Consider the following 115,343-nt stretch of genomic DNA (forward strand, 5'->3'; position numbering starts at 1 on the left):
TTGATTCTTTTTGTCAGAGCATAAAAAGGGATATCGCCCCGATAAAAAACGCGATATCCCATAGTATAAGCTCTGGATTCGTCGAAGGTAATAACAACAAATTTAAGCTTATAAAACGAATTGTATATGGTCGTTCTGGATTAGTCAATCTATCCAAAAAATGTCTGTTGGCTTTTTCGGCAATCCAAGAAGATTTCTCCTTGAGCAATCTTCTTTGAAGGGCCTGTATAACCAAACTTGAGAAAGAACCGGATTTTTGTCACAGCTCCGTTAATTTTATGTGCTATTTCATCGGCAGTTTGATCTGAAAGACGGCACCTCGCGGCTCCCAATCGCGTACGGTCAGCTTGCCTTTATGTTGATTAATGATTTGCTTAGCGATGGCAAGGCCTAAGCCGTAGCCGCCGGTTTCTTTGGAGCGGGAGCGGTCTTCGCGATAGAAGCGTTCGAAGATGTGCTTCTTGTCTTCATCACTGATGGATGGGCCGTTGTTTTTGACTTCAATTAGCCAATTGTCATTGGAGATTTCTGATTGCAGAATGATTTTTTCGCCAGCTTCCGTATATTTCAGCGCATTGTCCAGCAGGATCACCAGTACTTGATGGATGCGTTTTTCATCGATCAGCATAGGCTGATCAGCGTAGTTTTCCAAAACGAATTGTTTATCGTTCATTTCGGCGATCTCTTGAAAAGGCTGGGCTAATTGCTGAATGAAGTCTTTAGGATCGACGGCCTCTTTTTGCAGCAGCAACTGATTGGAATCGCTGCGGGCTAGAGTCAGCAGGTCTTCTGTCAAGCTGTTCATGCGGCGTGTTTCATTCAAAGCTTGAGCAATTGGCTCGGATTCTTCTAGGATCGTATGATCTGGTTTAGTAAAGAGCTGCTGTAGGCTGTTTTGAATGATTGCCAGCGGGGTACGCAATTCGTGAGAAGCATTTTCGACGAATTCCTGCTGTTTGCGCCACGAGTGCATGATTGGCTGCATGTTCATTTTTGAAATATAAAAACTGATACCAATCGAGATCAGCCAGAAGATGATCATACAAATAATCAAGGTAGTCTCAAAGGTCTTCATGGAGTCCGCGATTTGATTGGTATTTGATAAAAATTGGATATAGGCGATATTTTCCGCATTCTCTGCTTTGATCGTATAGGAATGGAAGGAGAGCTTTTGACTGGCTTCTCCAGTATTTTTTAAGCTTAATGCCTGAACCGAATCCAAATTCTTCTTATCTAAGGTCAAATTCTCTAGCTCGGTGAAGCGTCCGCCTAATACATCCTTATTCAGAATTTCGCCGTCCTTAGACCAAAGGATGATCTGGGTATTGAAGCGATTGTTGCCATCAGGACCTTTATCCATGCGCTGATCGTCAGGCATTTGCGCTAAAAAGGGATTGCCCTGCTGATAGCGGTTGATCTCCATCTGGATCAGGTGGCTATTTTCCGCCATTTGAGTCAGGGAAAGATCGGTTTGACGATAGGCTGAGCTTTGCAGAAGCTGCAGAGTGATAAAGCCCAATAATAGAAAGATTCCCGCAAATGCCGCGACATTAATGAAGAAAAATTTTAACCGTTGTTTTCTCGAAATTTCTGTATTCATTGAATCATTCCTTTTGTAAGATGTAGCCGACATTTCGCAGAGTTTTGAACAGATGATCGGTACCTGACGGCTTCAAATGTTTGCGCAGGTGGCTCATGTAGACTTCTACGACAGTTAGCGTGGTATCGGAATCAAAGCCCCAAATACGATCAAAAATCTGCTCTTTGGTCAAAATCACACCCTTATTTTGGATAAAGTAGACTAAAAGATCAAATTCTTTCCCTTGAATCGGCAAGACCTCATCATCGACGGTCACTTCTTTAGTTGAAAGGTTGCAGGTGATATTTTTATAAGCCAACTGATTTTCAGCAAATAATCCCAGCGAGCGTTTTAGTAATGCTTTGACTCGCATGATCAGCTCCTCTCGGTAAAAAGGCTTGGTTAAATAATCATCTGCGCCTTTTTGAAAGCCCGTTACTTTATCCTCTAAGCTATCCTTGGCAGTTAAGATCAATACGGGTGTCTGGATGTTTTTTTCCCGTATTTCTGCTAACACCTCATAGCCGTTCTTCTCTGGCAGCATTAAATCCAGCAGAATTAAATCATACATCCCGCTTTCCGCTTCGAATAAGCCTTCTTCTCCATCGTAAACTTGGGTAATATCACCTAGATCGGCTAAAATTTCTTTTATATTCTCTGAAAGTGTCGCATCATCTTCTACTATTAATAGATTAATCATCGATTTTTCTCCCTCTTCATTTATTACTTCTTCAGTGTACCATGCTTTCCTAAATCAACCTTAAAACTTTTTACCTACGGCTTAAGCTTCGGTTAAGCCAGCTTGCTTATTCTACAGACAGACAAATGAAGGGGGAAACAACATGAACTATATGAAACGGGCGATTCAAAGCCTTTGGGCCAAGAAGGGGCGCAGTATTATTATGATCGCCGTCTTTTCGGCTATATTGATTTTCGTCTTGGCGGGATTGACGATCCGCAGCGGCGCAGACTTGGCAACAAGCAATGCGAAAAAAAGCGTCGGAGCCACTGTCACCTTATCGACGAACCGAGAGGCGATGTTTAAGCAATCTGATTCAGAAGATGAAAATAGCCGACCTGATCCCGGCAGCTTCGAACGAACACCGGTAAATCTAAGCGACGCGAAAAAAATTGCGAAATTATCGAATGTAAAATCTTATTCCTTTGAAGCCAGCACCTCAGCAGATAAAAGTTCAGGAATCGAACCGATTTCCAGCGACAGTGATGATAGTGAAGAAGAGTCTACTGACGAACAAATGGCCGGCTTTGGCGGAGGCGGTGCTCCTGGCGGCATGAGCCAAGGGGATTTCCAAATCAAAGGTGTTTCTGAAAGCAGCTCTTATAGCGAATTTTCAGCAGGAACCGCAAGTCTGGTTGAAGGAGAGGCAATCACTTCGGCGGATGAAGACACCAACAATGTCCTGATTGAACAAAGTTTGGCCGAGGCCAACGATTTAAGTGTCGGTGACAAATTTAAAATTAAAGACAGCGATGACAAGGACGTTGAAGTAACCATCAAAGGCATCTACAAAACCAGCGATTCTGGGGATAGCATGAGCGCGCAGTTTAACTTTATGAACCCATCGAACACGATCTTTTCTTCTTATACCATGGTCAACACACTGACCGGTTCAGAAGGAAAAACGATCGATTCAGCCGTCTATAACCTAGAAGATCCTAAAGATATGGACAGCTTCGTCAAACAGGCGAACAAATTAATCGATACCGATACCTTTAGTTTAGAAACCAACGATCAAATGTATCAGCAAATGCTGCAACCATTAAACAATGTCTCAAGTTTCGCGAAAAATATCGTGATTCTAGTCGCAGCAGCGGGAGTGATTATTTTAACGCTGATCATTATGCTGTCGATTCGCGAACGAAAATATGAGATCGGTGTTTTGCTTTCATTAGGCGAATCACGGATGAAGGTCATCTCACAATTTTTCGTTGAGATTTTTATCTGCATGATCTTTGCTTTGGGTATTGCGGCAGCCAGCGGAAATGTCGTAGGAAATGCCGTCGGAAATCAGTTATTAAGTCAACAAACAACATCGCAAAATGCGGAAGGACAAGAAGCCAATGCGGCAGGAAATAATGGCGGCCCTGGCGGACAAGGACAAATGCCTGGCGGTGGAAATGGCGGTCCACGAGGTGGCGGTCAAATGGGCGGTAATCCATTTACCCAAACCGAGGAAATTCAGGAATTGAATATCTCTGTGAAGCCAATGGAAATTCTTAGTCTTGCAGGCATCGGACTGGGAATCAGTCTATTTTCAATCGTCTTATCATCCGCAGGGATTCTGCGATTGAATCCGAAGAAAATCTTGATCTCTTAGACGTAGATGATCAGTTATGAAAAACGAAGGTAACAAATTGAAGGAGGAAATTTTATGACATTAGCTACCAAGGATTTAGGCTATTGGTATGAGAACAACGGCCCATTATTCGAAAAGGTGAATTTAACCTTTGAAAAGGGCAAGATGTACGCCATTTTAGGCACTAGCGGATCAGGGAAAACAACTTTTTTATCCCTGATCGCAGGCTTGGATACCCCAAAAAGCGGAGAAATTCTTTATGAAGATACTTCTTTGAAAAAAATCGGGCTGCGGGAATATCGGCGCAAGGATGTATCGATCGTCTTTCAAGCCTACAATCTTCTGCCATACATGTCGGCAGTGGATAATGTAGTGACGGCGATGGAAATTGCTCAAAGCCAGCAAGCGGATAAAAAAGCCTACGCTTTGGCAAATCTTGAAAAAGTCGGCATTACCAAAGAACTGGCAGAGAAAAAAGTAACGATGCTATCTGGCGGTCAGCAGCAGCGGGTCGCAATTACGCGGGCATTGTGCTGCGAACATGATTTGATTGTCGCAGATGAACCAACGGGAAACTTAGATGAAGCGACCTCAGGTGAAATCGTCAAGCTATTCCAAGAAATCGCTCATGAGCAGCAAAAATGCATTATTTTAGTCACCCATGAACAGGATGTCGCTAAAGGCTGCGATGTCGTGTACGAATTGAAAAATCAAATGTTTCGTCAGGTTTCTTAATCAATGCTTGAAAAGGAGGAAGTGAATGAGGGCAACACTAAAGAAAATCAGTTATTTTATTGGTATGACGGTCTGCTTAACCGGCTGTGGTGTCAGCGGCTCAGTTTCAAATGAGGTGGACACGGAAGAACAGCTGTCCGTCTCCTTGAATGATGAGTGGCAGGAGGAACAAACGGAAAAAGAGAAAAAATATCAGACTCTACTAAAAAGCGGCGAGTACACAGAAGACAATATCTATGTCCAGCTTGATCCTTACGATGCCAGTCCACTTTCGGCGCTGCTGCTTTTCCAAACAGAAGACGCAATGACCGTTGATATCTCAGTGGCCGGCAAGGATGAGACGACGACCATCAAGAACAGCTTTGACGACTATACAACGGATCACAGTGTTCCGATTTTAGGATTGTACGCAGATACAGAAAACGAAGTGACGATCACCTTGACGGATGAATCAGGCAATAGCATGGAGAAAACGGTAACGATAAAAACAGGAACGTTAGCGAAATCCATTGCCAACATCGATGTCAAAGAAGCGGATACAACAAAAATGGAACTAGGCGACAGCGAACTCACCTTTGTCGTGCCAAGTACGAAACGCGCCTATGCCTTTGATGCCAACGGCGATGTCCGCTGGTATTCGACCCGCTATAACAGTCATATTTTTAAAGAATTGGATAACGGGAATCTGCTTTATTTGACCAAAGAATCGAATGACGCGGATACCTACAATGTGCTGCTAGAGACGGACTACTTAGGGAAAATCTATCACCGTTACGATTTCTCAAGCTCTAGCGCCGCAAACGATACAGGTAAAAGCGAAGGTGAAATGACCGTGATCCATCATGATGGCATCGAACTACCAAGCGGAAACTTCTTACTAACGGTCAATGATGGCAGTAATTACATTGAGGACACAATGATTGAGCTGAATCGCGAAACAGGGGAGATCGAGAAAACGATTGATCTGAAGGATGTTTTACCGGAAGCCTTTTACGAAGACTACGATTCGACGAGCCGCGAGGACGGAAAGGTCGATTGGTTCCACCAAAACTCAGTGGAATACGATGAGGCAGACGACAGTATTATTATTTCGGGGAGGCATCAAGATACGATTATGAAGATTGATTATTCCACGAACGAGATCAAATGGATCATGGGCGACAGTAGCGGTTGGCCGGAGAGCTATCAAAAATATTTCTTAAAAGGCGATGTCAAAGCCAGCGGCGGACAGCACGCGGCGATCGTCCTGCCGGATCAAGACGACAACGATGAGACGACCGATATTTTATATTATGACAATAACATCTCGGTTACCCGCGGGGATGAAGAAACCTCTGAACAATACTCAGAAGCCCGCCAGGTTCGGATTAACGAAGCAGAAATGACGATCGAAGAAGTTTGGACCTTTGGTGAAGAGCTAGGTAAAGACTATTACACTAAAATCATCGGTAGTGCTCGTTACTTGAACAATACCGGTAATCGTTTAGTCAATTTCGGATTCCGTGATGAAGGTAAGACTAGCTCGATTATGGAAGTCACCGAAGACGGTGAAACAGTTATTAACATTGATCTTAGTGATTTTCCAACAAGTGCTTGGGCATATCGTGCCGAGCGATTCTCGCTATACAATAATAATTGGACGTATCAATTAAATTAGAAATAAGTAAAAGCTGCGGAAATTTTCCGCAGTTTTTTAAGTTTAATTAATGATTAGTTTTTCATAAATGAAAGAGAATGGCATGTTATTCGTGGACACGACCTCACTATTTCGAAGAGGGTGAAGATATCACTTTTAATTTGTAAAAGATATGGGTTTCTAAGTTGATCTATAGAATATACTTCTAGTAAACAAGTAATCTTTAATTTTTACTAATCGCTATTATCTGCTTGAATACCTTGATTATATCTTCTCGTCTATCTAAAGAATTCAAATCATGAATTATTCTGCTGATATCATTATCATCCTTTTCGAAAGAGAAGAACGAAGGATAATCAATATTGAAGGCTCTAATTATTTTATCAAGTGTTTCAATTTTTATATTTTCAATTTGTCCTCTTTCAATTTTTCCTAAATAGGATAGATCTAGTCCAGCTAACTCAGCCAAAAATTCCTGAGTCATTCCATTTTGTAAGCGTAACTCTTTTATTCTTGCTGCTACTTTTGAGCTAAGCATCGGTCCCACAACCTTTCGTTAATTAAAGATTAAAGGTTTGTCTGTTGTTTTATTAGGCCTTTAATAACCTAAAAAATCTCTTTTTTCATAAATAAAAGGTTTCTAAAAACCTATTTCTGTGCTATATTGTTTTTGTAGTAATTGAAATGTGTCTCTTTTAGATTTTTTTGCATATAAGAGAATATAGGTAGAGCATTAAATTCAAAAATTTGACATCGATTGATTATTAAAAAATTTGATCTTTTGTGAGGAGGACAACTGATGGAAGAACATTCAATTAATTACAAAAGCATGAATTGTCTGGCTCTAATTAAATTTGGACATCGGATAGGACACGGTTGGTATCGAATATTGGTAAAAGCTGAAAAGGAACTCAGTGAACTTGGCATAGCGATTGAACGAGTAGAAAGAAAGCAAGGGATTCTTTCGCTTGTTACCGATTTAGAGCCAAGTGAACAGTCTTCTCAGATCCAAAATATCCTATATGAGGCAGAACTAGCTAGTGAAATGACTTGTGAATGGTGTGGTAACTATTCTGTTTCGCAAATATTTATTGATAAGGAACTTTTTACAATCTGTGAAGGATGTGAAGAAAAATGTGAAAGTCTAGATGGTGTTGAAAAACGATTGCGTATGAATAATAGTCAGGATCTTGAAAAGGTAATTGTACGCATGAGCCTTGAAATCCAACGATTACAACATCAACTCGAACACTTTAAAATGGGGTGTAATCATTATAAGAAGAGAAGTGAAAAATTATCCGAGAGATTGAAAAATAATCGTAATGATTATCATAAGAAAAAAATACAAGTTGTGACTTCAAAAGATAAAAGGACTTATTAAGGAGAGTATTATGAAAAAGAGAAGAGATATAAAGCAGCAAACAGTTATTGAAAAAAGAAAAAATTTGGGTAAAAACCTTGGAAAGGGTTTAGCTTTAAGTGCTTTTACAATGGCAGGTGTACTCATATTAAAGGGACAAGACATACAAGCTTCAGAAATGGATGGTAAATGGGAAGCGCGATCGATTGAGCAAATCAAAAAGGATGTTGAAGGAAAAAAAGAATATACTATTGTTTGGGGAGACACGTTAAGCGGTATTTCTTTAGCAACGAATGTCACAATGGAAAAATTAGCTTCATTGAATGGCATTGGAGATTACAACTTGATTTATGCAGGGAATAAGTTGGTGTTTGAAGGCAATGTCGTAACTGTTCAAGATCAAAATGGTGTAGTGACTGATCAACAACAAATTACGGAGTCGGATAAAATAGTTCCGAATCAACCGATTGGTGAGTCTGTAGGTCAGGCCTCGCCAGCTCCAAATATGTCAAATACACAGAACCAAACGAATGTCGCATCCTCTGATCCGGCTTCGACACCTTCTGGTAATGGTGAAAATAAAAATGACGGAACAACAGGCAATGGAAGTTCATCTGGTGGAACAAATAATGGTGGAGTGGTGACTAATCCTACGCCAACTCCAACACCAGACCCTGATCCTACACCGACACCGACTCCAGACCCACAAGTTCAATTCACAGTCTGGTTCTACGCTTATGAAGGTGATGATCAATCAAAGAATATCGAAAAAGGAAGTCGATTATTCTCAACAGAGGGTGAGGCAACAAGCTTTATTGATGGGTATGCGGATAGTTTGTTAATGGAAGGAATTGCTGGAAGTTATGGCGTAATGTCTTGGGAATAGTTGATCACATTAATGTTTCGTATGGAGTAGCTGATTAAAATAAGTCTGTGACTAACATCCAGTTTTTGGGTGATAGCCACAGTTTTTTTATATGATTTATTGGTGAATAAACTCATAGTAATCTCTTGATTGGTTATCACTAAATAGAAATTAGGACTTCACAAGGAAGCGAATTCGAACTCTTAAAAAACCAGCAAAAACTTAGAATTCGAACAATATATTTGAATTTTAATTAGCCGAATAATACCTAAGACTCACTCAATACTGATTCTGGAAAAGTGAATAAAAGAACAAAACATGTAAATATATTAATTGGAATCGTACAACAAATGATGAATGAATTTCAATTAAAAAAAATTGAGATTAAGCGGAAAGGAAAATAATCATTAGATTTCAATAATTAAGAAAAAGGGAAATTATGTATTAAAAGGATTTTGAAACTATTTATGTAAACAAGGATTAGCGGTTAGTAAAAATAGATGAATTAGTAATAGGTACTCAACTATTTGTATCTTTTATGTTAATATAAAAGATACAATAGGAGGTGGAGAAGATGAGAAACAATGAGGATGAAAAAAAGAAAGAAAGTACATATGAGTTGCTACTCAGATTAACTCAAATAAAAGAAGATGGGATATTAGTAAATGTTAGATATGATGAAGAAGTTCATGATATTCTATTCTCTTGGATAAAAGAAGCAGAAAAATTGAAGAGAGAAAATGATAAATTAAGAAAACTCCTTCATATAAAAATAACAGACCAAGTGGATAAAAGAATAAAACATGATTATGAACAAGAACGATCAAAAGTAAATAAATTGGAAATTGAGAATAAAGAAGCACAAGAAAGAATCGAAAAATTGGAAGAGCAATTAAAGAAATACCGTAGAAATATAGACTTGGATAGCCAATTTATAAACACAAGGAAGCAGCTTGAATTAAAAGAGAATGACACCTATTCAAGCGAGAATACCAATAGTACTGATAAAGAAATAAAAGAATTTTTTGAAGAGATGGACAAAATATTATCTGATTTGGGTGAAGCCTCTGAAAGTTTAGATGATACCAGTGAAGATTCAAATAAAGTATGGCCATTTATTTATCAGAAACAGCGTAATAAAGAAGAATTAACTCCAGAATTGAAAGAAAGAAGACGGGAAGAGCTACGTGGAAAACGTGGTGGATGTCAATTGTCAGATAAGCAGATCGAACGTTTGTTGCTTATTTATAAAAATAAAGATCGAGTTCCAGTAACTCAAGCAATAAGCAAGTTGGCAATTACACGTAGGACCTATTATAGAGTGATTAATTTAGCTTACACCTATGAAGAAACTAGAAAGAGAATTAGAAAAATTGCTGATAAGCTTGGGGTAGTCTTACCATAAATGAAAAATGCCATAATACAAAATACAGAATTTTTTTAATGCATATGAACAATATAGGAAATGGTCAAGTTAATGTCGTTATTACTGATTATTAACTAGCGCAGAAGCCGATAAACCAGTGTGTTTTCGCTATATACCGATAAAAGGACGCATCATCAGCTAGACTAGAAATAAGTAGAAGCTGCGGAAATTTTCCGCAGCTTTTTTTACGGTATTAATTAATAATAAATTTCTTCCGATAAGTCGAAGGAGCGATGCCTAGTTTAGAATGGAAGAACTTTGAAAAATACGAAGAGGAAGAAAATCCGGTTTCATAGGCAATTTCAGTAATCGATAGTGAACTCTTTCGTAGCAGTGAACAGGCTTTTTGCAACTTTAGTTCCTGAATATATTCACTAGGCCCGATACCTTTATGGGTCTGAAATAGCTTGTATAGATAGGTTCGATCAATGCTGTTCGCTTTCGAAATTTGATTGACGCTGAGATTTTCTGAGATATTGTCATCAATGTAATTCAGAATTTTTTTAAACAGGTGCTCACTTTGTGGTGTATCATCTGTTTTTTTATTTATTCTATCGAGGGTGTCGAATAGAATAAAGGAAGAGGCCATCGTGCGAAAATGATCATTTTTTTTGAACGCTTCGTAGATATCTTGGAACAGATCATCCATTCGATGATCAAAGGAGTGACTGATGACACAATTGGATTTGTTTAATTTTAAATCTGAAAAATAGTGATCCATTAACATACCTGAAAATCCTACCCAGCGATACTGCCAAGGGTTCTCGCGATTAGGATAATATACATTTTTACAATTCGATGGGATGATGAAAAAGTCTCCGGCTGTAATTTTTCTTTCAGGAAAAAAAGGTGTTGAAAAATAGCCTTCTCCGGCGACACAATAATGAATCACCCAATAATCAATCGGAGCGTACTCCATAGGCTTGGTTGAGCGACATTGTTCATAACCAACTTCGCAAACATGAAACTCTGAACTTAGCATTTCATTGTTTATTAAAATACTGACATCGCTTGGTAATGAGCTGTACATCTGAATACTCCTTTTATAAAAAAATGTGAAGAGTCAACATTATTACAAGTTTTTGGAAACATTTCTTATTTTTTATATCATGAAAGCGCTATAAAATCAATGTGTAATTAATTATTGAAAGGATGTTTGAGATGGAAAATTCTAATTCAAGACAGCGCTTGGGGTCAGTTGCGTTAATGCTCATGACCTTTTCGGCAGTATTCGCATTTCCTAGCATTGTCAACAACAGCATTCAAATTGGGTTAGCAACGATTCCCGGCTATTTGTTTGGCAGTATCTTCTATTTTTTACCGTTTATTCTGATGATTGCGGAGTTTGCTTCTGCTAATTCAGGAAAAGAATCGGGGGTTCATAGTTGGCTGCAATCGGTTTTGGGAGAGAAGTGGGCCTTTTTAGGAGCATGGTCGTATTTTTTTGTTAATCTATTTTACTTCTGTTCGTTATTGCCGAATACACTGATTTATGGTTCCTACGCTTTTGGTGGGAAAAATGTTTTTCAAGGCGGTAACAGTACGATAATCATTGCAATTATTTCGATTATACTTTTTTGGCTGATGACTTGGGTCTGTATTAAAGGTGTTTCGTGGATTTCAAAGGTGACTAGTTTTGCTGGAAGCGCGCGGTTGTTTATGGGAGTCGCTTTTGTTGTGTTAGCTTTTATCGTCGTTTTTGGCTTTGGCAAGGAACCAGCACAAGACTTTTCGATGCAATCGATCACCCCCAGCTTTAATTGGACCTTTTTCATGACAATGGCGTGGATTTTACAGGCAGTCGGTGGCGGTGAAAGTATCGGTGTTTACATCAAGGATGTAAAAGGCGGAAATAGTACGTTTGTTCGAACCATGATTGGGGCGACGATTATCGTTGGAATTATGTATGTTTTGGGTGCGGTAGCTGTGGGTTTTGTTGTGCCGACAGATGTTTTGAAGGGAAACTTTTCTAACGGAATTTTTGATATTTTCAAAATTTTAGGTACCCATTTCCATATTCCAAACGGCGTGATGGTCCGATTGGTTGGTTTGATTTTGTTTATCGGTAGTCTTGGTTCATTGGCGTTATGGACTGCGGCCCCTGTAAAGGTCTTTTTCTCGGAAATTCCAGAGGGAGTGTTTGGAAAATGGCTGGTGAAAACAAATGAAGAAGGAAATCCAACCAATGCGTTGATTGTTCAAGGCGTGATCGTTACGATGTTGCTGATCATTCCAGCGTTAGGAATTGGGAATATGGACAGCTTTCTTTCGACGCTGATAAATATGACAGCATCTACCTCCTTGCTACCCGTACTCTTTTTATTGATTGCATATATCGGATTGCGGTTGAAGAAAGATTCGATGCCCCGCAGTTTCAAATTCGGTAGTCGTCAATTTGGGATTTTTGCCGGAGTTGCATTATTGGTACTGTTCGTTTTTGTATTCTTTATGTCAACTGTTCCTGATCCACAGCTGATTATGGCTGAAATTAATGGAACATTACCTGCAGGAGAGGCGAGTCCGATTGGAATGCTAATCTATAATATCGCAGGACTTGTGATATTTATGGGCTTTGCGTGGATTTGTTGGGTTCGCTATGAAAGAAAAGCAAAAATAATGAATGATGAAGAGACAAAGGTAGAGGTGACAGGTAAATGAAAATTTGGGAAAACTATCAATTAGATCATATCAATCGTTTAGAACCAAGAGCGCGTTTTTCGACATTTCCAACAAGAGAAAAAGCGTTATTAAATCAAAATAGGTATACGCATGCCTTCAAAAATTTGAATGGGATTTGGAAGTTTTTGTTAGTAGATGCACCAGAATATAGTCCAATCGGATTTTTTGAGTCTGATTTTGACACGGAAATTATGGCAGACATTAAAGTACCAGGAAATTGGCAGGTTCAAGGCTATGGTAAGATGCATTATTCTGATCTGTGGTATAACTTTCCGATAAATCCGCCGTATGTACCAACGGAAAATCCAACCGGCATTTATAAGCGGCAGTTCATGATTGATGAAAGCTTTAAAGATAAAAAAATACTTTTGCGCTTTTGTGGTGTCGATTCTGCTTTTCATGTTTGGGTGAATGGAGAAGAGGTTGGCTATAGTAAGGGAGCTAGAAATGAGGCAGAATTCGATATTTCCAAGTTTGTTCATGAAGACGCTGCAAATGATCTGACGGTGAGAGTCTATCAGTGGTCTGACGGCACTTATTTAGAAGACCAGGATATGTGGTGGCTTAGTGGAATCTTTAGAGATGTGGAATTGCTGGGGGTCCCTTATGCTGGAATTAATGATTTCAAAGTCATTGCTGATTTGGACGATAAGTATGAAAAAGGACTGTTGGATCTATCCTACACGCTGCGGGAACCTAAAGGAAAAGTTGTTGAAGTCGAACTAATTGATTCGAATGGTCAACAGGTGCTGAGTCAAAAAATCACTGGAGATAACGGAAGTTTTCATGCTGAAATCCCTAATGTCGCACATTGGACGGCAGAAACACCTGTACTTTATCAGCTATTGATCTCTGTTTACGAAGGGGATGATTTAATCGAGGTTATTCCTCAAAAGGTAGGCTTTAGAAATATTCGTTTAGCCGGTGAGGTTTTCCTTGTCAACGGTGTAGCTATCAAATTTAAGGGGGTTAATCGTCATGATTACAACCCTCGAAATGGCCGTGTCGTATCAAAAGAAGAAATCGAAAAAGACATCCTTTTAATGAAGCAGTTCAATATCAACGCGATTCGAACCAGCCATTATCCAACTTCTGCTTATCTATATGATCTGTGTGACGAGTACGGAATGTATGTGATCGATGAGACAGATTTGGAATGTCATGGGTTTGAATTGACTGGAAAATATGACTGGATCAGTGACGATCCAAAATGGGAAATGGCCTACGTTTCTAGAATGGTCCGAATGATCGAGCGGGATAAAAATCATCCGTCAATTATTTTCTGGTCACTTGGTAATGAGTCAGCTTTTGGTACGAATTTTGTGAAGATGACTGAAGTGGCAAAAAAAATGGACCCTACTCGTTTGGTTCACTACGAAGGAGACTTTGAGGTTGAAGCGGCGGACATTTATTCAACGATGTATACCTGGTTGGAACATCCGACGAAGCAACCATTGATGGAAACGATCATTAAAGAATCGAAGAAGCCTCACATTCTGTGTGAGTATGGTCATGCGATGGGGAATGGCCCAGGAAACCTAAAGGACTATCAAGATTTGTTTTATGCTCATGATAAGCTGCAGGGAGGATTTATTTGGGAGTGGTTTGACCACGGTATTGAATCCTACACTGAGGATGGCGAAAAATATTATCGTTATGGCGGCGATTTTGGAGATGATCCTTCTAATAAAGATTTTTGTATCGATGGTATGTTGATGCCGGACCGCACACCTTCGCCAAGTCTTTATGAATACAAAAAAGTGATTGAGCCGATTCAAACCACTGCCATTGATCTAAATCGTGGAGAAATCGAACTGCTAAGCCGCTTTGATTTTCAAGATCTGCAAATTTTTGATTTATATTATGCGATTCTTGAGGATCAAACGCTAATTGAAGATGGCACAATTTCACTGCCTTCAATTCCAGCAAGAAAAAGCCTTCAATTAACTTTGCCGTATGACTTGAATTTTTCAGTGAAGCCTGGAGCAAGCTATTTCTTGAATATTTCCTACCGGTTAAAAGCAACGACAAATTATGCTCCGAAAGGCTACGAATTGGCAGCGGCTAATTTTGAACTTCCAATCAAAGCGGAAGGAATAGCGGTCGTACCAAGTGGCAGCTTACAGGCTGAACAATTAGCAACGACATTGACAATCACAGGTGCAAACTTCTCAGTAGTATTTGATACAGTTAGAGGAACGCTCTTGAAACTGGTACGAGATGGTCAAACGATCCTTGAACGAGGACCGAAATTTACTTTGTGGCGTGCACCTATTAGTAACGATATGGAAATCATTGACGAGATGAAGAAGCGAGACTTTCTTCATTTAGAACATGAAATCGTAAGTTCCTTTGATTGGAAAGAAAGCGAACAAGCCGTTCAAGTCACTGTGAAGACGATTAATTCCACAACAAATAGTGCGTGGCATTACAAGTGTACTTATAACTACACGATTTACGGAAGTGGAGATATTCGATTTAACCTAGAAGGCGCACCTAGTGGGAAAATCGATAGTGCACCGGCTATGCTGCCGCGATTAGGCATCTCCATGCATGTGAACAAAGACCTCAATCAGGTGAAATATTTAGGCAGAGGACCTCGAGAAAACTATGTGGATTCAAAAGAGGCTGGCTATCTTGGTGTCTATGATTCCACAGTTGCGGATATGTTTACCAACTATGTTGTGCCACAGGCGAACGGAAATAGAATGGATACAAGATGGGTGGCTTTAACCGATGACCGTGACCAAGGGATATTCATCGCCGAGGAAGAAGGCTTCAATTTTAGTACTTCTTATTACGAAGAGGTCGATCTGGATAACGCAAAACATACCTGCGATTTGAAGGAACGTGATTATGTAGTGGTGAATATCGATTATAAGCAAAATGCTCTAGGCAGCTATTCCTGCGGACAATGGCAGCTAGAAAAATACCGAACAACCTTTGAGAAATTTAATCTTTCTTTCCGATTAAGTGGATTTAATGGAAAAGAAATAGATGCCGTTGCGCTCTCTCATGAGGTTATTCAATCACCCTTCTAGAAAATAAATCAAAACTCTCTTCAGTTCAAGAAATGGTTAATTGCCATTGATGAATGATGGGAGTTTTTTTGCGGGAAGGCTGACTCTTGATCAGCGGGTTGAAAATTTACCAATTTTGACCCAGAAATTGAGTAGAAATTTATCTCGTACTACGATAGAGTATTTAGTAACAACACGTTATCGCTGATGGAGGTTGAAGGAATGGCAAATAGAGACTGGTACCAAAAAAGAGAAGGACAAGCAGAGCATTTGGTTTATTTAGACAACGAAGGCAAGGAATTGGAAAAATTGATCAATGGTGAGAAAACAATGATTATTCGCGGTTCGGCTGGCAAGAAGAGTCCGCTTGGTGGGCGAGCGAAAGAGAACGATATTCTATACTTTGTTGAAAAGGGCGGGAAAATGGAAATCACTCATCGTGGTGTGTTAACCAAAGTGATTGAGAAATACAAAATGACTCCGGAAGAATCGACCGATTTTATCGAAGGGTTTGGGCAGGAGCTGAATCTATCTAAAAAGCAAAAAGTGCGATGGCATGGGAAAAAGTGCATCGGGCTCTATGAGGTTAGCCATCTAGAGAAGATTGAACCTTTCTATTATAATCGCGAAAAAAATATGGATGACTGGATTATTACAGATAACATCGACGATATTAAATTGTAAAAAGGCGGATTTTTTAAGTAGCCACCTAATGACTAGGCTCAACGGTCATTGGGTGGTTATTTTTGTGAGAAGTAAATTAGCAGATTTGTTATTGACGGGGGAATGCTCATATGAAATAATAAACATATGAATATGCAATCATATATAAAAGGAGGGATCGGCATGTTGATACGTGTCAGCGCATTGCTTGGTTTAACAGCCTTCTATTTGATTTATCTTGGGAAGGCATGGCTACTAAGAAAACAGGGAATCAAGGTTAACTTACTGGGTGACAAACAGAGTTCGCATGAAAAATATTTTGAAATTGTTTTGCGGATCATAACTGGAGTTGGTGCGCTTATTCAGTTTCTTGCGCCATTTTTCTTTGCTGTGAATCAAACGGGCTGGGGATATGCTGGATTAGTTTTGACTTTTTTAGGAGTAGTTTTATTCTTTGTTGCGGTCAAAGCGATGGGATTGAATTGGCGAGCGGGCTTTAATGAGCAACAACGAACAGATTTAGTGACTACTGGAATTTATCGGGTTAGTCGAAATCCGGCTTTTGTGGCCTTTGATTTGTTGTATCTGGGCTTTGCGTTAATTTTTCCGAATGTCTTGATGATTGTAATGGCGGTGCTAGCACTTTTCCTGTTTCATTGGCAGATTCGCGGAGAGGAAAACTATTTGATCGCTGTTTTTGGAGATCGCTATCGGGAATATCAAAAAGCGGTAAGAAGATATCTGTGATCCGAACATTCACAAAGCATCTGTATTGAATCCAATTATTTTCCAATCGATTTCATTTTCGCTAGACTAGAGAGGTCGAGACAATTTCACGATTAAAGTCAAAATAGTTCGTTATTGTGAAATATGAGGGGATGAAGGAAATGGCATTTATCGGTGTTTTGTGTTTGATTTTAATCAGTACTACAATTGCAAGTCATTTTTTTAGGAGATTTGGGATACCTGCGGTGATTGGCCAGCTGCTGGTGGGGATTTTGTTAGGAACGGCTGGCTTCAATTTGGTTCATCCGGATATTTTAGTGGAGGATTTTTCTGAGATCGGCGTAATCCTATTGATGTTTTTGGCGGGGATCGAAAGTGATTTGTCCTTGCTTAAGAAATATTTCCGACCAGGGATGTATGTGGCCGTTTTGGGCATTTTTTTTCCGGTTTTGCTGGGGACGCTTGGCGGGATTGTTTTTCAGATTCAATTAAATGAAGCCTTTTTCTTAGGACTGATCTTAGCGGCAACATCTGTCAGTATTTCGGTTGAGGTATTGAAGGAATTGAATGTAGTCAATACTAAAGAAGGCTCGACGATTCTCGGGGCTTCAGTGGTGGATGATATATTAGTCGTCTTGATCGTCAGCTTGAGCATGTCCTTCTTAGGGGCGAATGGCGGAAATGATCGGCCGCTGGGAATCATGTTGGTAGAACAGGTGCTGTTTTTTGCCGGCGTATTTCTTTTGATTCGCTGGGGAGCACCGTATTTGATGCGGTTGAGTAAAAAGCTTTTAGCGGAATCATCGGTGATTATTGTTTCGCTGATTCTTTGTTTAAGTATGTCCTATTTAGCAGATTTTATCGGTTTAAGCTCTGTGATTGGGGCATTTTTCACTGGCGTTGCAATCGGTCAGACGAAGGATTGGAAGGATGTTCAAACGAATGTAGAGGCCATTGGCTATGCGGTATTTATCCCAGTTTTCTTTGTAAGTATCGGATTAGAGGTCTCCTTTGCGGGAATCAGTAAACAGCTGGTGTTCATCTTGCTTTTGACAATAATCGCGATTGCTTCAAAGCTTGCTGGAGGCTTCATTGGCGGGAAATTGGCTGGCTTTGGCAATACTAGCAGCTTAATGGTGGGCTCTGGAATGGTCTCGCGCGGAGAGATGGCCTTGATCATTGTTCAGCTAGGCTATCAAAGCGGATTAGTCACAGATCATTATTATTCAGCATTTATTCTAATCATTTTGTTTACTACCTTAGCTTCACCATTCTTATTAAAAAGCTTTACAAGAAAAATCTACTGATTAAAACCGACTACCTAATCGGCATATGCTGATTAGGTAGTTTTGCGTTTATTCGCAATAAAAAACCTGCCAGTAATTTTACTGACAGGTGAAGCAGATTAAGCCTATGAGAATGGAAGGATTGATTTGACGGAGCTTAATCTGCGGTGTACCCCTGAAGTGCTTCGGTTCCTTCATCGCTGTTACTGATGCGAACCACATTATCCATTGCTGAAACGAAGATTTTGCCATCGCCAGGTTTTCCGGTATGCAAAATTTGCTTCATGGTATTGATCACTTGATGAATCGGAATGCTGCTGATCACCACATCGACTTTTACTTTTGGCAGAAGCTTCGTTGGGACCACTGAACCACGGTAATACTCGGTATTGCCTTTTTGAATCCCATGACCTAAGACCTGCGTAACGGTTAGGCCTTCGATTCCGATTTTTTCTAATCCTTGTTTTAACTCATCTAGTTTGTTCTCGTTGATCACAACAGAGACCATCGAGATCGGCAGATTTTCCACCGTGCTTTGAGGAACTTTGCGCCATGCGGCTTTTGGATCAGCAGAGGCAGCAGTCGTCGTTTCTGTCGCTGATAGTTGAATATCTGCGGTATCCGTAGCTAAAACAGGTTCTTTAGCAAACATGTTCGTAGCTGAAAGTGCCGGGTTTGATTGCGGTAGGTCGGTAGCATTTGTCATATCCGGAGTCACTACAAAACCGCTGTAAGCACTTTGCAGACCGTGTTCTGTTACATCTAATCCGGCTAATTCCACGTCTTCCGAAACGCGTAAGCCTACGGTGTATTTCAATGCCAAAAACAGCACGGTCGTCGTTGCACCCACCCAAGCCGCAGTGACTAAAACACCAAAGATTTGAGTAATGATAAAGCTCGTTCCACCGCCATAGAAAAGTCCGCCGTCTAAGGCTAGTAGCCCGGTCAAAATCGTCCCAAAAGCTCCGCAGACGCCATGCACGGCTACTGCACCGACAGGATCATCGACACGTACTTTTTTATCAATAAATTCAACGGCGAAAATCATGGCAGTTCCGGCTAATAAACCGATCACGCTAGCCCCAGCAGAGCTGACCATGTCGCAGCCGGCGGTAATCCCAACTAATCCAGCTAAAGTACCATTTAGCGTCAAAGAGACATCTGGCTTTTTGTATTTGATCCAAGATACGATTAAGGCTGCTAGTGTTCCGGTTGCTGCGGCGATATTGGTGTTGACCAGCACATTTGAAGCTACCAGCATCGTATCGTCGCCAGTCATTGAGGTGGTCGAGCCACCGTTGAACCCAAACCAAGAGAACCAAAGAATAAAGACACCTAAAGCGGCAAGAGTCAGATTGTGACCGGGGATCGCGTTTGATTTTTTGTCCTTCGTGTATTTACCGATGCGGGGACCAACGATCGCAGCACCAGTGAAGGCAGCAATTCCCCCAACCATATGAACGGCTGTTGAACCGGCGAAATCATGGAAGCCCATTTCAGCTAAAAAGCCGCCGCCCCAAATCCAATGACCTGAGATCGGGTAGATTAAGCCGCTTATCACTGCGCTGAAGATGCAGTAAGCGATAAAGTTGGTACGTTCAGCCATCGCTCCTGAAACAATCGTTGCCGCGGTGGCACAAAAGACTGTTTGGAAAAGCAGAAATGTTGGTGTCGGCAAATCAAATGTAAGAGAATTTCCGGCAAATAAATGAATGCCCCCAAAAATGGCACTGCTTCCGCCGAACATAATACCAAAACCAATGATCCAATAAAGGACCGTTCCAAAACAAAAATCGATCAAATTCTTCATGATAATGTTCCCAGCGTTTTTTGCTCTAGTAAAGCCAGACTCCACTAAGGTAAATCCTGCCTGCATGAAAAACACTAGAAAAGCACCTAACAACGTCCAAATAACATCCACTGACGAATACATACTATCAATCCTTTCGTTTGTGTTAACTTTTCTAACATGTTACACAGAAAATGATGAGATTTCAATGGATTTTCCAATTAAATTTTAATTTTGGCAATAAAAATCAAAAAAGAAGACATTTTATGTGAGGTTTTGTTACATGAGCGGTTTGAGACGAGGGGTCCCCAAAGCGCTTATTTTGTATAGGGGGGAGATTTTTTCTCGGTACATCTACGATTCAGCCGAACTTTTCTAATTCAAAAAGCAAAACTACGCCTGATTGATGTGCATCAGGCGTAGGATCTTTTATTGAAGAATTTCATATAGGACATGAGCGTTGTTTTCCGTCTCATTTTTTGCACCGTAGACTAGGGTGACGGTTTGGTGTTGCTTGATAATGGCTTTTAATTGCTCCAGTGCTTCTTTTTGCGGGCCGCTTTGTAGTTCCTGGCGATACTTTACTTGGAATTCTGGATATTTTTCAGAATCATGATTGAACCATTTGCGTAATTCAGGACTTGGTGCGATTTCCTTTAGCCACAAATCGACTTTTTCCGTTTCTTTAGATTTTCCTCGTGGCCATAGGCGATCTACTAATACGCGATAACCATCGGTTTCTTCTGCTGGTAAATAGGCTCTTTTCAGTTTTAACATGCTGAACACTTCCTTTGCTCTTTTATTTTAGCAAAGACAGTGATAAAGAGTGAGTAAAGTAACTTTTGTGGATGAGAGATTTTATGCTGCTGCGAATATCTGATAAAATAATAAGAAACTAAACACGTAACGGATCTGAAAGGCGGTTCTCATGGTTGCATTTTTATTACTATTTAGAAGCTTGTGGCACATCTTAAAAATTTTGTTTCGACAGGAAGAGCAAAAAGCGATCATGTTGGCGCTATTGTTTATTTTGCTGATCGGGACGGTTTTTTATCATAATGTCGAGGGAATGACGTATCTCGACGCATTGTATTTTTCTGTCATGACTTTAGCGACGGTCGGGTATGGGGATTTAGCGCCCCAGACAGCTTTAGGGAAACTGTTTACGATTATCTATGTTTTGATCGGTGTGGGGATCATTACGGGTGTAATCGCGAATTTCAGTCGGGCTTTGGCTGAGTATCATAAACAGAAAAAGCATCACGAGAAAAGCACACCGGTAAATAAGTAGTAACGGTTTTTAACAGCCGAATAAAATAAAAGCAGGAAACGAATGACTCATTCGCTACCTGCTTTTACTAGGTTTCGCTGTTTCGTCATCGAGAGGGGAAGAAAGAAGTGTTTACTTTCTGCTTTTTTTCCGCCAAAATAACCATGAGGTGAATGCGATGGCAATTTATTTAGAAATGCCTGAATTAGATAAAGAGTTTCCTTTTCGGATATTGGTGAATGACGGCGATATTTTGACCACGCCTCACTGGCATCGCGAAGTTGAGCTGATTTATGTGATAAAAGGGACGATCTCATTGGGGATTGACGATGTTCCATATAAACTGAGTGAAGGTGAGATCGCCTTTATTGGAGGCGGGCTGATTCATTATGTTTTGGCTTCGCCTGGAAGTGAACGGCTGGTTTATCAATTTGATTTGAATTACTTTACGGCAGGAAATAAAGAAAATTTGGATTTACAGAAGCTGTTTTCAGAGCTGCTGCCGGTTAGTCCGCAGTGGGGAGAATCAGATGAGACAGCGATCAGAACTTTGCTGGAAGCCATGAATTATGAAATGGGGACGCAGCAAATTGGTTATCAATTTACGCTAAAGGCTAGATTGTTTGAGCTGATTCAACGACTGCTACGAGACATTCCCAAGCAAGTAAAACAGCCAAAGAAAATCAATAAGCTAGCGACTCAGGATGTGCTGGAAAAGCTGGACGAGATTTTTAATTTTGTCGAGGAACACTATCAAGAAGCGTTGACTTTACAGGATATCGCTGAAGTTGCCGGCTATAGTTCATTTTATTTTACGAAGTTTTTTAAGAAAAATACGGGTAAAACATTTTTAACCTTTTTAAACGATTATCGGATTGATAAAGCTAAGTGGCTGCTGATCAATAGTGATTTACCAGTGTCGGAAATCATTGCACAAACAGGCTTTGAAAGTAATAAAACCTTTTATCGTCTTTTTAAAAGTTCGATGGCGATGGCCCCCTTAGAATATCGGAATACGATGAAAATTGAATAACTACTTGAAAGGCAATTACTGATATGGTAATTGCCTTTCGACAATATTTGAGAATAATACAACAAAAATGGGGGAATAAAAAATTTTTTTCCTCGCTATAATAAAAGTATCGACACAGATGAAAACGGATACTGACCGAGAGGAAGAAAAGATAAATGAAAAAAGAAACGCAATTTTTCTGGGGTGGAGCGATCTCCGCTGCCCAAAGTGAGGGGAATTATTTAGCAGATGGTCGACAGCCTTCAAACTTTGATTATTTACCGCTAGATGATCGTCGACTGAAAGCAGTATATAAGAATCAAGCAGGTTCGATCTTAGTGTCTACCGGAGATGAAATTTATCCTGGGAGAAACGGCAATGATTTTTATCACCATTATCGAGAGGATATTGCTTTATTAAAAGAGCTTGGTGTGAACAGTTTTCGTTTTTCCATTTCTTGGTCGCGAATCTTTCCGACAGGGGAAGAGGAGCAGCCCAACGAAGCAGGGCTAAAATTTTATGAGGATCTTTTAACCGAACTTGAGAAGCAGCAAATGGAACCGATTGTCACGTTGTCTCACTTTGAGATACCTATCCATTTAGTCAAAAAATACAACGGTTGGGAAGATCGCAAGGTTATTGATTTCTTTCTTCATTACGGCAAAACAGTAATGTCACGTTTCAAAGGGCGAATCAAGTATTGGATTCCCTTTAATGAAATGAATATGGTTCTGCATATTCCATTTATCGGCGGAGGCATCCTGTTTGAAGAAGGCAAAGACAATTTGTCGATGCAATACCAAGCGGGCCATCATCAATTATTAGCAAATGCGTTGATCATTCAAGCTGGAAAAGAAATTGATCCAGCAAACCAGTTCGGTGCAATGTTAGCCGCTGGGAAAACTTATGCGTATACTTGCGATCCTAAAGATGTGTTCGCGGCACTTCAGCAGGAGAGAGAGAATTTGCTTTTCTCCGATGTGCAAGTCTTTGGAGAATATCCGAAATTCTTTGCTCATTATATTGTTGAAAAGAATTTGAAGCTGAGGATCGACCAAGAGGACGACGAAATCCTTAAAAAGAATACCGTTGATTTTGTTTCCTTCAGCTATTATTCCAGTGCCTGCACCGCAGCTGAGGAGAGTGGGATTGATCGTGTCGCTACAAATGGCTACACAACGCTGCGAAATCCTTATTTACCAAAAGGCAAGAGTGTGTGGCAAGATGATCCATTAGGTTTACGAATCACCTTGAATCAGCTGCAGGATCGTTATCACAAACCGCTGTTCATTGTGGAGAACGGGATCGGAACTCAGGATGAGTTCGCGGATGGAAAGGTGCAGGATGATTATCGTATCCATTATTTGCGAGGGCACATCAAAAATATGCTGTTAGCAGCAGAAGAGGATGGCATTGAGCTGATGGGCTATCTGATGTGGGGCATCATTGATCTGCCTAGTGTCAGTGAAGGAAAGATCAGCAAGCGCTATGGGGTCATTTATGTGGACCAGGATGATGAAAATAAGGGAACACATCAGCGTTACAAGAAAGACAGCTTTGCTTTTTATCAAAAAATCATTTCATCAAATGGAGCCGTTGTATTTGAATAGAAAGGGGTATAAAAAATGAAAAAGTATCAACCATTAGTAAAGGAAATCATTCAAGGACTTGGGGGAGCTGACAACATCAATTCAGCAGTCCATTGCGCGACCCGCTTACGTTTTGATTTAAAAAATCAAGCTGCGGCAAATCTGGATGAGCTAAAGCAGATTGATGGCGTCGTGGGTGTAAATCCCACACCAACGCAGTTACAGGTAATTATTGGCAGTCATGTAGGCGATGTTTTTGAAGAAGTGATTCGTCAGGGAGTAGCCAATGGCGATTCCGAAGTAAAAGAGGCATCTTCCGCAGCTTCAACCAAAGAAACGAGTATTTTCAATAGAGTTGTCGATACGATTACGGGCTGTATGACTCCGATGATCCCGGCCTTGACCGCTGCCGGGATGATCAAAATAATTCTCTCGTTATCGACGACTTTCCATTGGATGTCAAATGAATCAAGCACTTATCGTGTATTAGATTTTATTGGAGATGGTGCTTTCTATTTTATGCCAATTCTGTTAGCCGTCTTTGCAGCGAATAAATTTAAAGTCAATACATCAATCGCTATTATTGTTGTGGGTGTTTTCCTGCATCCTAATTTCAGTCAGTGGGTAGCTTCGGGTGATCCAATCTCTTTTCTGGGAATGCCGATTCAAGGGGTGATCTATGCTGCTTCGGTGATTCCGGCGCTTTTGACGATCTGGGCGATGTCTTATATCGAACGTGGCGTGGATAAAATCACTCCACAATCCTTGAAGATTCTGTTGAATCCAACGCTGACTTTATTAATCACGGCACCACTAGCTTTGATCGTGATTGGCCCATTAGGTAATTATGCTGGACAAGGTTTGGCTTGGGTGATCAACTTAATGCAAGGTCAATTAGGCTTTATCATGGTAGCGCTATTAGCAGCAGCGATGCTGTTTATCGTTATGACCGGAATGCACCATGCCTTGACACCAATCTTTGTGGCCTCTTTTGCCGCAACAGGCACTGAATCCTTGATTCTAGTCGCGCAAATCTGTGCCAACTTGGCACAAGGTGGAGCAACTTTGGCAGTGGCCTTTAAATCAAAACAAAAGAATGTTAAATCAATCGCTGCAGCGGCGGGAATCTCGGCTATTATGGGAATCACCGAACCGGCCCTGTATGGGATCACGATGAAATATAAAAAGCCATTAGTGGCGGCTTGTATTAGTGCGGGTATTTCAGGCTGTTTTGCCGGATTGATGCATGTGACGTTGTATGTACCGCAAAATAGTTTGATGGCGATTCTAGGTTTCTCAGGTGATAAGGGCACAGCCAATGTCATCGCAGGATTATCTATGATGTTGATGTCGGTGGTTTTATCCTTTGTATTGACCTTCGTTCTGCAAAAGGACGAAAAAATTGAAGCCACACCGACCGAAAAATCTGCGGAAGGTTTGGCAGTAAATTCATAAAAAAGCTGAGTAGGGTAGAAGAATCTTCTATCCTGCTTTTTGGAGGATCATTTATGAAAATTTATTTAAATGATTACGAAACCGAAACCTTGGAAAAGGCGGAGAGTTTGCTGTTTAACGGCAATGGATATATTGGTCTGCGAGGCAATCTGGAGGAGGATTACTACAATCATTTTTCTACCAACCGTGAGACCTATATCAATGGCTTTTACGAAACCAAAGAGCTGCACTATCCAGAGAAGATGTATGGCTTCACCCCGACAGGAGAAACCATGATCAGCGTGATCGACGGGCAAACAACCTTGATTACCATCGGAGGTGAACAGTTTTCCATTATGGAAGGAACAATCAGTGACAGTGAACGTTATTTGGATATGGAAAAAGGTATTACAGTTAGGAACTTAGTTTGGACTTCGCCGCAAGGCCGCCAAACAAAAATCACGATCTCGCGTTTAGCCTCTTTCCATTATAAAAATCTTTTTTCACTGAAGATTGATTTCGAGCGTTTGAATCATCAGGAGGAAATTGAACTTACCACCCATTTAAATTTCTATCCAGTGCGCACGATTGATAAAAACGATCCGCGCATGAGCCATGATCTACAAAAGATTGTGATTAAGGAGATTGATTTAGCCAAAAAGAGCTGTGTATTCGGCACCGAGTATTCCCAATTGGAAGCGGAGTTAGTTTGGTCGATTGATAATCAGACGGTTGAACAAACGATTGAAGAGGATCGAATCGTGATCAGCACAAAGCTGGAGGGTGACAGCTATCAAAAAAATCTAAGCTATGCGTTTCAGCAGCAGAAACACGAGGAAATTGAGTGCAGCTTTGCCAAACTAGTTCAGAAACAAATAGAATTTCTGAATGATTTTTGGCAAAGTGCGAAAGTAAACATCAAAAGTACAGAAAACCTTGAAGAGAGTGTCAATTACAGTACCTTTGCTCTGCTGCAATCACTTGGGACGAATCGTACCACTAGCATTGCGGCTAAAGGTTTGAGCGGTAGCGGGTATGAGGGGCACTACTTTTGGGACGCGGAGATGTTTGTTTTTCCGGTCTTCTTGCATTTAAATCCACTGCTGGCGAAGCAATTGCTGACTTATCGTTATACTACTTTGGATAAAGCACGGGAGAATCGTCAGCTTTTCGGCTATCAAACAGGGGCGCTCTATCCATGGCGGACGATCTCAGGCACTGAGTCTTCCGCATTTTTCGAAGGCGGGTCCGCGCAGCACCATATCAACGCAGATATTGCTTACGCGTTTATTCAATATTATCGTTACACGGACGATTTAGCTTTTATTGCGGACTGTGGATTTGAAGTTCTATTGGAAACGGCTCGTGTGTTCAGCGAAATCGGCTACATGAAAAACGGCAAATTTCACATCGATAAAATTACCGGTCCAGATGAATACACGGTACTGGTTAATGACAACTATTACACCAATCAATTGGTTGCTTATCAATTCCAATGGCTCAATCGCTTCGCGAAATTATTGAAAGAGCATCGTCCTGAAAGCTGGTCCGATTTAACCAAGAAGCTCCAGCTTGAAGAGTCTGAGTTACAGGATTTCGCGCAATTTTCAGCGGCGATGGCCTTGCCTTTTGATGAAGAAAAAGGAATAATTGCTCAGGATCGAGATTTCTTGAATAAAAGCTTTTGGCCTTATTCTAAAGAAGAAACAAACTATCCGTTATTGCTGAATTATCATCCATTGACGATTTATCGTTATCAGATTTCTAAACAAGCGGATGCCGTACTGGCGTTGATGCTGTTTCCAGATTCCTTTAACAAGGAGACAATCGCTAAGAGTGTTGCATACTACGATGAGGTAACGACTCATGATTCTTCTCTGTCTTACTCGACGTTCTCAACGGTATATAGTCGTTTGGGACAAGTAGAAAAAGGCTATGAATATTTTATCAAAAATGCCCGAACCGATCTAGATAACAGTCATAAAAATACGAAGGACGGTATCCATACCGCATCGATGGGCGGAACCTTCATGTCGATTGTTTATGGTTTTTGTAATCTTCAGATAGTGGAAGATAGGCTGACAATTGATCCCCATTTGCCGGCAGAGATCGACGAAATTGATTTTTATACCTATTTTAAAAATCAAAAGTATCGTGTTTACGTCAGTCATCAAGAGCATTGGATCGAAAAAGTCGCAGAGGAGCATCAATAAATGAAAGGTTTTGTATTTGATTTAGATGGTGTGATCACAGATACGGCAAAATACCATTATATTGCTTGGAAACAGCTAGCCGCTGAGATCGGGATTACGATCGATGAGGCCTTCAACGAACAGCTGAAGGGCATCAGTCGTCAGGATTCGCTGGCGCGGATTTTAGCCCAGGACGATAAACTGGATGTTTACTCCGACTCAGAATTAAATAAAATGGCAGAAAAAAAGAATCAGCACTACGTGGCATTGTTGGAGACGTTAGCGCCTGAAGACGTATTGCCAGGAGTTAGAGAATTCTTAGAGAATGCCCACGAGGTCGGAATCCTTTGCGCGATTGCCTCAGCATCCAAAAATGCCCCATATATTTTGGACAAATTGCAGATCAGAGACTATTTTTCCGGTATCGTTGATCCAACAACGTTGACAAAAGGCAAACCCGATCCAGAAATTTTTATCAAAGCCGCGGAATTAATAAATCTAAAACCTGAAGAAGTGGTCGGCTTTGAAGACGCACAGGCGGGAATCGATGGAATCAAAGGTTGCGGGATGTATGCCGTCGGTATCGGGGCGGCGGAGCAGTTAAAAGGCGCTGATCGAGTAGTGAATGATTTTTCGGAATTGACTATCGAGGAATTGCTTTGTTTGTAGATAGTTAGAGACTACCAGAAATTTTGGTAGTCTTTTTTTCTGGGAAGAAGGAGTTATTAAGATGAATTAAAGACTTGGAGAAAGGCTAAGGCTTTATACATTGGAAAAGAAGAAATCGCTGCTCTTGGATTTTCGGATAAGAATGAAAAAACATTTTAATATCGAAAAAAGCGATCCAGATAAGATCGAAACGCTTTTTTCTGATTATGACGAATTGGCGGTGGACGAAAATAATCGTTATAAGGGAAAGAATCTCTTGAACACCATCGCATGTTGGATTTAGAAACACGGATCAAATAGGTAGAGAATGCATTAGAAGAATTCACTGAATAGTGTATCGCAAAAATTAAAATTATTTTACTAGAAAATCCGTTGATTATTCTTCCCTAAAATTATTATTGATGACGAGAGTTGGAATACTCAAACCGATGGAAAAGGTACGAGCTACAAGGATACAGAAGAAGTTCGCAATTTATTAGCTGAGAGCTCGGTTGCCTTGTATACGCTTTATTTGCGCAAAATCTCCTATTTTAAGAAATCAAAATTTTAATTTTTGCGAAGATTTTAAAATTGGTAGTAGGTTATTTAATGCGCTATCATTAATACATATGAAAAATCGCTAACGATGAAAAGGAGAGGTCTGTCATGGAAATTAAGAAGCTTCAGCAACGTCAATTGTTTTGTTCTAAGCGTGATACCGTTGAGAAGAAAGTGGTTCAATATTTCAAGGAAACACAGGATGCAGATTCTGTCATTGAATATGCGATCGCTATCATGGTGCGTCATGCCCTTGTTTTGGGAGATTTTTCATTGTTGTTTCAAGACGTGATCCGTGAAATTTATAATGATGCGAAACCAAGCGAGACGTTGAGAAAGTTCTTACCTTATTTCCAATCCTATTTTATCGATTCAGAGTGGCAACAGATCATAAAACGTTTATTTAACAATGAGAAAAAATATGAATAGGCAACGAAAAGCATGCGTATTCAAGCAAGCTATTTGAAGAATCACGGCAGTGCAGCTGTTACACATGAGTATGAAAGTTACACTCTTGTGAGTATTTTTAAAGACGCCAGTGGAAAGAAACATACATGGAGATTACGGGATGCGGACCCAAGAAACAGCATGGAAGAAACGAAACGGATACTTGAGATTTTGACAAATCTGACAATCTTTCAAAAGGATGGCTTGCGCCGTTTTGCTGAATTCTTGGATTATGATTGTATCGGTACCACGATTGTGTCTAGTTCAAAAGCGCCGAAGGAACAGCCGCAGGAGGAGTTGGGACGTAATCATGTGAAGGTATCTGTCAAGGTTGGTGATTCAGCTGGTGATGAAGCGAACCTGATTGATGGCTGTGATCTGAATACGCTTAGCAAAGAGACCTTGATTGAACTGCTGATGAGCATCTATAAAGAAGCAAATGCTGCTATGGCGGAGGAGGAAATGCTTGAAGACTGTTCTGAAATTGACCCGCCACTCGGTGTTCAAACGAGTTTAGACGATCGAATTGTTTTATCGAATGAGAAGACGACTCCAGAGAAGTCCGCGAAGGTATCCGATACAGATGAAACTGAGGAGAAGATTCCAGCCATGGCTTTAGCAGGTGCTGGGATTGAGTCGAGCGCCGAAAATCATATGTCGGAAAAAACCGCTGATAATAGAAAGATTAAACAGCCGAAGAAAAAGGACAGAAAGCTCTTAAAGAATTTCCAGAATAGTCAGAAGCAGAATAAACCTAAAAGACACTATTGAGAGTGATAGGGGAGTCTCGAAGTGCTTCAATGTACGGGAGATAAACGAGTATCTTGTATCGCTATTTTTTAAGGAGACTTTTTTCATGAGGTAAACACCGTGCTGATCAAAGCGTATTATTTGGTGAGGACTCTGTCATGAAGGGGTTATTTAGTATGGGTAAATTAGCTCATGGTTTTAAGAATTTTGAGGTTAAATGCGAACGATTTTTGACGTAATAATTGGAGACTTGACTAGACACGACTAGAGTAATTTTCCGTTCGCTCAACGGTCTTTTTATGCTGCTAATAATTAAAAATCAGCGTTTAAATAACTAGGGAAACAGCACTATTCAATCTTGATGAAACAGCTTTATCAAAATGGGTAACAATACCAGTAGTGAAGTGACCATGAAAATCACATTAAAAAAACGTTGACAGGGTTAATTATTCGTGATAACCTTTTCATAAGTTCTTGATGTTATTACTTCGGGTAAGCATGCGTGAATGAAATAAAAATTGTTGGATGTTATCACTTTATGTGAGCAGGACCTATTTACCGCACAATGGACGTGTATGTAAATGGGCTTTTTTTATGGCTAGCGAGGGAATTAAATCATGATTATTAAACGGGTGTTAAATAATAATACCGTCATTTCTTCAAACAGCAAGGGTGTTGACGTGCTGCTGATGGGTCGGGGCATCGCCTTTGGGAAGAAAAAAGGGCAGACGATTGAACTTGAGCAGATTGAAAAGACATTTTTGCTGAAGGATAAGGAAACACAAAGTAAATTTACAGAGTTATTGATCAATGTGCCGATGGAGCATATTTTGGTTTCAGAGAAGATTATCAATTTTGGAAAAATCAAATTAGGAAAAAATCTAAATGAAATCATTTATGTGAATTTGACCGATCATATCCATTCAGCGATTGATCGCTATCACGAGGGAATTATCTTGAAAAATCCTCTGCGCTGGGACATCGCGCGATTCTATCCGGATGAATACGCGGTTGGTGAAAAGGCGATCGAGGTTGTTCGAAATGATTTAGGGATATCTTTTGAAATTGACGAGGCAGCGTTTATTGCGATCCATTTTGTCAATGCGGAGATGGACAAAACTTGGGAGTTTGCCTATGAAATCGCTGAGATCACGAAAAAAATCGAAACGATTATTAAAACCCATTATCGAACAGAGTTTGATGAAAGCTCATTAGACTATTATCGCTTCATCACTCATGTGAAGTTCTTTGCGCAGCGTCTGTTAGCAGGAGATCACTATGATGATGAAGATGAGGAATTATTGAATACATTACGACATAAATATGAGGGCGAATACGCCAGCGCATTAGAGATCAAGGACTATGTACAGAAGGATTTCGAGTATGAGCTAAGCTCAACCGAACTCCTCTATCTGACAGCCCACATTCGACGCATCACCAGAAATTTGTAACTAGGATTGTTATCCAAACGGAGCATGACCTAGAGCTTGTCTATAAGGCAGCTTTAGGTCTTTTTTTGCCAGTTCCACTTTTCACAGTTTATTTAGCGAAAGCGATAATTAATGATTTGAAGTCAGTCGCATCTCAAGCCACAAAATGGAATGGTATGCGCACCGAGAATCAGACTCATTTTTCCCGCTTTTGGAAAAATGAATTCCTTAAAAAGAGGTAGTTGCCAGTTCCAGTTTCCGTAACTTATCAAAAAACCAATGTTCTGAAAAAAACACAAAAATGAATAGAAAGATTTCTATTCAGAAAAGAGGAGAAAAATGAAATACCAACAAACAGCTAAAGAGATCTATAATGCCGTTGGCGGCAGTGAAAATATTCAAACAGCGACTCATTGTATTACTCGTTTACGATTGATTTTAAAGGATCAAAAGCAGGTAGACGATGAACAGGTCAAGGCGATCCCAGGCGTGATGGGGGTCATGAAAAAGGCTGGGCAATACCATATTATTTTAGGAAATGATGTAGCAAATTATTACCGAGCCTTCACGAAGTTAGGAAATTTCAACTCAGAACCAGTCGAATCAACGGAAAAGAAAAATTTATTTGAAAATCTAGTGGACGTGATTTCAGGTTGTATGTCGCCATTGATTCCGGCTTTGCTTGGCGGTGGAATGATCAAGGTTCTGCTGATTGTGTTGCCGTTGATCGGTGCCTTGAGTGAATCGTCTTCCACGTATGCCGTATTGTCCTTTTTTGGGGATGCACCGTTTTATTTCATGCCGGTGATGTTGGCATTTACTGCTTCGCAAAAATTTGGTGTGACACCGATGCTGGCAGTTGCTGTAGGGGGAATCATGCTGCATCCAAACTTCGCGGCGATGGTTACAGCGGGCGATCCAGTAAGTATTTTCGGCTTGCCGATCACGTTAGCGAGTTATGGCTCGTCGGTTATTCCGATATTAATCATGGTTTGGCTGATGAAATACATTGAGTCCTTCTTTAATCAGATCATTCCAGCGGTGATGAAAAATCTGTTGCAGCCGCTAGTGGTTCTTTTGTTATCTGGAGTGATTGCGTTAGTCGTGGTTGGTCCATTAGGGACATTTGCTGGGCAAGGCTTATCAGCGGCGGTTATTTGGATTCAAGCAAAAGCGGGCTGGTTGGCGTTAGGCTTGATGTCAGCGTTGATGCCGTTGATCGTTATGACAGGGATGCATTGGGCGTTTGCACCAATTTTCTTGATTGCTTCTCCGGCGACACCGGATATGTTGATTTTACCTGCGATGTTGGCAGCGAATATCGCACAAGGAGCAGCGGCGATTGCTGTTTCTATAAAGGCGAAGGATAAAAATCTTAAACAGGTTGCTTTAGGTGCTGGGATTTCTGCATTGCTGGCAGGGGTAACAGAACCAGCGCTATATGGTGTGACGTTGAAATATAAAAAACCGTTATATGCTGCGATGATTTCTGGTGCTTTGTGTGGAATCTTCATGGGAATTACTGGGGTGGAATCTTATGCCTTTGCGGTACCATCACTTGTGGCGCTACCGCAATTTATTAATGGTGGTATTGACGGGAATTTCATCAATGCCTGTATTGTTGCCGCAGCTTCGATCGTGCTGACTTTTGTTTTGACTTGGTTCTTTGGGATTGAAGAGGAAGTGACAACCGAAGATGCTGTTTTAGAAGTGGTTGAAAGTGGCAGCAGCGACCCGAAAAAAGTGTTGGCACCTGTTAAAGGAAAAGTAATTCCATTGGAAAAGGTCAATGATTCCGCGTTTTCCAGCAAAGTAATGGGCGAGGGCATCGCCATCATTCCTGAAGAAAATACGATCGTTGCCCCATTTAACGGGACAATCTCTGCGCTTTTCCCGACAAAACACGCGATTGGCTTGACTAGTGAAGCGGGAATGGAGTTGCTGATCCATGTGGGAATTGATACTGTAGAATTAAATGGTCAGCATTTTGAAAGTTTGGTTGCCGCCGGTGATACCGTTAAAGCTGGACAGCCTTTATTGACGGTTGATTTTGCGGCGGTTAAAGCGGCAGGCTATGATACGGTGATCCCAATTGTCGTGACAAACAGCGATACCTTCATCGATGTGGTGCCAAAGGATGAAATGAAAGCGGCGGATTATGAAGATGCCGTATTGTATGTGATTTAAGTGATAGTAAAGATGGGAGCAGAGAGCTATGAGTAAATTTCCAAATGATTTTTTATGGGGCGGAGCAGTTGCGGCTAATCAATGCGAGGGTGCTTATTTAGAGGATGGCAAGGGCTTGACTGTGCAGGATGTGACCCGCAAAGGCTGGCATGAAGCACCTACTGAAGAGCCGATGGAAGATAATTTGAAGCTGGTGGGCATTGATTTTTATCATCGCTACAAGGAAGATATTCGTTTATTCGCTGAGATGGGCTTCAAAGTTTTCCGACTGTCGATCGCCTGGGCACGAATTTTTCCGCAAGGGGATGAGCAGGAACCTAACGAAGCAGGACTAGCATTTTATGATGAGGTGTTTGATGAATGTCTGAAGTATGGTATCGAACCGCTAGTGACACTTTCTCATTATGAAACGCCACTGCATTTAACAAGGACCTATGATGGCTGGCGCAATCGCAAAATGATCGACTTTTTTGAGCATTACGTTCGGACGGTCTTTGAACGCTATAAGAACAAGGTCAAATACTGGCTGACCTTCAATGAAATCAATTCGATCACCCATGTACCGTTTCTTAGCGGCGGCATCAGTACGCCAAAGGAACAATTAACACAACAGGACATTTACCAAGCCATTCATCATGAGCTGGTTGCTAGCAGTCGGGCGGTTCAAGCTTGTCATGAGCTGATTCCTGACGCGCAGATTGGCTGCATGATCTTGGGTGTTCCGGTCTATCCATTGACACCAAAACCAGAGGATGTCTTGAAATCTCTGGCGACAGAAAGAGAAAATTTCTTCTTTTCAGATGTCCAGGTTCGCGGGTATTATCCAAGCTATTCGAAACGGCTGTTTAAAGAAAAGCAGATTGAGCTGGACATTCAGCCGCGGGATTTGGAAGACCTGAAGCATACAGTTGATTTTATTTCTTTCAGCTATTATATGAGTGTTTGTGATTCGGCTGATCCAACGAAAGAAGCCGGCGAAGGCAATATCATTGGCGGTATCCCGAATCCCTATTTGAAGGCGAGTGAGTGGGGCTGGCAGATTGATCCAAAAGGACTGCGTTATTACTTGAATATCCTCTATGATCGCTATCAAAAACCGGTTTTCATCGTGGAAAACGGCTTAGGAGCCGTGGACGAGCTGGTGGAGCTGGAAAATGGCGAAAAAACCGTGATTGATGATTACCGAATTGATTATATGAATGATCACTTGGTTCAAGTCGAAGAGGCGATCGAAGACGGCGTTCCTGTGATGGGCTATACGTCTTGGGGCTGTATTGATTTGGTCAGCTTTACAACAGCGGAAATCAAAAAACGCTATGGCATGATCTATGTGGATCGCAACAGCGATGGCACTGGCACTCTGGAGCGCTATAAAAAGAAAAGCTTTGACTGGTATAAAGAAGTGATCGGTTCAAATGGCGAGTCCCTCGTAAAATAATAAACTAGCTAGAAGCCAAGTATTCAGCAAAATGAGTACTTGGTTTCTTTTTGCCATCAGATCATTTTTCCCATGGACTTCCTAGTTGGAAACGAATACAATTGCATTGATACTAGCTTTTCAGTATGCAATTGTGGAGGCGAAGAGATGGAGTTTGTGGGTGTATTATGTCTGATTTTAGTGAGCGTTACTGTGGCGAGCCATTTTTCTCGAAGGATTGGCATACCGGCGGTTGTCGGGCAGCTTCTGGTGGGAATCATCCTAGGAAATGGAGGACTGAGGATCGTCCATCCGGATATTCTGGTAACAGATTTTTCTGAGATCGGGGTCATTTTACTGATGTTTTTAGCAGGTATCGAGAGCAATCTCCCATTGCTGCGAAAATATTTTCGACCGGGAGTGTTCGTGGCCTTGCTGGGAATTCTATTTCCGCTCTTGTTGGGAACCGGAGGCGGCAGTCTTTTCGGTGTTTCGCTGGATCAATCCTTTTTCTTCGGCTTGATTTTAGCGGCTACTTCTGTCAGCATCTCGGTGGAGGTCTTGAAGGAACTAAAAGCGGCCAACACAAAAGAAGGTTCGACTATTCTTGGTGCGGCAGTCGTCGATGACATTCTGGTGGTCATCATCGTAAGTCTGTGTATGCCGTTATTGGGCGTGGAAGGCAGCAGTGAGAAGCCGCTGATCTTCATGCTGGTTGCACAGGTGCTGTTTTTCATCGCGGTCTTTTTCCTGATTCGCTGGGGCGCTCCTTATTTAATGAACTTGAGTAAGAAAATTTTTGCCCAATCTTCTGTAATCATTGTATCTCTGACCTTGTGTCTCAGTATGTCCTACTTAGCGGATTTCATCGGCTTAAGCTCAGTAATCGGAGCCTTTTCAACAGGGATTGCTATTGGACAGACCAATGTCTGGAAAGATGTGCGCTACAATATCGAAGCGATTGGCTATGCAGTGTTCATTCCAGTCTTTTTTATCAGTATCGGATTGGAAGTGACCTTTGACGGGTTCGCCAAGCAGCTGCTGTTCATTATTTTCTTTACGATCATCGCCGTTGCCTCAAAATTGATCGGCGGCTTTATGGGGGGAAGACTATCCGGCTTTGATACGAATAGTAGTTTGATGGTGGGTTCGGGAATGGTTTCTCGCGGGGAAATGGCGCTGATTATCGTCCAATTAGGATTTCAGGCGCGGCTGGTTACTGGAAAATACTATTCTTCAATCATTTTAGTCATTCTGCTGACGACACTGTCCTCGCCTTTTTTACTTAAATACTTTACCAAGAAAATTTACTCTGCCTCATAAATGAAAACCCTCTAGCCTATTTGCCGGTCAGCAAAAAGCTAGAGGGTTTATTGTGATTAAGAAGGGACTTTTTCGTTTGCTTGTTTGACTAACGGAGAAATTCTGAGGGCGGCCAGCAATAAAAGCATGCCGATTCCCGTCGTTACCGCGAAGACGTTCCAAGCTAAACCCATCCCACCGCTGGTTGCTAAGAAGACGGCCATTAATGGAGAAGCAATGGCTTGGCCTAAATAGACCGCAATCATTAGAGTGGCAGAGATTTGGGCAAATACCTGAGAGCCGAATGCTTCAGTCCCGACAAAGGAAGGAATACTGGCGCAGACTGGATAAGCCGCTGCCGCCAAAAGCACTGTTAGGATCATTAAGTAGGTCGCTCCGCTGGCAGCCCACAGATTCATGCAAACAAAGGTTAAGATAAAGGCCGTACACACGTAAATAACAAAACCAGACATACGCAATTTTGCTGAAATGGTGCCTGCTGCCATTAGGAGGATGTCGGCAATCAGCAGATAAGCGGCATTCCAATTGGCTGCATTGGTGGCGCTCATGCCGTTCATTTGCCACCAGGTTGGGGCGAAGGAAAGAAAAGCGGTTCCGCCAATTGTCGCAAAGAGCAAGGCTACGATCAGAACTTTAAAAGACGTTGATCGGATCGCTTGCTGGTAGGTAAGTGGTGCTGCGGCTGTATCCTGTACATCTTCTTTGACGGATTCCCATCCCAAGGGTTGTTGGCCTTTTTCTTCCGTTGTTTTGATCAAGAAGCTGACGGCAAACAATCCTAAAGCCAGAACTAGAATCGACATCACGCGATAGCAATTTTTATAGTCGGTTATTTTGAAAAGCTGTCCCGCTAGAAAGACCCAAGCCGCTGCGCCAATGCCGGCACCAGACAAAACGAGACCGGTGATTTGTGCCCGTTTATCGATGAACCAATCGGCGATAACCGCTGAACAAACTGCATGGGTGCCAAAGGTGATGGAAAAAGCCACCGGCCACATACATCAAAAGCAGGCTTTGAGTATTGGCTTCTGGTGTGACAAACGTATATAGATGCATATGCAAGGCGCAGGCAAAAATCGAGATCAGCATCGTTTTCTTTGCACCGATTTTTTCCAAAACCTTAATTGCCACCATGCTCAACACGACATTGCAAATCGTATTGACGGTTCCGATTTGCCCGACGGCTCCAACAGAGTGTTCACTGTAATTTGCCAAAGTAGCGATGAAAGTGCCTAAGGTGGTACAGGCGCCAAGGTTCATGAAAATTACTAGGAAGGCGCCAAGTGCTGCTTTGTAGCCAAAAAATTTCTTTTGTTCCATCGATTTCGCTTCCTCTCTATTGGAATGCCAATGCTGCGTAGAAGCCTTCACGAATGGCATTGCCGGCTTTATCGACTTTTTGACAATCGCCAATCAGCGTGGTTTTGATGGAATACTTCTCCCAAATCGCTTCGGCCACCTTGCTGTTGGATTTTTGTCCAAAGGCAGTGATGATCGTGTCGGCAGCAAGGACCTGAGTCTGACCATCCGCCGTTTCCACGACCACCCCTTGATGGGAAATTTCAGTCACCTTGGTTTCGGTCATGATTTCTACGTTATATTCCGCTAGCATGCGTTCAAGACTAATTTTATTAATAGACATAACATCGCGAGCACAGGTGTCCAGCATCTCCACGATAGTGACCTTTTTGCCTTCCATCGCCAGCTCCAATGCGGTGTCGCAGCCGGATAAGCCGCCGCCGCAGACAAGAATATTGTCGCCAGAAACTCCTTGAATATGAGCCTGCGTAACGTCAATCACTCGAGGATCATCCAAGCCGCTAATCGGCGGTGTTAAAGGAAGCGCACCGGTCGCGACAATGATCTCGTCGGCCACTACTAAGACTGGATCGTCTGCAGTGATTCGAGTATTCAGCTTGATTGCGACATTGAGCTTAGCCAACTGCACGCCGTACCAAGTGATCAAATCAGTGATCCGCTTTTTGAAGGACTTATTGGCAATCGCCCCAAATGTTCCGCCGATCTTGTCCGCGGCTTCGTAGATTGTAACGTCACAGCCACGCAAGGCAGCCGTCCGCGCGGCCTCCAGTCCTCCTGGACCAGCACCGATGATAACCACGTTTTTCTTCTCTGGCAGTTCATTTATCTCCAATGCTCCTTCCATACAAGCCTGCGGATTAACGGTACAGGACAGCTGGGTCAAGCGATTGAAAATTCGGCCAATACATTCTTCGTTGCAAAGCAGGCAAGGGCGGATATCTTCACGCTGTCCCGCTTTTATCTTATTAGGGAAGTAGGGGTCTGCGATCAATTGGCGCCGAAGCTGATGATGTCGGCATTGCCTGATTCTAATAAGTCCACGGCTGTTTCCATTGAATGATTACCGGCATTTAACAATGGGATATTGACATGCTTTCTGGCTTCCTCGCAGACATAGGCCATACAAGCCTCACCGGTATAGCGAGTCGGGAAGATGTAATCCATTGATTCGTAGCTGCCAGAGTCGATATCCAGCGCATCGACACCGGCTTTTTCCAGCAGTTGGATGATCGGCATCGAATCTTCTAATGTCCGTCCGCCTTGATACATGTGATCCAATGAAATCCGGAAGATAATTGGAAAATCCGGTCCAACTACGCCGCGGATCGCTTCCACAATCTCAGTCGCAAAGCGGGTCCGATTTTCCCAGCTTCCGCCATATTCGTCGGTACGCTGGTTCCATTGCGGGGAGATGAATTGATCGATCAAATAGCCCGCATGTCCGTGAATTTCCAGCGCGTCAAAGCCAGCGTTAAGGGCATATTGTGCGCCTGCTTCAAAGTCCTTCATAATCTCTTTGATTTCCTCCGTTTCTAACGGTCGGCAAAGAGTTTCGGGATCGTAAAAGGAAGGATTGGCAGACGAAGAGATCGGAACACGTTCGCCAATATTCGGCATCCCATTGCGACCGGTTCCGCAGCTGATTTGCAGGCAGATTTTACTGCCCCAGCGATGGACTCGTTCGACTAAAACGGTCGCTTTAGGGATCGCGCGGGTATTATGCAAAGCTAACGTTGGGCCGCCTTGAGCAGTTTTCTCATCTAAAAACATGGCGCCTGTTTTGATTAAGCCGACGCCACCTTTTGCTCGTTCTTCATAATAGCGGATGCCTTCTTCACTTTCTGTTCCATCCTGCATCGGGGTAAAAGTTCCCATGGCAGAGAAGGCGATGCGGTTTTTCAGCCGCATTTTATTGATGGTAAGGGGTTGCCATAACAGTTGGTAATTGTAATTTTTTATCTGGAGCACCTCACTTTCTACTGATTAGATCGCGGTCCAGCCGCCATCACAGGTCAAGATCGCGCCAGTAACATAAGAAGATTCCTTCGCCGCTAAGAAGACGATGGAAGAATCCAACTCACCATCGCGTCCAGGTCGATTCATGGTGGTTCGTAGCGTGATAAACTCGTTCATGGCTTCCATCGCTTCTGCGCTGTTTGATTCGGAGGCGAAAAAGCCTGGGCAAAGGGCGTTGACGGTAATGCCTTTTGGTGACCATTCTGCGGATGCCTGACGGGTCATATTGATCACGCCGCCTTTCGCTGTGGCGTATGGCAGGATCGGCAGTTCCTTCAATCCGCCTTTACCGAGAATAGAGGAGACGTTAATGATTCGGCCGTAGCCTTTTTCAAGCATGACACGACCAAAATACTTCATACAATAAAACACGCCATCTAAATCAAGGGCGATGACTTTGCGCCATGTATCCTCAGACAGCTCTTCAATTGGGCCGCCTTCGCCGCCGCCGGCATTGTTGACAAGAATATCGATTGTTCCGAAGGCTTCAACAACTTCTGCCACCGCCGCTTCGATCTTTTTGGTATCGGTTACATCACAAGTCACAGGAAGACATTTGACACCTAACGCTTCTATTTCTTTTGCGACATCCTTCAGTTTCTCGGTTCTTCTAGCAAGGATCGCGATATCGGCGCCTTGTTTAGCTAATGCTAGGGCAAATTGCCGTCCAAGCCCTGCTGATGCTCCGGTTACGACTGCTACATTTCCTGTTAAATCAAACATTTGATCTCCTCTTTCCTCAAAAATTATTTGTTAAGTTAAGCCTATCACAAGCCTTGGGCAACTACTTTAGGAGATAGACCAAAATAAAAAAGGCTTTTTGTGAAAACGCACAAAGTACTCTATAATCTAAAATAAAAGGATACTTTTGCCGACAGTTTAACGGGATAATAGAAGTGGAGGTGTGACTAAATGAAGCAGGAGCTGGATTTTATTGAGCTGTACGAGGAGATTTATAAATGCCTGCCAAGTAGAGATATTCAAAAATTGTTGGAGGTCTGCTATGAAATCATAGGTGTACCAGTTTTAGTGGTGGATATTTTGTACAATGTTTTGGGAAATGCACCAAACGAGCCGACGGGAGACCCTTTGTGGGATCATCTGATCACCGAACGAGGATTTGACACCGACCATATTGCTTCTCTTTACGAGGATGGGATCATTCAAACGGTGGATACAAAAAAAGCCCCGTATGTCGTTGATTGGGGATCAAGCAAGGAGCACCCTAAAATTCAAGGCATCATTAAGGTGAATGATATTGTCGAAGGCTACGTTACCATGTGCTGCACCAAAGAGGAAATCACCCCTGAACGGATGAAGGAGCTGGATATTATTATGAATATCTGTTCTTACTTTTTCACCCGTAACGATTCTGAAAGCAGTATGAACCTTACCTATCAGAAGGTATTTGTCAGTGAACTATTCAATAACCGGATTCGCAATGAAAAGCAGATTCAGACCTGGTTTTACAACATGCAATATGACCTGCATCCGCCATTTCAAATCGCCGCTATTCGTACAGAAACAGGGCAGGAGAAAAATGTACTCTCCTATATGCGCAAGGCGTTGCAGAAATTATCGAGGCACCAGATTATGTTGATCCAAAACAATATGCTCTATATTCTCCGTTATCTGCATGAAGAGGAGCCAAAGGGGAAAAATAACGATAGTATCGCGACAATTCTGGAAATATTCGGTTCTCAATGCGGCGTCAGTAAGAATTTCACTGATTTGCTGGATGTCGCTATTTATCAAAAGCAGGCAGAAGAGGCTCTTAATATCGGCAGAGAAATCGACGCAGGCAAAACCATCTACGACTATGAGGATTACTGTATCCCAGCGATTCTTTTGCCGCGAGTCAAGGAACTGGCTAAGGTCAGCTATATTCCTGAGGTGCTCAGTGAAATCACCGCCTACGATCAGGAAAATGGTACCGAGCTGCTGATTACCCTAAGATGCTATGTCAACAATATGCTGAATACGTCCATAACAGCCAAAAAGCTGCATGTTCACCGCAATTCGCTGCTTTATCGAATCGGGCGAATCGAAGAGCTTTTTCACTTATCCCTAAAGGACCCTGAGACCTTTCGAACCTTGCTGATCGCCTTTTACATGACGGAATTAGAAGAGCAGATTTATCATGAGTAGCTATACATAAAAAAATCCCCTAGTCTACTTGGCTAGGGGGTCGATTTTACTCCTTCGCCCAAGCGATGACCGGCGATAGCAATAAAAAGCTAAGCAACGTTCCTTCCCGTACCATCCAGGTCAAATGGAAGGAAAGAGCTAAAACGACAGCCAACACAATGCAAATCAGATCAATACTGTAGCGATAAAATTTAAAACTATGAGACGTTCGTTCAGCTAGAAAAAGACAGAATGTTTCAATCGGGAACTTAAGCAGCTGATATTTCAAGACTTTTCCCGTTCCGATGCCGGCGATGACCGTCCCTAGGATAAATAGCAAGCAGTTTAGCAAATAGGAATGCAGAGTAAACAGCGGAAAGACAACATAGGTAAAGAGATTGATGGTCGAGCCGAAAAGCAGTAAAGCAATACTCATGGTCAAATAGTTTCTTATTTTTCGTTGCGGATCCAGTAATATGCAGCAAATTAAAAATAGAAAATTCAAGCCTGCGGTAATGGTACCGATCTTCACTTGACTAAGTTCGGCCAAGGTCGCATTGAGAGAATTAAAACTGCTGACGCCAATATTGGCTTTCAAAGTCAAACTGATGCCAAAAGCACTGAGTAAATAGAATAAAAAAGAAAGAGTTAATGATTTACGATACATGATAGTTGTTCCTCCAATAACTAATTGATAGGATGAGTATGCCGGATCGAAAGAATTAGAACTAGGAGATATAGCCTACTGATGATTAAAAAGAGATATAGCAATACTGATAAAGACTTGATAAATCAAGCAAAGTTCCCTTTTTTGACAGAAAAAATCTTACAACAAAGTTTTCTCATCGATTATCAACGCAATGAAACCATTATTCGCCAATCCTCGAAATTAGATTATTTATTTATCCTATTGTCAGGAAAGGCGCGCATTATCCAGCAGGAGCCAAACGGGAAAAATCTGATCCTGCAATTTCTTGAGCCGGGAGATTTTATTGGTGAGTTGACGGTAGTGAAGGCAGAAGATGCCACGAAAGATGTCATCGCTATTGGTTTTGTTTGCTGCTTAGCGATTCCCTTGAGAGTGGTGGAGAATAATTTGATGAAAGAAGCAGAGTTCCCTAAATTTATCGCGAAATATATCGGAGAAAAACTTTTACTGCGGATGACGCATTTTTCACAGGCTCAAACCTTTGAGTTGAAATATCGTCTAGCCGCACTGTTATTGGAAGTGACAGTTAATGATCAGTATCACGAAAACAATACACAAATCGCTGATTATCTGGGCGTTAGCTATCGGCACTTGTCCCATACGTTCAAATATTTGTGGGAAAATGGGTATATTGAAAAGAAGAAAGCGGGCTATTTGATCCATCCAGAAAAGCTGCGTGAATTGATTCGCCTTGGAAATGAGGCTTAAAAAAGCAAAATTTCCAGAGAAATAAAACTAAATAATTCAATAAAATAGAAAAAACTCCTGATTTTAAAAAAAAATTAGGAGTTTTTTGTTTTGTAGATTTTTTTTTGGTATAGGTGAATAGTTTGAATAGCCAAGTTGGAATTGTTCAAAAATAAAGTGTTATTTAATTTAGCTATTTCTTCTTGCTCTATTTTGCGGACTACATATCGTTTAGATGAAATAAAAAACAGAATATCTTTAAATAGAATACGTTCAGCAATCAAAAAATCAATTGGTGAACGGATGATGTAGATGCCTCATTTTTATACTGTCGGATAAAGGGAATTTTAATTGTGCTGAGTCGAAAAAATTGTGATATGAAGATGAGAAACAATTTAAAGACTGCTTTTTATATCAATGAGAATCTTACAGTATAACTACTCGAATGGATTTAGAAGAATACTCACACCTGTCACAGTAATCACTATCGTAGTTATGAAAAGTTACAAAACAATTTTGGAAAAATTTGTATTGGAGGTAACAAGTCAACTCTCCAAAGTACGGAGTCAATCTGAGAAACTGTTTGTAATGTAACACAGATTATTTATTTAATACATAATAAACTTAATTTTTTTTGGTTTTGTTTAAAATTAATTGGTATTGCATTGGTTATAAGTTAATTATCAATTTATTTAAAAATAATTATAAAATTTGGGTATTAAATATGATAGGATTTTGGATGTGAAGGAGGTGAGAAAGAAATGAACCAGCGGAGAGTAATTTTTTTCTTATTACTAATTATTTTACTTCCGAATATGAATATCTTTTCTGTCAAGGCGGAGGAAATGACGACTTCTTTGTCAAGTTCATCCGATAAAACAGAACAAAGTACCGAAGATGGCTTGAAAACGAGCGAAGCTGCAAATACTACCGATAATACAAACCAAGTAAATGGAACGTCAGAGTCAACAGCTACTTCAGAAGAAGTGAAAAAAGCAAAAAATGATTCTGAAACAGAAGAAAAAACGATAGACAGTTCTGAAGCGAAAGCGGAAAGCGATGAGATTGAAAAAACGGATTTACGGCTTTTAGCAGCTAATGAGGCGGAAGTAAGTACGTGGGCTGATTTTGTAAATGCTGTTCGAGACGAAACCATCACCAAAATTATTCTAGCAACAAGTTTTGATAATCCTAGTGCATCAGATACGAGGCTGTCTACTTATGCTAGAAAAAATGATTTAGAGATTGACGGGCAGGGGCACCGAGTGAATTTTAAAGATTCGTCGATCTATTTAGCTTCACCACAAAATGCTATTGGGTCCTTCCACATGCATGATATTGTGCTAAATCAAACCTATGCTGGAGCCTATTCAGAAGACATCGTCGGAACTCGATTGATTACTGCGAACGGTGTCAAGTGGAAATATCGATTTGGGAATATCACCGCTGAGTCGGGGGTGCAGCGATTAGCCAGAGCATCTCATTCAGAGGTGAGAGTATATGGCAATATGGATATTAATACACGAGCGGAAAATTTCTATTTAGGCAGTCTCATTATGGAGGATGGAACCCAATATAAAGGGAACGTAAACTACTATAATTTCTCTGTCTTTTGGTACAACAATGCAGCGAATGCTGGATCAACCGGAGCTTCCAGAGAGTTTACAATCGGGAAGAATTGTCGTGTCGACGTTGGACAAACGCAAACTGCGGGGCGTACATATCCTGCTGTTTACCATCATTATCTTGCTCTAACGGTTGGCGAAAACAGTGTGTACAACGTGGATATGCCAGGAAATGCGGTACGTTTTGATGATGCTGGTGCCGGAATGACAATCAAAAAAGGTGCTGTCGTGAATTTGACGAGTAAACAAGCATCTGGTTCAGTAGTGGCCTTTAGTAACAATAATACCTATCTGAATGCAGAACCTGGGAGCTATCTTTATGTCATTGGGACAAGTAGTCAGCCTTTGATCAATTTAGCGGCGGATGCTACAGGAATCGCGAGTGTCAATCGAACAGGGAACTCCTTAACATTGAACAGCCCTGCGCAATATGATTTGCGAAATTTACATGATAGTCGAACGGCGGTAAATGTTGCTTATGGGAATACGGCAAATAACAAATTCTCTATTCTCGATTCAGATATCGATTTATGGAAGGTCGGTGTTCCTGTTCTTGGCCCATCGAATGAAACCTATGCTAAAGTTCCAAGTCTTGAGGTAGTCGGAAGCGGAAGTGGAGAAGTTGTAACGACATCGGTGGCTTCACTGAATCAATTCAAACAGGCAAATTACCGTCGAATTTCAGGAATGAATCAGAATCCAAAGATTGAATGGACGCCGGTTACAGATGCGGATAAAACGATCAAGGGACGCGTGATCATTGGAGAAGTACCTGATAATAATGGGTTAGTCGCTGGAGAAATCAAATATGTTCCGGTTTATGCTTCTGAGAATCAAGCGAAGGTCACTTTGACTGATACTTATGGGAATGTTCGAAATAATTTATTCACAGATGTAAATGGATATGTTTCTTATTCAGATACAAATGACCCGATCCAATTTCAAAAAGCTGGTGAAAAAATTTCAGGTATTGCCGAACGAGGACCTTGGCTCACACCTGATCCAATCGAGACAACTGTTATTGATGTAACACCACCAGAACCCGCTACAGTAGATCATTCGGACGCCATCCAAAGTACGACTACTAAGCTAACGGGAACTGGGGAGCCTAATAGTATTATAACATTAACCGTTAACGATCAGCCATCAGGGATTCCAGGACAGCTGGTCGGCGCGGATGGAAAATGGGAAGTGGATATCTCTAGTTTGCATCTTGTGAAGGATGATGTTCTTCAATTCTTTTTACAAGACCAAAGTGGACTCATCACTGAGCTTAGTGAAGCAGAACGTCCCAGCACAAATAACGCAACCGGTAATATCAATCCAAAAACTGATTTGAAGTATCGTGATGCGACATTCAAGGCAGCGACAAAAGCCACCGTGGTAGGGTATCTATCTTTGGCTTCAGTGCCAGAGGGACTAGAGTTTGGAAACAATCAAGTATCGAATAAAACAGAAGAATATCGTCCTACGGTCAACGGGGATTTGGTCGTTTCAGATACTCGCGGCGGGGCTAAAAAGCCTTGGCGGTTAACGTTAAGCCAATCAGAAGGGCTGACAAATGGCACGGTATCGCTTGGAGATACGCTTTATTACACTTCTCAATTAGGGGAAAAACAAATTACGGCAGCGACGCAAATCGTTGAGTCGGGAACCTTTGCCTCTGATGGCTCAAAGAATATATCAGCTGATTGGCAAGACAATAACGGGTTCAAGCTGACGATTCCAGTCGAAAAACAACGTGTGGGAGACTATTTAGGAAAATTGTCATGGAAACTAGAAGATGTCCCAGGAAATTAGGTGAGTAGATGAGACGATTCGTTATAAATAGTTTATTGATCATGCTGGCGCTCTTTACTACTACGCCTGTCCTCGCGGCAGATGCTAACTATGATAGTAATGGGGTTACAGCGTTTTACGGAAAATATGAATACCCAAAAGAAGATCCCGAAAAAGAACAGCCGTCAGAAAATGAAAGAAACAACCAAAGCTCCATGAATGGAGGAGCCTCAGAAACAACAGGTGGAACGGCAAATCAGTTAACAAGCAGATTACCATCTTATAAAGGGGAAGGCACCATCATTCCGGCAACGGGAGATACCTCAAACCTCTTCGCTTCGTTGATTGGCATTTTCTTATTGTCACTCGTCTTTTTTAAGCTAAAGGAGGTTGAGAATGCTGAAAAAAATTCAATTGTTTAGTTTTCTCCTCCTGCTCTTTACAGCCTTTGCTAGTCAAAAAGCCGTACAGGCCGATATTACTGATACTCATATGAAATATCAAAGTGGAGGAGGGACGACGGTGAAGCCGCTTGATCCTTTGCTGCCGGACCCATTAAAACCTGTAGTGCCGATTGACCCAACCAATCCAGCTGGTCCGCCAGATGGCACTGGCGGCAGTCTTTCCTTTGATTTTGCCTCTAGCTTTCAATTCGGAAATCAGGCAATTTCGACAAAAGATGAAACTTATTATGCGTTGCCACAGGAATACACTGATTTTGATGGGACGAAGAAAAAGGGTCCCAACTATGTTCAAGTAACGGATGTTCGTGGAACTGGCTCAGGTTGGCAATTGAGCGTGAAACAGAATGGTCAATTCCAAACCGCTGAAGCGCAAAAGCTTGCAGGTGCTGAACTATGGCTTAAAAATGGTGAAATGATCTCGACTCTTCCAGATTCTTATGCACCAAGCGCTAAGGAAACGATCGAAATGCCATTGGATTCGGAAGTCAATGTTATAACTGCGAACAATGAACAAGGAATTGGCACTTGGCTGTATCGGTTTGGCTCAGATGAAACCAGCGGCGGACGTTCGGTTCAGTTAAACGTTCCCGGCAGCTCGGTAAAATATGCAAAAAAATATCAAACTTCCCTAACATGGAGTTTAAAAGATGTACCTTAAGGAAACCTAAAAACGTTATTACGAGGAGAACACAACGATGAAAAAAGTGAAATTAATGACAGTCGCAACTTTAGCGGCACTATCTTTATCAACTGTTGGCGGACTGATTACACAGGCGGACTCAGTTGATTATGATTCAAATGGTGTAGTTGAATTTATTCCGAATACTGATCCGACAAAACCAGTTGATCCAACTGACCCAGATCCAACCAATCCAGTGGACCCAGTTGATCCGACTGACCCAACTGGTCCAAAGCCAGGGACAGATGGCCCGTTGTCGATTGATTATGCTTCATCATTAGATTTTGGGGTAAATAAAATTACCAATAAAGATGAAGTCTACTATGCTAGAGCGCAACAGTACAAAGATGGTCACGCGGCAACACCGAATTATGTTCAAGTTTCTGATAATCGCGGAAACAATGCCGGATGGACCTTGAAAGTAAAACAAAATGGCCAATTCAAAGCAACTGGGACATTGAACGATACATTAACAGGCTCTCAAGTAAAGCTGGTCAGTCCGACTGTAAACAGCAATTCAACTGCTGTCTTTCCAGCTGCAGCGGCAACGATTGAGCTTGATCCAGCCGGAACAGAAAGCTTAGTAATGTCAGCGAAAGTGAATGAAGGCGCTGGAACTTATTCTGATCACTGGGGAACAGTCGAAACAGTCAAAGAAAAAGATAAAGACGGAAATGAAGTAGATGCTGAAGTAACAAAGGCAATTACGTTATCTGTACCCGGCAGTACACCTAAAGATGCAGTGAAATACAGCACTTCATTGACATGGAGCTTATCAGACGTACCAGGAAACTAACACTAATCTAGGAGGATGTACCAATGAAAAAATTTGGTTCTTTATTTTTAGCAACGGCTATTTTAGCAGGAATTACCTTAACACCAGCAGTAAGTTTTGCGGCTGACGGCGGAGAATACGATTCGAACGGCGTGATTACTTTTACCCCCAACACTGATATAACTGATCCAGTTGATCCAGTAGACCCGACCAATCCGGTTAAGCCGGTTGATCCAACGGATCCAAGCGGTCCAAACCCAGGGACAGCAGGGCCATTGTCAATCGATTACGCGTCAAGTCTAGATTTTGGTTCACAAAAAATTACTTCTAAAGATGAAATCTACAAAGCAAAAGCACAAAAATATCTTGATAAGGATAGCGTGGAACAAACGGGTCCTAACTTTGTACAAGTAACTGATAATCGCGGAACTGAAAAAGGCTGGACATTACAGATGAAACAAAACAGTCAATTTACGACAGCAGATGCCGACGAGTTGACAGGCGCAGAAATCACTTTCAAAAACGGGAATGTCGTGACTGCTTCTGATTCAGAAAAACCTACAGGCCAAGCAACAATCGTCGCTGATCCATCTGGAGACTTGAAAAATGTTATGTCGGCAAAAGATGGTCAAGGTGCTGGAACCTACTTACTTGATTGGGGTACAGATGCCGCAACTGCAGCTGAAAGTATCGAATTGAGCGTACCTGGTTCAACAACGAAATACGCAAAAAAATACACAACAACATTTACTTGGGTTCTTAGTGACACACCAGGAAACTAATTAAAAAGAAGAATGAAAAAGGGATGTTTTCCAGCATCCCTTTCTTTCACTGAGAGGATAACGGTACGATGAAATTTAGAAAATATGTGATGCTGGCAGTTGCCATTTTAAGTAGTTTGATGCTGACGACACCGGGGATCGCATCGGAGTTCAACTTCGCGGTAACCCCTAAAACATCAGAAAACCAAATCGATAAGCAGAAGACGTATTTTGATTTATTATTGGCTCCTAATCAAGAGGATACTCTAACTGTGGATTTGCGAAATGATACAGATAAAGAAGTTGTGATCGAAGCACAGATAAATAGCGCAACAACAAATGGCAATGGTGTTGTTGAGTACAGTAAGAACGAGATCAAGCCTGATGAAACATTGAAATACAATATAAAAGATTATGTAGAAGCGCCCGAAGAGATCACACTAAAACCGCAATCAGCGGCTGAATATAAAGTAAAAATACATATGCCGAACGAAAAATTTGCTGGTGTCATTGCAGGCGGAATCACGTTTAAGGAAAAAACGACGGATCAAACCAACGTTTCTTCAGATAAAAACGATAAAGGCCTGGCAATCAAAAACGAATATTCTTATGTTGTGGCTTTATTGATGCGTCAAACAACTGAGAATGGTTCTCCTGATTTGAAGCTTCGAAGCGTGGTTCCCAATCAACGAAATGCTCGTAATGTCATTCAAGGGAATCTACAAAATCCTAAGGCGGCCTATTTAAATCAATTAACGACTAAAACGACAATCACACAAAAAGGCAGCTCCGAAGCACTTTATACGGATGAACAATCCGATATGCAGATGGCGCCGAATTCCAATTTCAATTTATCAGTACCGCTAAAAGGAGATCGCTTAAAGGCTGGTAAATATACCATGAAAATCGAAGCGTATGGTCAACAGGATCAAAATGGCAGCTATTCGTTTCAAAAAGAAGGCAGCCAGAAAGAAGAAAACTATCGCTACCATTGGACGTTGGAAAAGGATTTCGAGATCAAAGCAGATGTAGCTAAAAAATTAAATGATTCAGATGTCACGATCAGGAAAGATTATACATGGTTGTATATTCTGGTTGGAGTGATTCTGTTATTGTTGATCGTCATATTCTTAGTATGGCGTAAGAAGAAAAATGACAAAAAAGATCCGGTTTAGCCTCATTCTGATCTATTGTACGGCAGTAACACTATTATTCCTGCCATTTATTAAGCAAACGCTGATCATTTATCGAACACAAAACGTTGTGATCAGCCAGGCGAAAAAGGTTAGGACTACTGAAGAAATCCCATTAGAGGCTGTTCAGCCGCCTGATTTATCAGCTGTTTTGGCCTTTAAAGAAAAACAAACGTTTCAATCAGCTGGACAGCTCGTTATCCCAAAGGTCGAGATCGGTCTGCCGCTCTTTTCGGGAGTGACGAACGAACAGCTTTTGGTCGGTGCGGGGACATTATTTCCAGAAAGAAAAGCGGAAAGGCAAAATGTTGTCGTGATCGGCCATCATTTAGGACGAAATGATTTGTTATTTGGAAAGTTGCTGGAAATGACTGTTGGCGATACGATTTATTTGGAATACCAGAAACAGTTTTATCAATACAAAGTCAGTCAGACGAAAATGATTCATCAAACCGAACTTCAGGTTTTAGAAGACAATGGTAAAGCCGAGCTAACATTGATTACCTGTGATAAGCCGACTCATACTGAGCAGCGTTTTGTGGTAAAAGCTGAGCTGGTTCAGCAACCAACAAAAGTGATTAAACAAAAGCTGATTGAACATAAAAACCGGATACAGCATAAAAACAATCGACAAAATCAAAGCTACTGTATAATTGTATGGATTCTTTTTCTAGTTAGTTTGGCGATTGGAACAAGAATGATCATTAAAATCAGCAGGTAGTCTCATGGAAGGAGTGATAAGATGAAAAAAATGATGGCAAAATCATTGGTGGTAGTCTTTGGAGCATCGATTTTTCTATATTCAGAGCATGCATTAGCCAATACTGTTATTTATGATCCGCTGAATCCGCACAATACGATCACTCCAATACCCAATGCTGACCCTGAGCCGAGTGAATACCTGATAGATGGCGAAATAACGATGGAATCTGCTGAGTCGACGCCATCGCAGGATCAAAAAGATAATACAAATGTGGAAAACACGCAAAATAATGAAGTTCAAAGCAGCACCGTTCAAGTCGAGAGTCAGTCAGTAGCCTTATTGCCGACAGACGAGCTGAAGCAGGAGGATAAAACAGAAGATTTCTCAATACCAGATTCTTATCTGCCAAAAATGAAAAATCATCATAAAAATCAAGTCCTGATGTTAGACGATGATTTCTTTTCTTCTACGAAAAGTACAGCTTTGCCTCCTGATAGCGGCGGAGGCAAGGCTGGATCACTTAATAACTTTGCGGATATCGCGCAAAGTGCCTACTTACTATCAGGTGTCGTCTTATACGGCGAAGCCAACGGAAAATTTACGGCAAGGATGAGTGATTATTTTGCTGGATAGTCTATTAGCAAAAGAAGAGTGGCGAAAGCATCAGCTTTTAAGGCGTTTAGAGCGAAGTTCTTATTTTGCGTTGTCAAAAAAAGAGATTATGGATCATTTAGAGATCTCTAACTATGTACTTAAAAGCACGATAGAGCAATTAATTCAGGATCTTGAAAAATTTGGTTTAGCTCAGGAAATTCATCTCTTTTTAGAGGAACCCTTTGTTCAATTAGAAATTACCGGAACGGCTAGTTCGGAGACGCTTTTAGAAAAATATGTGGAAGAATCGATAGGCTTTAATATTTTATTGGGAGCAGTTTTAGGAGATTACAAGTCATTGAATGAATTTTCCGAGAAATCACTAATCAGTTATCCGATTGCATACAATAATTATAAGCTATTGAATAAATATCTCGCCCAATACGAGATGACAATCGATAAAAAGTTCCGTTTAAGCGGTGAAAGTGAAAAAAACATCCGTTTATTTTTGACCGAATTATTTTCACGCGTATATAAAGGCAGCTACCAAATTTTCAATCCAATAAAGGATAGCTATGTTCAAGCAAAGCAAGCGACGCTGCAAGATGATAAAATGACTGTTCATCAAAAAATCGGATTGCAACATTATCTCCATGTAACGAATTTGCGAATCAAACAGCAAAAATTTGTTGAGAAGGCACCCTGTGATGTTTTGTCTCAAGAAGATATCAGACAGACCATGAAAGAATCATTTTTTAACCGAGTGCCAGCTGAGTCGCGCGAAACAGAAGCAATTGCCTTTTTGACATATTATTATTCCCGTTCAGAGGAACTGAGTAAAAATTTAAGGTTGAATGAAGATAAACAAATTATGATCTGGAGTAAAAACTTACTGACAGGCCTTATCCAATATTTTCCCAAGTTGATTGAGCGTCCAGAAAAGTATGAGTATTTTTTGACAAGCAGTCACATTCTGCATTTTCAATTAAAAGAAGCAAGTCAAGCCAGTGAAACGCTGCAGCCAGAAATCAGTATCACTTACTTTCAGCAAAATTACCCGACAATATTAGAATTTTGCAGGATCTATGTGAAGCAGTTGGAAGTAACCGAGCCCGAATTGTATAAAAAGAAGAAACAAGTACTTTTTCAGTACCTTTTCCTGATTTTAGATTCATTTCCCAAAAATATTTTGGTTGAACCAATCAATGTGTATGTCGATTTTTCCTTTGGCAGTCTGTACAATCAGTTCATTACCGAGAATCTTAATTTCTTTCATCTAGTCGGTGCAAGAATCATTACAGAGATTGAAGCTGCGGATATCCTATTGACTGACTCAAGAGATTTAGGAAATGCCTATCATATAGATTGTGTAGTGTGGCTATCTCCGCCTCGTCCATTAGACTGGGCGAACTTAGGGCAAAAAATCATACAAAAAAGAACAGAAAAGTCGATTAAAACGTAGAGAGGATTTCTTTCTACGTTTTTTACTAATTTATTTTTGTTGCATTTGCAACAAAAATAAATTATGATATTCCTAAGAGATAGGGGGTTAATGATGATAGAAGTTCTCAGAGATATTGGAAAGATCGCCAGAGCTTTAGACTCGATCGCAAATATTGAGTTCAAGGACTATCAACTTTCTAAAGGCCAGTATTTATATTTGATTCGAGTTTTTGAAAATCCCGGCATTATTCCAGATAAATTAGCCGAAATGATCAAGGTCGATCGAACGACGGCTGCTCGAGCGATTAAAAAGCTAGAGGAAAAAGGTCTTATCAGAAAAGAAGCAGATGACGTAAATAAAAAAATTCGACGGTTATTTGTAACAAAAGAGGGTACAAAGCTAGTTCCGATTATTCAGTTAGAAAATCAATATTCCAATCAAATCGCTTTAAAAAACCTGTCAAAGAAAGAAATTGAGGCATTTTCCAAAACATTAAAAATCGTGGCAGCAACAATTGACGATGAGTGGACATCTGTAAAAAAAGGCAATAAAAGACCCTATCTGGAGCAAATAAACGAATGAGGAGCAAACAAATGACAAACTTTATCGCAGATCCATCTTTTTGGGAAGTTTTCCCTGAAGCGCAAATCAATGTATTACTCGTAAAAGGAATCGGAGACAATCACTCGAAAGAAAACGATTCCTACTTGACCAAATTATTAGCAGAAGGCAAAGAAGCCGCCAAACAATTTCTAACAGAGGAAACTTTTAGTCAAAACCCTGTCGTTGCCCAATGGCGCGGCGCCTTCAGCCAATTCAAAACAAAAAAGGGCGCCCGTTCGTCGATTGAGGCATTACTGAAAAGAGTCAGTCAGGATCGTGACTTTCATCCCATCAATCCGTTAGTCGATATCTATAATAGTATTTCATTAGAATTTGCCGTTCCCTGTGGTGGGGAGGACCTGCAAAAAATTGCAGGCGATATTCATTTAGGTCAAGCAGCCGGCGGAGAAGCGTTTTTACCTTTAGGTGCTGAAGCTGATGCGCCCGCTTTACCAGGAGAGATCATTTATTATGACGAAGAAGGCGCGATTTGCCGCTGTTTGAATTGGCGAGAAGCTCAACGGACGATGCTGACAGAAGAAAGTCAAGACGTCATTTTCTTTATGGAATCGATCAATGCCGAGCAAGCAGCACGTGCCAATGAAGCAATGCTGGAATTGCAAAAGCGGATCGCTGATTATTTTGGCATTGAAGGCACGGATTTTATTGTGGATTCGGAGCATCCGGAAGTGCAGGCTTAACGATTAAAAGCAAGGTTCTGGGAGAATGAATCCCAAACCTTGCTTTTGTTTATAAATACTTCGCAAGCCCTGCCGCGATCCCATCCTCATCACAAGACAGCGTCACATCATCGGCGATTTCCTTTAATTCTTCTACAGCATTGCCCATCGCAACACCGATTCCCGCGTATTCGATAATAGAGCGGTCGTTGTGTCCGTCACCGAATGCGATGATGTTCTCTGAATGGATGCCCATTTCAGGAAATACCGTATTCAACGCCTTCGCCTTATCAATTCCTTTGTCCGTAAACTCAAAATAGAACGGTGCAGAAAAGGCGGCGGTAACAGTTTCGTCAAAAGGCGCATGAAGTGCCGGTGCAACCTCCTGCAAATATGCTGGCTGCGCTGCGATCAAAATCTTATTGATCGGGAAGGTCGCGAAGGCTGCCAGATCATCAATCTCACAGAGCTTAAAATTCCCGCCGCGAGATTCATATTCAATAATATTGAATGCGCCATCAGGCAAATTCAGCATGCCATTGTAAACGTCATTTACATAAAGATAATCTTCTTTGTCAATCATCGGTATCACATCAAATTTTTTCAAGTGCTTCAGGATTGCTTGACCCGTTTCAACACTCATGGCCTGATTGAAGAGCACCTCTTTTGTCAGACAATCCGTGACGCGTGCGCCGTTGTATGAAACGAGAAAACCTTCATATTTAGTCATTTCCAATTGCTCCGCCAGCTCCAGCATGCCTGTCGTTGGGCGGCCTGAAGCCAAAATGACTTTGATCCCTTTTTTCTGTGCAGCGATCAAGGCTTGCTTGGTTTTTTCCGAGATTATTTTTCCTGTGTTCAATAACGTACCATCAATATCCAGTACGATTGCTTTGATAGTCATTCCATCACATCCTAATCAAGTTGATACCTTAAGTCTACTATCGGTCAGATGCGGTGTAAATGGTTTCATTTGTAAACGACGGTGGAAAATCAACGAAAAAATCCTGCTCTTGCTTGATAGAAGAGCAGGATATAGTATCAATCCGTCATTTAGTTTTTTTACGTGGATGACAGGAATCGAACCTGCACCTCGTATTAAATGAAACAAACCGTCGTTTTAAGTCCCACTTCTGAGTTTAAACACCAAGTTCATCCACAAGAAGAGTGTACGACGGTTAGCTTATAGAAAGCTTAAACGGATAATAGAAAACAAAAAAGAGCGAGAATCATTCATTATTTTTAGAATGTTCCTCGCTCTTTTCTTAATCTAAAAATGTCACAACTGAACTATAATGCTCTTTTACTTCGCTAAGAATTCCATCATCCGTAATCAACGCAGTTAATTGAGGAAGGGTGGCAAATGTCGCGATTGATTTTTTCTCAAATTTTGAACTATCAATTAGGGCAATTGTTTGCGAAGCTAACTCTACCATTCGTTTTTTTAATTCTACTTCATATAGATTGAAATCTGAAAGTCCTTCTGTAGCAGAAATGGCGTAGGCGGAGGTAAACAAGGTATCGATGTTAACTTTTTTTAGAATTTCAATTCCTAAAACACCTTCCACCGCATTCGAACGCCCCTTAACGACGCCACCGATTAATACAACTGTCAAATTTAGATTTTCTTTTAAAAGGGAAGCTGTTCGAAGGCCATTTGTCAAAACGGTGATGCGCAAGTCTGATTGACTAATCAGCTTTGCCAACTCATAGCAAGTAGAACTGGCGTCTAAGACAATACATTCACCATTTTCAATCAGCGGAAACGCCTTTTTGGCGATCTCGGCTTTCTTTTCAATATTCTTTTGTTTTCGAATGTCATAATTTTTATCGATTTTCAAGGTTTCGTCTTCTTTCGAACGAGTAGCACCACCGTGTGTTCGGATCAACATATTGTTAGCGCTAAGATAATTCAGATCTGAGCGGATGGTTGCCTTTGAAACAGATAATAATTCGGTCAAGTCATTTACGGAAACAGAATCCCGTTCTTGCAACAAAGCAAGAATTTTTTCTCTTCGTTGATTTGTATACATAAGCTGGTCCTCCAAAAGTTCTAATTAACTATAGTATATAGTAGTAGTACAAAAAAAACAACAAAAAACAGTGCTTTTATTTTCGTATTAATCGAATAAACACCCTTTATTTTCGCTTTTAGTAGATAAAACGAAAATAAACGAAAATAATGATTGACAAAACGAAAGTCAACGATTACTATGAGGGTATAAAGAGAAAAAGGAGAGAGAAAAATGAAAATTGGAATTGGATCAGATCATAATGCGTTTGAAATGAAACGTGAATTGTTCGCATATATAGAGGCAAAGGGCTTTGAAGTAAAGGACTATGGTTGCTTTTCTCCAAATGAAGTCGATTATCCAGATATTGCCTTTAATGTTGCAAACGGAGTAGTGCATCAGGAAATTGATCGTGGAATTCTCTGCTGTGGAACGGGGATTGGCATGGCGATGGCAGCCAATAAAATCCCAGGTGTAAGAGCCGCACAAGTTCACGATACCTATTCAGCAGAACGAGCACAATTAAGTAATAACGCACAAATCATTACCATGGGCTCAAAGGTTATTGGGTTAGAGGTTGCTAAGAAAATTGTTGATGAGTATCTGTCAGTCACATTTGAAGGCGGCAACTCTGGCAGAAAAATTGATCAAATCATGGAAAAAGAAGCCGAGTATTCAAAATAGGAGGAAAAATGATGAAATTCTTTTTAGACACAGCGAATGTAGAGGAAATAAAACGAATCAATCAATTAGGATTGGTGGATGGTGTAACAACGAATCCCACGATTATTTCCAAGGAAGGTCGAGATTTTAAAGAAGTGATCACAGAAATCTGCGGTTTGGTCGATGGGCCTGTAAGTGCAGAGGTGATCGCTCTTGATACCGAGAACATGGTGAAGGAAGCTAGAGATATTGCAACGTGGGCGGACAATATCGTTGTAAAAATTCCTATGACAGAAGATGGCCTGCGAGCAGTGAATATCTTATCTAAAGAAGGAATCAAGACTAATGTCACCTTAGTTTTTACAGTCGCACAAGGTTTAATGGCCGCTAAAGCAGGTGCAACGTTCGTTAGTCCATTTGTAGGGCGCTTGGATGATATCGCTACCGACAGCTTGGCGTTGATCAGCAATTTGAAAAAAGTGTTAACCCAATATGGTTATCAAACAGAAATCATCGCCGCGAGTATTCGCAGCTTAAAGCATGTGGAAGATGTTGCTGAGTTAGGTTCAGATATCGCAACGATTCCAGGTACTTTGTTCCCTAAACTATGGTCGCATCCATTGACCGATGCAGGAATTCAAGCTTTCCTGAAGGATTGGGAAGCCTTTAAAAAATAATTGTAGAAAAATTTTTGAAAGGAGGAAATATCATGCGTAAACCAATTGTTGGTATCAGTTTAAAGCTATATCAAAACCAAATTGACGATGCTCGAAATTTTGCCCACGCCATTGTTGAAGAAGTGGGTGACGAGAAAAAGATTGAACAATTCATGTGTCCCGGAATGGGTGTGCTTTATCCGGTAGCTATGATTTTGAAGGATTCCGAAATCGGTTTGGGTTCGCAAAACATCGCACCTGTGCCAAACGGCGCCTACACAGGAGAATTCTCGATTGAATCTCTAAAGGAAATGAAGGGTGGATATGCCGAGATTGGACACATCGAACGACGCACGCTTTTCAATGAAACGGACGATATGATCAATCAAAAAGTCCGCTTGGCACTAGATTACGAAGTGACACCGGTCTTGTGTATCGGTGAAGTTACGAAAACAGATGATTATCAAGAGATTAAAGCGCTAATGAAGAAACAACTATTTCTGGATTTATTCCAAATCGAGGGCAAGAAGGCAGAGAAAATTATTTTAGCTTATGAACCGGCTTGGGCAGTGGGGAAAACCTGCGCAGCCAGCGCGGTTCATGTACAACAAGTTCATGGATTGATTCGTGAATGCATCAAAGAATTGTACGATATCCAAACGGCAGAAAACATCCGCATCATATACGGCGGATCGGTTTCACAGGAAAACACAAAGTTAATCGTTTCCGATGAAAATGTCGATGGTGTATTCGTTGGTCGCTTTGGACATAATCCGAAACAATACGCGTCAATTGTTGAAACGGTAAAAAAAGTAAAGGAGGAGTAAACATGTTTGGCATTATTTTAGTATCCCACAGTCAGAAAATTACTGATGGGACCAAAGAAATGATCGAAGAAATGACAGGAACCAGCGAGGAAGTGCGAATCATTTCTGCAGGCGGGACCGGTGATGGGCGTCTGGGTACGAATTCAGTAATGATCATGGAGGCGATCGAAGAGAATGCCGATTGCGATCATATCTTAATCTTTTGCGATATTGGAAGCGCTATTCTGAGTTCGGAAACGGCAATTGATCTCATTGATGATGAAGAACTAAGCGCGAAAACAGAAATCATGGATTGTCCGTTAGTTGAAGGGGCCTTTGCGGCAGCCGTTCAAGCAACCGTCTGTCAGGAGAAAGCAGCAATCATTCAAGAATTAGCACAGATGTAAGGCTTTATTAAATAAAATAAAAGGAGCGAAAAAAATGAAATTTCTGAGAAGTATGGTAGGTTACATGATCGCCGGTACAATTGTAATGTCTGTTTGGAATGAATTAGGCAGTTTTGGCATCTTTGGCGGTTACTTGGCAGCTGGAATTATTATTGGACCCATGTGGTTTATGAATCATTATCTAAATTTGACCGGTAACGAAGATGACGCGGCTTTTGTGGATATGGGGCTGGCGATTGGTGTTTGTGGAATTGCTCGAGATACCTTCATGCAAGGCGGAGCTGTTTTCACGGATGCTTTACCAACGATTGCACTGGTAATCGTGGGCGCTGTACTTGGTGGGATCGTGGCAGCAGCGTTTGAAAAGAGTGTCGCAAAAGAAGAACAGCGTGATGAAAACGCTCCTGAACCAGGTATGACTGAAAAAGAACTGGATCGTTTAGTTGGCGAAGAGTAGTACTGAATAAGGAACGGAGGAAAATTAAATGACTTTGAGTTTAGGACTTGCAACAGTATGCGGCGGATTTTTATTTCCTTTTGTGATCCGTATGGCATGGGGAAAAATGGTGGATCACTGGGGAGCAATCGGCGGTTGGATGGCAGCACTCTTTATTGTTGGAACCGTTTGGTGTATTAATCACGGGATTTCAACCCCAATGATCGCTCAAACTGGTGCTTGGGTCGATCAAGGGTTGGCAGCGGGTGTCGGCGTTTGGGTAGCATCCGCATTGGTCGGCGGAAACGTGAAAAAATCACTTCCGAAAATCGCAGCTGCAGTTTGTGGCGGATTATTAGGCGGATTGTTATTGTCTTTATTCTTATAAAAATAAATTATTAACTAAAAAATGTATTTTAAAGGAGAAATGGGAAGATGAAACGTTTAATCAATGATGGCTATGAAGTTGTAGAAGAAATGCTGGAGGGGTATGCAGCAGCGAACAAACAATATGTGACGCTAGATCTAGAAAATCGTGTCGTTGTCAGTAAATTAATGAGTGAAGAACCGCGCGTTCGCGTAATTGTCGGTGGTGGATCAGGGCATGAGCCGATGTTCTTAGGCTATGTGGGAAAAGATTTTGCGGATGCGGCGGTTGTTGGAAACGTGAATACTTCACCGGCACCGGATGCTTGTTACGAAGCGGTGAAAGCGGTTGATAGTGGAAAAGGTTGTCTCTATTTATATGGAAATTACGCAGGCGATGTGATGAATTTCGATATGGGTGCGGAAATGGCGTTAGAAGAAGATGGTATTCGGGTAGAAACGGTCACCACTACCGATGATGTCTACTCGGCTAAAGATAAAAAAGATCGTCGTGGCGTGGCTGGCGACTTACCAGTCTTTAAAGTAGCTGGAAGTGCTGCGGCAAAGGGTTATGACCTAGATAAAGTCAAAGCAGTGACTGAAAAAGCCAATGACAATACTTATTCATTAGGTGTGGCGTTATCTTCTTCGACTTTACCTGTTACCGGCGAAGTGATTTTCCAAATGGATGAAGGCGATATGGAGATCGGTATGGGGATTCATGGAGAACCGGGAATTGAACGTCGTAAAGTTGAAAAAGCCGATGTGATCATTGATGAGATCATGAAGATCATTCTGGAGGATTCTAAAATTGCGGCAGGAGATGAAGTCTATGTACTGGTCAACGGTTTGGGGGCTTTACCGGTAATGGACCAATATGTCTGCTACCGTCGGGTCGATCAAATCTTGAATGAAAAAGGGATCAAGATCCACCGTACAGATGTGGGAAATTTCGCGACTTCGATGGATATGGCTGGGATGTCTGTCACATTAGTGAAGCTGGATGATGAGATCAAAGAATTGCTTGATGCACCATGTGATACACCTTATTATAAATTATAAGAAAAGGGTTTCATTTCTGGTATTAGGAGCTTCAAAAGGAACACGAAATTAGAAAGAATGAGGTGTGCTTTATGAGTGAAATGGTGTTAGATAAGCAGTTTTTTGCCAACAGTTTAGCGAAAATGGCAGAGCTTGCGGAAGTAAATCGTGATTATTGGACAAAGTTAGATTCAGACATTGGTGATGGCGATCATGGAATCAATTTAAGTATTGGCTTTCGAGCAGTAAATGCCAACTTGCAGGAAAATTTAGAAAAAGCGCCAGATATCAGTACACTGCTAAAAAAATCTGGCATGCTGCTGTTGAGCAAAGTCGGCGGCGCATCAGGCCCCTTATACGGCAGCTTCTTTATCAAAATGGGCAAAGATGATACAGGTAAAGAGACGATCACGTTCCCAGAATTTGCCGGGATGCTGAAAAATGGTGTCGAAGCCGTGCAGCTCCGGGGAAAAGCGGAACTACAGGACAAAACCATGATCGATGCGCTGCTTCCAGGGATCGACTATTTGGAAGCGCACAAAAACGATGGGGACGCCATTGCAGTAATGGAAGAAACCGTCGCGATCATGAAGCAGGGAGCAGAATCGACTATTCCTTTGGTTGCGAAAAAGGGTCGAGCGATGCGTTTAGGCGAACGTGCCGTCGGGCATAAAGACCCTGGATCGGAATCCTCGTGGATGCTGATGAATGTCTTTTTAGAGGAAATGAAAAAATAGGGTGAACGGAAGATTACTATGACAAATTTAGAACAAAAAGCATTGGAGCTGCGGGAGTGGATCATTCGCTCCCTGGCTTCAGCCGGATCGGGGCATCCAGGCGGATCACTTTCGGCGATTGATATTTTAACGACGCTTTATTATCAAGAGATGGATATCTCGGTGGAGAATTATGATCAAAAAGATCGCGACCACTTTATTCTTTCAAAAGGTCATGCGGCACCAGCTTTATATACGGTGTTAGCAGACAAAGGCTTCTTCCCGAAAGAAGAATTGCTTGATTTGCGAAAATTCGGCTGTCATTTACAAGGACATCCTGATCGGATCAAGACGAAAGGTGTTGATTCTTCAAGCGGATCGTTAGGCCAAGGCTTATCCATCGCGAATGGGTTGGCTTTGGCTCAGCGTTTAGACGGGATTCAAAAAAAGGTTTATATTTTGATCGGTGATGGTGAGCTGCAGGAGGGTCAAGTCTGGGAAGCCGCCATGACCACCGCCCATTACAAGCTGAACAATGTCGTTGCTTTTATTGATAATAATGGCTTGCAGATTGACGGAACGAACGATCAAGTGATGGGTGTGAAGGATATTGGTCAGAAATTTGCAGCCTTCAACTGGAACGTTTTGACTGCCGACGGACATGATTTTGATTCATTAACAGCAGCGATCAGGGAAGTAAAAGCACAGGAAAAAGGACCGACTGTCATCGTCTGTCAAACGACCAAAGGCAAAGGGGTAAGCTTTATGGAAGATCAAGTCGGCTGGCATGGCAAAGCACCTTCGTCAGAGGAAGCTGAAAAAGCGCTCGCTGAGCTGAAGGAGGCGTTGTAAGATGAAAAAAACTACAAGACAAGCCTATGGTGAAACGCTAGCAAAGCTTAAGGATCATCCCGACTTGGTCGTATTGGATGCCGATCTATCCGCCGCAACTAAAACAGATATTTTTGCCAAAGTAGCACCGGAAAAATTCTTCAATATGGGGATTGCTGAAGCTGATATGATTGGTACTGCGGCAGGACTAGCATTAGGAGGCAAGCGTCCTTTTGCCAGCAGCTTTGCGATTTTTGCAGCAGGACGGGCTTATGAACAGATCCGCAATGCAGTCGCGTATCAAAAATTAAACGTGACGATTGCCGCTACTCACGCTGGAATTACTGTCGGCGAAGACGGTGGGTCTCATCAGGCGATCGAAGATATTGCTTTAATGCGGGCGATTCCAGGGATGACGATTATCAATCCAGTGGACGATCTGGAAACGGAAGCTGCGATCGAAACGATTTTGGAACATGAAGGTCCGATCTATCTGCGTTTGGGCCGCTTGGCTGTTGAGCGAATCCACGAAGAGAAGCAATCTTTTGTAATCGGAAAAGGTGAAACGTTAGTGGAAGGTAATGATGGAACGATCATTGCGACGGGATTAATGGTGCAAGAAGCCCTCGAAGCGGCAAAGCAATTAGCCGAACAAGGTACTAAGATTCGTGTATTGAACTTTTCTACTATCAAGCCATTAGATGAAGAATTGGTCTTACAGGCGGCTAAAGAAACACCATGGATTATTACCGCTGAAGAACACAGTGTGATCGGCGGATTAGGTAGTGCGGTTTCAGAATTCCTATCTGAGAATCAACCAACAAAAGTGATAAAAATCGGCGTTCAGGATCAATTTGGCCAATCAGGAAATCCAGAATTGCTGAAAGAACATTACGGTTTGACATGGAAGAATATAATTAATAAAGTAAAACAATTAAGTTCCTAAGAAAAAAGCAGATCAAGCGAAAAAATTTCGTCTGATCTGCTTTTTATTAATCGTAGGTGCTGATTTCAGCTTTTCCCTGCTCAAAATCAATAAACAACTGAAATCCCTTGTCCTCTTCATCCTGATCCCAAATCTCAACTAATTTAGGCACTATTTCGATCAAAATTTCACTATCTTTATGAGGATAGGCGTTATAGCTTTTTTCCCAGTGTTTTTGATACAACTCTTGGAAGGAGTGATCTGGCTGATCAACGACTAAGCCATGATTCACAGCGATCCCTTCGATCTGAACCCCCCAATAACAAATCGCCACTCGAGGATTTTCGATTAGCTGCTTCGTTTTGCGGAAATTCCTGTCTGTTTTAAATAGGATTTTGCCTTCACGAATGATCACACTAACATTTCGCACCATCACATAATCGTTCAAACTAGTGGCCAGAGCCATGATCTTCTTTTGTCCTAGTTTTTGATAAAATTGTTCAACGGCTGTTTGAAAGTCCATTATAAATACTCCCGTCTAAGAAAAATGGCGCGCAATCGGTCGAGAGAAAAATAGACAATCGCGGTGGTGACGCCGTACTTAATTAAATTAAAGGGAATGATTCCAATGACAACCAATTTCCAAACACTGTCTACCATTGGATTGACCGCTTGTGTCATGGCGATGATCGCCTCCATCGACATTCCGTATAATTTGGTATAAAAGGGGATGATGAAATAGACATTTGATAGACACGCCACAAAAGTAACTAACGCCGTGCCAGCCACCATTCCTTTTAACGCCGAACCTTTACTTGTTGATCGTTGGTATAAGAGACTGGCAGGTAAGATAAAACTCAGGCTTAAAATAAAGTTCTGAATTTCACCAGTAAACATCGAAGCAGTCCCGACCGTCGCCAACTTGATTAAAAGTTTGATCAATACGATAAAGATCCCCGAAACAGGACCTAATAAAAATGCTCCTAGCAGCTCTGGAATCCCAGCCAAATCAAAGTCCATAAACGGCGGCATAAACGGTAAAGGGAACTTGAATAGCATCAAGACGTAGGAAAGAGCTCCAAAAATTGCGATCATGACTAATTTTCTTGCGGTAAATTTCATTTCTAACACACCTTTCTTTAAACATAAAAAAGAACCTTACAACAACATTTGCAAGGCACAGTCAAAGTAGAAAAAGGTGGTTTGATTCATCAAATAGCGTTTGTTATCTGAGGATCAACAAACACACACTTTTCTTCTTCCATCCAGACTGTACTGTCGGTCTCAGAATTGCACTGAGTCAGCCAAAAGGCTCGCGGACTATCACCGCCGGTCGGGAATTAAACCCTGCCCTGAAGAACTTATTGTATTTATTTTCACATGGTTTCAGTGGAAATGCAAGCGTTTTTTTTGGAATTCAAAGCAACTGGCTGAAGCCTGCATTACATAGGTTTAAGAAAAGTGTTATACAAGAATGGATCTAAATCATTGATAGATCATGTTCCAATAAGCATCTGGTACATTTATTTCTCGAACTTTTTTCCAGCCTTCCTTTTCATAAAAAGCCAGTGCGGAGGTGTTACGTGACAAGCATTTCAATTTCATTGGTAACTCTAAGTGGTTCCTCGCTTTTTCCAAAAGCAGATGACCAGCTCCTTGTCCTTTGTAGCGGCCATCAACAAATAGGCAATGAATGAAGTTATCTGGAACATATAAAGAAATAAAGCCAATGACTGTTTCTTCGACTTCTGCAACTAAGACAAGTTCAGCCTCCGTATCACGATCAAAATCCTCTAAATGCATCAACTCGGGATCATCCCAATAAAAAGTTGTACGCCGACTTTCTAGATATAATTCTCTAAGTCTTGACTTATCTTGAAGGGCCATTTCACGAATGTGAATCAAGTACATCATCCTTTCTATAAACTATCTTGAAAATAAGAAATTCCCAAACTTACTTTAGCATATTTTAGTCGAAAGTTTGAATGATTTTGGTCTCTAATTGCTGATAAATAGAAGAACTAGAAAAACTCAGACCAAATAACTAGATGAAAAATACACCTTTCGCCCTATGACGAATCAAAGAAGATTGAGCATAATATAGACATAAGATAAAAACACATCGCGAGTGGGAAATGAAAAATAATAACCAAATCGGGTTCCAAAAAAAGTGTTTTTGGAAAATAATAAGGAGAAAATTAAAATGAAAAAATTGACGAAATCACAAAACAATCGAGTATTAACAGGGACGTTAGCCGGAATTGCGGACTATTTTGGAATTGATCCTACGACTGTACGTGTCATCTTTGTCTTCCTAAGCTTTTTCTTAGAAGGCGCACCAATTCTACTTTATCTATTGCTTATGCTGCTTGTTCCTAAAGCAGAAACTGAGAGCCGAGCGTACCAACAACCCTATGAATCTTCAACTGGTAATCAAGCCAAACAAGCCGAGACAGTTGCAGACGATACATGGAGCGATTTCTAATTAGAAAAACAATGCTTAAATCTTAAGCCTAAAATATAAATCTGAAGAGTGAACTGACAAAAACAGTTCACTCTTTTTGCGAGTCAAACTTTTTGCAGTTTGTTTGGTTCAAGTGAAGAACAGACATCTCACTGGAATTATTGATTGAGTAATATAGTTTGATCGTATGCGTGATGAGAATAAAATGAATTTTTTCAATTGAAACGAATTAGCTACGAGTCAAATTTTTTGCAATTTCTACTTTTTAGAAAACGAACTAACAGCAATAATGAAAATTATTCTTTGAAATATAGTCCTTTCGACCCATGACGTGGTGACGAGGGTTGTGCATAATAGACTCATAGAACATTTCGTCGAGGAGAGATTATCATGAACGAACGACAAAAAATTTTAGAATCCATCAAAAAAGGAATCTTATCGCCAGAGGAAGGCTTGGATTTATTAGAGAGTCTTGGTTTAAATGAAGAAACAACATCAGAAAAAGCACCAGAGACTGAAGAAAAACCAATAGTTGAAGAGTCATCAGAAACTGAAACATTAGAAGAACCCGTAAATAAACCAGAACACGAAGAAACATTCCAACAAGAAATTGAGCTTGAGCCGGAAAGTGAATCGATAGACTTCATGGAACCTGTTGAAGATGAAAAAAACACAGAGATGGAAGAGAACTCAGAATTCGAGAACGAAGAAACAATTAATGAAGGATCTGAACGGGAGCTAACAGACGACGAATATCTGGATCAGCCATTATACGAAGAGCCAGCAGAGACTGAACCGGAACTCGCGCTTGAATCAGAAACTCCAGAAGAAGCAATACCAGAAAAATCAGAGCCTTCTGACAGTGTTTCCAGCATGATTGATGAATGGGAAAATAAGGAGCCAGAACCTAAAGAGAAAGATCCAGTACGATCAAAAATTGATGAGTTCGATGAAGCGTTGCAGACAAAAATAGAAGCATTGCGGGAGAAAAAAGAAGAATTTAGAGAACTGAATCTTGAAGCTGAGCTGGGGATCATTTCAGCAGAAAATGAAGTGATCTATAATCAAATGAAGATCGAGCTGAAGCAACTGGAAGAAGAAATCGAATTATTGAAGCATGAGCGTCGAGCGATTGACGCAGATATGTTTACTTCACCGGAAGGGCCTTATGTATCGGATGGATTTTTTGAAGTTCCGGATGATTTTGAAGAGCAAAAATATCGTCCAATGGATCGTCCCCATGAAGAACCCACTGATTTGGCCAGCCGTATTGCCCGGATGGTAACGAGAACAACCGAGAGAGTTTCGGACAAGGTAGCAAATGATTTCGACTGGAAAAAGATGAATCCAAAATTTTATGGAACAGCAAAAACACACTTCAGTCATCAATTTACCTTTGAAGACATAGACGCCAAAACTATCGACATCAAGTTGGCGAAGGGAAAAGTAATTTTGAAAACCTGGGAAGACGAGATGATCAATGATATAAAGGTTGAGGCAACAGTCGCTCTTCTAGGTAATATGGAGGAGCCAGATCCAATCGATGCTTTTCTAGAACGCAGCCATATTGATATTAATAACTATCAAATACTTTTTCATGTACCGAATAAACGGGTTGACGCCAAATTGACCTTCTATTTACCAAAACGTCAATACAATCATCTTTCTGTTCGATTACTGACAGGTGACTTGATGATTGAAGAACTCGTAGCTAAGAATGCTTCGATTAAGGCAACGAATGGAACAATGTTGATTAAAGAACTTGATGCGTCAATGCTGGAATTTGAAGGAACCAACAATGATGTAGAAATTCGCGAAGGTCAGATTACGAACGCGTTGATCGAGACAGTAACTGGTACGATCATTTCAAAAGCAGCTGTTGTGCGGTCAGAATATTCCTTGATCAATGGAGATATCAAAATAACCGCAGGCAATGAGAATTTGAAAAAAATCGAAGCCCAATCCGTCAATGGCAATGTCAAAGTATCATTGCCGCAAACCGTGGGTATCGAGGGTGTAGCGAAAACAGGAATTGGTACGATTAATTATCGTTTCGCCAATTGTGAAACTGTACAGAAAAGAAATGGAAATACCCAGAAAGTATTGCATTTTCAACGAGCTGCAGGAGAGACCGCTGAAATAGAAGTTTCTTCGAAGGCTGGTAATATCTTCCTGAAAGACTATGACAACTAGAGGAGAAAACTTATATGAGAAAAAGAATGACAAAATCACAGACAAACCGAATGCTCACTGGAACAATCGGCGGGATTGCCGAATATTTTGGGATTGATCCGACCATTGCACGGGTAATCTTTGTTTTTATCAGTGTAATCCTGGTAGGCGCACCAGTATTTCTCTATATACTACTGGCATTAATCATTCCAAGAGCTGACAGTAGCAGAGGAAATAATTACCAACAATACAATTATGAACGTCCGAAACAGTCGAAAAAGCAGCGTAAAAAAGCTGAAGTAGTCGATGAAGAAAATTGGAGTGACTTTTAGTCGCTAATAAGAAAATTACTTGATCCAACAAGACATTTCTTGATTTTTGAGAAATGTCTTTTTTTGACGCTACAATTAGATGACTATTGTTATTTTATCGCTGTTTTTTAAGTGGCTATAATGTTAAGAGCTGAGATGTGAGAGAAAAATCCTTTTTTATTGTAATCTGATAAAAATGGTCAAAAAAACTACATCCATTCGTTGAAAAAGAGTAAAATAAAAAGAGCAAAATTTTAAAATCAAAAAACGTTATTTAATTTAAAATTTTTGAATTCACGCTTTAGGATTGTTAGAAGTATGATACCGTACAAAAGTATCATTGTTAACGAAGTTGGAGGAGATAGGATGGATTTTCGACAGGTTTTAGGAACAAGCAACAGACGTCGATTAGAACTAATCGAACTGTTGTATTATAACCGACAAGGGGTGTCGAGCGATGCAATTCTCAACGAGTTAGATTGTTCGTTACCGATTTTATTGAATGATATTAGTCTCATCAATGACCTGCAGGACGATTTTATTGTTGAGAAGTCTAAGGGATTGCATCGGGTGAAGCTTAAGGAAGGGATCAGCATTGGAAAACTATATGCTGAGGCATTGACCCATTCTCTTGAATTCAAGATTCTTGAACATTTGTTATACGAGAGCAGTGATAACATCGAAGGATTATCAAAACACTTATATTTGAGTTCTTCCAATACTCAACGTTACTTAAAAAAAATAGAGAATGATTTAAAACGTGTAGGTATTCAACTATGCTATCGCCCCTTGCGTATTGTGGGGAAAGAAAGTGTGATTCGGCATTTTTACTACCGTTATTTTATTGAGAAACACTATACGTTAAAGACAGTCTTGCCAGATTTGAGTGAGGGCCAACTGAAAACGATCAAAAATTTCGTTTTAGAGTTTATTAAGATAAATGATATGAAAAATCAACATATTTTTCAAAAGCGCTTGGCTTATAATTTTTTTATCAGTTTGTGGCGAATAAAAAATAAACATCATTATCCTCAAGAAGAACTCCGAACGAAACCTTTGTTATTGCCAGAAGGAAAAACAGTGGAAGAACTCAGCTTAATGATTAAGGAAGTTTTTCAGTTATCTATATCAGATGAACTGTTGCGGGATTGCTTATGGTTGTCTTTCTCGGATTCACTTATTTTCAGCGAGAAGCATAGAAAGGCAGCGCTAAAGGACAATCCTAGATATAAACAGCTTTTTAAAATGCACATGGAGTTGACAGAAGAGTTTACAAAGTTGCTGGGAGGTACGTTTGACAAAGAACGAAAAATTGAGTTAACCACTGTTCTGTTGAATGCCACATATCTTCTTGACGAAAAAGGCGATTTTCTATCCATTTTACGAAAAAATCGCACCATTTTTCTAGATATGGTCACTATTATGCATCAGCATGCGGTAGAGAAGGTAACGGACATTGTGGAAGCTTTTGTCAATAAGTACGCTATTTATCAGACGCAAGATTTTATTACAACTTACGTCTATCTTTTACTGACAGAGGAAGAAAAAAGTCTGGAGCTGCTGGCTTCTCAGGATGAGCCGCATCATCTATTATTAGTATCTGATCTTACGCCAACAGAAGAAAAGTTTATTTCACGGGTGATTACCCAAATCGTTTACGGAAATTTTGAAATACACCATTTGGACGAATTATGGGATAGCCATGATGAGATGGTCGAGAAGGTCCTGTCTTATGACGGACTGATCACAACGGGGCCAAGAGAAGGTCTCCCTGAGGATTTTCCCTTCGTTTCAATGGATCCTTATGTAACACCGCAAGCAATTGTGGCGATTCAAAATCTCGTCAATGATTTATCAGAAAGAAAGCGACATGTCCAAGTTTCTGGAAATAGTATCATCGAATAATAAAAATCAGGTATCACTCTAAAAAGGGGATACCTGATTTTTTTATATAGAAAGAATCTGTTGTTGAGAAGCTAGTCGCATTGAAGAGGGGCAAGCCAATATTTTTTATACAGATTCAGATTCTATTTATCCGTTCTATTGTCATCTTGGATTCGAATTTTTAGACAAAAGGCTATTTGTATGGCGATAAACAAAAGAGAAATCACATTGACCTGTTTTTGTCGTATAAGAAATTACAAAATAGAATAGATCAGTTTTAAAATAACAATTAATTTTTTTAATCAATTCATTTTGGGAGTGTTTTACTGATTTTTATAGTTAAATGAATAACTAAAAAAAATCGTAATGAATCTTCATTTTTCGTTACTTTTCACTTGAAAAATTAGTTATCGTGAGTAAAATTATAAGTGAAGGAAGATAAAAAAAAGAAAGGAATGGTCAAAATGGCTAACAACATGATTCCTCGTCGCTCTGATTTATTTGACATGACACCTTTCAATTTTTTTGAGGACTTTGGACGGAATTTTTTTGAAGGGTTCAAGGGCAACATGGTCAAGACGGATATCCACGAAACAGACACTGAGTATTTGTTGGAGGCAGAATTACCTGGAATTCCTAAGGAAAACATTCAAATCAATTATGAAAATGGTGTATTGACGATTGAAGGAAAACACCAAACAGATACTCAAACAGAAGATGACAAAGGAAATTTGGTTAGAAGCGAACGAAGCTTCAGCAGTGTTCGCCGACAATTTGCGATTAGAAACGTGAGAGAAGAAGATATTAAAGCTGAGTATAAGGACGGTATTTTGAAAGTTACTTTGCCAAAATCAGCGGAAAAATTGGAGCGGAAGACCGCTATTCCAATTGAGTAGAATGATGAATAGCCTTCAGATTCCAGTTATCGGAATCTGAAGGCTATTTTACTACTTATGCTTAATCCTGTTTGAACGATATTCACATCAATCAAAAAGCTTCATCAGATTTTTTTCAGCCGGTTGAGTAGTGTGAGTCAACTGGAACGGTTCTTAGCTAAATATTGCATTGATAAAATCTGCAAAGATCTCGAATGGAATGTAGGCAAATGAAATGATCATGTCAATAAAACCGGTGATCATATCTATAAAAAATTGAAAGAAAGCATCGAGCATAGTATTCTCCTCCTTTAGAAAATCATATCAGAAAAGAAGCGAGAATATAGCGATCTGACAATACTGTTAGTCAATTGTAAGAAGCGGTAAGAAGGCCTCAATTAAAAAGTGCTCCAGCAAATTTGCTGATTTAAATAGGGAGGAGCATCAGTATAAGGTTGGAAAACGAGAAGCATATCATATTCATCATTGATAAGAATTTCGTTATCGACATCTTTAAATAAATAACTAGTGACAGCATAGCTGCCATTCTCAAGCTCAATTTTGAACTGAGCACAATCCTGATCAGGGATAAATTCATCTGAAAATTGAGCAGCCATCGTTAGATTTGTATAATCGATCAAATAAAGTGAGGCATCTGTAACCGTGATGTAATTCACGGTTTTCTTTAGATACTTTTTGACAGTAACAGAATCATGAGTGATAGCGATTTTCCAATCAGCTTCGATTCCTTCACCAGTCATTTGATACATCAAGATATTCCCTTTTTGCTGTTGCGTGATGACATGAGGAATTAAATCAGAAATTAAATCCCAGTCTTCATCAATAAAGCTTTCATAAGATTGAGCATTGACTAGGCTGATAAAATTCGTATCTCCGATAGTAAAATCAAAATTTTGCATATTTCCGACTCCTTTTCATTAATTGTGGCGGCCAGTATTGGTCATGATTTACTCATGACTTCTATTTTTCATTCCTTTGTTTAATAAGATATAAAAACTGATAATACTTAGAATCATACAGATTGCCACAATTATTTTCCCCAAATTACTTATCAAAAAAACTTGAGAAAAAGGGATTCTGTAGAGGATACCAATTATCGCTGCGGTAAGCAGAACAGGAATAAAAGGAATTAACTCCTTTTTGTCTGTTTGTCGGAGAAAGAAAACACCACAGATCAGAGTAATAACACCGATTATTGTAATTCCGACTAGTCCTTCAGTGTTGAAGGTCAGACTGGTATCTAGAAAGATTGACAGACTGATTCCAAGAATCGCAAAAAAAATCGTTAGAAAGATTGCCAGATATTTCTTGAAGGTTCGTTTAGTCGTATACGTATCATTTCCGATTTGCCATACAATTATTATTGCAAGGATAGTCCAATAGATGCCGCCAATCACTAATTTTCCCACATCAAATAATGCATCTGGAGAAGCAAGTGTCGGAATCACAGTAATAAGAGCGTAAACAAATAAAACAGCGACAACCAAGTAAGCTCCATTTTTAAAATTGGTGGGGACTTCTTTTAGCAGATCATCAGCGATTTCTTTTGGTTGCTTGCCGAAATAATCTTCAGCCGTTTCCCCATTTTCCTGAGCATCGAGAATATCCTGAAGGATTTCTAATAGTGCTTCTTCTAATACGTTTTCGTCTTTGAGAAAGGATTTGCTTCTAACGTAGAGCAATAAGTTTCCATAATAGTCGTCATTGACTGGATTTAAGAACTCCTGTAATTTCGCGTTTTCTTTTATAGGCGATGACTTTTTCATTTTATTCATTCTCCTCTAATAGCTTTGCAACGTTCCCCGACAAAAATACCCACTGCTTGATAAACGATTCCTTTTCGTTGAGACCATTTTCTGTCAAATGGTAATACTTTCGTTGCGGCCCCTCGTCAGAAGCACGCATTTCACCGACAATTAATTCTTTTTTATCCATATTCATTAATAGGGGATAGATGGTTCCTTTAGGGATACTGTCAAATCCGAAGTGTTGCAGCTCTTCACTAATTTTGTAGCCATATAACTCCTTTTTGGACAGAATAATCAAAATACAGCCCATCAAAATTCCTTTAAGCATTTGAGATGAAACCTGCTGATTCATAAGAAACCTTCTTTCCACTAGTTTGCTTAACAATATAGTAATGCATTTTTTACTATATTGCAATGCAAACTAGCTAATTGTTTTTTACGTTCAGGATAGAAAAATGATCGTTTAGGATAGTTTGAACTTATTGAGCTGAAATTCCTTTATAGTTTTAGTTATAGGAAAAGGTGCATTTCAGAAAGAAGGGAAGAGATCTTTTGGTAAGGGAAACAAGTGGAATACAGCAGCTTAACCATAAAGTATTGCGAAGTTTGAAAAAACTTACGAAGAAGCGAAAACAACTCCTATTTTTTCTGCTGATTTTATGTGTATTCTGTCTATTTGGCTTTCTCAATGCCTACGCTGTTAATAACCCGACCTGGTTAGAAGGAACTTGGACAAATAAGTCGGAGGAATATTCAATCAAAGCGAAAAATGAGGATCATAAATATTGGAATATCAGACAAAATGGCTACATTCTGATGAAAAACGCGAAAATTACAGCAAACTCTTCAAAGAGAAATATTATCCTAACGAGAGAGGACAGCCAAACGGAATACCATATCGTCCAACTGGAAAAAGACCGATTAGAGCTGCAAATTTTTAACAATCAAAAGAAAATCAAAACGATGAAGCTGCAAAAGGTGGAATAATTTTATGCTATTAAATTTATGGGATAAAAATATTGCAATCTATCTTTCCTTTTTCACAAATTTGTTTACAATAAAGAATGTGAGAATGAAAACTATCTTTTTAACATCAAATTTCTCTTTCTGACGCGGTAGTTTTTATTTTTATAGGTAGCTTTTGAGGTACTAAGATAATCTCAAGTAAAAGAATACCTTGCCCTACGAAGAGCAGTGAGGAGCCATTTACTTCTCGCTACGAAGTCGACTGATTCGTCACTCTCTAGTAAGACAAAAGTATCAGACACTACTCTACCTTGGACTTTTAAACAAGAAAGTCCAATTTTTTTTTATTATCAAACGGAGAAATATGTCTGGTAAATTAAAAATGTGAAATATTTGTTCGGACATATATAGCAATCCATGACTCTTTCTGTTAATCTGTATACAAATACTAGTAGAAAAGAAAGGGGAAATTATGAATCAATCGAAATATCAAACAATCGCCGATGAATTAAAATCTAAAATTTTATCAGGTGAGTATGCAGAAAATACAACAATTCCACCTGAATTACAATTACAAAAGGATTATCAGGTTAGTCGTCACACGATCCGTCAGGCAATCGCACTATTAGCTAATGAGGGTTTTCTTAGAAAAGAGAAGGGTTCCGGAACCTATGTAGACGTTAAATATAAACGTACAGAAAGTAATGGTTCAACACATAAAACTATTGGTGTGGTCACGACCTATTTGTCTGATTACATTTTTCCCTCAATCATTCGCGGCATTGAGAAGGCATTACGAGAAAAAGGCTATTCTTTATTATTAGCCAGCACCAATAATGATTTTCAGCAGGAAAAGGAATGCATTGAAAAGATGATTACTCAAGGTGTGGAAGGATTGATTGTGGAACCGACAAAGAGTAACCAATATAATCCCAACCTAGCGCTTTATGTTCGACTAAAGGAGCAGGGAATCCCGATGGTAATGATCAATGCTGTTTATGAAGAAATTAGTGCACCTTATATTTGTGTTGATGATGTTAAAAGCGGTTATCTGGCAACAGAGTATCTGATTAAGAAAAATCATAAGAAATTACTGCTGTTAACGAAGATCGATGATTTGCAAGGAAAATATCGGATGAAAGGATTTATTAAGGCCTGCGAAGAATACGGAATCCAATTTTCTCCAGAAGATATCATTACTTATGAGACTGAAACGAGAAAGAAAGTGTTTGAACGTGTACGAAGACGGTTAACGGTAGAACCGCTCACTGGCATTGTATGCTATAACGACCAGATTGCCAGCGGATTAGTTGATTACTTGAGTGAAGCTGGTTTTAAGATTCCAGAGGAGCTTTCGATTGTTGGAAATGATAATTCTGCATTAAGTAAGATCGGAAATGTAAAGCTTACGACATTGAACCATCCGAAAGATGAAATGGGGCATGATGCGGCAGAATGGATTATAGAAGCAATCGAAGAAGGGCGTGATCCCGATAATATTGTGTATGAACCTACACTGATCGAACGTGATTCAGTTAAACAATTATAATAAGTTGAAAAAAACAGCTCATTTCGGTGAGTTGTTTTTTTGTTGGCTGAAATATTTGTACGAACAAAACGAAAAAAATAGATTGACATGTACGTACATAAATTGTATGATAACGGTAACAAAAGAGAAAAAAAGGAGGAGATTCCTATCGATACGAAGGAAATGGTTGCAAAAACCAAGCTGGATATTATGGATGGCCGGACAGCTTTAGGGATTGAGTTTGGTTCAACTAGAATCAAAGCAGTCTTAATCGGTTCCGATTTGGTTCCGATTGCTGCTGGAAGCTTCGAATGGGAAAATACGCTGGAGAATGGAATTTGGACTTATTCACTTGAAGACATTTGGAAGGGCTTACGAGTAAGCTATCGCAAAATGGCCACCGAAGTATTTGAGAAGTATGGTGAAACCCTAACAACAATCGGTTCAATCGGCTTTAGTGCAATGATGCATGGTTACATGGCGTTTGATAAAAATGACGAGTTGTTAGTGCCGTTTAGAACTTGGCGGAATTCGATTACAGAAGAGGCAGAAAAGCAGTTGACGGAAGTCTTTCAGTATAACATCCCTCAACGCTGGAGTATCGCCCATTTGTATCAAGCGATTTTGAACCAGGAGGAACACGTAAGTGAAGTTCGATTTTTGACTACTTTGGCAGGATACATTCATTGGCAGATGACCGGACAAAAAGTTTTGGGTGTCGGTGATGCATCTGGAATGTTCCCGATCGATACTGAAACAAAGGATTATGATCAAACGATGCTGAAGCAATTTAGCGACTTGACTAAAGGGACTGCCTTCACGCAAGAACTGAATCAGGTGCTGCCGAAGGTCTTACTAGCTGGAGAATCAGCGGGAAGCTTGAGTCAAGAAGGAGCCTATTTACTTGATCCGACAGGTACGCTACAGGCGGGAATTCCTCTTTGCCCGCCAGAAGGAGATGCAGGTACTGGGATGGTTGCGACCAACAGTGTCCGCCAAAGAACCGGGAATGTGTCGGCCGGAACCTCAGCTTTTTCCATGATCGTTCTTGAAGAAAAACTCAAACAGGTTCATCCGGAAATCGATTTGGTCACTACACCAGTAGGCGATTTAGTAGCAATGGTTCATACAAATAATTGTTCTTCTGAAATCAATGCTTGGGTCAATTTGTTCAAGGAATTTTCTGACGCGCTAGGTTTAGAAATCAGTGGGGACAAGCTATATAATACGCTATTTGAAAAAGCGTTAGAGGGCACACCTGATTGCGGCGGGATGCTTTCTTACGGTTACTACTCAGGTGAAAATATCACAGGCATGAATGAAGGGCGTCCATTATTTGTTCGGACACCTGAAAGCAAGTTTGATTTAGCCAACTTTATACGTCTGCATTTATCTAGTGCCTTTGGTGCAATGCGCATTGGGATGGAGATTTTGAAAAAGGAAAATATTAAGATCGATAAGCTTGTTGGGCATGGCGGTATCTTCAAGACACCAGAAGTAGGTCAAAGAATTTTGGCTTCTGCGATGGAGGCACCGGTGACGGTGATGGAAACAGCGGGTGAAGGAGGCGCTTGGGGCATTGCTTTACTTGCTGCTTACCAATTAGAAGAGGCCGAACTTTCTCTGTCGGATTTTCTCGAACAACAGGTATTTGCGACGAGTGAAGGCGTGACCATCGAACCGACGACAGAAGATCTAAAAGGATATAGTCAATTTATTGATCGATATGAAAAAGGGTTATCGATCGAAGCCGAGGCGATCACTTCGTTAAAATAAGGATTTTAATTTGTTGTACACACATGACAAAAAAAGAACCATTTACCTGATCATGCAGCAACTGCATGGATGACGATACAAGGCAAGAGAAAAAATGAATACTTTAATACGAATTATGAAACGAACGAGGAGCGAAGTTGAAATGTTAGAGCATTTAAAGGAAGAGGTTTTTCAGGCTAATTTAGAATTACCCAAGCAAGGCTTGATCAAATACACTTGGGGAAATGTCAGTGCATTTGACAAAGAGACGGGCTATTTTGTCATCAAACCAAGCGGCGTAGGCTATGAACAAATGCAAGCATCCGATATGGTCGTTGTTGATTTAGACAACAATGTGATCGAAGGGGACTTGAATCCTTCTTCTGATACACCGACTCATGCGGTGTTGTACAAAGCCTTTCCTGAAATCGGTGGGATTTGCCACACCCATTCCACTTGGGCAACCATTTGGGCACAGGCAGGACTGGATTTACCGGCAATGGGGACGACCCATGCAGATACCTTTTATGGCAAAGTGCCATGTGCTAGATTTTTAACCCAAGAGGAAATTGATGCTGGTTATGAGCACGAAACAGGGAACGTTATCATTGAAACCTTCAAAGAACGCGGGATTGATGTTATGGAGATACCTGGTGTGCTATTGCACGGACACGGACCATTTACTTGGGGGAAAGATGCAGATAGCGCTGTAATGAACGCGGTTGTTTTAGATGAGGTTGCGAAAATGAATCTTTTTGCACGACAGTTGAACAGCTTTGCCGAAGAATTGCCACAGCGTATTTTAGATAAACATTATCTAAGAAAACACGGAAAAAATGCCTATTATGGGCAAGGAAATTAAAACATCAATGTAAAAGAAGGAGCGAATAGTTATGTTAGAAGTAAGCAAAAAAGAATTTTGGTTTGTCGTAGGATCGCAGCATTTATATGGAGAAGAAGCGCTGAAAAGTGTAAAAGCTGATGCAGAAGCGATCGTAAAAGGACTGAATGATAGCGGAAAAATGAACTATCCCATCGTGTTAAAGGAACTAGCAGTAACTTCTGATACGATTACAAAAATTATGAAGGAAGTCAATTATCGTGATGAGGTGGCAGGTGTAATCACCTGGATGCACACCTTCTCACCAGCGAAGATGTGGATTCGTGGAACCAAATTATTACAAAAACCCTTGCTGCATTTAGCGACACAGTTCAATGAAAGTATTCCTTGGGAAACGATCGACATGGACTTTATGAATTTGAATCAATCGGCTCATGGTGACCGTGAATATGGCTTCATCAATGCCCGCTTGAAAAAACAAAATCAAATCGTCGTTGGCTATTGGCAAACAGAAAGCGTCCAAAAACAACTCGCTGACTGGATGGATGTTGCGGTAGCTTACAACGAAAGCTTTAATATCAAGGTCGCTCGTTTTGGTGATAATATGCGCAATGTTGCCGTGACAGAAGGCGATAAAGTCGAAGCGCAGATTCAATTTGGCTGGGTCGTTGATTACTTCGGTATTGGTGATTTGGTGCAGTATGTTGATGCGGTCAAAGATGAAGAAGTCGATGCTTTGTTTGCAGAATACAAGGAATTGTATGACTTCGATTATGGCGATTATGATCATGCGACGTGGGAAGCTCGTGTCAAGGTGCAAGCAAAACAAGAAATCGGCATTCGCCGTTTCTTAGAAGCCGGTGATTACAATGCCTTTACTTCAAACTTTGAAGACCTTTATGGCATGCAGCAATTACCTGGACTAGCGGTGCAACGCTTGATGGCAGAGGGGTATGGTTTTGCTGGAGAAGGCGATTGGAAAACAGCTGCTTTGGATCGTTTGATGAAAGTCATGGCGCATAATCAAAACACTGGATTTATGGAAGATTACACGTATGAATTGGCTGCTGGAAAAGAAGCCATCTTACAATCCCATATGATGGAAGTTGATCCAACATTAGCAGTTAATAAGCCTAAGATTGTTGTCTCACCATTATCAATGGGCGACCGTGAAGATCCGGCTCGTTTGGTATTTGATGGAAAAGCAGGCGATGGCGTGGTAGTCTCAATGGCAGACTTTGGAACGCATTATAAATTATTAATCAATGAGGTTGAAGCGTTTGAACCAACAGAAGAAGCACCAAAATTACCAGTGGCTCGTGTGCTTTGGAAGGTAAAACCAAACTTCCATGAAGGGGTAGGGAAATGGATCGAAGTCGGCGGCGGACATCATACGGTGGTTTCTTTGAATCTTACGACTGAACAAATCATTACATGGGCGAAGCTAGTTGATCTAGAATATGTGACAATTAAATAGAAGGTAAAATATTGGTTTGGGAATATCCAAGCCAATATTTTATTAAACTAATAAAAGTAAAAAATACTATTAGTTTGAGCGTAAAGGTTTACTTTTAAGCTAATTAAAGGTATATTGTACTAAAATAATAAAAGTAAAAAAAACTATAAAGGGGTTCTCATTGTATGAAGAGCAATTATGATTCAAAGGAATATATTGAAAAGGTAGATGCATGGTGGCGTGCAGCAAACTATATTTCCGTTGCGCAAATGTTTTTGAAGGACAATCCTTTGTTAAGAAAGCCATTGAAAAAAGAAGATGTTAAGACGCATCCAATCGGCCACTGGGGAACGATTGCAGGTCAAAACTTTCTCTATGCTCATTTAAATCGAGTAATCAATAAATATGATTTAAATATGTTTTATATTGAAGGTCCCGGTCATGGTGGTCAAGTCATGGTGTCAAATTCCTACATCGATGGCAGCTACAGCGAAATTTATCCTGAGGTTACAGAAGATGAAGCAGGTCTGAAAAAATTATTTAAGATGTTCTCATTCCCAGGCGGGATCGCTTCTCATGCCGCACCAGAAACACCAGGATCGATTCATGAAGGTGGCGAACTTGGTTATTCTTTATCACATGCGACGGGTGCGATCTTAGACAATCCAGATGTGATTGCAGCAACTGTTGTAGGCGATGGCGAAGCAGAAACCGGTCCGTTGGCCGGCGGTTGGTTCTCAAACGTGTTTATCAATCCAGTGAATGATGGTGCAGTATTACCGATTGTTTATTTAAACGGCGGAAAAATTTCAAATCCAACAATTCTTTCTCGCAAGAGCGATGAAGATTTGCAAAAATATTTCGAAGGTCTTGGCTGGAAACCTTACTTTGTTGAAGGAACAGACCCTGAAAAAGTTCACCCAATTATGGCTGAAACGCTAGATAAAGTAATCACTGAAATCAAAGATATCCAAGCAGAAGCTCGTAAAGGCAAAGCTGAAGATGCTACGATGCCGCAATGGCCAGTCATCTTATTCCGAACACCAAAAGGCTGGACTGGTCCGCAAACTTGGGATGGCGAACAATTAGAAGGAACTTTCCGTGCGCATCAAGTGCCAATCCCAGTAAGTTCAGAAGATATGGAATATGCTGATAAATTAGTAGACTGGTTGAAATCTTATCGTCCAGAAGAATTATTTGATGAAAACGGAAAAATCGTCGATGAATTGAAAGAAATCTCACCAAAAGGCGATCGTCGGATGTCAACCAATCCAATCACCAATGGCGGGATTGATCCAAAACCGATGAATATGCCAAATTGGAAGCAATATGCGATTGATACGACAACACCAGGTGCGGTAATGGCACAAGATATGATCGTCTTTGGTCAACAAGCTCGGGATATGATCACTGAAAATCCAACCAATTTCCGCATCTTTGGACCAGATGAAACGAAATCCAACCGTTTGAACAAAGTGTTTGATGTGACGAATCGTCAATGGATGGAACCAAAAAACAGTACCGACGAATGGCAATCATCGGTTGGTCGTGTGATTGATGGTCAGTTATCAGAACATCAGGCAGAAGGATTTTTAGAAGGGTATGTATTAACCGGTCGTCATGGTTTCTTTGCCAGCTACGAATCATTCTTACGTGTGGTTGATTCAATGTTAACGCAACATTTCAAATGGATGCGTAAAGCCAATGCGCATGCTTGGCGCAAAGAATACCCAGCATTAAATCTGATTGCAACTTCTACGGTCTTCCAGCAAGATCATAATGGCTATACCCACCAAGATCCAGGTGTATTGACCCATTTAGCTGAGAAGAAACCAGAATTCATTCGCGAATACCTGCCAGCTGATGCGAATAGCTTGATGGCTGTTATGGATAAAGCGATGCAAGACAAACAAGTGATTAACTTGATCGTTTCAAGTAAACACCCACGTCCACAATTCTATTCTGCGAACGAAGCAGAAGAATTGGTCAAAAAAGGCTTGAAGGTTATTGATTGGGCAAGTACTGATAATGGGGAAGAACCAGATGTTGTTATTGCAGCAGCCGGAACAGAACCTAATTTGGAAGCTTTAGCAGCTGTATCGATTCTGAATGAACAGTTTTCTGATTTGAAGATTCGCTTTGTCAATGTCGTGGATATCTTGAAACTACGTCATCCTGATATTGATCCTCGTGGATTGACTGACGAAGAGTTCGATGAAATTTTTACTACGGATAAACCAATCGTCTTTGCTTTCCATGGATACGAAGGCATGGTTCGTGACATCTTCTTTGATCGTCACAATCATAATCTGCATATTCACGGATATCGTGAAAATGGTGATATTACAACGCCGTTTGATATGCGTGTCTTCAGTGAATTGGATCGCTTCCATTTAGCTCAAGAGGCAGCGAATGCAGTTTATGCTGAAAATGCAAAAGACTTCTCAGTGCAAATGGATGAAACATTGGCAAAACATCATGACTTTATTCGAACAGAAGGTCGTGATCTTCCAGAAGTGGAAAACTGGAAATGGCAAGAACTGAAAAGAAAAGGATATCATTTTAGTTAAGTCTGTGTGCCGCTAAGAAACTGAATCACCTAAATAAAGACCTGTAAACAGCGCCGATTGTGGCATGTTTACAGGTCTTTTTATAGTATCGATCTTGTTTTTCGGTATTCTTTTGGCGAAATGCCTTCTTTTCGTTTAAAGATATAGCTGAAATAATTGGGATCATTGTAACCAATTTCTGATGCGATATTTGAAAGCTTCCAATCAGTTTCTTTTAGCAGACGTTTTGCTTCAGTCAGTCGCTGTTCAGTCAAATATTCAACGAAGGTCCTTCCCAATGATTGTGAAAAAACTGTACTAAAATGAGAGCTGCTAAGATTCGTATGGGAGGCGACATCGCCTAAAGACAGTTCTGGATCTGAGAAATTCTGTTTGATATAAAGAACCGCTTGTTCGATAAGGTCACGATATTGCCGCATACTTTCATCAATAACTGTATGTTTTAAGAAGCCCAATACCTGATTTAAATAATTTCGAAATAATGTATTATCTGAAATAATCACTGATAGATTGGAAGGTGTAGCGATTGGAAATTTAGTTTTTACTTTCTTATTTTTCTCTTCCACTAGGTGGTCCAGTTCATTTAGTAAAGCTAAACGATATAATAAAGTGTTTTCGCTTTTTTCAGCTTTTTCTATCAACTCATCGATCAGTAAATAAGTTGTTTGTGTAGTGACTTGATCAATTTTTTTCTTTAAGTCAATTTCTTTTTCGTATTGATGCATTTTCTTACCAAAGTTCTGATAATAGAGGATTTGATGTTGTGTTTGTACTAAAGAATAGTCTAATAGATTTTTAGCGGTTTGATAGCTTTGTTGAATCTCACTAATTCGTTCGACAGGATTTCCAACTGCAATCACAAGCTTTGATTCAGCAGTACTTAACTCAGAGTAAAGTGTGACGGCTACTTGATCCGCCTTGCTTGACAGTTCTTCTTTATTGGCATCAAAAAGAAGTATTTTAATAAAACGAGAAGACAGACAGGAGAAAAGCAAGTTTTTATCATCGACAAATAGTTTAGTCATTTTTCCTCGAAAATGCTCGTAGTCAGCAAAATTTTTATTTATGTGATTGGCAATCAGTAATACGCTGAATTTTTTTCCTGCAATTTTTCTGTTCAGCTGTCTTGCTTCTTCGATTGCTTCCGACGTGGAAACTCGATTTTCAAATAGTGTATTCAAAAAAAGATTCTTTTTTACGTCGAAGGAGTAGGAGTCAATGGTAGCCGGTTGCTTTTTTTGCTCTAATTGAGTGATAACTTTTTTAATACTGTCTTTTAGTTCATCAAGCTTAATCGGTTTCAACAAGTATTCGGCTACTTGTAAATGAATCGCCGCTTTGGCGTAAGTAAATTCATCAAAGCCGCTGATAAAGATAATTTGAATGTCTGGAAGATTCTGTCGGACTTCTTGCGAGAGTTCGATTCCATCCATAAAGGGCATCCGGATATCTGTTAATAAGATATCTGGTTGCAGTTCGAGAATCATTGAGAGAGCGACCTCACCGTCACCAGCTTCACCAACGATTTCGATCGGGAGCTTCTCGGAAAGCTGTGTTAAGTTTCGCTTTAAAGATTCAAGAATCAGGTGTTCATCTTCCGCAATAAAAACTTTATACATGTTTTGCAGCTCCTTTTTGCATAGTCGGGACGACCACGTGGACAGTGGTCCCTTTGTCTTCAATACTCGTGATCGTGATTTTTGCTTCTTTTCCGTAGTAAAGCAATAAACGTTTGTTTACGTTGAACAATCCATAGCCTTCTGTAAAATCCGTATCTAAACCATCCGCTAACTCTTGATTGATTTCCTCCAGCTTCTGTTTAGGAATGCCTTTTCCATTATCAATAATATAAAAATGCAGCTCGTTTTGCTTACCTAAAAAGGCCTGTACGATGATCTTGCCTGTCCGTCGAACCAGTTTCGTTCCATGATAAACCGCATTTTCAATTAGTGGTTGCAGAATCATTTTTAACATAGAATATTCTTTGATTTTTTCTTCGATTTCGATTGAATAAGTCAGAGCATCGCCGTAGCGTATTTGTAAAATAATCAGGTAATCGTGAATATGTTTGATTTCCTTTTCAACGGGAATCCAATCCTGTCCTTGACTTAAAGAAATCCTGAAGAAGTCAGAAAGGGCGTAGGTCATTTCTTTCACTTTTTCACTTTCACCCATTTCTTCTAAGACCAAAATGGCGTCTAAGCTATTATAAATGAAATGCGGAGTAATTTGTGCTTGGAGTACTCGTACTTCACTTTGCGCTAGATTGTATTGCTTTAAGGCATTTTCTTCCAAGAGAACCACCAAGTTATCCGCCATTTCGTTCATACTGTTACTTAGTTTCTGCAACTCATTTCCAGGTGGTGTTGTGATTCGATAATTCAATTTGCCATCAGAAAGGGCATCTGCCATGTGGATCATTTCTTCCATTGGCTGCTGGATTTGTTTCATCAAGCGAGTGTTCGTCGTCCGTGTAAAGAAGATAATTGCTGCGATAATGCAGGCTTCGATCACGGATAATATAATGATGGCTTGTCGGACTTGCTGACTTTGGTTCGCTGCAAGTTTGATTTCAACATTGACGAAGTCTTGCAAGATGTCGTGAACTAAATTAGTTGCCGATTCCACATGGATCATTAATTCTTGGTTCTCCTGGAAGTGCTTGTTTGCTTCAATGTTTGCTACGATCTTCTCCAAATAATTATTCACATTATCTAACGAACGAGTGACGATATTTAGCGTCGCGCGCTCTTGGGTACTTTGTGTATTCTTTTTAATCTGACGGATTTCCTTTTTAATGCGATGGACACTATTACTTTTAGTAAATTCATCTGGAGTCAATTGACCATAAGTGAGACTCCAAGCTTCTTCCATAATTTTTTCTTCTACGTCATTAGCAATTCGATTGGCTTCTGAAATATTGCCAACACTGCGTTCGTAAGTGAAGAGGTAGCGGGTGTAAATCAAGACGCTGATGATCAGCGGTACAATCGATAAGACGAGCATCAGCCAACTGATACGCTGCAAGAGTGATTTAATCGTCATCTGTTTTTTCATCAGCTTCCTCCTAATAATTTCGTGGCGGGATTGTCGAAAGAGAATTTTGATCAGAAAAAACTGTATCAGAGACATAGATGTCTTCAGAGATTGTCTTATTGTCAAAATAGCGCTTAACAGTATTCGCAACGAGCTCTCCCATGAATGGATTACATTCTACAACACAGTTGACCTTGCGCTGTTTTAGCAGATCAATCATTTCTTTCTGAGCATCAATGGAGACAACAACGAATTTATTCTCAAGTTGATGTTCGTCGAGGGCATCTAGTGCTCCTAAAGTCATTTCATCATTGTGAGAATAAATGACGTCAATATTATCAAGCTTACCGGCCTTGATGGCTTCTGAAAATTTTTCTTTCGCCTTTAATCGAATGAAATCACCAGTGATCGTTTGGGTAATCTGTATTCTTGGATCACGACCAACTGTTTCAGCGAAGCCATCATGGCGTAATCGGGTGGGTGAAGAATTTTCGACACCCTTGATCTCGAAAACATTGATGGCCTCTTTTTCGACTTTCTGATAGTGATTCGTCACATATAAACCAGCACGTCCTCCTTGTGCCTTGAAACTAGAGCCAATATGAGTCAAAAAAAGATCAGATCTATTTGTAGCAATATTTCGATCCACAATTATTACTGGAATATTGGCTTTTTTCGCCTCCTCTAAAACAGGTTCCCAACCAATTTCCTGGATGGGGGAGAGAATGATCAAATCGACTTGATAAGCGATGAAGGTCATTACGTCTTGGTATTGCTGCTTAGGGTCGGAGAAGCTATTACGAGACATCACTTGATAGTTTTGCTTCTCTAATTCCTCTTTGATGGATTTACTCTGGACCTTGCGCCAGTTACTTTCGATCCCAGCCTGAGCGAATCCAATCGTGATTTCGTTATGATTTTCTTTTGGCGCCTCTTGTTTGCAGCCTGCTAACACAAGGCACAGGCCAATCAGCAGGAGTAAATTGATTTTTTTCATAGGGTCACACCTCGTTTTAAAGGATTTTTACAAAAAGATCGTTTGAACCTCACGGACAGATTCTCTTGCTAATTAATTAGCCTTTGCCAATACCAACTCACTTTATATCGATAATCTTTCTTCTATTATATAGCGCTCTCATTGGTAATTCTAACATGCTGGCGTATTCCGAATAAATGTCAAGATTCAGGAAAAAAAATCCAAGAAAACCGCGAAAAAGAAAAAAAGTTCCCGATTATTCCAAGAAAGTAAAAAAGAATCTCAATGAAAGCGTTTGCCATAAAACGTACACTTAGCTTATCAAATATGTTTTGGAGGGAAAGATATGAAACGAGGGTTCAAAAAAATGTTAGTGGCAACAGTTTCACTACTTGCGCTGACCGCACTAACTGCTTGTGGAAAAGGAAATGCTTCAGGGGATGACAAAGGGTTTGTTGGTGTGTCCATGCCTACCAAATCAGCCGAACGCTGGATCGCTGATGGAGACAATATCGTTAAGCAATTGAAAAAGAAAGGCTACAAAACAGACTTGCAGTACGGCGAGGATAAAGTTGAAAATCAAGTGGCACAAATTGAAAATATGATCACTAAAGGAGTCGATACATTGGTGATCGCCTCAATTGACGGTTCCGCACTTACCGACGTATTGGAAAAGGCGCATCAAGCAGATATTAAAGTCATTGCCTATGACCGCTTATTGATGAATTCTAAGTATGTTGACTATTATGCAACTTTTGATAATTTCGGAGTTGGTGTTTTACAGGCATCCTATATTGAAGACCAATTGGGCTTAAAGGATGGCAAAGGACCTTACAATATTGAATTATTCGGCGGTTCCCCAGATGATAACAATGCACTAATCAATTATAACGGAGTGATGTCGGTCTTCAAACCTTACTTTGACAGTAAGCAATTAAACGTCCCATCTGGCCAAACAAAATTCAATCAAATCGCAACCTTGCGTTGGGATGGCTCGACTGCTCAATCGCGAATGGATAATCTCTTAAGTGCCAATTATACAGACAAGAAATTAGATGCTGTCTTATCTCCTTATGATCCGATTAGTTTGGGAATTATTTCTTCATTAAAAGGGGTTGGCTATGGATCAGGCGACAAACCACTACCAGTTATTACAGGGCAAGATGCGACCATCGCAGGAGTGAAATCAATTATCGCTGGTGAACAAACGGAAACAATCTTTAAAGATACACGCATTTTAGCTGATAACACCGTTGAAATGATTGAAGCGATTCACGATGACAAAGAAGTGCCGGTTAATGACAAGGAAACTTACGATAACGGTGAAAAGGTAGTACCAACGTATTTAGCAAAACCTGTTTCTGTTGATAAAGACAACTACAAACAAGAATTGATTGATACAAAATACTATAAGGAAAAAGATTTAAGCGAATAACAGGATCTGAGAAAAGTACGAGTAACTTTACTGTACTTTTCTCGATCATCTTAATAAGGAAGTGGAAAAATGGCCGACTACATATTGGAAATGAAAAATATCATTAAAGAATTCTCCGGTGTACGCGCCTTGGATGACGTGAATCTAAGTATCAAGCGGGGAGAAATCCATGCCCTTTGCGGAGAAAACGGTGCAGGCAAATCAACGTTAATGAATGTTCTTAGTGGATTATTTTCTTATGGCAATTATTCAGGCGACATTATTTATGACGGTGAGACCTGTCAGTTCAAAGGACTGCGAGATAGTGAGGAAAAAGGCATTGTAATCATCCATCAAGAGTTAGCCTTGAGTCCTTATCTGTCGATCAAAGAGAATATTTTTTTAGGCAATGAACAAACCAATCACGGCATCATTGATTGGAATTTAACTGAACGAAAAACAGAAAATTTACTAAAAACAGTAGGGCTAAAAATCAATCCTAATACCTTGGTCTCACAAATTGGTGTGGGTCATCAACAGTTAGTTGAGATCGCTAAAGCCTTCTCCAAAAATGTTCGACTGCTCATTTTGGACGAACCGACGGCTGCCTTGAATGAAGAAGAAAGTGCGAATTTATTGGAGTTAATCAAAGAATTCCGTACCCAAGGCATTACCTCAATTATCATTTCCCACAAATTGAATGAGATCGTAGACGTGGCGGATCGCATCACCATTTTACGTGACGGTCAAACGATTGAAACGTTAGAGAATGAAGACATCAATGAAGAACGCATCATCAAAGGAATGGTAGGACGAGATCTCACCAACCGCTATCCTGACCGCCATCCGAATATCGGTGAAGTTCTTTTTGAAGTCAAGGACTGGACCGTGCATCATCCGATTGATACCGCAAGAGTAATGAATAATCATATCAATTTCAATATTCGACGTGGGGAGATCGTTGGGATTGCTGGTTTAATGGGTGCTGGTCGTACAGAGTTTGCTATGAGTATTTTTGGGAAATCTTATGGCAGTAATATTAGCGGTCAGATTTTTAAAGACGGTAAGGAAATAAAAATTAACGATGTCTCTCAGGCAATTCAACATGGCTTAGCGTATGTATCTGAGGACCGAAAAGCTGTCGGATTGAATCTGCTGATGGATATTCGTGAAAATACCACGATTGCCAGTCTTGGAAAAATTAGTAAAAGCGGCATTCTTGATAAAGAAAAAGAAGTGACAGAAGCAGAAAATTATCGCAAGAAAATGCGGACCAAGGCTAATAACGTCTTTCAAAATGTGGGCAGCCTTAGTGGGGGAAACCAGCAAAAGGTTGTTTTAGCGAAATGGCTAATGACCGAACCGGATGTTCTTTTCTTGGATGAGCCTACGCGTGGAATCGATGTTGGAGCGAAGTACGAGATTTATACCATCATTGAAGAAATGGCTGCACAGGGGAAATGTGTTTGTATCATCTCATCTGAGCTGCCAGAGATTATCGGAATGTGCGACCGCATTTATACCATGAATGAAGGAACGATGACCGGTGAAGTCATGCGTGCAGATGCCAACCAAGAAACACTGATGAACTTGATGACGAAGGAAGAGGAGGCAGTATCCTAATGGAGAATGCAACGAAGGAAAGTAAAGAAAAAAGTACGATTAATATAAAAGAAAAAGTTTTAGATATATTCAGCAAATACAGTATGGTTATTATTTTGATCGCCTTATTGATCGCTTTTCAAATGATGACCGGAGGAATTTTCCTTCGACCGTTAAATATCACCAATATCGTTTTACAAAATAGCCATATTTTAGTTTTAGCCGCAGGTATGCTGCTGGTTGTATTGTTGGGATTTGTTGATTTGTCTGTTGGTTCAGTCATGGCGTTTGTTGGCGCAATTGCCGGAATGATGATGGTAAACAACCACATGAGTCCATGGCTCGCAGTGCCTGTTTGTTTGGCAATCGGTGCATTAATTGGAGCATGGCAAGGATTTTGGGTAGCGTATGTCGGTATCCCAGCCTTCATCGTGACGCTCGCTGGATTACTAATGTTCCGCGGCTTGACGCAAGTCGTACTTGGCGGACAATCACTCGCGCCGTTTCCGAGAGCCTTCCAAAAAATTTCAACAGGCTATTTGCCAGAAATTATGGTTTCCTCCTCAGGCATGCACCTTTTAACCTTGATTTTAGGCTTAATTTTAGCCGCAGGTTTGGTTTTCTTCCAATGGAAAGCACGGGAAAAGCGCAAAAAGAATCTGTTTGAAGTACCTTCAATGAACGCCTTTATCTTTAAATCTATTTTGACCGTCGGGATTGTTTTAGGAATGAGTTACATTTTTGCTTCATACCAAGGATTTCCAATTATCTTGATCATTTTAGGAGTGATTGTTGGTGTATACGGCTTCTTAACGAACAGTACAGTTGCAGGTCGTCAGATTTATGCGACAGGTGGTAATTTGAAAGCCGCGCAGCTTTCAGGGATCAAAACCAAAAAAATTACTTTCTGGGTCTTTGTCAATATGGGCATGATGGCGGCGTTAGCTGGCTTAATCTTGGCTGCTCGTCTGAACGCAGCGACACCACAGGCCGGAACTTCTTTAGAGTTAGATGCGATGGCTTCTGTATACTTCGGTGGCGCTTCTACTTCAGGTGGTATCGGAACCATTACTGGAGCGATCGTCGGTGGCTTGGTTATGGGTGTTCTGAACAACGGGATGTCGATTCTTGGTGTCGGTGTCGACTGGCAGCAGGCAATCAAAGGTCTGATCTTACTTTTAGCAGTCGTATTAGATATCTACAATAAGAAACGCAAAATTTCGTAAGGTGGTAGACAAGATGACGGAACAAAAGGAAAAACATATTTTGCTGATTTGTACAGCCGGTATCACCTCTGGCCTATTAGTAAAAAATATCCAAACCGCAGCAGATGAGCAGAACATTCCCATTCGCGTGTATTCTGCCCCAGCAATTATCGCTGAGCAAGCCATCCAAAATCAACAAATCGATGGTCTGATGATCGGTCCCCAATCAGAATACGAAGTGAGCCGTTTGAAGGATTTTTTGAACTACAAAGCGGTGAGCTACAAGATGATCAAGAAAGAAGATTACGAAACGTTAGATGGAGAGGCGGTACTTAAGGAAATACTTGCAAGCTTTGTTTAATCAACGAAAGAAAATGTCGATTTAGCTGACATGTTTAAGTAAGAAATTGAACAGTTTCAATAATGACGAAGTTTAAGGCACTGTCTGCATATGGACAGTGCCTTAAAGTATTTACCTTATTCAACATTAACCGCTTGACGTCGTATCTCTTTAACAACTAATGATGCATCATTCAAAGCATAGATGCCCTGTACATCTCCTGTATTTAGAGCAGCGATTGCTTCATTAGAAAAATGTAACGAGCTAGTTTTAAAGCTTAGAACTTTTTTGCCGTCAGTGACAGTGAATGCTTTCGTTGCTGGTTGATTGATTAGTTCAAACTTCGTTGGCAGTGACTCAAGGCTTCCCAAATCTTCCTCAACAACTAAATCTTCTACTTTTTGAGAACGAGATGCAATAAATTTTCCTTCTTCTTCTCGAACTAAAAGAGCAGCAAAATGGGTATCGTTGATCATGCTGATGATACCGATCTTTCCATGATTGAAAGTAGTAGATTCTTCGACTTTGACAGTGAATTTTTCTGCTTTTTCAGTTTGTCTGACTCCGAGAAATGAGGGAGTTGTGCCTTGTTCAATTGTTGTTGAGCGGCCTTTTAAAGTTAATGTAGAGTTTTGCAAAAGAATATTTTCACTAAGGCTATCCCGTAAACTAAGCCATTCAGGATTTAAAGTAGGTTGATCAAATTTATCAACAAAAGGTAAAAATTTTTGCTCATTTACAAGTACCTTTTGATGTCTCGGAAACTGCTTCATATCGACAACTTCACTTGGGATGCCCTGATTGATTTCTGGCCATTCTTTCTCCCAATTGACTGGATAGAGCAGGGTTTCTCGTCCCATATTGGTAATTTGCTTGAAATCAATTGTAGATGGGCACGTTCCTAAACAGGTCAACCACCAATTTCCTTTCATATCTTGGAAGAGATCGGCGTGACCAATATTTTGTAAAGGTTCATTTGCGCGATCACGATTTGTAAAAATAGGATTGATGGTCGAGTGATCCTCAAAAGGTCCCCAAAGATTGTCCGACTTGAACATCGTAATCATATGCCCCACACCCGTTCCGCCTTCAGCAGCCAGTAGGTAATAAGTGTTTTCTCGCTTAATTATGTGAGGGCCTTCAACATCGCGACCACCCGTTCCAAGACTGATTACCTCTGGACCACGCAAAATGGCTCCAGTTGCAAGCTCAATTTCTGCTTGTTGAATGGCTTTGGTTCCCTTATCATCGATATAACCTGTGAAGGTGACATAGGTTCGTCCATTTTCATGGTAAAGATCAGGATCAATTCCCATAATGTCGATTTCTATCCGTTGTTGTTCCCAAATAATTTCTCCATTCTCATTCAATTTACCTTTGATAATAAAGTTTTTGAACTCCGCAAAATTAGTAGTGATCACATAGAAATGATCTTTGAAAAAGCGAATACAAACTGCGAAGATTCCTTCATTAGATTTCGCCTTTGTTAGGTCCGCTTGTTCCGTTGTTACGACGATCCCAGGGAGTTTTGTCCAGTTTAATAGATCAGTACTTTTACTTAAGGCGATCCCTGGGTAGTACTCAAAAGTACTGTTGACCATATAATAAGTATCTTTTACCAAAACGATGCTCGGATCAGGATACATCCCGCGTAGAATTGGATTTTGATAAGATTCCACCATATAATTCACTCCTTTTCTATTGATGATAGGCTGTACGAACAGCAGCAAACGTTAGTTCAACGGTAGTTGAAAGCGGAAGATCTGCTGTCCTCAGATCAATGCTATTTCCTATTGCTACAGAGAAAGCACCACTTTCTTTAATGGCTTTAAGTCCAGCAATCGAATCTTCAATACCGATGCATTCTGAAGGCTTAAGATTCAATGAGTTAGCCGCAGCAATAAAAATATCTGGAGCTGGTTTTCCATTTTTCACTTTACTAGGATCGACGATGGCGTCAAATGTCTCTCCCAAAGCTAACTTTTCTAAAATAAGTGTTCCGTTTAAGCTAGAAGAGGCTAAAGCAAGCTTTACCTTCTGCTGTTTCAAATCAGAAATGAATGCCGCAACCCCTGGTAATATATTGTCAGGGGATAACTGCTTAAGTGACTCCTTATACTGTTCATTTTTTTCAAACAAAAGCTGTTGAAACATACTCTCAGAGACAGATACGTCTAAATAATTTAAGATCACCTTCAAAGAATCCGCTCGACTCACTCCTTTTGTTTTTTCTTCCAAGTTACTGGGAAGTTTCGCAGAAAAGTAATTGTCTGTAAGCTTTTTCCAAGCTTCAAAATGTAAGGTGGAGGTATCGGCGATGACCCCATCTAAATCAAACAATGCGCCTTTAAACAAGAGAGATTTCCTCCCGTTCACTTAAGATAGGCGTTGATGCTAACACGTCATTGATTTTTGCTAGATTCTCTGGTGTGATTTGAATAAAAGGTAAGAGTGTATTCAATTTGGTCAATGACATAGTTCCTAGACCGCCTTTAACAGTTGCTGGATCTGCTCTAAAGAAATCTAACACGGAATCAATCGCATCAATTTTTTGAACCAACAGTTCATCTGCTATGATTTCGGCTGCGGGTGTTTCGCTATTATAATGTTCTACGTAATTTTCGCTGGGAACATAGGCGATTTCATAGGTGCCACAGGTAAGAGAGAAGCGACCGTTGGCTTTTTTCTGATTGTTGACTGTTACAGGACTATTTTCTCCTCGTGGTAAATCGACATGTACGGTCGTTCCAAAAGGTACAGTCAAGTTGAGCTTAATGGTGTGTTCACTGTCTGCTTCGATTTGATAGCTTACGGCGAACGTTCCATATGGTGTATCGAAATGTCCATTAACCTGTTTTAAGCGGTAATCAAATAGCGGCGCAAAGTTTATTTCCTGATAGCCGGGCTGAACCTGTTGAATACCTAGGAGATAGGTGTAGGCCCATTCCATAATGGCACCAAAGCTATAATGATTTAATGAATTCATTCCTTCAGGGTTCATGGAACCATCAGGAAGAACGGAGTTCCAGCGTTCCCAGACAGTTGTTGCCCCAAGATTTACTGCATAGAGCCAGCTTGGGAAATCTTCTAAAAGGAAAATTTTCGTTGCTAGTTTATGATAGCCATAATTAGATAAAACCTGACAGATGAAGGGAGTACCGACAAATCCAGTTTTAAGATGGTCATTATCCTTTTTCAAGCGGACGACTAAATCTTTAGCAACTCGTGAACGTTGTGATTGAGGGACCAATTCAAAATATAGTGCGATTGCATAAGCCGTCTGAGTATCAATTGCTAAACGGCCATTTGCAGTAATATACTCCTTAACAATGGCCTCTTTGATTCGTTGAGCTTGTTCACGATAGTAGGTCGCATCATTAGGGAACTTCAAAATTTCAGCTGTTTTAGCAACGATGTTATTAGAATAGTAGTAGTAGACAGAGGCGATAAAATCTTCTTCAGTTTTTCCAGTTGGTAACGCGGGATTTTCTCCATCAAGAGCGAGCCAATCACCAAATTGAAAGGTTCCAGTCCATAAATCAGTGCTCTTACTGTTTTTTTGAATCCAGGCTACCCAATCCTTCATTGCTGAGTAGTTTTGACGTAAAATCGCTGAATCACCATAAATCTGATACATGTTCCAAGGAATGATCGTTGCTGCATCGCCCCAAACCGCAGCACCACCATCAGAATTTCCCATTGCTGGAGCATACATGGGAACCATACCATCATGCAATTTTTGCTCGATAGCGATGTCTTTTGCATATTTTTTAAAGAAAGGGAAGACGTTCATATTCAAAGCAGCCGTTTTAGAAAACACTTCGGCATCGCCTGTCCAACCTAATCGTTCATCTCGTTGTGGGCAATCAGTCGGGATATCCAGGAAGTTACTTTTTTGTCCCCACAGAATATTTTGAAAAAGACGATTAACCTTTGGATTGGTGGTTTCGATTCCCCCAGTGGTTGTCATTTCGGAATAAAGGACCGCCGCCTGATAATCTTCTTTTCTCAGTGCTTGAGTGTTTCCTTCGACTTTTACATAACGATAACCGAAGAAAGTGAAATGGGGGCGAACCCATTTTTCTTCACCGTCAGAGATATAGACAAAAGAGGCCCGTGCTTCACGTAAGTTCTCGCGATAAAAGTTATCTTCTTGCAGGATTTCTCCCATTTGAAAAACGAGCTTTGTGCCTTTGGGTTCGCGGTTGTAAAATTCCAGCCAGCCAGTCTGGTTTTGACCAAAATCAAGCACCTGTTCACCAGCCGGAGTCTCAAGGATTTCCTCAACGGATAATCGTTCCATAATTTTTATCGGCAGACTCAATCGGTCTTGAAGTAGTGCCTTATTCTGATCTAGTAAGATCACGGACTGCCAATCGGAAGGGGTTAATGTATCATTTAAGTCTTCTCCACAATAAATCTCTGATTTAGTTACTTTTCCGCTGGTTGTTACCCATGAGCTATCAGTGGAAATAATCTCTGTTCGTCCATCTTCATAAGTCACGTGAAATTCTCCAATGACACATTGCTGGTCGCCGTAAATGTTTTTCATTCCGCCATCGAAGCCTAAAGTCCCTTTATACCAGCCGTCACCAGTAGTGAAGAGCAGTTCATGATCCGCTGCTTTTTGGAAGGCTGCTGTGACATCGTAGGTTTGAACTTGGATCCATTGATCGTATGCTGTAACACCAGGTGTTAAGTATTCATCACCGACTTTTTCACCATTTATATATGCCTCATAAACACCCAATCCAGTAGCATATAAACGCGCTTTTACTACTTTTGACTTTAAGCTGAATTCTTTTTGAAAAAGTGTATTTTGAATGGCTTTATCTGGATGAGCAATCCAATCTGCTTGGAAAGGTTCATCCATTTTTCCAGTTTCAAAAAAGCTTTCTTTGGTAAAAAACTCATGATTGGAGTCTCGAATCGCAATTTCTACGTGGTAACGAGTACGTGGAACCAGTGTCAACGAAACATCAAAATAGTTAGTTTCGAATGGTTCCTGCTTGCTTTGGTAAACGGGGGCTTCATAATTATCTGTCCAGATCGTTAATTGCTTCGTTATTTCTGTGAACTGTTCTGCTTCCACTGTAAACTCAATTCGCAGATCATCTAACTGAAAGCCCACAGGTTCTGTCATATGATTGATCAAGATTTTTGAAATTCTCATTTTTTACACTCCTAATTTTATAGTTTAGCGATAAAGTCACCGCAAAATGGATCGACCGGACTGATGCCTTCAAAGTCTTCTTCACCAGTCATTTTTCTAAGTACTGCGTCAATACTTTCCTTATTTCCAGTATACGTATTGATGTAGGTAGATACTGCTGGGATATCAAATAAATGATAGGGATTTGCTGTTGAGATAAAGATCGTTGGAATAGCCTTCATGAACCAAGGAGCGTCAGCTGCCATTAAATGAATCCAGTCAAGACGAGTGGTGGTTTGATTGCTAGCTGTTTCGATATTTGCAATATAGAGTGCTAGATCAAATTTCTCTTTCATTTCAGCCACGCCTTCTTCAAAAATCTCATGAAAATCTAAATGCTTTCGGTCAAACAGAGTTACCTGAAAGCCCAGTGTCTCCAGCTGTTTTTGGAAAAGAGCGGAAACTTGACCGCCTTCTTTAAAACCTCCGTCGTCCGAGTCACCTAAAACAACCAATCGAATTCGTGGATAACGTTCGACTGTCAAAGGTAAAAGGCGATCCCGATCTTTGACTAAAGTAACGGCCTTTTTAGCTGCTGCGGCTGCTTTTTTTGCATGTTCAGCAGTATTTAAATTCAACGTTTCTGGCATCGTCGCTTCAAATAAACCATGTGCCATTTTTGTCGCGAGAATTCGTAAAACAGCTTCATTGATTCGAGCCAGCTTCAATGTGCCATTTTCAACCGCTTTTTTGATAAACATATAGTCCTCATCAATGTTTTTATTAAAAAGGATCATATCGATTCCGGCATTAATGGTTGCAGGTAACAGTTCTTCTCGCGGAAGAATCGAATTGTAACCAATCATTGGTGTAGCATCGGTAATCGTCAAGCCGTTAAATCCAAGTTCGTCACGTAATAGCCCATCAATTAGCCGTTTTGAGGCCGATGCAGGTTTTAATTCTGAATCCTTTATATCCGGAGACAGCTTTTTCTCCCAAGCCGGCAGCATGATATGTCCGATCATGATACTGCTAATTCCTTGATCAATAAAGGTTTGGTAGATTTGCCCATAAGAGTTCATCCAATCATCAACGGACAGCGAGTTGACCGTGCTTAACAAATGCTGATCTCGTTCGTCGACGCCGTCCCCTGGAAAGTGCTTGATAACGGGCAAGATGCTGTTTTTTTCCAACCCCTTGATTTGAGCAGCTGCCATTTGAATCACACGTTTTGGATTGCTGCCGAAGGTTCGAGTATTGGTGATCGGATTCCGAAAATTCAGATCGATATCAACAATCGGGGAAAAGGACATGTTGCAGCCTACTTGAGCAGCTTCATTTCCAGCGACATTGCCTAATTCGTAGGCTTGTTCAGGATCATCTGTCGCAGCAATTTGCAGAGGCATTCCGAACCAAGTTCCTTCTGTAATAATCCCATTTCCACCAGATTCCAAATTTGCCGAAAAGAAAAGGGGGATGTCGCTGGCTGCTTGAGCAGTTGCTAATTGTCGTTTGATTTTTTCAGATGAGGCGGGGCGATACATCATACCACCAGGGCGGTAGGTTTTAATGAATTCTTTAATGTCTACTTGATCCTCGTCCTGTCCAATGACAAAAAAGAGCTGGCCAATTTTTTCATCCAAAGTCATAGTTTGGACTTTGCTTTGCAGCTGTTGAATTTGTTCTTCTGCTAAGTAATAAGGTTTTTTTGATAAATCTAACATGCTTTTTGCGCCTCCAATGATTTAAAGATACTTGTTCACGCTTTCATTCTAGCTGGAAGAAATTGTATAAACCATTGTGAAAAAACAGCTTAAGTGTGTTCATTTCATTGCTCCTTTCGTTTTTCTAAAATTGAGTCTTGCTTGAATGATTTATTCATGAGATAGTTTAGGCGAAGTAATGAAAGAATATCATTCAAAAAAACAACTTAAAGATTTAAATCCTACAATTACTCGACTTATTACACAGATAGTAGCTTTTTTGAGGGGAGCTGAAGGAATGGAAGAAGAATTTTTAACCATATTACAGGAGAAAAATCATCCTCGTAATTGGGATGAGTTAGATTCAGAAATGAGACCAAAACAAACAGGTGTGTTGAAAAACGAGCCTGTTTACGAATTTTTCCATACGTTGGACGACTCGTTAGTGGTAAATCCGCAATCAATAGCCATTTCAGTACAACCAGTGAGTTCCTTCATTCCATTTCATGTACATAATTATGTAGAGATAATCGTACCTCTTGTAGGTGAATGTACCGTTATTACCAAAAACGATGAGCTGAAGTTGAAGCAAAATGACTTGATCATTATTGGCAATCATACGATTCATCGGGTAGAACCAATTGAAACCGATGCTATCGTAGTCAATCTGACCCTAAAGGACACGGCTTTCAATTTAAACGATTATCATTTTATGTATGAGGATCGAGTGACCAAAAAAGTGTCTTCATTACTTTTCTCGTTGCTCTCAAATGAAACGCAAGGGGAAAACATCTATCGCTTGTTTCGGACGAACCAAGATACAAAGATTCATTTACTATTAGAGGATATTATTCAGGAATACTATTATCCAGACACCCAATCGAATCAGATCATCCGATTAGAGCTATTAACACTCTTCGGCCGATTGATTCGCTCAGCTGCCAATGAACAAACGGTGATTGCTGGGGAAGATGATGGATCAGTTAATTTATTATCGTTACTTTTATATATTGAAAAGAATTATGCGCACATTACGTTAGAGGAAATGGCTCAGCACTTTGGCTTCAATCCGAATTATTTATCTTCTTATTTGAAAAAACACACCGGATTGACCTTTATCAAATTGGTTCATCTGCAACGGGTGAATGTTGCAGCGGAGTATTTGACGTATACCAATGCTCCGATTGAACAGATTGCCCTAAAGGTAGGGTATGAAAATCCCTCCTATTTTTATAAAATGTTTCGAAAACATTTAAAGATTTTACCAACTGAATATCGTGAAAAGCATTCTTTCAATGCCAAAAAAGCCGATTGAGTCTCAATCGGCTTTTTTAGAGCTTAAATTTTTGGCGATACTGATTGGGTGATAATCCGGTTTGCTTTTTAAAAAAATGGTAAAAGTAAGCTTCACTGGAAAAGCCTAGTCGTTCTGCAATAAGCTGAACGGTCAAACTGGTCGTATTTAATAGCTGTTGAGCTTTTTGAGTTCGGATCATTTGAGCATAATTGGCCAGAGTCATTTTTGTTTGCCGTTTTAAGAGACGATTCAGATATTCAGGATTGTAGTGCAGTGTGGCTTCGATTTCTTTTCGAGAAATGTTACCAAAGCGGCTTTCAATCAAATGAATCACGCGATTAACAAGATAATCTTCTTTGGATAAATCCAGATCAATCCGCTGAAGTGAAAATTGATTGGTATTTTCCAGTGCATCCAACAGGCGCAAAATCAATCCTCGTTGAAAATAAGCACGGCCGATTTTTGAGGTAGCTACCTCTAGCTGCAAAGAATCAATGATGACATGAAAGCCTTCGCTTTGATAAGGCAAGCAGGGAGTAAACTCAATATAGCTGCGTTTCCATTGGGCATCAGATTGTAGATTTTGCTGTAAAAATTGAAAGATCGGACCTTCGCCAGAATCAATGGACAGTAATTCCTGAAGCAGCGCAGGCGATAAATTTAGAAAGACGACATTGCAGCCATCTGAAAGAATTTCCCGATGCAGAATCTGAGTATTCAATAGACAGCCTTCTCCTGCTTGAAAAATATATTCCTTCTCCTCAATACAGTTTGTTAATTCTCCCTTTAAAACATACATTAATTCAAAGTTTTGATTTTTATGCAACGCTTGATATTCTTCATTTTCAAAGGCAACAATTTTACCATCCTGAACTTTAGTATAAAGAATTTTTTCGCCGATTTTTTGTTTAAAGAAGATGGCGATCGGTGAATGGGTCCTGATTTGCGGGATGTCTGCATTGTCTGAATGAAGCTCAGAAAAAGGATCTTTTGCCATAAAGCACCTCCGAAAGGTTGAGAAATTATAGTAAACGGTTTCTTGAAGTCGGTATTTTTCATTATATCACAGAGACAAACGAACTAGAATAATGGATATCATAGGAGGGAAACAGATGCGAGAAAAGAAAAAAATAAATCAGCAATGGCTGTTTCATTACGGAGAAATCGGGATGCCTAAAAAAACAGCTAAAAAAGCCCACGCTTTAGGTGGATTGACCGCGCCGCTAATAGAAGAGGCTGGAGAATCTGTAACATACGGTGCAGGAGGCGAGCATTTTTTAAAACTGATTGCTAGAGGAGATGAGATTCAAGGATTAAAAAATTTAGCCGGAACCGATTTTGATTCTGGATTGGATCAAGAATGGCAAACTATTACGATTCCCCACGACTGGAAAATCAGTCAGCCCTATAAACAAGATCCAGAATTGCTTATATCTGGATCAAAGGAAGATGGGATTGGTTATTATCGGAAAACTTTCTCACTAAATGATGAGCTGATGAATCAAAAGCGCGTTATTTTGCATTTTGAAGGAGTGATGCGTTCAGCAGATGTTTGGCTAAATGGTGCCTATCTAGGCCAGAATACTAGTGGATACACAAGTTTTTCTTATGATATCTCTGAGATGGCCAGATATGGTAATGAAGGAGTTAATGTACTGCTGGTAAGAGTGGATACAACAACAGGAGCAGAAGGCTGGTGGTATGAAGGCGCTGGTATTTATCGTGACGTTTGGTTAGAGTTTGTACCATTGATCGCTTTTGATAGAGAAAATGCTTACGTCTATACAAAGGAGCTTCAAGAAACACAAACAGTTATGGGAGCTGAGGTTTGTATCGAGAATTACTCACAGGAGATAGTCGAGGTCTCGCCAGTGATCAGGATCGGTGAACAGCTGATCACGTTAGGAAAACAAACGATACAGCCCTTTGAAAAACGGAATCTTAAAGAAACATTCATTTTTCCTGCACCAATACTCTGGTCACCTGAAAATCCTCATTTATATGAAGCAGTTTTTCAAATGGAAACGGATGAGTGTCGTAAAAGCTTTGGCATTCGAACGTTCGCTTATGATTCACAAGGGTTTTATTTAAATGGGAATTTGTATGAACTGCGAGGTGTTTGCGAGCATCAAGATTTTGCTGGAGTAGGTGTAGCACTGAATCAGGATATCGTTGATTATAAAATTAAAACGATGAAGGAAATGGGTGTCAATGCCTGGCGCAGTGCTCATCATTTTGCTTCTGAGGAACTTATGGAGGCTTGCGATCGTTTTGGCATTCTTTTAATGAATGAGAACCGGTTGTTAGAGAGCACACCTTGGCGAATTACTGATTTGGAAAAAATGGTTAAAAAAAGCAGGATGCATGCTTCGATTGCGTTTTGGTCAGTAGCAAATGAGGAGGTCATCGGGAATACCAACCTTGGCAGCCGCATCGCTCACAAATTAGTTCGCTGTATCAAAGAAAACAACTATGAAAGCCTAGTTGTTTCAGCAGAACTACTTAATCCTGATGGTATAGTTAATGAAAGCTATCTAGCAAATTATGACGTACTGGGTGTAAATTATCCAGAAGCGGATGCAATGGGAACTGGTGCGATTAAAATCAAAGAGCAGTATCCAGAACTTACGATCATGAGTACGGAAAGTGCCTCCTATTTTTCTACTCGAGGCATTTATAAAGACAATGAAGAAAATTGTCAGTGCTCTAACCTTGGATCGCTATTTTCAATGATTTTACCTGGAAAGCGTCAACCTGGTGACTCCGGAGCAGGAGGGACCGCAACACCTGAAAAAGTTTTAAATTATCTATCTGAGCACCAATATATGGGGGGAGTTTTTCTTTGGACGGCGTTTGATTACTACGGCGAACCCTCTCCTTTTGGTTGGCCAGCTATTTCTTCTCAATTCGGTATCGCGGATTTGTGCGGCTTTCCGAAGGATTATTACTACTATTATCAAGCGAATTGGAAAAAAGAACCTGTACTTCATATTCTGCCTCATTGGAATGAAGAAGGCCTCGAGATCAATACGGATGGGATGATTGCTGTTCGTGTCTTCAGTAATGCCGATGAAGTTGAGATTTTTGTCAATGGAATAAGTTTTGGTAAGAAAATAGTTGTTGGCTGTATCGCTAATTGGGAAATTCCATATCAAGCTGGGGAAGTAAAAGCTGTAGCCTATGATGGAAATCAAATTATCACTGAAGCTAAGCATCAGACTAGTTCAACGATTCACTCGATCCGTAGTAAAAGAATTTTTGAAGGAAAAGAATACAGTCTTTTTGCTCTAGAGGCAGTGGATGATCAACAACGATTTGTTCCTACGGCAAATAATCAGCTAGCAATTTCTGTCGAAAATGGAGAAATTGTCGGATTAGCAAATGGAAATCCAACGAATCAAGATGCGTATAGTCTAGCTTGCGTTCGATTGTTCCAAGGAAAAGCATTAGCTATCGTGCGAACGGCTGAAGCAAGTGTTCAAATCAAAGCAACCATTCAAAAATAAAGTATGCAGCGGAAAAAGTATCTATGAAAAGACCACAAAGCGCATGAATTTTGCATATGGTTGTAGTACTTTTTCTAGCCTATACTTTAACTATCGTTTGAAAGCGTAAACAAAATATGAAGGAGTGCAATTATTATGAATAAGAAAAAATTATCTCTAGCATTAGGTATTTTAAGCATGAATCTATTATTGATGTCAGGCTCTGTTGTGGGTGCGGCAATTGCCGCAATTTCAAAATCATTCCCTCAAGAACCTATTTCTAAGGTACAAATGCTTAGTTCCATTCCTCAGCTTGGTCAGCTGATAGCTACCTTACTTTTCACTTGGTTAACCTATAAAATGACCAGAAAAAATATCGGCGTCATTTCAGTAGCTATCGTAGCAATTAGTGGCTTACTGCCAGTTTTTTATAACAGCAGTCTGAATATTATCTTAGCATGTATGATCGCTCTAGGTTTTGGGTTAGGATTAATCAGTAATGTTGGACCAGTTTTACTACAAGAACATTTTGATGGTGAAGAGCGTGCGGCGGTCATGGGCTGGGCGGTAGGCTTTAACAATTTAGGTATGATGGGCTTTACTGCGATCGGTGGTGTGTTAGGTAGTACGAATTGGCAAAACCTATTCTGGGTTTATGGAGCAGCGATTCTTATTTTAGTCGTTGTGTTAGTTTTAGTGCCCAAAGATCGAAAATTATCTGAAGAGGAAGTCTCTAACCAACGTTCAATCAGTTTTGGTAAAACGGTAAAAAGCTTGAATGGCTATGTTTATGTGATGCTGATCGTGACTTTTGTGACTTCGCTTTGCTTAATGATCTTTATGGCAAATCAATCGATTTTGCTAGCTTCAAAGGGGAACGGAACAGCATATACGGCAATGGTCACAGCATTAGGAAATGTTGGAGGAATTTGTACGGCCTTTGGATTGAAATACATTCGCAAAATTACTAGAACAGATACGATGGCCTGGGGCTTTGTGGCTTTCGCTTTATCTTATATTTGTATCGTCTTTTTCAATAATCCTGCGTTGCATATTGCTGGAAATATGTTCTCGGGAATGGGGATCGTTATGGTCAATGCGACGATTCCATTTGAATTATCCATTTTAGCTAATCATCAACAATTCCCGGTAGCTATTGCGATGAATACTCTGATTTCTTCTTTAGCCGGCTTCGCAGCACCAATGCTGCTTGCAGCAACCAAGATTTCAGCAGGAGCAAACTCTTATCTTGCTGGGATTGCCATTAGCGGCTTAATGGCTGTCGTATTATTGATTACTCGCTTAGGAAACCGCATCGAAAAAAAGTCCGGTGAAGCAACAGCAGCTAATACACAAAATGAAGGTGTGCAAGAAGCTTAAAAATATCTGTTTTCAAAATAGTATAAGAATAAACAGACTTTATTCGTAAGAAGAGGTCTGTTTTTTTAATGTCTAAAATACTTATCAAAATCCAAGAAAGAGCGTAAAACGGTAGATCTTTCACTTCTAGTTAAATGTCATAGTAAAGAAGAGAGTAAAAAGTAAATCAAATTCTTTATATTTCGGAATAACATTGAAGCTTATATCTACAATTTTTCCACTCATTTGCTTTTCTGGATAGGAATGGAAGAGCAGTCAAAATGTCGCAGTCACAGTATTTATTTGATGGAAAACTACTTCAAGCAAATTCCTCCAAAAAAATCATTGACATTATATATCAAAAATCCTAGAATGTACCTATCGGTATAACGTTATATGACGTTATATATAAAGAGGAGGATTTTTATGGATGTGAAAAAAGTAGTTGCTGAGATTGTTAAGAAGAATGGAGGAGAACTGTCAGGAATTTATTTTGTCGCTTGCGGAGGGTCTTTAGTAGATATGTATGTTGCGGATTATTTCATGAAAACCGAAGTTTTGAAAACGAATACAGGGTTATATACGGCAAATGAATTTGTCCATGTAGTTCCCAAACGACTAGATGAAAACGCTGTGGTTATTCTATGTTCCCATGGCGGAAATACGAAAGAAACCGTCGCAGCAGGTGAAGTTGCACAAAAAAGAGGTGCAATTACGATCGGTTTAACGCATAATAAAAATGCTGAATTATTGAAGGTTTCAGACTACAGCTTCCTTTACGAATGGGGAGATGGCGCGAAGGTGCTAAATAATCCAATGGCGATTATTTTAGACTTAACTGTTTCATTAATCAATGCAGCAGAAGGCTATGAAGCTTATGAAAAGTTCCGCGAAGGGATGACGATTATTGACACTGTTGTTGATAATGCAAAAAAACAGGTCCAAGATCGGATCAAAGTTTTCGCTGACAAATATCAGGATGAAACAATGTACTATATCTTAGGCAGCGGACCAAGCTATGGGCATGCTTATGGTTTTTCAATTTGTTCATTGATGGAGATGCAGTGGTTAGATTCGACTTCCGTACATTCCGGCGAGTTCTTCCATGGGCCGTTTGAGGTAACTGACAGAGATACGATGTTTATCCTGTTAATGAGTCAAGGGCGTACGCGAGCACTGGATGAGCGGGCAAAAGTCTTTCTTGACAAGTACGCTAACAAGGTGGAAGTTGTAGATGCAAAAGAGTTAGGCTTAGATTTGATTCCGGATGAGGTCTCAGAGTTCTTTAATCCAATTTTATTTTATAGTGTATTATCGGAATACCGTTCTGCATTAGCAGATAATCGTAATCATGATTTAGATGTTCGACGTTATATGGGAAAAGTTGACTACTAGGAGGAATAAACATGAAGGTTTTAGGTTTAGGAGATAATGTTGTTGATAAATATGTAAACCTTGCAATCATGTATCCTGGGGGAAATGCTCTAAATTTTGCTGTCTTTGCCAAAAAACTTGGTCAAGACAGCAGCTTTATGGGTGTTTTTGGTTCGGATGCAGAAGGAAAGCACGTGGTATCAGCTGTTAAAGACTTAAGCATTGACTATAGTCATTCGCGGTTTGAAACAGGTGAAAATGGTTGTGCACGAGTAGAGATCAAAGAAGGGGACCGCATTTTTTTAGGAAGTAATGAAGGCGGTGTCACACGGGAGCATCCGATTGAATTGACACAAGAGGATCGCGAGTATTTGACTCAATTTGAATTGATCCATATGGGTTTATACAGTCACGTAAACCATCTACTAAATGAGCTATGTGATTTTCCGGCAAAGGTTTCTTATGACTTTTCAGATGACTTTACCGAAGAAGAAATTTTACGCGCGATCGACAAGGTCGATTTCGGTTTCTTTTCCGTCAGTCAGTTAACAGATCAAGAAACGAAAGATTTTTTGAAAAAATATTTTTCTTCCCGTAATGAAGTATTGGTTGCTACCAGAGGGGATAAAGCGGCTATCGCCTATGATGGTCAGAAGTATTATGAAGTGGTGCCGGTCTTAAGAGAGCCCATGGATACAATGGCTGCTGGCGATTCCTTCTTAACCGCGTTTTTGATTCACTACCTAAACGGGAACGACATTTCTACTGCGATGAAACGCGGCAATGAATTTGCTGGTGAATCCTGCATGATCAAAGGTTCTTTTGGCTATGGAGTTTCTTACGAGTAGCTTGTTTTATCAAAAGGCATTTGATACTCTAACTAGGAGATACAATCCAGAAAAGCGAGGATCAGTCTATGTTAGATGCAGATGCACAATTACCATTATATGAACAATTAAAAGAAGTGATTAAAAGTAAAATTCGAGATGGAGAATACAAGGAGAATGAAAAGATTCCGCCTGAGCCAGAATTAACTGAAGCCTATTCAGTTAGTCGGATTACTGTCCGCAGGGCAATTCAGGACTTGGTAAAAGAAGGCTATTTGATCAAGAAGCAGGGAAAAGGGACCTTTGTAAACCAGCATAAGGTTTTTCGTAAAATTGAGTATGTGACAGGCTTTACTGAAAGCTGTCTGGCGAATGGTTTTACACCTACTAGTCAGCTTTTGGAGAGGAAAATAATCTCTGCTACTCCTGAACTTGCGGAAAAGCTGCAGCTAGCTGTTGGGGATGAAGTGATTTACACTCAGCGTAAACGGATGTCTGATGGCATGCCAATCTTACTGGAAAATAATTACTTCGACAAAAAACGATTTGAATCGCTATTGACTGCAGATTTAACAGGCTCTCTTTATCAACTTTTGGCAAAACAAGAGATATTAGCGATCAATCCAGGTGAGACGACACTTGAGTTAGCGATTGCTGATGACCAATTGGCGAAAATAATGGAAGTAGGAATTGGTACCCCGTTCTTTTATGTGAATACCTTGATAAATGATCAAAATCAACAGCCTATTCATTTAGGATACCAATACTATCTAGGTGAGGTCTACAAGTTCAGCCTATAATTCTCCAATAACAGGAGTGGGCGACATGCGAAAAATTCTTCGTTCTAATTACATTTTCGATGGAGAAAACTCTCCCTTCAAAGGCTATATCGCTTTTAGCGGAGAGAAAATTAAAGAAATAAAGAAAGATTGGTCGTATCAGCATTTGCTTGATGATCAAACAACAGTACTTGAATACGATGATTATTTCATCATGCCAGGATTACACGATAATCATGTGTTTTTTAGCGGTTATTTAAGCATGCACGCGGGGATTGACTTAGCAGAAACAAGCTCAGAACTAGAGGCTTTGCAAAAAATTAAAGAAGTACTTGACCTAAAAAAAGCTGAGCCCATCTACGCGTATGGCTGGTCACCGCAGGTTTGGGGAGGATTGCCTACTCAAGATTTACTGGAGCAGCTTGATTATCAGGGACCCATTACGGCAATTGCCTGTGATCGTTCTTATTGCTGGATGAATCGACAGGCGAAAGAGCGTTATGGCTTCAATGAAACAGAAACAAGTGCGGAAAGCCGTTTTCGTTTGATTAAAGAGATGCTATGCAATCAAGAACTAGTCCAAAAAGTTTATCATGAATTTGAACAATTATTGTTTTCAAGAGGTGTGGTGTCGATCAAAGAAATTGTTTTTGATGATGCTGAATTCTTGAAGCAAATAGAAGCACGAAAATTGGTTACACACTTTTATCTTCAATCCGTAGAGCAGCCAATTGATGTGCGACTAGTTGAACAATATAAAGAAGAGCCATTTCCTGCAAAGATAACCTTTGGTGGAATCAAGATTATGGTCGATGGTGTGGTTGCAGATGAAACTGGAGATATTCTAGGAACATATTCTTCTGGTAAAAAAGGCCCTGAGATCGATTATCAAGTGATTGCTGATGAAGTAGAAAGATGGAATCAATTGGCTGTTCCATGCTGTTTAACTACAGAAGGGGATCGAGCGGGATTAGAGGCTGCCAAAATTCTTAACCATTATGGAAAGCGCTTACCCGGAGGCGTGTATAATTCTATAAGTGATCTAGAGATGATCACAAAGGAAATGGTGAGAGAGATGGCAGAAGGAAAAATCATTGCTGAGATTTATCCGCAGATACTGGGGTTAAATCCCTCCTATCAGGAGGCCTACATGACTGAAGTTATCAGAAATGAGAAGAAAGCCTTTTTCAATTATCAATTATTGCGAGAAGCTGGTGTTTCAATAACTAGTGGAACTGACTTACCGCTTTTTATCACCAATTTACCTGAATCAATCGTTCGAGCCTGTTTTCGGCGTTTCCCGCATGGAAATGAAACGTGGCAACCAGAAAAAGGGCTGACAACAATAGAATTATTGCAAAGCTTCACCAAAAATGGATTTGCGGCTAATGGTAAGGAAGGTTACGGTGTTCTTCAAGTAGGGAAATCAGCGACATTTGCCATTTTTGATCGTGATTTGACACAAACTGTCTGTGAGGAAGTTGCTGACGCTAGGACCATCATGACTTATTTGGATGGTGTAAAGGTTTATGAAAAAGTGTAAATTTTGATATAACGTTATGATACGATATAAGGAGTGTTAAACTAGATGGAACTTAAGAAAAAGAAGTTTGTTTTTCCCCATAGCTATACCTTGATCTTCCTTTTGATTATTGTTGCAGCCCTGTTAACATGGTTCATTCCCAGTGGTCAGTTTAAAACAATCGTAGAAACGATTAATGGGATGGAAAAAACAACTGTTGTTCCAGGAACCTATCATCAAATTGATAAGGCCGGCTACGGACAAGGGATCGGTGCCATATTAGAAGCTCCAGCTGCTGGTGTGATCAACGCAGTCGAAGTGGTGGCGTTTGTCTTGATTGTTGGTGGCGCTTTTGGAATTATTTTAAAAACAGGAGCGGTGGATCGGGGATTATTTACCTTAGCTCAATCTTTGGGGGATAAAGGGATCTTGGTGATTCCACTTTCCATGATCCTATTTAGCTTGGGTGGTTCGACTTTTGGTATGAGTGAAGAAGTTATCCCGCTATTCGCCGTTTTTGTCTCACTAATGTTTTCACTAGGATTTGATTCTATGACGGCGATTTTGATTCTCTTTTTAGGTACTCAGGCGGGGTATATTGGTTCGACTATCAATCCCTTCAACGTTCTGATTGCCCAAGGAGTAGCAGATGTCCACGGAAATCCACTGTTGATCTATCGAGTAATTTGCTGGGCAGTTATAACAGCGATCTCGATCATTTTTACGATGCATTATGCAAAAAAAGTTAAGGCAAATCCTGAATCTTCCATTGTCTATAAGAATGATCAAAGAGTGAAGCACAAATTTCAAAACTTTGAAGTTGATAAGCCTTTTAGTATGAGTGATAAGTGGATCATTGGTGGATTTATTGTTGGATTGATGATTATGATCTGGGGAATTATTTCGCAGGGCTGGTATATGGTCGAAATTTCTGCATTGTTTGTAGGAATAGGCTTGTATGCAGGAATTGTAGCTAGATTTAATCAAAAGCAGATTGCAGAAGCTTTTGTTGAAGGCTGTGCTGACTTTGCCTATGCGGCAGTAATTATCGGTCTTGCTCGCGGTGTATTAGTCATTTTAGAAAACGGAATGATCATAGACACAATCTTGAACTGTTTAGCCAATCTATTAGGAGGCTTGCCGAAATTCATGTTTTCAGCTATTTTATTAGTTGCTCAAGTGATTGTGACTTTCTTTGTACCTTCCTCTTCTGGCGCTGCAGCATTAACGATGCCTGTTATGGCACCACTTGCTGATTTGGTTCATATTAATCGAGATGTTGTCGTTTTAAGTAATCAGTTCGGTAATGGTCTAATGAATTTAATTTCACCAACTGGTGGAGTTTTATTAGCGGGATTAGCGATTGCTGAAATCAATTTCTCTAAATGGTTAAAGGTTGGATCGAAGATTTTTGTGATTTTATTCGTTGCTTCAGCTATCCTGTTGTATATAGCCACATTGTTATAAAAAATCTAGAATAATTAAAAACATTTCAAGTGATATAATCATTCAATTAGTCCCTTACGATAGTAAAACCGTAAGGGACCTTTTGTTTTTAGTGAATTTTGTTGGAAATTTTTTCATTAAGCAAAAAGCAATTTTATCCTATTTAGTATTACTTATTTGTTTTGTCTAAACACATACTTTATAGATTGTCTCAATAGTATTTATTTTATAGAAGAAATCTGTTATTTTGAATATAGAGGACAATGCTTTTTTATTTGTTCAGAGTTGTTCTTTTAGTAGAGGCTTTCTTTAATCATTTATTGAAGGAGCAATCAAAAAAGGTATTTGTCTTTAAAACTTAATAACCGTCAATCAACAACTAGGAAAAAGGTGAAATTCCTTTACAGTCCCTTTCTACTGTAATGCATCATGCAAAGTCAGACACTAGTGTGGATTGATTCGAACAAGCAATATCAGGGTCGTTTGTTTCATTGGTTTTTTTGGACACCCATGATTTCTGGGTGTCTTTTTGTTTAATAAACCTAAGGGGATGAGGAAATGAAGAAAAGAAATTTATTTTTTGCACTTTTTGTAAGTTTAATGCTTTTTAGCGGCTGTACGCCAAAATCAGCAGATTCTACAGATAGTAGTATGGCGGAGGAAAAAGTGTCAAGTAGTGAAAAATCAGAAGAAAAAGCAAGTATCACTTTATTAGATGGAGATAAAGAATTATCCAAAAAGGAAATCTCATTTAAAAAAGGGCAAAATCTATTTGATGTTTTAAAGGAAAATTATTCGGTTGAAGATGATGACGGGATGATCACTTCACTTGACGGACATTCGCAGGACGCTAAAAATAATAAGTATTGGGTTTTTACAATTAATGATGAACAAGTAAATTCAGGAGCAAAGGACGTTACACTAAAAAAAGACGATCGAGTGGTGTTCAAGCTTGAACAATTCTAGTCGAACTATTTATTCTACCCTCACATTAGGGGTGAAGGAATTAAGCTTGCTATCTATGCTTGTTGCTTTATGTGTGGTCAGTCGGACTTTTTTTCAGTTCATTGTTAATGTGCAGCCGGTTACAGCAATATTATTAATTATCACCATCTATTGGGGAACTTATCAAGGGTTATTGGTTAGTCTGCTTTCTATTCTGATCACAAATTTTTATATGGGAATGGGCGTTTGGACAATTGCTCAAGTAGTGACCTATTTTTTAATCATTTTCTTGACGGGACTGCTCAAAAGAGTTCCGCAATTTAGAAAGAGCATTCTGATACAAGCGATTTATGCCGGAATCACAGGATTGTTATTTGGTTTTTTCATATCAGCAGTTCAAGCGCCATTTTTAGGTATTTCAGCATTTTTACCGTACTATTTAGCTGGAATTCCTGTTGATACGATGCATGCTGTCGGAAACGTTGCTTTCTATTTGTTATTAACGCCTGTTTTGAAAAAACTATTAACAAAAACGATTCAGAGATGGTATAAGCAAAATAGCAAATGAATAAAAGAATAAATGATAGATAAGATATACTTCAGGTGATTACTCATCTCAGGTATATCTTATTTTGTATTACTTTATGACCGTGAGCTAAAAAATGTCTTTATCTATCGGGTGTAAGCTACAATATAAGTGTATCGAATAAATTATACAGGAGGGATTTTTGATGAAGGTTATTGTATTAGGATCTTCACACGGCGGCTATGAAGCAGTCGAAGAGTTACTGTTGACTCATCCCAAAGCGGAAGTGCAATGGTACGAAAAGGGCGACTTTATCTCGTTTATGGGATGAGGCACGCAAATGTATCTCGAAGGAGTCGTGAAAGACGTAAATTCAATTCGTTACATGACAGCCGAAGAGATGGAACAACGCGGGGTTCGCGTTTTTACCAATACTGAAATTACCAAAGTAATACCTGACAATCACGAAGTCGAAATTTTGGATCATGTTAGCGGTCAAACACGTAAAGAAACGTATGATAAATTGATTTTAAGTCCAGGGGCAAATCCGTTTGTCTTGCCAGTTCCTGGCCATGGATTTGAAAACATAGAAACAATGCGCGGTCGTCAAGATACGATCGATTTGAAGTTGCATTCGGTTGATCCAGCTATTCAAAATGTTGTCGTCGTGGGTGGCGGTTATATCGGGATCGAAGCCGCAGAAGCCTTTGCGAAGGCTGGAAAAAATGTGACACTTGTAGATATCATCACCCGACCATTAGGTGTGTATCTTGACCAAGAATTCACCGATATTCTAGAAAAAGAAATGACAAACAACGGTATGAACCTAGCGATGGAAGAAAAAGTCGTTGAATTTGTCGGTGAAAATGGAAAAGTTACTAAAGTTGTAACCGATAAAGGAGAACATCCAGCTGAACTAGTTGTTATGTCGGCTGGTGTAAGACCCAATACAGCTTGGCTAAAAGGTGCTGTGGACATGCATCCAAATGGGATGATTAAAACCGATGAATATATGCGGACAAGCGCAGAAGATGTCTTTGCAGTCGGTGATGCGACGTTAATTCAATACAATCCTGGACAAACGACCGTGAATATTGCGCTAGCGACAAATGCACGACGTCAAGGGCGTTATGCTGTGAAAAATTTAGAAGAAGCAAACTATCCATTTCCAGGGGTACAAGGTTCATCTGCGTTACGGGTGTTTGATTACAAATTTGCTTCAACCGGTTTGAATGATCAGATGGCAGAACGGCTAGAGATTAAAACAAAATCAGTTTTATTGGATCAAGATACATTGATGGATTTCGTTCCGGCAGATCTGAAAGAACGGATGCTGTTTAAATTGGTTTATGATCCTGAGACCTATGCAATCTTAGGAGCACAAATTATGTCGAAAAAAGATTTAACAGCGAACATCAATGCAATTTCGATCGCGATTCAAACGAAATTTACGATCGAGCAGTTAGCTTACGCGGATTTCTTTTTCCAACCGGAGTTTGATACGCCGTGGAACTTGCTTAATATGGCTGGGTTAAAAGCTCTTCGTCAGGAAAATAAAGCGTAATTTCCAGGTATTCTTTTAAAATAGATGTCATAAAAAAATGACAATAGACCACTGAAAAATGGCAAATCATTTTCAGTGGTCTTTTTAAGTTGTATAAGAAAAACACTTTTTCGATAATCCTACAAGCATGTACCAATAATCAAGCGAGAAAATTCAATTAAAAATTATACAAAATAGAAAAGAAGTAGGAGGTCTAAAATGGATTATCATATTTTGCTTTCTCAAAGAAATAAATGATTCAACCTATGAACGAAAATAACTCGCGTTTTTTAAACATAGGATTAAAGATTAAATGGTTCAAATAAACTAGGAAGATTACTAGGATTCTATAGATAATCCCTGATAATAATTATTCTATTTTAAAGTTATTATATGAAGTTTTTTTGCAAGTCTTAAAGTCATTTTTTTGAGCACTTTTGAAAATTATATTAACAACAAATGATATGTCCTGTATCGTATTAAGTGTAGAGAACAGTGTATAGAAAATATTTTTTAGAAAGGTGTTTATAAAATGATTAAATTATTTAGCTCATCTAGTTGTGCTTCTTGTAGAAAAGCAAAGTCTTGGTTGAAGGATCAAGGTCTGGAGTTTGAAGAAAGGAATATCCTTGCTGAACCACTGTCGCGAGATGAAATCAAAGAAATATTATCGCTAACAGAAACGGGTACAGAAGAAATTATTTCGACACGTTCGAAAGTTTATTCAAAATTAGCTATCGATTTTGATGACATTTCATTTAATGAGTTGGTGGCAATTGTTGAGGAAAATCCAAGTTTGTTAAGACGTCCAATTATCACGGATGATTTGAGACTGCAAATTGGTTTTAATGAAGATGAAATCCATCAGTTTATCCCACGAGAAATTCGCAGAATCGCCTCGAGAAGAATGACTGAGGTTTTAATTCAGATGGATTTAGAAAATAAACGTTATGCATAAGCGAATTTTTTTCATTTATAAAACATTCGATTGCTTCTGTGTTTCATGAATGGATATAATCAGCCGACACCTGCGACTGTATTCGTTGTAGGTGTTATCATTTCATTTTGTCTTCTATTAAAATTGAGATAGTGTAGCTTTAACTAATTTAAAATAGCGAGAAACTTATAAAGTAAGAAAAATAATTCTCCAAATGTTGGGGAGGGTAGAGATGACTACAGAATTTGAAAAGAAAGCAGTTGATCGTATGCTACAGGCGGGTATAAGCCTACAGCACATTCAATTGCAAAAGAGAGTTTTGTTTCAAGATACGGAAATAGAAAATTATTATGACAAAGTAGAAAATAGTGAGAGTCCTAGCAAAAACGTCCCCGTGCAAAAAATTGTTGCGGTAAAATCAAATAGAGCTTTCGAAGGAAAATCTATTTATGATCTTTTTATGGGATTAGCAAATGAGGATAGAGAAACTGAGAAAATTGAAGAGAACTTACATTCATTAGAAGAAAATGGCCTCGAAGCTCAACAAGCTTTTTATTCAGGAAAAATTAATCTTGAAGGGGCTGATCGCATCAAATTTAACCATTATCAGGAAGATGATTGCTATGTTCTCCAAAATGAGGGGATTCATCGGGTGATCTCTGCTAAAATGTTCAACGCTCCGGTAATGTCTGGAGTTGTTACCAACTATAAGTTGAATAAGGAAAAGAAAAAAATGTATGACGAATATAATTCTTTAAAAGATATCTTACGTCTTACAGATATTAAAGGATTTACCCTGGATTTATTCCAAGAAAAAAAGAATCCTAAAAAAAAAAGTGAATAAAGAAACCGATCTTACCATTTAGCTCAATGGCGAGATCGGTCTTTTTTACATATATCCCTCGGCTTCTTTTCGCGTCAGCCAGAAATGAATGCCGCCAGTAGAATCCGCCCAGCGATTGGGATTGAAATTTTCTGCGACTACATATTCACCTACACGATAAACAAAATTTCCATCCACATATGAGACAGCTTCGTCATAGTCTTCGTTCGTATACATGTCCTTGATTGTCAGAACTTTTGCCTTGTCACAGCGGCAGCAGGTATTCGTTGCAGAGGTTCTGCGGGCATCAGCGGGAATCAGTAATTGAACGATCCGAAAATCAAAGCACTTTTTATAACCAATGAATGGTCCTTCAGCGGGACAATAAAGGTCAAAAAATTTTGTTCTTTCATCATGGATGATATCAGTCAAATCAGCGTGCTCCAACATGGCAAAATAGAGATTTGCGCCAGAAATATCTGCTCCGCGCAGGCTGCTGTCTTGGAAATCAGTTCCTTGTAAAGATGCATCTTCAAGAATAGCTTCTGAAAAATCACAATCAATACATAAACAGTTGCTCAAATTTGCACCAGTCAGATCTGCGTTTGAAAAATCTACTTGTTCAAAGGTCATGTCATGAAAATTAGCCTGTTGCAGCTTACGAAATGAGTAATCGTGATTTTTCAGCGTAGCATTCATGAAAATCCCGTCCTTTCTCAGCGGTCGTGTCTATCACTATTCTAGCATCTCCTCGAATTGGAGACTATCGATTCCAACCGATTCTTTTATAAATTGATCCAATATACTTGGACTTCATTCCCATCATCGTGGATAAACTCTTTCTCCAGAATACCCCCATTTTTCAGAATCGTCTTAGCTGAAGGGATATTTTCTTTGTAGCAGGCGACCATCACTTTTTCAAGTCCTAACATTTTACAGTATTCTAACCCTAAGCGCAAAATTTCTGTAGCGTAGCCTTTTCCACGCTCGGTAGGTCGTACACCAAAGCCAATATGTCCGCCAAATTCTCGTAGAAATTCATTTAGGTCATGGCGAATATCGATCGTTCCTATGACTTTTTGATCATTTTCTCGTATGGCAATC

Annotated in this window: 106 protein-coding genes, 1 pseudogene and 1 riboswitch (1 of these 108 running past the window's edge); of the genes and pseudogenes, 76 read left to right on the forward strand and 31 right to left on the reverse strand. The window is 40.2% G+C overall.

The window, feature by feature from the left end; all coding sequences use genetic code 11:
- Nucleotides 1-218: transposase (locus KQI58_RS23135; protein WP_216407818.1), on the forward strand; the 218-nt coding region annotated here is incomplete at its 5' end.
- Between the two features lie 65 nt (nt 219-283).
- Here the strand turns inward: KQI58_RS23135 and KQI58_RS07300 are convergent.
- Both KQI58_RS07300 and KQI58_RS07305 read right to left on the reverse strand, forming a co-directional pair.
- Nucleotides 284-1,600 carry a sensor histidine kinase gene (locus tag KQI58_RS07300; protein WP_216407819.1) on the reverse strand — a complete coding sequence of 439 codons (1,317 nt, stop codon included), beginning with the start codon at nt 1,598-1,600 and terminating at the stop codon, nt 284-286.
- A gap of 4 nt (nt 1,601-1,604) precedes the next feature.
- The gene (locus tag KQI58_RS07305) at nt 1,605-2,279 is read right to left on the reverse strand and encodes a response regulator transcription factor (RefSeq protein WP_216407820.1); all 675 of its coding nucleotides are present in this window, start codon (nt 2,277-2,279) and stop codon (nt 1,605-1,607) included.
- Nucleotides 2,280-2,421: 142 nt separating this feature from the next.
- On the opposite strand from KQI58_RS07305, the gene KQI58_RS07310 reads away from it, so the two are divergent.
- Genes KQI58_RS07310 through KQI58_RS07320 form a run of 3 tightly spaced genes read left to right on the forward strand, consistent with a single transcriptional unit; the run spans nt 2,422 to nt 6,289 of the window.
- Entirely contained in the window at nt 2,422-3,918 is a 1,497-nt protein-coding gene (locus KQI58_RS07310) for an ABC transporter permease (RefSeq protein WP_216407821.1), read from the forward strand.
- A 54-nt stretch (nt 3,919-3,972) separates the two neighbouring features.
- Nucleotides 3,973-4,632, forward strand: coding sequence for an ABC transporter ATP-binding protein (locus KQI58_RS07315; protein ID WP_216407822.1), 660 nt, complete (start codon nt 3,973-3,975; stop codon nt 4,630-4,632).
- Nucleotides 4,633-4,657: 25 nt separating this feature from the next.
- Nucleotides 4,658-6,289, forward strand: coding sequence for an aryl-sulfate sulfotransferase (locus KQI58_RS07320; RefSeq protein ID WP_216407823.1), 1,632 nt, complete (start codon nt 4,658-4,660; stop codon nt 6,287-6,289).
- A 202-nt stretch (nt 6,290-6,491) separates the two neighbouring features.
- On the opposite strand, the gene KQI58_RS07325 is transcribed toward KQI58_RS07320, so the two are convergent.
- Nucleotides 6,492-6,806, reverse strand: a complete 315-nt coding sequence (locus tag KQI58_RS07325; RefSeq protein ID WP_016178007.1) for a helix-turn-helix domain-containing protein — start codon at nt 6,804-6,806, stop codon at nt 6,492-6,494.
- Nucleotides 6,807-7,067: 261 nt separating this feature from the next.
- Here KQI58_RS07325 and KQI58_RS07330 point away from each other — a divergent pair, with 261 nt between their 5' ends.
- The 3 genes from KQI58_RS07330 to KQI58_RS07340 all read left to right on the forward strand — a co-directional run bounded on the left by KQI58_RS07330 (nt 7,068) and on the right by KQI58_RS07340 (nt 9,898).
- On the forward strand, nt 7,068-7,649 hold the full coding sequence (locus tag KQI58_RS07330) for a hypothetical protein (RefSeq protein WP_216407825.1): 582 nt from the start codon (nt 7,068-7,070) through the stop codon (nt 7,647-7,649).
- 10 nt (nt 7,650-7,659) lie between these two features.
- Nucleotides 7,660-8,514, forward strand: coding sequence for a LysM peptidoglycan-binding domain-containing protein (locus KQI58_RS07335; RefSeq protein ID WP_216407827.1), 855 nt, complete (start codon nt 7,660-7,662; stop codon nt 8,512-8,514).
- 553 nt (nt 8,515-9,067) lie between these two features.
- Nucleotides 9,068-9,898: a hypothetical protein gene (locus KQI58_RS07340; protein ID WP_216407829.1), complete on the forward strand. Its 831-nt coding sequence runs from the start codon at nt 9,068-9,070 to the stop codon at nt 9,896-9,898.
- Between the two features lie 214 nt (nt 9,899-10,112).
- Here KQI58_RS07340 and KQI58_RS07345 read toward each other — a convergent pair whose 3' ends face one another.
- Nucleotides 10,113-10,949 carry an AraC family transcriptional regulator gene (locus KQI58_RS07345; protein ID WP_216407831.1) on the reverse strand — a complete coding sequence of 279 codons (837 nt, stop codon included), beginning with the start codon at nt 10,947-10,949 and terminating at the stop codon, nt 10,113-10,115.
- Between the two features lie 131 nt (nt 10,950-11,080).
- On the opposite strand from KQI58_RS07345, the gene KQI58_RS07350 reads away from it, so the two are divergent.
- From KQI58_RS07350 to KQI58_RS07370, 5 genes are all read left to right on the forward strand, one after another.
- On the forward strand, nt 11,081-12,577 hold the full coding sequence (locus KQI58_RS07350; protein ID WP_216407833.1) for an amino acid permease: 1,497 nt from the start codon (nt 11,081-11,083) through the stop codon (nt 12,575-12,577).
- Nucleotides 12,574-15,639, forward strand: a complete 3,066-nt coding sequence (ebgA, locus tag KQI58_RS07355) for a beta-galactosidase subunit alpha (protein ID WP_216407834.1) — start codon at nt 12,574-12,576, stop codon at nt 15,637-15,639. Before KQI58_RS07350 ends, ebgA begins: the two co-directional genes overlap by 4 nt.
- Before the next feature lie 201 nt (nt 15,640-15,840).
- Complete coding sequence (locus tag KQI58_RS07360) at nt 15,841-16,302, forward strand: hypothetical protein (RefSeq protein ID WP_216407835.1); 462 nt, start codon at nt 15,841-15,843, stop codon at nt 16,300-16,302.
- Between the two features lie 162 nt (nt 16,303-16,464).
- Nucleotides 16,465-17,028 (forward strand): methyltransferase family protein, encoded by a 564-nt coding sequence (locus KQI58_RS07365; protein WP_216407836.1) that lies wholly within the window; start codon nt 16,465-16,467, stop codon nt 17,026-17,028.
- A gap of 140 nt (nt 17,029-17,168) precedes the next feature.
- Entirely contained in the window at nt 17,169-18,314 is a 1,146-nt protein-coding gene (locus tag KQI58_RS07370; RefSeq protein ID WP_216407837.1) for a cation:proton antiporter, read from the forward strand.
- A gap of 136 nt (nt 18,315-18,450) precedes the next feature.
- On the opposite strand, the gene KQI58_RS07375 is transcribed toward KQI58_RS07370, so the two are convergent.
- A complete protein-coding gene (locus KQI58_RS07375; RefSeq protein WP_216407838.1) occupies nt 18,451-20,226 on the reverse strand; it encodes an ammonium transporter in 1,776 nt (591 codons plus the stop codon).
- A 285-nt stretch (nt 20,227-20,511) separates the two neighbouring features.
- Complete coding sequence (locus tag KQI58_RS07380; protein ID WP_216407839.1) at nt 20,512-20,859, reverse strand: DUF488 domain-containing protein; 348 nt, start codon at nt 20,857-20,859, stop codon at nt 20,512-20,514.
- Between the two features lie 151 nt (nt 20,860-21,010).
- Here KQI58_RS07380 and KQI58_RS07385 point away from each other — a divergent pair, with 151 nt between their 5' ends.
- The 13 genes from KQI58_RS07385 (at nt 21,011) to KQI58_RS07440 (ending at nt 36,339) form a co-directional block, all read left to right on the forward strand.
- A complete protein-coding gene (locus tag KQI58_RS07385) occupies nt 21,011-21,373 on the forward strand; it encodes a potassium channel family protein (protein ID WP_216407840.1) in 363 nt (120 codons plus the stop codon).
- 157 nt (nt 21,374-21,530) lie between these two features.
- Nucleotides 21,531-22,385 (forward strand): helix-turn-helix transcriptional regulator, encoded by an 855-nt coding sequence (locus KQI58_RS07390; protein ID WP_216407842.1) that lies wholly within the window; start codon nt 21,531-21,533, stop codon nt 22,383-22,385.
- Between the two features lie 155 nt (nt 22,386-22,540).
- On the forward strand, nt 22,541-23,974 hold the full coding sequence (locus KQI58_RS07395; protein WP_216407844.1) for a family 1 glycosylhydrolase: 1,434 nt from the start codon (nt 22,541-22,543) through the stop codon (nt 23,972-23,974).
- A gap of 15 nt (nt 23,975-23,989) precedes the next feature.
- On the forward strand, nt 23,990-25,408 hold the full coding sequence (locus KQI58_RS07400; RefSeq protein WP_216407846.1) for a PTS transporter subunit EIIC: 1,419 nt from the start codon (nt 23,990-23,992) through the stop codon (nt 25,406-25,408).
- Between the two features lie 53 nt (nt 25,409-25,461).
- Nucleotides 25,462-27,600, forward strand: coding sequence for a glycoside hydrolase family 65 protein (locus KQI58_RS07405; protein WP_216407847.1), 2,139 nt, complete (start codon nt 25,462-25,464; stop codon nt 27,598-27,600).
- Nucleotides 27,601-28,248 (forward strand): beta-phosphoglucomutase, encoded by a 648-nt coding sequence (pgmB, locus tag KQI58_RS07410; RefSeq protein ID WP_216407848.1) that lies wholly within the window; start codon nt 27,601-27,603, stop codon nt 28,246-28,248.
- Nucleotides 28,249-28,390: 142 nt separating this feature from the next.
- Nucleotides 28,391-28,531 (forward strand): hypothetical protein, encoded by a 141-nt coding sequence (locus KQI58_RS07415; protein WP_216407849.1) that lies wholly within the window; start codon nt 28,391-28,393, stop codon nt 28,529-28,531.
- Between the two features lie 362 nt (nt 28,532-28,893).
- A complete protein-coding gene (locus KQI58_RS22620; protein ID WP_253295830.1) occupies nt 28,894-29,214 on the forward strand; it encodes a hypothetical protein in 321 nt (106 codons plus the stop codon).
- A gap of 12 nt (nt 29,215-29,226) precedes the next feature.
- Nucleotides 29,227-30,003: a hypothetical protein gene (locus KQI58_RS07420; protein WP_253295831.1), complete on the forward strand. Its 777-nt coding sequence runs from the start codon at nt 29,227-29,229 to the stop codon at nt 30,001-30,003.
- Nucleotides 30,004-30,599: 596 nt separating this feature from the next.
- Nucleotides 30,600-31,433: a BglG family transcription antiterminator LicT gene (licT, locus tag KQI58_RS07425; RefSeq protein WP_216407850.1), complete on the forward strand. Its 834-nt coding sequence runs from the start codon at nt 30,600-30,602 to the stop codon at nt 31,431-31,433.
- A 318-nt stretch (nt 31,434-31,751) separates the two neighbouring features.
- Nucleotides 31,752-33,599, forward strand: coding sequence for a beta-glucoside-specific PTS transporter subunit IIABC (locus KQI58_RS07430; protein ID WP_216407851.1), 1,848 nt, complete (start codon nt 31,752-31,754; stop codon nt 33,597-33,599).
- Nucleotides 33,600-33,627: 28 nt separating this feature from the next.
- A complete protein-coding gene (locus KQI58_RS07435) occupies nt 33,628-35,037 on the forward strand; it encodes a glycoside hydrolase family 1 protein (protein ID WP_216407853.1) in 1,410 nt (469 codons plus the stop codon).
- Between the two features lie 147 nt (nt 35,038-35,184).
- Complete coding sequence (locus KQI58_RS07440) at nt 35,185-36,339, forward strand: cation:proton antiporter (protein ID WP_216407855.1); 1,155 nt, start codon at nt 35,185-35,187, stop codon at nt 36,337-36,339.
- A 56-nt stretch (nt 36,340-36,395) separates the two neighbouring features.
- Here the strand turns inward: KQI58_RS07440 and KQI58_RS07445 are convergent, their stop codons facing one another.
- The 5 genes from KQI58_RS07445 to KQI58_RS07460 form a co-directional block, all read right to left on the reverse strand.
- Complete coding sequence (locus KQI58_RS07445) at nt 36,396-37,328, reverse strand: MFS transporter (RefSeq protein WP_216407857.1); 933 nt, start codon at nt 37,326-37,328, stop codon at nt 36,396-36,398.
- Nucleotides 37,258-37,659, reverse strand: a complete 402-nt coding sequence (locus tag KQI58_RS07450) for a hypothetical protein (protein ID WP_253295833.1) — start codon at nt 37,657-37,659, stop codon at nt 37,258-37,260. The genes KQI58_RS07445 and KQI58_RS07450 overlap by 71 nt, the downstream gene beginning before the upstream one ends.
- Nucleotides 37,660-37,675: 16 nt before the next feature.
- The gene (locus KQI58_RS22625; protein ID WP_253295834.1) at nt 37,676-38,542 is read right to left on the reverse strand and encodes an NAD(P)/FAD-dependent oxidoreductase; all 867 of its coding nucleotides are present in this window, start codon (nt 38,540-38,542) and stop codon (nt 37,676-37,678) included.
- 104 nt (nt 38,543-38,646) lie between these two features.
- On the reverse strand, nt 38,647-39,627 hold the full coding sequence (locus KQI58_RS22630; RefSeq protein ID WP_367397922.1) for an NADH:flavin oxidoreductase: 981 nt from the start codon (nt 39,625-39,627) through the stop codon (nt 38,647-38,649).
- Between the two features lie 15 nt (nt 39,628-39,642).
- The gene (locus tag KQI58_RS07460; protein ID WP_216407860.1) at nt 39,643-40,398 is read right to left on the reverse strand and encodes an SDR family NAD(P)-dependent oxidoreductase; all 756 of its coding nucleotides are present in this window, start codon (nt 40,396-40,398) and stop codon (nt 39,643-39,645) included.
- 189 nt (nt 40,399-40,587) lie between these two features.
- Between KQI58_RS07460 and KQI58_RS07465 the strand changes: the two genes are divergently transcribed.
- Nucleotides 40,588-41,823, forward strand: a complete 1,236-nt coding sequence (locus KQI58_RS07465) for a PucR family transcriptional regulator (protein ID WP_216407863.1) — start codon at nt 40,588-40,590, stop codon at nt 41,821-41,823.
- A gap of 46 nt (nt 41,824-41,869) precedes the next feature.
- Here the strand turns inward: KQI58_RS07465 and KQI58_RS07470 are convergent, their stop codons facing one another.
- On the reverse strand, nt 41,870-42,469 hold the full coding sequence (locus tag KQI58_RS07470; protein WP_216407864.1) for a YczE/YyaS/YitT family protein: 600 nt from the start codon (nt 42,467-42,469) through the stop codon (nt 41,870-41,872).
- 81 nt (nt 42,470-42,550) lie between these two features.
- On the opposite strand from KQI58_RS07470, the gene KQI58_RS07475 reads away from it, so the two are divergent.
- The 12 genes from KQI58_RS07475 (at nt 42,551) to KQI58_RS07530 (ending at nt 54,519) form a co-directional block, all read left to right on the forward strand.
- Nucleotides 42,551-43,219 (forward strand): cyclic nucleotide-binding domain-containing protein, encoded by a 669-nt coding sequence (locus KQI58_RS07475; RefSeq protein WP_216407865.1) that lies wholly within the window; start codon nt 42,551-42,553, stop codon nt 43,217-43,219.
- Between the two features lie 740 nt (nt 43,220-43,959).
- Complete coding sequence (locus tag KQI58_RS07480) at nt 43,960-46,623, forward strand: pectate lyase-like adhesive domain-containing protein (RefSeq protein WP_216407866.1); 2,664 nt, start codon at nt 43,960-43,962, stop codon at nt 46,621-46,623.
- Between the two features lie 8 nt (nt 46,624-46,631).
- Nucleotides 46,632-47,024 carry an LPXTG cell wall anchor domain-containing protein gene (locus KQI58_RS07485; protein WP_216407867.1) on the forward strand — a complete coding sequence of 131 codons (393 nt, stop codon included), beginning with the start codon at nt 46,632-46,634 and terminating at the stop codon, nt 47,022-47,024.
- Nucleotides 46,999-47,724, forward strand: a complete 726-nt coding sequence (locus KQI58_RS07490) for a WxL domain-containing protein (protein ID WP_216407868.1) — start codon at nt 46,999-47,001, stop codon at nt 47,722-47,724. Before KQI58_RS07485 ends, KQI58_RS07490 begins: the two co-directional genes overlap by 26 nt.
- Nucleotides 47,725-47,761: 37 nt before the next feature.
- The gene (locus KQI58_RS07495) at nt 47,762-48,541 is read left to right on the forward strand and encodes a WxL domain-containing protein (RefSeq protein WP_216407869.1); all 780 of its coding nucleotides are present in this window, start codon (nt 47,762-47,764) and stop codon (nt 48,539-48,541) included.
- A gap of 23 nt (nt 48,542-48,564) precedes the next feature.
- Nucleotides 48,565-49,302 carry a WxL domain-containing protein gene (locus KQI58_RS07500; protein ID WP_216407871.1) on the forward strand — a complete coding sequence of 246 codons (738 nt, stop codon included), beginning with the start codon at nt 48,565-48,567 and terminating at the stop codon, nt 49,300-49,302.
- A 68-nt stretch (nt 49,303-49,370) separates the two neighbouring features.
- Nucleotides 49,371-50,456: a DUF916 and DUF3324 domain-containing protein gene (locus KQI58_RS07505; RefSeq protein WP_216407873.1), complete on the forward strand. Its 1,086-nt coding sequence runs from the start codon at nt 49,371-49,373 to the stop codon at nt 50,454-50,456.
- Nucleotides 50,434-51,195, forward strand: coding sequence for a class A sortase (locus tag KQI58_RS07510; protein ID WP_216407875.1), 762 nt, complete (start codon nt 50,434-50,436; stop codon nt 51,193-51,195). Before KQI58_RS07505 ends, KQI58_RS07510 begins: the two co-directional genes overlap by 23 nt.
- A gap of 21 nt (nt 51,196-51,216) precedes the next feature.
- Nucleotides 51,217-51,810, forward strand: a complete 594-nt coding sequence (locus tag KQI58_RS07515) for a hypothetical protein (RefSeq protein ID WP_216407877.1) — start codon at nt 51,217-51,219, stop codon at nt 51,808-51,810.
- On the forward strand, nt 51,791-53,233 hold the full coding sequence (locus KQI58_RS07520) for a helix-turn-helix domain-containing protein (protein WP_367397923.1): 1,443 nt from the start codon (nt 51,791-51,793) through the stop codon (nt 53,231-53,233). The genes KQI58_RS07515 and KQI58_RS07520 overlap by 20 nt, the downstream gene beginning before the upstream one ends.
- Before the next feature lie 93 nt (nt 53,234-53,326).
- Entirely contained in the window at nt 53,327-53,797 is a 471-nt protein-coding gene (locus KQI58_RS07525) for a MarR family winged helix-turn-helix transcriptional regulator (protein WP_216407880.1), read from the forward strand.
- 11 nt (nt 53,798-53,808) lie between these two features.
- Complete coding sequence (locus tag KQI58_RS07530; RefSeq protein ID WP_216407881.1) at nt 53,809-54,519, forward strand: B3/B4 domain-containing protein; 711 nt, start codon at nt 53,809-53,811, stop codon at nt 54,517-54,519.
- Nucleotides 54,520-54,568: 49 nt separating this feature from the next.
- Here the strand turns inward: KQI58_RS07530 and KQI58_RS07535 are convergent, their stop codons facing one another.
- From KQI58_RS07535 to KQI58_RS07545, 3 genes and pseudogenes are all read right to left on the reverse strand, one after another.
- Nucleotides 54,569-55,402 carry a Cof-type HAD-IIB family hydrolase gene (locus KQI58_RS07535; RefSeq protein WP_216407882.1) on the reverse strand — a complete coding sequence of 278 codons (834 nt, stop codon included), beginning with the start codon at nt 55,400-55,402 and terminating at the stop codon, nt 54,569-54,571.
- Between the two features lie 161 nt (nt 55,403-55,563).
- Nucleotides 55,564-55,658: pseudogene (locus KQI58_RS07540) on the reverse strand.
- 105 nt (nt 55,659-55,763) lie between these two features.
- Nucleotides 55,764-56,531, reverse strand: a complete 768-nt coding sequence (locus tag KQI58_RS07545) for a DeoR/GlpR family DNA-binding transcription regulator (protein ID WP_216407883.1) — start codon at nt 56,529-56,531, stop codon at nt 55,764-55,766.
- A gap of 213 nt (nt 56,532-56,744) precedes the next feature.
- On the opposite strand from KQI58_RS07545, the gene rpiB reads away from it, so the two are divergent.
- The 10 genes from rpiB (at nt 56,745) to KQI58_RS07595 (ending at nt 63,378) form a co-directional block, all read left to right on the forward strand.
- A complete protein-coding gene (rpiB, locus tag KQI58_RS07550; RefSeq protein WP_216407884.1) occupies nt 56,745-57,194 on the forward strand; it encodes a ribose 5-phosphate isomerase B in 450 nt (149 codons plus the stop codon).
- Between the two features lie 11 nt (nt 57,195-57,205).
- Nucleotides 57,206-57,850: a fructose-6-phosphate aldolase gene (fsa, locus tag KQI58_RS07555; protein WP_016178057.1), complete on the forward strand. Its 645-nt coding sequence runs from the start codon at nt 57,206-57,208 to the stop codon at nt 57,848-57,850.
- A 32-nt stretch (nt 57,851-57,882) separates the two neighbouring features.
- Nucleotides 57,883-58,656: a triose-phosphate isomerase family protein gene (locus KQI58_RS07560; protein WP_216407885.1), complete on the forward strand. Its 774-nt coding sequence runs from the start codon at nt 57,883-57,885 to the stop codon at nt 58,654-58,656.
- A 2-nt stretch (nt 58,657-58,658) separates the two neighbouring features.
- Nucleotides 58,659-59,042 (forward strand): dihydroxyacetone kinase phosphoryl donor subunit DhaM, encoded by a 384-nt coding sequence (gene dhaM, locus KQI58_RS07565; protein WP_216407887.1) that lies wholly within the window; start codon nt 58,659-58,661, stop codon nt 59,040-59,042.
- Between the two features lie 34 nt (nt 59,043-59,076).
- Entirely contained in the window at nt 59,077-59,499 is a 423-nt protein-coding gene (locus KQI58_RS07570; RefSeq protein ID WP_216407889.1) for a Lin0368 family putative glycerol transporter subunit, read from the forward strand.
- Nucleotides 59,500-59,527: 28 nt separating this feature from the next.
- Complete coding sequence (locus KQI58_RS07575) at nt 59,528-59,866, forward strand: Lin0368 family putative glycerol transporter subunit (protein ID WP_216407891.1); 339 nt, start codon at nt 59,528-59,530, stop codon at nt 59,864-59,866.
- Between the two features lie 47 nt (nt 59,867-59,913).
- The gene (locus KQI58_RS07580; protein ID WP_216407893.1) at nt 59,914-60,906 is read left to right on the forward strand and encodes a dihydroxyacetone kinase subunit DhaK; all 993 of its coding nucleotides are present in this window, start codon (nt 59,914-59,916) and stop codon (nt 60,904-60,906) included.
- Nucleotides 60,907-60,977: 71 nt separating this feature from the next.
- Nucleotides 60,978-61,622, forward strand: coding sequence for a dihydroxyacetone kinase subunit DhaL (gene dhaL / locus KQI58_RS07585; RefSeq protein WP_216407896.1), 645 nt, complete (start codon nt 60,978-60,980; stop codon nt 61,620-61,622).
- An 18-nt stretch (nt 61,623-61,640) separates the two neighbouring features.
- Nucleotides 61,641-62,453: a transketolase gene (locus KQI58_RS07590; protein ID WP_216407898.1), complete on the forward strand. Its 813-nt coding sequence runs from the start codon at nt 61,641-61,643 to the stop codon at nt 62,451-62,453.
- A gap of 1 nt (nt 62,454) precedes the next feature.
- On the forward strand, nt 62,455-63,378 hold the full coding sequence (locus KQI58_RS07595) for a transketolase family protein (protein ID WP_216407900.1): 924 nt from the start codon (nt 62,455-62,457) through the stop codon (nt 63,376-63,378).
- 46 nt (nt 63,379-63,424) lie between these two features.
- Here KQI58_RS07595 and KQI58_RS07600 read toward each other — a convergent pair whose 3' ends face one another.
- The 3 genes from KQI58_RS07600 to KQI58_RS07610 form a co-directional block, all read right to left on the reverse strand.
- The gene (locus KQI58_RS07600; RefSeq protein WP_216407902.1) at nt 63,425-63,880 is read right to left on the reverse strand and encodes a pyridoxamine 5'-phosphate oxidase family protein; all 456 of its coding nucleotides are present in this window, start codon (nt 63,878-63,880) and stop codon (nt 63,425-63,427) included.
- Complete coding sequence (locus tag KQI58_RS07605; protein ID WP_216407904.1) at nt 63,880-64,479, reverse strand: ECF transporter S component; 600 nt, start codon at nt 64,477-64,479, stop codon at nt 63,880-63,882. Before KQI58_RS07605 ends, KQI58_RS07600 begins: the two co-directional genes overlap by 1 nt.
- A gap of 127 nt (nt 64,480-64,606) precedes the next feature.
- Nucleotides 64,607-64,721, reverse strand: a riboswitch (FMN riboswitch).
- 121 nt (nt 64,722-64,842) lie between these two features.
- Nucleotides 64,843-65,262, reverse strand: coding sequence for a GNAT family N-acetyltransferase (locus KQI58_RS07610; RefSeq protein WP_216407907.1), 420 nt, complete (start codon nt 65,260-65,262; stop codon nt 64,843-64,845).
- Between the two features lie 298 nt (nt 65,263-65,560).
- On the opposite strand from KQI58_RS07610, the gene KQI58_RS07615 reads away from it, so the two are divergent.
- The 5 genes from KQI58_RS07615 to KQI58_RS07635 all read left to right on the forward strand — a co-directional run bounded on the left by KQI58_RS07615 (nt 65,561) and on the right by KQI58_RS07635 (nt 71,084).
- On the forward strand, nt 65,561-65,842 hold the full coding sequence (locus tag KQI58_RS07615; RefSeq protein ID WP_070504790.1) for a PspC domain-containing protein: 282 nt from the start codon (nt 65,561-65,563) through the stop codon (nt 65,840-65,842).
- Nucleotides 65,843-66,211: 369 nt separating this feature from the next.
- Complete coding sequence (liaX, locus tag KQI58_RS07620; protein WP_216407909.1) at nt 66,212-68,014, forward strand: daptomycin-sensing surface protein LiaX; 1,803 nt, start codon at nt 66,212-66,214, stop codon at nt 68,012-68,014.
- A gap of 14 nt (nt 68,015-68,028) precedes the next feature.
- Complete coding sequence (locus KQI58_RS07625; RefSeq protein WP_070504796.1) at nt 68,029-68,325, forward strand: PspC domain-containing protein; 297 nt, start codon at nt 68,029-68,031, stop codon at nt 68,323-68,325.
- A 345-nt stretch (nt 68,326-68,670) separates the two neighbouring features.
- A complete protein-coding gene (locus KQI58_RS07630) occupies nt 68,671-70,209 on the forward strand; it encodes a helix-turn-helix domain-containing protein (protein WP_216407911.1) in 1,539 nt (512 codons plus the stop codon).
- A 443-nt stretch (nt 70,210-70,652) separates the two neighbouring features.
- Entirely contained in the window at nt 70,653-71,084 is a 432-nt protein-coding gene (locus KQI58_RS07635; protein ID WP_070504849.1) for an Hsp20/alpha crystallin family protein, read from the forward strand.
- 377 nt (nt 71,085-71,461) lie between these two features.
- On the opposite strand, the gene KQI58_RS07640 is transcribed toward KQI58_RS07635, so the two are convergent.
- The 3 genes from KQI58_RS07640 to KQI58_RS07650 are packed head-to-tail and all read right to left on the reverse strand — an operon-like array spanning nt 71,462 to nt 73,184.
- Complete coding sequence (locus KQI58_RS07640; RefSeq protein WP_216407912.1) at nt 71,462-71,983, reverse strand: hypothetical protein; 522 nt, start codon at nt 71,981-71,983, stop codon at nt 71,462-71,464.
- Nucleotides 71,984-72,031: 48 nt separating this feature from the next.
- A complete protein-coding gene (locus tag KQI58_RS07645; protein ID WP_216407913.1) occupies nt 72,032-72,850 on the reverse strand; it encodes a hypothetical protein in 819 nt (272 codons plus the stop codon).
- Nucleotide 72,851: 1 nt separating this feature from the next.
- Entirely contained in the window at nt 72,852-73,184 is a 333-nt protein-coding gene (locus tag KQI58_RS07650) for a PadR family transcriptional regulator (RefSeq protein WP_216407914.1), read from the reverse strand.
- 200 nt (nt 73,185-73,384) lie between these two features.
- Here KQI58_RS07650 and KQI58_RS07655 point away from each other — a divergent pair, with 200 nt between their 5' ends.
- From KQI58_RS07655 to KQI58_RS07680, 6 genes are all read left to right on the forward strand, one after another.
- Nucleotides 73,385-73,819, forward strand: a complete 435-nt coding sequence (locus tag KQI58_RS07655) for a hypothetical protein (protein ID WP_216407915.1) — start codon at nt 73,385-73,387, stop codon at nt 73,817-73,819.
- A gap of 451 nt (nt 73,820-74,270) precedes the next feature.
- Nucleotides 74,271-75,347, forward strand: coding sequence for a GntR family transcriptional regulator (locus KQI58_RS07660; protein WP_216407916.1), 1,077 nt, complete (start codon nt 74,271-74,273; stop codon nt 75,345-75,347).
- A gap of 162 nt (nt 75,348-75,509) precedes the next feature.
- Nucleotides 75,510-77,102, forward strand: a complete 1,593-nt coding sequence (locus KQI58_RS07665; RefSeq protein WP_216407995.1) for a xylulokinase — start codon at nt 75,510-75,512, stop codon at nt 77,100-77,102.
- Between the two features lie 142 nt (nt 77,103-77,244).
- Entirely contained in the window at nt 77,245-77,943 is a 699-nt protein-coding gene (locus KQI58_RS07670) for an L-ribulose-5-phosphate 4-epimerase (protein WP_216407917.1), read from the forward strand.
- 31 nt (nt 77,944-77,974) lie between these two features.
- On the forward strand, nt 77,975-79,399 hold the full coding sequence (gene araA / locus KQI58_RS07675) for an L-arabinose isomerase (RefSeq protein WP_216407919.1): 1,425 nt from the start codon (nt 77,975-77,977) through the stop codon (nt 79,397-79,399).
- A 164-nt stretch (nt 79,400-79,563) separates the two neighbouring features.
- Nucleotides 79,564-81,948, forward strand: a complete 2,385-nt coding sequence (locus KQI58_RS07680; protein WP_216407921.1) for a phosphoketolase family protein — start codon at nt 79,564-79,566, stop codon at nt 81,946-81,948.
- Between the two features lie 80 nt (nt 81,949-82,028).
- On the opposite strand, the gene KQI58_RS07685 is transcribed toward KQI58_RS07680, so the two are convergent.
- Genes KQI58_RS07685 through KQI58_RS07695 form a run of 3 tightly spaced genes read right to left on the reverse strand, consistent with a single transcriptional unit; the run spans nt 82,029 to nt 85,981 of the window.
- Entirely contained in the window at nt 82,029-83,567 is a 1,539-nt protein-coding gene (locus tag KQI58_RS07685) for a response regulator (RefSeq protein WP_216407923.1), read from the reverse strand.
- Nucleotides 83,560-85,005 (reverse strand): sensor histidine kinase, encoded by a 1,446-nt coding sequence (locus tag KQI58_RS07690; protein WP_216407925.1) that lies wholly within the window; start codon nt 85,003-85,005, stop codon nt 83,560-83,562. Before KQI58_RS07690 ends, KQI58_RS07685 begins: the two co-directional genes overlap by 8 nt.
- A 10-nt stretch (nt 85,006-85,015) precedes the next feature.
- Complete coding sequence (locus KQI58_RS07695; protein WP_216407926.1) at nt 85,016-85,981, reverse strand: ABC transporter substrate-binding protein; 966 nt, start codon at nt 85,979-85,981, stop codon at nt 85,016-85,018.
- Between the two features lie 325 nt (nt 85,982-86,306).
- Between KQI58_RS07695 and chvE the strand changes: the two genes are divergently transcribed.
- From chvE to KQI58_RS07715, 4 genes are all read left to right on the forward strand, one after another.
- Entirely contained in the window at nt 86,307-87,395 is a 1,089-nt protein-coding gene (gene chvE / locus KQI58_RS07700; protein ID WP_216407927.1) for a multiple monosaccharide ABC transporter substrate-binding protein, read from the forward strand.
- A 69-nt stretch (nt 87,396-87,464) separates the two neighbouring features.
- Nucleotides 87,465-88,997 carry a multiple monosaccharide ABC transporter ATP-binding protein gene (gene mmsA / locus KQI58_RS07705; RefSeq protein WP_216407928.1) on the forward strand — a complete coding sequence of 511 codons (1,533 nt, stop codon included), beginning with the start codon at nt 87,465-87,467 and terminating at the stop codon, nt 88,995-88,997.
- A complete protein-coding gene (gene mmsB / locus KQI58_RS07710) occupies nt 88,997-90,202 on the forward strand; it encodes a multiple monosaccharide ABC transporter permease (protein WP_216407929.1) in 1,206 nt (401 codons plus the stop codon). The genes mmsA and mmsB overlap by 1 nt, the downstream gene beginning before the upstream one ends.
- Nucleotides 90,203-90,215: 13 nt before the next feature.
- Entirely contained in the window at nt 90,216-90,542 is a 327-nt protein-coding gene (locus KQI58_RS07715; RefSeq protein WP_216407931.1) for a PTS sugar transporter subunit IIB, read from the forward strand.
- Between the two features lie 116 nt (nt 90,543-90,658).
- Here the strand turns inward: KQI58_RS07715 and KQI58_RS07720 are convergent, their stop codons facing one another.
- The 4 genes from KQI58_RS07720 to KQI58_RS07735 are packed head-to-tail and all read right to left on the reverse strand — an operon-like array spanning nt 90,659 to nt 97,397.
- Nucleotides 90,659-92,203, reverse strand: coding sequence for a glycoside hydrolase family 43 protein (locus KQI58_RS07720; protein ID WP_216407933.1), 1,545 nt, complete (start codon nt 92,201-92,203; stop codon nt 90,659-90,661).
- Nucleotides 92,204-92,219: 16 nt separating this feature from the next.
- Nucleotides 92,220-92,876, reverse strand: a complete 657-nt coding sequence (gene pgmB, locus KQI58_RS07725) for a beta-phosphoglucomutase (protein WP_216407935.1) — start codon at nt 92,874-92,876, stop codon at nt 92,220-92,222.
- The gene (locus KQI58_RS07730) at nt 92,869-95,694 is read right to left on the reverse strand and encodes an alpha-L-rhamnosidase (RefSeq protein ID WP_216407937.1); all 2,826 of its coding nucleotides are present in this window, start codon (nt 95,692-95,694) and stop codon (nt 92,869-92,871) included. The genes pgmB (KQI58_RS07725) and KQI58_RS07730 overlap by 8 nt, the downstream gene beginning before the upstream one ends.
- A gap of 17 nt (nt 95,695-95,711) precedes the next feature.
- Nucleotides 95,712-97,397: a glycoside hydrolase family 3 protein gene (locus KQI58_RS07735; protein ID WP_216407940.1), complete on the reverse strand. Its 1,686-nt coding sequence runs from the start codon at nt 97,395-97,397 to the stop codon at nt 95,712-95,714.
- 277 nt (nt 97,398-97,674) lie between these two features.
- On the opposite strand from KQI58_RS07735, the gene KQI58_RS07740 reads away from it, so the two are divergent.
- A complete protein-coding gene (locus KQI58_RS07740; protein WP_216407941.1) occupies nt 97,675-98,691 on the forward strand; it encodes an AraC family transcriptional regulator in 1,017 nt (338 codons plus the stop codon).
- 16 nt (nt 98,692-98,707) lie between these two features.
- On the opposite strand, the gene KQI58_RS07745 is transcribed toward KQI58_RS07740, so the two are convergent.
- The gene (locus tag KQI58_RS07745; protein ID WP_216407943.1) at nt 98,708-99,670 is read right to left on the reverse strand and encodes a helix-turn-helix domain-containing protein; all 963 of its coding nucleotides are present in this window, start codon (nt 99,668-99,670) and stop codon (nt 98,708-98,710) included.
- Between the two features lie 115 nt (nt 99,671-99,785).
- Between KQI58_RS07745 and KQI58_RS07750 the strand changes: the two genes are divergently transcribed.
- The 12 genes from KQI58_RS07750 (at nt 99,786) to KQI58_RS07810 (ending at nt 114,260) form a co-directional block, all read left to right on the forward strand.
- Entirely contained in the window at nt 99,786-102,179 is a 2,394-nt protein-coding gene (locus KQI58_RS07750; RefSeq protein WP_216407945.1) for a sugar-binding domain-containing protein, read from the forward strand.
- A gap of 135 nt (nt 102,180-102,314) precedes the next feature.
- Nucleotides 102,315-103,538, forward strand: coding sequence for an MFS transporter (locus tag KQI58_RS07755; protein ID WP_216407947.1), 1,224 nt, complete (start codon nt 102,315-102,317; stop codon nt 103,536-103,538).
- A gap of 405 nt (nt 103,539-103,943) precedes the next feature.
- On the forward strand, nt 103,944-104,912 hold the full coding sequence (locus KQI58_RS07760) for an SIS domain-containing protein (RefSeq protein ID WP_216407949.1): 969 nt from the start codon (nt 103,944-103,946) through the stop codon (nt 104,910-104,912).
- 11 nt (nt 104,913-104,923) lie between these two features.
- The gene (locus KQI58_RS07765) at nt 104,924-105,739 is read left to right on the forward strand and encodes a fructoselysine 6-kinase (RefSeq protein WP_216407951.1); all 816 of its coding nucleotides are present in this window, start codon (nt 104,924-104,926) and stop codon (nt 105,737-105,739) included.
- 68 nt (nt 105,740-105,807) lie between these two features.
- Entirely contained in the window at nt 105,808-106,518 is a 711-nt protein-coding gene (locus tag KQI58_RS07770; protein WP_216407953.1) for a GntR family transcriptional regulator, read from the forward strand.
- Between the two features lie 25 nt (nt 106,519-106,543).
- On the forward strand, nt 106,544-108,040 hold the full coding sequence (locus KQI58_RS07775; protein WP_216407955.1) for an amidohydrolase family protein: 1,497 nt from the start codon (nt 106,544-106,546) through the stop codon (nt 108,038-108,040).
- A gap of 45 nt (nt 108,041-108,085) precedes the next feature.
- Nucleotides 108,086-109,486, forward strand: a complete 1,401-nt coding sequence (locus KQI58_RS07780; RefSeq protein ID WP_216407957.1) for a YfcC family protein — start codon at nt 108,086-108,088, stop codon at nt 109,484-109,486.
- Between the two features lie 537 nt (nt 109,487-110,023).
- Nucleotides 110,024-110,431: a DUF4430 domain-containing protein gene (locus KQI58_RS07785; protein WP_216407959.1), complete on the forward strand. Its 408-nt coding sequence runs from the start codon at nt 110,024-110,026 to the stop codon at nt 110,429-110,431.
- On the forward strand, nt 110,418-110,978 hold the full coding sequence (locus KQI58_RS07790; RefSeq protein WP_216407961.1) for an ECF transporter S component: 561 nt from the start codon (nt 110,418-110,420) through the stop codon (nt 110,976-110,978). Before KQI58_RS07785 ends, KQI58_RS07790 begins: the two co-directional genes overlap by 14 nt.
- Nucleotides 110,979-111,141: 163 nt before the next feature.
- Nucleotides 111,142-112,500 (forward strand): FAD-dependent oxidoreductase, encoded by a 1,359-nt coding sequence (locus tag KQI58_RS07800; RefSeq protein ID WP_253295835.1) that lies wholly within the window; start codon nt 111,142-111,144, stop codon nt 112,498-112,500.
- Between the two features lie 511 nt (nt 112,501-113,011).
- Complete coding sequence (locus KQI58_RS07805; protein WP_216407965.1) at nt 113,012-113,437, forward strand: Spx/MgsR family RNA polymerase-binding regulatory protein; 426 nt, start codon at nt 113,012-113,014, stop codon at nt 113,435-113,437.
- Between the two features lie 211 nt (nt 113,438-113,648).
- Nucleotides 113,649-114,260: a hypothetical protein gene (locus KQI58_RS07810; RefSeq protein ID WP_216407967.1), complete on the forward strand. Its 612-nt coding sequence runs from the start codon at nt 113,649-113,651 to the stop codon at nt 114,258-114,260.
- Nucleotides 114,261-114,305: 45 nt separating this feature from the next.
- On the opposite strand, the gene KQI58_RS07815 is transcribed toward KQI58_RS07810, so the two are convergent.
- Nucleotides 114,306-114,938, reverse strand: a complete 633-nt coding sequence (locus tag KQI58_RS07815) for a pentapeptide repeat-containing protein (RefSeq protein WP_216407969.1) — start codon at nt 114,936-114,938, stop codon at nt 114,306-114,308.
- An 86-nt stretch (nt 114,939-115,024) separates the two neighbouring features.
- Nucleotides 115,025-115,343, reverse strand: partial view of a GNAT family N-acetyltransferase gene (locus tag KQI58_RS07820; RefSeq protein ID WP_216407971.1) — the 3' portion only. 209 nt of this gene lie beyond the right edge of the window; 319 of the gene's 528 nt are visible here — the last part of the coding sequence; its start codon lies beyond the right edge, outside the window — the gene reads right to left on this strand; its stop codon occupies nt 115,025-115,027.

Source organism: Enterococcus raffinosus, assembly GCF_018917525.1.
Lineage (GTDB): Bacteria > Bacillota > Bacilli > Lactobacillales > Enterococcaceae > Enterococcus_A > Enterococcus_A raffinosus_A.

What these genes read in the sequence shown, in the direction of transcription:
- KQI58_RS07420 (WP_253295831.1), top strand. Translation starts at nt 29,227, where the DNA reads ATGCGTATTCAAGCAAGCTATTTGAAGAATCACGGCAGTGCAGCTGTT.
- KQI58_RS07645 (WP_216407913.1), bottom strand. Translation starts at nt 72,850, where the DNA reads ATGAAAAAGTCATCGCCTATAAAAGAAAACGCGAAATTACAGGAGTTC.
- KQI58_RS07500 (WP_216407871.1), top strand. Translation starts at nt 48,565, where the DNA reads ATGAAAAAATTTGGTTCTTTATTTTTAGCAACGGCTATTTTAGCAGGA.
- KQI58_RS07530 (WP_216407881.1), top strand. Translation starts at nt 53,809, where the DNA reads ATGACAAACTTTATCGCAGATCCATCTTTTTGGGAAGTTTTCCCTGAA.
- KQI58_RS07755 (WP_216407947.1), top strand. Translation starts at nt 102,315, where the DNA reads ATGAATAAGAAAAAATTATCTCTAGCATTAGGTATTTTAAGCATGAAT.
- mmsA (WP_216407928.1), top strand. Translation starts at nt 87,465, where the DNA reads ATGGCCGACTACATATTGGAAATGAAAAATATCATTAAAGAATTCTCC.
- KQI58_RS22620 (WP_253295830.1), top strand. Translation starts at nt 28,894, where the DNA reads ATGGAAATTAAGAAGCTTCAGCAACGTCAATTGTTTTGTTCTAAGCGT.
- KQI58_RS07350 (WP_216407833.1), top strand. Translation starts at nt 11,081, where the DNA reads ATGGAAAATTCTAATTCAAGACAGCGCTTGGGGTCAGTTGCGTTAATG.
- KQI58_RS07380 (WP_216407839.1), bottom strand. Translation starts at nt 20,859, where the DNA reads ATGTTAAAACTGAAAAGAGCCTATTTACCAGCAGAAGAAACCGATGGT.
- KQI58_RS07600 (WP_216407902.1), bottom strand. Translation starts at nt 63,880, where the DNA reads ATGGACTTTCAAACAGCCGTTGAACAATTTTATCAAAAACTAGGACAA.
- mmsB (WP_216407929.1), top strand. Translation starts at nt 88,997, where the DNA reads ATGGAGAATGCAACGAAGGAAAGTAAAGAAAAAAGTACGATTAATATA.
- KQI58_RS07495 (WP_216407869.1), top strand. Translation starts at nt 47,762, where the DNA reads ATGAAAAAAGTGAAATTAATGACAGTCGCAACTTTAGCGGCACTATCT.
- KQI58_RS07805 (WP_216407965.1), top strand. Translation starts at nt 113,012, where the DNA reads ATGATTAAATTATTTAGCTCATCTAGTTGTGCTTCTTGTAGAAAAGCA.
- KQI58_RS07450 (WP_253295833.1), bottom strand. Translation starts at nt 37,659, where the DNA reads ATGGAACAAAAGAAATTTTTTGGCTACAAAGCAGCACTTGGCGCCTTC.
- KQI58_RS07715 (WP_216407931.1), top strand. Translation starts at nt 90,216, where the DNA reads ATGACGGAACAAAAGGAAAAACATATTTTGCTGATTTGTACAGCCGGT.
- KQI58_RS07595 (WP_216407900.1), top strand. Translation starts at nt 62,455, where the DNA reads ATGAAAAAAACTACAAGACAAGCCTATGGTGAAACGCTAGCAAAGCTT.
- KQI58_RS07590 (WP_216407898.1), top strand. Translation starts at nt 61,641, where the DNA reads ATGACAAATTTAGAACAAAAAGCATTGGAGCTGCGGGAGTGGATCATT.
- KQI58_RS07560 (WP_216407885.1), top strand. Translation starts at nt 57,883, where the DNA reads ATGCGTAAACCAATTGTTGGTATCAGTTTAAAGCTATATCAAAACCAA.
- KQI58_RS07460 (WP_216407860.1), bottom strand. Translation starts at nt 40,398, where the DNA reads ATGTTTGATTTAACAGGAAATGTAGCAGTCGTAACCGGAGCATCAGCA.
- KQI58_RS07440 (WP_216407855.1), top strand. Translation starts at nt 35,185, where the DNA reads ATGGAGTTTGTGGGTGTATTATGTCTGATTTTAGTGAGCGTTACTGTG.
- KQI58_RS07535 (WP_216407882.1), bottom strand. Translation starts at nt 55,402, where the DNA reads ATGACTATCAAAGCAATCGTACTGGATATTGATGGTACGTTATTGAAC.
- KQI58_RS07635 (WP_070504849.1), top strand. Translation starts at nt 70,653, where the DNA reads ATGGCTAACAACATGATTCCTCGTCGCTCTGATTTATTTGACATGACA.
- rpiB (WP_216407884.1), top strand. Translation starts at nt 56,745, where the DNA reads ATGAAAATTGGAATTGGATCAGATCATAATGCGTTTGAAATGAAACGT.
- KQI58_RS07660 (WP_216407916.1), top strand. Translation starts at nt 74,271, where the DNA reads ATGAATCAATCGAAATATCAAACAATCGCCGATGAATTAAAATCTAAA.
- KQI58_RS07510 (WP_216407875.1), top strand. Translation starts at nt 50,434, where the DNA reads ATGACAAAAAAGATCCGGTTTAGCCTCATTCTGATCTATTGTACGGCA.
- KQI58_RS07340 (WP_216407829.1), top strand. Translation starts at nt 9,068, where the DNA reads ATGAGAAACAATGAGGATGAAAAAAAGAAAGAAAGTACATATGAGTTG.
- KQI58_RS07695 (WP_216407926.1), bottom strand. Translation starts at nt 85,981, where the DNA reads ATGAAAAAAATCAATTTACTCCTGCTGATTGGCCTGTGCCTTGTGTTA.
- KQI58_RS07750 (WP_216407945.1), top strand. Translation starts at nt 99,786, where the DNA reads ATGCGAGAAAAGAAAAAAATAAATCAGCAATGGCTGTTTCATTACGGA.
- KQI58_RS07640 (WP_216407912.1), bottom strand. Translation starts at nt 71,983, where the DNA reads ATGCAAAATTTTGATTTTACTATCGGAGATACGAATTTTATCAGCCTA.
- KQI58_RS07435 (WP_216407853.1), top strand. Translation starts at nt 33,628, where the DNA reads ATGAGTAAATTTCCAAATGATTTTTTATGGGGCGGAGCAGTTGCGGCT.
- KQI58_RS07810 (WP_216407967.1), top strand. Translation starts at nt 113,649, where the DNA reads ATGACTACAGAATTTGAAAAGAAAGCAGTTGATCGTATGCTACAGGCG.
- KQI58_RS07315 (WP_216407822.1), top strand. Translation starts at nt 3,973, where the DNA reads ATGACATTAGCTACCAAGGATTTAGGCTATTGGTATGAGAACAACGGC.
- KQI58_RS07475 (WP_216407865.1), top strand. Translation starts at nt 42,551, where the DNA reads ATGATTAAAAAGAGATATAGCAATACTGATAAAGACTTGATAAATCAA.
- KQI58_RS07415 (WP_216407849.1), top strand. Translation starts at nt 28,391, where the DNA reads ATGAAAAAACATTTTAATATCGAAAAAAGCGATCCAGATAAGATCGAA.
- KQI58_RS07740 (WP_216407941.1), top strand. Translation starts at nt 97,675, where the DNA reads ATGGAAGAAGAATTTTTAACCATATTACAGGAGAAAAATCATCCTCGT.
- KQI58_RS07780 (WP_216407957.1), top strand. Translation starts at nt 108,086, where the DNA reads ATGGAACTTAAGAAAAAGAAGTTTGTTTTTCCCCATAGCTATACCTTG.
- KQI58_RS07730 (WP_216407937.1), bottom strand. Translation starts at nt 95,694, where the DNA reads ATGAGAATTTCAAAAATCTTGATCAATCATATGACAGAACCTGTGGGC.
- KQI58_RS07785 (WP_216407959.1), top strand. Translation starts at nt 110,024, where the DNA reads ATGAAGAAAAGAAATTTATTTTTTGCACTTTTTGTAAGTTTAATGCTT.
- KQI58_RS07385 (WP_216407840.1), top strand. Translation starts at nt 21,011, where the DNA reads ATGGTTGCATTTTTATTACTATTTAGAAGCTTGTGGCACATCTTAAAA.
- KQI58_RS07575 (WP_216407891.1), top strand. Translation starts at nt 59,528, where the DNA reads ATGACTTTGAGTTTAGGACTTGCAACAGTATGCGGCGGATTTTTATTT.
- KQI58_RS07325 (WP_016178007.1), bottom strand. Translation starts at nt 6,806, where the DNA reads ATGCTTAGCTCAAAAGTAGCAGCAAGAATAAAAGAGTTACGCTTACAA.
- KQI58_RS07615 (WP_070504790.1), top strand. Translation starts at nt 65,561, where the DNA reads ATGAAAAAATTGACGAAATCACAAAACAATCGAGTATTAACAGGGACG.
- licT (WP_216407850.1), top strand. Translation starts at nt 30,600, where the DNA reads ATGATTATTAAACGGGTGTTAAATAATAATACCGTCATTTCTTCAAAC.
- KQI58_RS07360 (WP_216407835.1), top strand. Translation starts at nt 15,841, where the DNA reads ATGGCAAATAGAGACTGGTACCAAAAAAGAGAAGGACAAGCAGAGCAT.
- KQI58_RS07430 (WP_216407851.1), top strand. Translation starts at nt 31,752, where the DNA reads ATGAAATACCAACAAACAGCTAAAGAGATCTATAATGCCGTTGGCGGC.
- KQI58_RS07605 (WP_216407904.1), bottom strand. Translation starts at nt 64,479, where the DNA reads ATGAAATTTACCGCAAGAAAATTAGTCATGATCGCAATTTTTGGAGCT.
- KQI58_RS07345 (WP_216407831.1), bottom strand. Translation starts at nt 10,949, where the DNA reads ATGTACAGCTCATTACCAAGCGATGTCAGTATTTTAATAAACAATGAA.
- KQI58_RS07760 (WP_216407949.1), top strand. Translation starts at nt 103,944, where the DNA reads ATGGATGTGAAAAAAGTAGTTGCTGAGATTGTTAAGAAGAATGGAGGA.
- KQI58_RS07365 (WP_216407836.1), top strand. Translation starts at nt 16,465, where the DNA reads ATGTTGATACGTGTCAGCGCATTGCTTGGTTTAACAGCCTTCTATTTG.
- KQI58_RS07335 (WP_216407827.1), top strand. Translation starts at nt 7,660, where the DNA reads ATGAAAAAGAGAAGAGATATAAAGCAGCAAACAGTTATTGAAAAAAGA.
- KQI58_RS07815 (WP_216407969.1), bottom strand. Translation starts at nt 114,938, where the DNA reads ATGAATGCTACGCTGAAAAATCACGATTACTCATTTCGTAAGCTGCAA.
- KQI58_RS07735 (WP_216407940.1), bottom strand. Translation starts at nt 97,397, where the DNA reads ATGTTAGATTTATCAAAAAAACCTTATTACTTAGCAGAAGAACAAATT.
- KQI58_RS07625 (WP_070504796.1), top strand. Translation starts at nt 68,029, where the DNA reads ATGAGAAAAAGAATGACAAAATCACAGACAAACCGAATGCTCACTGGA.
- KQI58_RS07580 (WP_216407893.1), top strand. Translation starts at nt 59,914, where the DNA reads ATGAAACGTTTAATCAATGATGGCTATGAAGTTGTAGAAGAAATGCTG.
- KQI58_RS07745 (WP_216407943.1), bottom strand. Translation starts at nt 99,670, where the DNA reads ATGGCAAAAGATCCTTTTTCTGAGCTTCATTCAGACAATGCAGACATC.
- KQI58_RS07480 (WP_216407866.1), top strand. Translation starts at nt 43,960, where the DNA reads ATGAACCAGCGGAGAGTAATTTTTTTCTTATTACTAATTATTTTACTT.
- KQI58_RS07525 (WP_216407880.1), top strand. Translation starts at nt 53,327, where the DNA reads ATGATAGAAGTTCTCAGAGATATTGGAAAGATCGCCAGAGCTTTAGAC.
- KQI58_RS07470 (WP_216407864.1), bottom strand. Translation starts at nt 42,469, where the DNA reads ATGTATCGTAAATCATTAACTCTTTCTTTTTTATTCTATTTACTCAGT.
- KQI58_RS07300 (WP_216407819.1), bottom strand. Translation starts at nt 1,600, where the DNA reads ATGAATACAGAAATTTCGAGAAAACAACGGTTAAAATTTTTCTTCATT.
- KQI58_RS07310 (WP_216407821.1), top strand. Translation starts at nt 2,422, where the DNA reads ATGAACTATATGAAACGGGCGATTCAAAGCCTTTGGGCCAAGAAGGGG.
- KQI58_RS07400 (WP_216407846.1), top strand. Translation starts at nt 23,990, where the DNA reads ATGAAAAAGTATCAACCATTAGTAAAGGAAATCATTCAAGGACTTGGG.
- pgmB (WP_216407848.1), top strand. Translation starts at nt 27,601, where the DNA reads ATGAAAGGTTTTGTATTTGATTTAGATGGTGTGATCACAGATACGGCA.
- KQI58_RS07330 (WP_216407825.1), top strand. Translation starts at nt 7,068, where the DNA reads ATGGAAGAACATTCAATTAATTACAAAAGCATGAATTGTCTGGCTCTA.
- KQI58_RS07630 (WP_216407911.1), top strand. Translation starts at nt 68,671, where the DNA reads ATGGATTTTCGACAGGTTTTAGGAACAAGCAACAGACGTCGATTAGAA.
- KQI58_RS07320 (WP_216407823.1), top strand. Translation starts at nt 4,658, where the DNA reads ATGAGGGCAACACTAAAGAAAATCAGTTATTTTATTGGTATGACGGTC.
- KQI58_RS07770 (WP_216407953.1), top strand. Translation starts at nt 105,808, where the DNA reads ATGTTAGATGCAGATGCACAATTACCATTATATGAACAATTAAAAGAA.
- fsa (WP_016178057.1), top strand. Translation starts at nt 57,206, where the DNA reads ATGAAATTCTTTTTAGACACAGCGAATGTAGAGGAAATAAAACGAATC.
- KQI58_RS07775 (WP_216407955.1), top strand. Translation starts at nt 106,544, where the DNA reads ATGCGAAAAATTCTTCGTTCTAATTACATTTTCGATGGAGAAAACTCT.
- KQI58_RS07545 (WP_216407883.1), bottom strand. Translation starts at nt 56,531, where the DNA reads ATGTATACAAATCAACGAAGAGAAAAAATTCTTGCTTTGTTGCAAGAA.
- KQI58_RS07505 (WP_216407873.1), top strand. Translation starts at nt 49,371, where the DNA reads ATGAAATTTAGAAAATATGTGATGCTGGCAGTTGCCATTTTAAGTAGT.
- dhaM (WP_216407887.1), top strand. Translation starts at nt 58,659, where the DNA reads ATGTTTGGCATTATTTTAGTATCCCACAGTCAGAAAATTACTGATGGG.
- KQI58_RS07515 (WP_216407877.1), top strand. Translation starts at nt 51,217, where the DNA reads ATGAAAAAAATGATGGCAAAATCATTGGTGGTAGTCTTTGGAGCATCG.
- araA (WP_216407919.1), top strand. Translation starts at nt 77,975, where the DNA reads ATGTTAGAAGTAAGCAAAAAAGAATTTTGGTTTGTCGTAGGATCGCAG.
- KQI58_RS07670 (WP_216407917.1), top strand. Translation starts at nt 77,245, where the DNA reads ATGTTAGAGCATTTAAAGGAAGAGGTTTTTCAGGCTAATTTAGAATTA.
- chvE (WP_216407927.1), top strand. Translation starts at nt 86,307, where the DNA reads ATGAAACGAGGGTTCAAAAAAATGTTAGTGGCAACAGTTTCACTACTT.
- dhaL (WP_216407896.1), top strand. Translation starts at nt 60,978, where the DNA reads ATGAGTGAAATGGTGTTAGATAAGCAGTTTTTTGCCAACAGTTTAGCG.
- KQI58_RS07395 (WP_216407844.1), top strand. Translation starts at nt 22,541, where the DNA reads ATGAAAAAAGAAACGCAATTTTTCTGGGGTGGAGCGATCTCCGCTGCC.
- KQI58_RS07485 (WP_216407867.1), top strand. Translation starts at nt 46,632, where the DNA reads ATGAGACGATTCGTTATAAATAGTTTATTGATCATGCTGGCGCTCTTT.
- KQI58_RS07765 (WP_216407951.1), top strand. Translation starts at nt 104,924, where the DNA reads ATGAAGGTTTTAGGTTTAGGAGATAATGTTGTTGATAAATATGTAAAC.
- KQI58_RS07720 (WP_216407933.1), bottom strand. Translation starts at nt 92,203, where the DNA reads ATGGTGGAATCTTATCAAAATCCAATTCTACGCGGGATGTATCCTGAT.
- KQI58_RS07405 (WP_216407847.1), top strand. Translation starts at nt 25,462, where the DNA reads ATGAAAATTTATTTAAATGATTACGAAACCGAAACCTTGGAAAAGGCG.
- KQI58_RS07650 (WP_216407914.1), bottom strand. Translation starts at nt 73,184, where the DNA reads ATGAATCAGCAGGTTTCATCTCAAATGCTTAAAGGAATTTTGATGGGC.
- KQI58_RS07375 (WP_216407838.1), bottom strand. Translation starts at nt 20,226, where the DNA reads ATGTATTCGTCAGTGGATGTTATTTGGACGTTGTTAGGTGCTTTTCTA.
- KQI58_RS07390 (WP_216407842.1), top strand. Translation starts at nt 21,531, where the DNA reads ATGGCAATTTATTTAGAAATGCCTGAATTAGATAAAGAGTTTCCTTTT.
- KQI58_RS07305 (WP_216407820.1), bottom strand. Translation starts at nt 2,279, where the DNA reads ATGATTAATCTATTAATAGTAGAAGATGATGCGACACTTTCAGAGAAT.
- KQI58_RS07665 (WP_216407995.1), top strand. Translation starts at nt 75,510, where the DNA reads ATGGTTGCAAAAACCAAGCTGGATATTATGGATGGCCGGACAGCTTTA.
- KQI58_RS07490 (WP_216407868.1), top strand. Translation starts at nt 46,999, where the DNA reads ATGCTGAAAAAAATTCAATTGTTTAGTTTTCTCCTCCTGCTCTTTACA.
- liaX (WP_216407909.1), top strand. Translation starts at nt 66,212, where the DNA reads ATGAACGAACGACAAAAAATTTTAGAATCCATCAAAAAAGGAATCTTA.
- KQI58_RS07465 (WP_216407863.1), top strand. Translation starts at nt 40,588, where the DNA reads ATGAAGCAGGAGCTGGATTTTATTGAGCTGTACGAGGAGATTTATAAA.
- KQI58_RS07570 (WP_216407889.1), top strand. Translation starts at nt 59,077, where the DNA reads ATGAAATTTCTGAGAAGTATGGTAGGTTACATGATCGCCGGTACAATT.
- KQI58_RS07690 (WP_216407925.1), bottom strand. Translation starts at nt 85,005, where the DNA reads ATGAAAAAACAGATGACGATTAAATCACTCTTGCAGCGTATCAGTTGG.
- KQI58_RS07680 (WP_216407921.1), top strand. Translation starts at nt 79,564, where the DNA reads ATGAAGAGCAATTATGATTCAAAGGAATATATTGAAAAGGTAGATGCA.
- KQI58_RS07370 (WP_216407837.1), top strand. Translation starts at nt 17,169, where the DNA reads ATGGCATTTATCGGTGTTTTGTGTTTGATTTTAATCAGTACTACAATT.
- ebgA (WP_216407834.1), top strand. Translation starts at nt 12,574, where the DNA reads ATGAAAATTTGGGAAAACTATCAATTAGATCATATCAATCGTTTAGAA.
- KQI58_RS07685 (WP_216407923.1), bottom strand. Translation starts at nt 83,567, where the DNA reads ATGTATAAAGTTTTTATTGCGGAAGATGAACACCTGATTCTTGAATCT.